The organism is Rhodococcus erythropolis R138, assembly GCF_000696675.2.
Classification (GTDB): domain Bacteria; phylum Actinomycetota; class Actinomycetes; order Mycobacteriales; family Mycobacteriaceae; genus Rhodococcus_F; species Rhodococcus_F erythropolis.
The window spans coordinates 5994789-6110131 of sequence record NZ_CP007255.1; the positions used below are offsets into that span (position 1 = coordinate 5994789).

Here is a 115343-nt window from a genome sequence, read left to right on the forward strand (position 1 = left end):
AGCACTGGTCCGTCGCTGCTCCTCATGATTCCGATCGGTGTCTTCATCGCGGTGTCGGTCGGCGAACTGGCCGGCCGCATCGGTGCCGGTGGCTACTCGGGCGCCGTCGTGGCATTCATCATCGTCGGACAGGCCGCAGCACTGGTGTGCGCGTTGATGATGGCCGGTGTTGCCGGGTCGGCGATCTGCACCGATCTTGGTTCGCGAAAGATTCGCGAAGAGATCGATGCCATGGAAGTGATGGGCATCGATGTGATCGAACGCCTGGTAGCTCCGAGATTGGTTGCGGCAGTGATCGTCTCCCTCGCACTGTGCTCGATGGTGACCTTCGGCGGAGTGATCGCGTGCTATCTGTACCACATCTACGTGCAGCATCTTCCGGCCGGAACGTTCATGGCAACGTTCAGCCAATACGGTCGATCGTCCGACTTCGTCATGGCTTTGGTGAAAGCCGCGATCTTCGGCCTCGCTTCGACTTTGGTGGCCACTTTCAAAGGTCTCCATGCAAAAGGCGGCCCCCGCGGCGTTGCCGACGCAGTCAACGAGGCCGTCGTCATTGCGTTCGCGCTCGTCTTCATCGTGAACACAGTGTTGTCCGCGTTGTACACCGTAATCGTCCCGGCAGTCGGTGAATTCTGATGTCGCTCGTCGATCTCCGTGTTCGAGCCCGTCAAGCGAGCAGACCCCTGCGAACCGCAGGTGACGGCCTCGTCTCCCTCGGTCAGCACGTCACTTTCTACGTCCGCACCATCGCATCGATCCCTTTTGCGCTCACCAAGTACCGCAAGCACGTACTCGGTCAGATCAGCGAGGTCAGCTTCGGCACGAGCTCCTTGCTGTCCGGCGGCGGCACCATCGGGATCGTCTTCGCGATGTCGCTCGCCGCGGCAATGATGTTGGGCGTCGAGACTCACCGGGGCCTCGAACTCGTCGGGATGACCTCGCTCTCGGGCATGCTGTCTGCGGTCGCGAACACCCGTGAGCTTGCCCCTGTTGTCGTCGCTATCGCGTTGGCTGCCAAGGTCGGAACGGGTTTCACTGCCCAGATCGGGGCTATGCGCATCTCGGACGAGATCGACGCCCTCGACTCGATGGCGATCAGATCCATCCCCTTCCTCGCGGGTACGCGGGTGATCGCTGCCATGATCTGCGTCATCCCGATCTACATGATCGGGCTGCTCGCCAGTTACCTGTCGACCCGACTGGTCGTCGTGTTCTTCAACGGTGCATCGGCAGGTACTTACGACTACTTCTTCCATCTGGCGATCTCGCCGCAGGATCTCCTGTACTCGGGCCTCAAGGCCGTGGTGTTCGCCGCTGTTGTCGCGCTGGTTCACTGCGCGTACGGCTACTATGCCTCCGGTGGTCCGGCCGGCGTCGGGCAGGCTGCCGGGCGCGCGCTTCGGACTGCGATCCTCGCGATCGGAATCCTCGACGTACTGATGACTTTCGCGCTGTGGGGCCTCGTGCCCCAGATCCCGGGAATGGGGGTCTGAGCCGTGGACAGACTCACTACACACACAAAGATCGTGTACGCCCTTCGCGGCGCGATCGCCGTAGTGGTAGCCGTCGCCGCCGCTGTGACAATGGTTTTACGCGGTTCTGGAAACCTCGAGCAGAGCACCGACATCTTCGTCGCTGTTCCAGCCACAGCCGGTCTCATCAGCGGTGAAGCTCCGGTGCGGTACCACGGCGTCAACGTCGGCCGAATCGGCGAAATCGAATCAGGCACGGCCGAATCCGTTGTGCAGTTGCAGATTCAGACCGATGACGCGTCGAAGATTCCCGCCGACGTGGTGGCCCGCGTCGTTCCGCGAACGTTCTTCGGCGACATCTACATGCAGCTCGTGGACAGTCCGAATGAGCAGGGCCAGACGACTCTGTCGGACGGAGACGAGATCCACATGGACGACGGTCCCGAAGCCGTTGCGCTCTACGACGTGTACACCAAGTTGGTGGGCGTCCTCACCGCCATGCAGCCCGAGAAGCTGCAGACAGCCCTGACTGCGCTGGGCCAGGCACTCGACGGAAACGGAGCCGAGATCGGTACCACGATAGACAATCTCAGTGCCGCGTCCGGCGTACTGACACCCGCCGCACACCAATTCCTCGAATCGACACCCGAATTCAAGTCGGTCGTCGACGCGTTGGACCGCGCGACCCCCGACATTCTCGATACCTTGGCAGCCGCCACAACCGTCTCGAACAACATGGTCGCCAACAGAGCGAATCTCGAGTCCTCGATCGGCGCGGCCGCAGTCTTCGCCGCTACCGTCGACGATTTTGTCGTGGAGAACAACCGAAACATCATCACTGTGATCGATTCCGCCGGAAAGATACTCGCAACCACCGCGGCCAATCCCGGAGGACTGCGTTCCACCCTCGCCAATGCCAGTACGTTCGGCGCCGCGGGCGCGCGGGTCTTCGCCACCGGTAAGTTCGACATCACAGCAGTTGCCACGTTCGCCGAACCGCTCCCATACACGGGCGATGATTGCCCGCAGTACGGGGACTCGCGCGGCGCGCAGTGTTCAGGCTCCAACCTGACGCCTGCACAACCCGTCAGTGCCCCGGTCGTGGGCGGCGAAGCCGAAGCGGCCACGCTGCGCTACCTCGAAGATCAGCTACTGGGCGGATCGCCGGAACGCTCGGACACCCCAAATACGGCAACAACACTGATGTTGGGGCCGATGGTCAGAGGCAATGAGGTGACCGTCCCGTGAAGGTCCGTCCTGGCCAGGTAATTCGGTTGTCACTCTTCTGTCTCACCGGCGTCGCTTGTGCGTCGTTCGTGGCGAACACGTTGTCGGTCCCGGTTCGCGGAAGCACCGATTCGTATTCGTTCGAGTTCACCGATGTCGAAGGCCTCAACCCGGGTAACCCGGTCACGATGTCCGGTGTGCGTATCGGCCGCGTGGACTCAGTTGCGTTTGCCGACAACGGCGGCGGCACGAGCAAGGCGATCGTCGACGTCGAAATCGAGTCGCAATATTCCCTCGAGTCGGATGTCCGTGCCGCCGTGCGCTACGGCGACATGCTCGGTGCTCGATATCTGGCACTGACGCAGGACGACAGCGCGACAACGGTATCCGCACGACAGCTCGAACCAGGTGACACGATACCGCTGGCGCAGACAACACCGCCGATCAACTTGACGGCACTGATGAACGGGTTCAAACCGTTGTTCGCCGCGCTGCAGCCCGAGCAGGTGAACACGCTCACGCGAAGTTTTATCGAAACCTTCAACGGCCAGGGCCAGGCGATGACCACCCTCCTCGACCAGATCGCGACCATGAGCTCCGGCCTTGTCGACCGTCAGGACGTCTTCGCACAACTACTCACGAACATGAACACTCTTCTCACCTCCGTCGACGAACGTCAACCCGAATTGGTCGGTCTGCTGGACGGTTTGAACGATCTGAGTACTTCCGTCGTCGGGCAGAACGATCAACTGGTCTCGCTCTTGGATCAGGGAAACCGAACTGTCTCGTCGTTGGCTCAGATCATGGCCGGGTCGAACGGCGCATTCGGTCAGACCGTGCAACAACTCGAAAGTGTCACCGGGAGTTGGATTGCGAGCACCGACGAGTTCAACAGACTTCTCGCCAACCTTCCCCAGTTCGCCGACGCCGCCAACCGGATCGGAAGTTACGGAAGTTTCATCAGCCTGTATCTGTGCAATTTCACTTTGAAGGCAGGCGACATGGAAGCCAACATCTTCGGTCCGACACATTCGCCGGTGTGCTCATGATGTTCCTGGTCAAGCTGATCGACGTGTTCGTCGGCATCATGCTCTTCCTGTTAAAAGGGGATCGCCGTCGCAGCGGTAGCGGCACCGCTCTCGCCCTGGGTAGTCTCGGAATCTTCGTTCTGGTGGTGGGACTCGGCGCCGCCTTGGGCATTCCGAAGCTCTGGTACAACGTACGCACGTCGGCATACACAGCGGAGTTGGCCAATGCCAGCGGGCTTTCCGACACCGATCCGGTTTACGTGGCCGGGGTTCCCGCGGGCCGAGTGGATTCGATCGACCTTGCCGGCGACCACGTCGTCGTCAACTTCCGCTTGGACAAGGACCAGCCTTTGGGAAACCAGAGCACGGCGACTGTCAGGCTCAAGACGGTCCTTGGCAAGCGCTACCTGGAGATCGTGCCGGCCGGAGTCGTCGACGACTCCGATGCGCGGGTCATCCCGCTCTCCCGCACAACCGTGCCGTACAGCCTCGACGACGTCAGCAGTGATGCCACCACTGCGGCTACCGGCGTCGACCTACAGGCGATGGAGTCCATGATGAACACCCTTTCGCAGGTGATTCCAACTGATTCCGATCAGGTGGGCCGGGCTCTGGCCGGAATCAGCGGCGCCTCGGCGGCTTTCGCGCAGAACAGTGAACAGATCGACCAGATTCTCATCATGTCCCGCGAGCTGTCGGACATGGCTGCGGCACAAACCGATTCGATAGTCGGTACTGCGGCCAATGCTCAGACGATCGTTCGTACTCTTGCGATGCGCAAGGACGCACTGACTCAGCTGGTCGACAACCTGACAATCATCATCTCGAAGCTCTCCACCACTTTCGTCGATCGTCAGGACGAGTTCGGAGCCATGACCGACAACCTCGTCGAGGTCACCACCACGCTGAAGAACAACGCAGATCAGATCGACCTGCTGTTGACTCGTCTTCCTTCCGCGCTGCGTTCGGTCACCGATTCCACCGGCACCGGCAATTGGACCGACGTCAACGCGCCGGCCGCCGTGATCCCGGACAATCTGCTCTGCGCGCTCGGCATCATGGAGGGCTGCAAGTGAATACACGAAAAGCCGTCACGGCCATGCTGGTCGTGACCCTGGCGATTGCACTCCCCGGTTGGTACATCTTCGGACGAACGGATCAGTCCAAGACCGTCTACGCCGATTTCAGCTATGTCGGCGGAATCTACGAGGGAAGCAAGGTCACCGTCCTCGGAGTCGGCGTCGGGACGGTCACGTCGGTGGAACCTCGCGGAACTTCTGTTCGAGTAGCGATGTCGATGCCCAACTCCGTGGACCTGCCCGCCGACGCCTCGGCCTATGTCCTCAATCCATCGGTGATCAGCGATCGCCACATCGAACTCGGCCCGGCTTACACCGGCGGAGAGACGCTGAAAGACGGCGACCAGATTCCGATCGAACGTGCCCACTCCCCCATAGATTTCGACGGCTTGAGGGGAAGCGTCAGCACTTTGGCCGACGCATTTGCCGGGGATGGGGGCAATCTCGGCGATCTCGTGAGCCGCGGCGCTGCCGGGTGGCAGGGCCAGGGCGATCAATTCAACACCGCAATTCGCAACCTCAGCACGGCAACCGGAGTTGTCGGCGCTCGGGCGGAAGACATCGGTGCCCTTGTCGACAATCTCAACACCTTGATGAATGCTCTGGACGCACGGCAGGTCAGCCTCGACGAACTTGTCGGTGACCTCGGCACATTGGGCGATCAGTGGGCGAACCAGAACATGGACATCTCACAGCCTCTGCAGGATCTGCAGGTGGTCTTCGACCAGTTGAACAGTTTCATGACAACTCACGGCGATGATGTCGGTGCCATAGCCGACAACGTGCGAGTTCTCGGTGACACTCTGGCTGCCAAAGAACCCGGCCTCGCTGAGTTCATGGACCTGGTGCCGTTGATGATGCAGAACCTCTCCCAGACAATCGGTCCTGATCAGCGCGGGCGCATTCGGCTCAACGTCTCGACTGCATTGACTCAGTTCGCGGTTGCGAAACCGCTGTGCGACACCTACAAGTTGCCGATCTGTACCGGAGCCGGGTTCACGAATCCGATTTCCTTCCCCCTCAGCACTTCTGATCCGCTCGGAATCGCCTCCGCGATTTCCGGCGGAGCCGTCCCCGGAGGTAGCAATTGACGCGGCAATCGGTTCGAGTAATCGCCGGTATCGTGATCATCGGTGTGGGTTCTGTGGCCGTGTTCGCCTTCGGCGGCTGTAGCGCAGGCATTCAAGACCTACCCCTGGGTCGTTCGGCCGACGGTGATGCGTACAACGTGGCGCTGCAGCTGGCCGGCGCCGACGGCCTGGTGTTGGGGGCAGACGTCCGCAGCGGCCAGAAAGTCATCGGCCGAGTATCCGCGCTGTCCGCCGACGTCGTCGGAGCCGATGTGACGCTGAGTCTGGACGCCGCGACGCCGTTGCCGGACAACGTCGAAGCATCCGTCGAACTCCCGTCCGCACTGGGCAACCCGTTCATCAGACTATTGGTGCCGGAGGTTCCGTCCGGCTCGATGCTCAGCGACGGCGACACAATTCCGGAGTCTCGCACCGAGATCGGTCCGCAGGTCGAAAGTGCGCTTGCCACGCTCGGTACGGTTCTGACCGGAAGCGGCATCGATCAACTCGACACCGTGGTGCGCGAGCTGAACACCGCGTTTTCCGGGCGCTCCGGTGAAGTTCGTTCTCTGACCGACACCCTGACCTCGCTCATGGCAGAGGCAAGCAGTCACCGCATCGAGTTCGACGAGGCCGTCGACCTCGCTGCCCGGGTCTCCTCCCAACTGGCCGGCCAACGCGACGTCGTCGACAACTACCTCGATTCCGTTCCACAGGTGGTGTCGATTCTCGTGGGACAGAAGGATCAGATTGCAAGCCTGTTGAACTCGACCGTTCAGCTCGCCACCAACGCAAACACCATCCTCGACTCGTCACCCGACGGCCTCGACGCGACGCTGCACGATGCGTCGACCGTTGTCGGGACTCTGGATTCGTTCAACTCGGAGATCGGTCAGACACTGGCGAATATGAACGGATTGCTCGAGAACTTCACCAGTGCAGTCCAAGGTGACTACCTCGTTTTCGACGGCGCCCTGGATATTCCGGGAACGATCGACAAGCTCTGGAGCGGCGGGATGGCCGGTCAATCGATCGCACCGGCGGGAACTCTCACCGATCTACTTCAGGGAGGTCTGCGTTGAGTCGCCTTGCGCTTGTTCAACTTGTCCTGTTCGCTCTGATCGCTGCTGTGGTAATCCCTTTCGGAATCGTCTACGTGGTCGGCCCTCAGGGTTTCGGTGGCCAAATCCGGCTGCACGCCAACATGTCCGACGCCTTCGGGCTGACCAAGGGCACGGTCGTCACGTATCGCGGCGTACAGGTGGGGAAAGTGAGTGAAGTCGAACTCGACGCAGGCACCCGCTCGGCTCGGGTGGAACTCTCACTCAACGACAACACCGAGATACCTACCGACAGCGTCGCCAAGGTGACGATGGGGACCGCAGCCGGAATTCAGAATGTCGACATCTATCCCAACACAGACCACGGCCCGTATCTTCGGGACGGCGACGAAATCGCCATGCCCGCGGATCAGCAACCGGTCCAGATGAGCCAGTTGATGCTTCAGGCGTCCGGTGTCCTGGAAGGGATTGATCCGCAAGCGATCAGCGACATCGGGACCGAACTGGGAAATTCGTTCAACGGGCTCGGCCCGAGCTTGGCGACGATGATCGACAACGGTAGGACCATGTCCGCGCAGTTGAACGACCAGTCGGCCGAACTCGCCGCGCTGCTGTCGCGAACCTCCACGTTGGTGGACTCCATGGCGACACAATCGGATTCGTTCGTCCGAGGAATGGCAGCTGCCAAGAACTTCACCGAACAACTCGAATCCAACGCTCCGGTACTGATCTACCTCACCGATCATTCGCCCGCCGCCCTGAACAGCGCTCAACAGTTGTTCGACAAGTACCACAACACTTTCGGAGCGGTCCTGGCCAATCTCGTCACTGTCGCACCGATCATCTCCGACCGCACAGACGCCCTCGAAACCGGACTTGTCACGATTCCTGAAGGTCTCGCCAAACTGGCATCCATCGTCAAAGGCGATCGCGCCGACTTTGCCTTGGTTGCCACACAGGGGCCGGTCTGTAACTACGACACCCCTCGGCGTGAGGTCGGCGATCTGTCTCCCACCAGTCCAAGTCTGGCGATGTACTGTCCCCCCGCCGACGACCTCGTCCAACGCGGAGCACAGAATGCTCCCCGCCCGAACGACCTCGGATTGCAGAACTCGACGGTCCCCGGTACGCCGATCGGACCGCCCGTCGTCGCAGATCCGATTCTCGTCCCGACCGGAGTCGACGCCCTGAACTACTGGAGATTGATGTTGGAAGGACTGGGAAATGGCACACGGTGACAACGCACTACTCGACGAGGCTGAAGCCGAGGTGGCCGAACATCCGACTTCTCCGTCGCTACTTCGCCGCCTTAAGGAGCCACGCAACGCACTGATCTCACTCTTAGCGGTAGCGCTGGTCGCAGCATTGGTGGTGCTCGGATTCCAGATGTACTCGGCGAATCAGGCAGACACGCTGCGGCAGGAGGCTTTGGACACCGCGCGGGATTACTCGACCATCATGTCCTCCTTCGACTATCAGAACCTCGATGCCAACAAAGACAGCATCGCCTCGATGTCGACCGACGAGTTTGCCGGCACCTACCGAACGATGGTCGATTCACTGCGCGAAGTCGTCGCCGGGGGGCAAGGCCAGGCGAGCGCAACGGCGACAGACGTCGGCATCGAATCGCTGGACAATTCGTCGGCCAAGGTGCTCGTGTTCGTCGACCAACAAGCGAAGAATGTCGCAGCGCCAGAGGGAAACACACAGAAGTACCGCATGGTCGTGTCCCTGGTCCGCTCGGACGACCGGTGGCTCGTGAGCAACGTCGAGACCAAGTAACTCACCACGCGCGGAGGAAGATCCATGCCCACTCACTACCTGGATTCGGAAAAGTCCGAGTCGTCTCTTCGGACCGATCAGACACGCATCACCATCACGGCGGAGCGTAGGCGGTGGGCACGTAAACCCGCACACATCACCGACGCACTCGATTTCTGGTCGTTCGCCGGAGCCGCTGCCAACGTCATCCTGCAACTCGGTTGGCCCGAGGTGGCGTACGGCGTCATGGAGAGCAAGGTCGAATCTGGTGCTCTGACAGCGCATCCGTGGAAGCGCGCACGAACCACAACGCAGTACCTGACGGTCGCGATCCTGGGCAACGCGGAAGAGCGAAAGGCCTACTGCGAGGCCGTGAATTCGGTACACCGACATGTGAAGTCGGATGCGAACAGCCCGGTCAAGTACAACGCCTTCAATCGCGAACTCCAATTATGGGTTGCTGCTTGCCTGTTCATCGGTTTCGAAGACAGTCATCAGTTGTTGCACGGCAAGATGTCGGAAGAACAGGCGGAGTCGTTCTATCAGTCCGCATCAACTTTGGGAACGACACTGCAGGTCACCGAAGAGATGTGGCCGGCCACACGCGCAGATTTCGAGCGCTACTGGAACCTCGGTTGCGAACGCGTCGTGATCGACGAACGCACCAAGCAGTATCTGATCGACCTGGTCAATCTACAGATGATCGCTTGGCCGATACGCCTGGTATTCCGAAACTTGTTGCGGTTCCTGACGGTCGGATTCCTTCCACCGATCTACCGCGACCAACTCGACCTCGAGTGGACCGAAGACGACCGCCGCCGGTTCGAACACCTCTTCATTTTCGTGTCGTTCGTCAACAGGTTCATCCCACGCTCCGTTCGTCAGGCCGGCAACACCATACAGATGCGCGACATTCGTCGTCGGATTAAGACGAGCAAGAATCTCGTCTGAGCCAGCAGCGCGTAATTCGTTTTCAATTCTGCTGCCCCACAGGTAAATCGGGGCGGTCGGTCGACAATAGATCGCGGTTCGACACAGCCTCCTGTGTGACCAGAACTGGGGCCGGAAAATCGACAAAACCGGCCGATCGAGCGCCACATTCGCCACATACCGACGCCATCGAGACGCATTTTTAGTGACTTGCATCACACTTTATCTCGATTATGTAACGTCGAGAGAGGTGGCATATCGCCACGCGACCTGGGAAAACACTCTTTGATGCATTTCTGTTGCACAAACATGCGTCGACACGCCGACCCGTGACCAATCCGTAATCATCTCTTATGGTTGGTGACAGCCCGATCAACCGGGCATTACCGAATCGCCACCGCCCGTCCCACCCCGCGGTTCGGACTCGACAACATTCCTAGTGGTGGGAGCGGAGCTGAGACGGTCACCGTCCTCCGTCGGCGGGACTCGAGAGGATTTACCAAAAATGACCAAGACCACCGTTACCCGTGCCCTTGCCTCTGTCGCCGCAGCCGGAGCCCTCGCAGCCGGAGCCCTCGGACTGAGCGCCGGCACCGCGTCCGCAGCCACCCACGACTGGTCGGGTGTCGCAGAATGCGAATCTTCGGGCAACTGGGCCGCGAACACCGGAAACGGCTACTACGGCGGGCTCCAGTTCAGCCAGAGCACGTGGGAAGCCTACGGCGGAGCCGGCAGTGCCGCCAACGCCAGCCAGGCAGAACAGGTCCGCGTCGCGGAAAACGTCCTTGCCGGTCAGGGTGCCGGCGCGTGGCCCGTTTGCGGCCAGTACCTCCGCTGATCCCAGCTCACATACTGCGTCGCTGCCCGGCGTTCGTCGAGAATTCGACGGACCCCGGGCAGCGTCGTACACCGATACCTATTTCCCACCACCACTACTATTGAAAGATGTTACAGCGGTGCGTGATCCGTCGGGATGCCGCGGAGCGAGCGAGGTATATCGACTCGCCTTCCGATCCCCCATCATCCCGCGAAGAATTGTCGACAACCTTTGGAGCATCCTTCTGAACCGGTTGCGAGAACTGACCGGCGCAGCCGTAGACGCGTACGGGATGGGCTCCTTGCGCACGTAGTGCTCCATAACCCCAGTTTAGCCGTGTTTCGATGCCGAAATGCTCGAATACGGCGATGCCTCGCGGCCCTCATGGTGCCCGAACAAATCGATCCGGCGCACTCGATGGCCCATCCTTGACCAGTCGTGCAAACCGGTCGGGTAAATCGCGTGGCCCGAACACTTCTCGACCACTGTGTGACAGAAGGCGGTCAACGCTCCACCAATCGAAGTGCTCGACCAGCTCGGCGGCCAGCGCTTCGCGCCCCAACGACCCACAGGGCTCGAATGCGGCCGCTACCGGCACGAGGAAGTAGTCGTTGATCGCACCGTCCCAACCCGGCAAGATCGTCAGATCACGGATCTCCTCATGCCACACATGGGTGACGGCGCCGTAGTCACGCAAGCCGATCTCCTCGTCCAATTCGCGCGCGAGCGCCTCGGACGGGGTTTCATCTCCTTCCAAGCCTCCGCCCGGAGGACACCAGACCGTCAGCCCGCCCCCGGGTGCGATGAATCGGTAGAGCAGAAGACGGGACTGGCCGTCAACGACCAATCCCCTGGCCGAGTGCCTCAGACGCATGAGTGCCACTGTAAGTCAGCAGGTCAGGCCACAACGGCCAACTCCGGCAGTCCGGCAACCACAACCGCGAGGTTGTAACCCGACATCCGCAGTTCTCCGTTGTCCCCGGTTCTCGCGTACTCCGCATGACCGAAAGCCCGCTCGTGCTTGACACCGTCCGGGGTGATCCCCTCGGCCGTGGACAATCGGTGGAACTCGGTGCGCGTCGGATCGCCACCGAAACGGCCGAACCCCGCGATACTGTCGCCTTCCGCTTTCATGACGTAGACGTGGCGGTCGGCGATACCGAGGTCCGACTCCACCTTGGCCCGCACGCCGGGTGAACCGTAGAACACCACGTCGTCGACCGCTGCGCTTGCCCCGCGTTGCAGCGCAAGAGAAGTCGCAAGCGATCCGTAGGAGTGACCCAACGCGGTGATATGGACTCGGTCGTTGACCGACGCAGCACGAAGACCGTGAAAGAAGCTACCCAATGCGTCGGCGGCTATGCCTGCTTTGGACGATCGACTTACGTCGAAGCTGGCCCGACCGATGTCGAACTTTCCCGGCCCGATCACCTGTGGCGCGTCGTATCCGATCCAGGCGATGGTGGCCACGCTCTCCTTTCGGCCGGCCAGTTCGAGTTGGCGCATCGCCTCGGCTCGTAATCGTGTTGCCTCGCCGACCATTCCGCGCATCGAGTCCTTGACGTTGGTGTTCAGTCCGGGAATCGTCACGGAGATGTGATCCGCTGTGTCCGGATCACCGATCGCGATTGCCGCGAAGCCGCGTTCACCCGAGCGCATGTCCATGAGCAGTAACCGTCGACAAGGTTCGGCGCGAAACAACTCGTCGAGCGCGTCCAGATCCTCGAGTTTGCGTTCGGCGTACCACTGGCCCGCCCCTGTGTTACTCAGTCTGCCGCCGAAGAACTCACGGTGGAGTTCTTGCGAGATTCGGACTGAATCATCTTGCAGCCGTGCTCGTTCCGATTGAATTCGATCGAGATTGGCAGGACTGCGAACCGCAGAAGGAATTCCGTCGAGGTTGGCGATCAGGCCGGGTGCATGACGCAACATCTGACGCTGCCGATCAGGGCTGAACGCTCGCCACTCCTCCCCCACACGCACAGCTTTGTCACGGAGGTCGGTGCCGACCTGAGACCGCAGAGACAACGCATGATGAAGATCCGCGCTGACCAGCAGTGCCTCACCGATCAGTTCTCGCACCGCGACCTCGAGCAACTGGGCATGCACGTGGAGCGGGTGGCCGTCGGCGATGGGCGCAACGGCAGAGACCGTTCCGTCCTGACGAATATGCAAGTCGTCGGCGACGGCCTCTTTGCGCAGCGTATCCAGCCGTCGCCGGATGTCGCGGACACGATGAGCGACCAGAACGCCCTCCAGCCCAGCTGACAGCTGATCCAACGGTTCGACGTCCCATACGTCGATATCTGTGAGATCCACTCGGGTCAGGACGAACGAGCAGCGATCCGCGCCTGTACTTCCGGACGACGCAACGGCGGGACGGTCTGAGGTGGCTGTCTGCGAGGCGGCAATGCGCTGAGCAGGCGCGTCGTCGTTTCGGTCACCTCACGCACCGCCTGTTCGAAGGCGTCTCGGTTCGCGTCGGACACCTTGGCTATTCCACTCACCTTACGTACGTATTGGCGAGAGGCGGCCTCGATCTCCTCGGGCGTAGCAGCGGGCTCGAGTCCACGAAGTTCAGTGATGTTTCGGCACATAATTCGACGATAACCCTGCTCACCGACGCCGTCACGGTTCGATACACCAATGTATCCAAACTGCCACGCAGATCCGGGCATCACGGTAGTTTCAGTGAAATTCCCCAGTGACTGGAAGTAGCCACTAACTCATGGACTCTGCACTCACCTCCGTCGGCCTACCCGCCGCACTCGCCATCATCATGTTCGGCCTCGGGCTTTCCCTGACGGTCGGAGATTTCGCCCGCGTGGCAAAAGCGCCGAAGGCCGTTTCGATCGCCCTGATCTGTCAGTTGTTGTTGCTCCCGGCCGCGGCCTTCGGATTGGTCACGTTGTTCGACCTCGACCCACTGCTCGCGGTCGGCATGATGCTCCTCGCCGCATCACCGGGCGGCACGACGGCAAACCTGTTCAGCCATCTGTTCCGCGGCGATGTTGCTCTCAATGTGACACTGACTGCGGTCAATTCGGTGATAGCGGTGGTCACTCTCCCCCTGATCACCAACTTCGCGTTGGGTTACTTCGAACCCGAGGACGCGGACGGCACCCTCGGGCTTCAGTTCACGAAGGTGCTTCAGGTCTTTGCCGTCGTATTGATTCCTGTCGCCCTCGGAATGTGGGTTCGGTTGCGCTCGAGCGCCTTTGCCGAGCGGATGGACAAGCCCGTCCGCATCGGATCCGCGGTGGTTCTGGCACTGGTGATCGTCGGAACGGTTGTTTCCGAGCGCGAGAACATCGCGGACTATCTCGTCGACATCGGCGTCGTCGCTGCCTTGTTCTGCCTACTGAGCCTCTCGATCGGTTACGTCGTTCCCCGGATATTCGGCATCGAGGATCGTCAGGCAATCGCCAGTTCCATGGAAATCGGCATCCACAACAGCACGTTGGCGATCACCATCGCCGTCAGCCTCCTCGGCAACGTGCAATTGGCAGTGCCGGCTGCGGTGTACGGCGTTCTCATGTTCCCGCTCGCCGCCGCCTTCGGCGCAACGATCACCCGCAAGTCACGGACAATGGCCGAAATCGACTAATATCAGGCGGTTTTCGATATAGGTGATCTGGTATCGCCGACCCTACGATCGATACGGACTCAGACCGAAGGGTATCGAAAAATGCTGACCACCACACCTACCGTGCTGGACGAACGCGCCTGGCAAGAGCTAGTCGACGCACTGACCCGTCGCCAATTCGGCATCGGAGCCGGGATGGCAGCAGTAGCAACAATTCTGTCGTCCTGCAGTTCCAGTGACGGTTCGGGTACATCTGACGACACTCAAATGCGCACCGTCACCACACCGTTGGGAACTTACGACATACCGACCAACCCCAAGCGGGTCTTGGCCGTCGACGCCCGCACCGACCTCGAGCTCGCCATTGCCCTGGAACTACCGGTCTTCGGATACAACATCTCGCCCGCCACCGAGTGGGTTCCCGTCGACGGCTCGGCCGAATACCTCAGCGACAAGCCCAATCTGGAGCAGATCCTCGGACTCGCACCCGATCTCATCATCTGCGTCAACGCCGACAACGAGTACTGGCCCGCTGCAAAACTCCAAACCATCGCTCCTGTCCTGACGACCGAATCGAAGCAGACGTGGCGAGAAAATCTCACCCGACTCTCCGATTGGTTGGGCCGAACCCCCACCATGGATCGCCTGATCACCGACTATGACGCTCTGATCACCGACATCCGCTCTCGACACGCTTCGGCGATCGCGGGAAAGACCGTCGCGAGTTTGTCCTACAGTCCGGACAAGGCCACGATCTACATCGACAGCCTGCCTGTGTCGGAGGAAACCGGTAAGAAGAATCGCCAGCCCACCGACATGACGCTCGCCGACATCGGTGGAAGAACATTGAACACAACCGGTTTCGACAATCAGGGGCGACTGAGCATCGAGGAGATGGATCGCCTTCGCGATTGCGACGCGTTCATGGTTTCCGTCACCGACAGCAGCGACACCACCTTCGATCAGCTCTCGGACAACAAGTTGTGGCAACGACTTCCGGCTGTGCAGGCCGGGAACGTCACCGTTCTGCGCGGCAGTACGTACTACGGATCCATCTACACCAACATGTACCTAGCCAAGGGCTGGGACGATCTCTATTCGACGCTCGACTGATCAGACTTGTCCGTGGAAATGCCGGCCGCTCCCACGCGGTCGGCATTTCACGTTTCGAGGTCGATGCCCAACGCTCCGGAGAGGGTCCGCAGACAAATCACTCTCAACTCTTCCTGCGGTATGGAAGGTTGATCGAGCCAGTCGAGGCAGACAGCTCGGACGAATGCGATCCATCCCCGAACTGCGACGGCAGCGATCTGTCTTCTTTCACCCTCGAATTCCAGTGCGTCGAGGATTCGAATCTGCTGCTGTTCGAGTTCCCGTTCGACGATCGCTCGGATACCGGCCTCGGCGGAGAGCGTCCCCACGTTGATGGCGCGTACTCCCCTGCTGTGCGACTTCACGTACGCGAAGTAGGCGTCCAACCCGGCTGCCACCTGTTCGCGCACCGGTAGCGTCGCGTCCGGTGCGGTCACCTCGAGCAGGTGCTGCGATTCGCGCTCGACGATTGCGGCGAAGAAGTCTCGCTTGGTCGGAAAGTAGTGGTACATCAACCCGCGCGAGACGCCCGCAATCTCGGCGACCTCTTCGATCCAGACGTCCTCGTACGAACGATCGGCAAAAAGTTGCGCGCCGATGTCGAGCAACTGCGTGCGCCGCTGCTCTCGGTCCAGGCGTTTTCGTGGTGCGACCATAGACAAGTCAGATTACTACTTGACACCGATTCAGTAAGGCGTACTTTGCGTACTAGACACCAATTCAGTAAGCGATCTCACCCGGGGGACACACCATGAGCGTCGACACCACTCCAGAGGCGACGACCGATGCTCGGATTCCGCATCCGGCATGGCGCCTGCCAGTCCTCGGGGACGTCCTCGGGATCAATATCCGGACGCCGCTGCAGAACTCCGTGAGCATCGGGCGCGAACTCGGCCCGATCTTCGAGAGAAATGTCCTGGGAAATCGCTTCGTCTTCGCCTCGGGCGCGGACATGGTGGCAGAACTGTCCGACGAGTCCCGGTTCGCGAAGCACCTTGCGCCTGGAGTCAAAGCACTCCGCGGAATCGGCGGCGACGGACTGTTCACTGCGTACAACCACGAACCCAACTGGGGCAAGGCGCACAATCTCCTGGCCCCGGCGTTCAGCCAGACTGCGATGCGCTCGTACCACCGCACCATGCTCGACGTGGCCGGCGAGCTGGTCGACCATTGGGACAGTCGTGACAGCGACTCCCCCGTCGACATCTCCGCAGACATGACCAAGCTGACGTTGGAGACCATCGGACGCACTGGATTCAGCTACTCGTTCGACTCTTTCGAACGTGAAGAGCAGCACCCGTTCGTCAAGGCGATGGTCGGCGCACTCTCCCATTCACAACGCACGACGTTCTTGAAGTCGACGGCCCTGGGGCGAGTCCTCGCACGTCGGGCCGATCAACGTGACGAGGTCCGCAAGGCGTACATGGCCGAGGTTGTGGACGAGGTGATCCGTGCCCGGCGGACAAGTACCGAACCGGGGCCGGAAGATCTTCTCGAACTGATGCTACGGGCGGCACGCGAAAACGATCCCAACCGTATCGACGAACTGAACATCCGCCATCAGGTCGTGACCTTCCTCGTCGCGGGACACGAAACCACCTCCGGCGCGTTGTCGTTCGCGCTGTACTACCTGTCACGAAACCCTGACGTGCTGGCCAAGGCGCAAGCCGAGGTCGACAAGGTCTGGGAGGGCGAGGAGCCCGCCTTCGAGAAGATCGCGAAACTTCGATACGTACGACGCGTCCTCGACGAATCGCTGCGTCTGTGGCCGACCGCTCCCGCCTACGGCCGTGCGGCGCTCGAAGACACCACGCTCGTCGGCAAGTATCCGATGAAGAAGGGCGATTGGATGCTCGTGCTCATCCCGTCACTTCATCGCGATCCCGTGTGGGGCAACGATCCCGAGGCTTTCGATCCGGATCGCTTCCTACCTGCCAACATCAAGGCCAGGCCGGCGCACGTGTACAAGCCGTTCGGAACAGGTGAACGCGCCTGCATCGGAAGACAATTCGCTATTCACGAAGCGGTCCTCGTGTTGGGCACCATCTTGCAGAAGTATACGATCGAAGCCGATCCGGACTACGAGTTGAAGGTGGCCGAACGGCTCACCCTGATGCCCGAAGGCTTCAACTTGACGGTCCGCCGACGCTGAGCTCGGCAAACGGCGTCGAGTAAGTCGGTTGAACAGTCCCGAATGCGGTAATCCCTGAGGTGGCAGCAGCGAGCACCGGCGCACCCTGGGAGTTCACATGACAAAGAGGCCTGCAGTTGGAATCGTCTTGCTCTCGGCGGCATTGGCCACGGGAGCTTGCTCGGCAAGCGTCGGGACGCCGCAAGTGGACAAGTCCGAAGTCGCAAGTCAGATCTCCACTCAACTCGCCGAGAAGATCGGCGAGCCACCTGACGACGTGACGTGTCCGGAGAACCTCGACGCAGAAGTCGGCGCATCGATCACGTGCATCCTGACCGAGCAGGGCACCGAATACGACGTCACAGCTACCGTGACCAGCGTTGACGGTGAAAGTGCGAACTTCGACATCAAGGTTGCGGATGCGCCGAACAACTAACTGCTGTGCGCCTTTATTAACCGCCGGCGGTTAATAAAGGCGCACAGCAAGGCGTCAGAGCCGCTCGATAATCGTCGCGTTTGCGGTGCCGCCACCTTCACAGATGGTCAGCAGGCCGTAACGGCCGCCCGTGCGCTCGAGTTCGTTGAGCAGGGTCGCCATCAGCTTGGTGCCAGTCGCGCCGAGCGGGTGACCGAGTGCGATCGCGCCGCCGTTGACGTTGACCTTGGCCGGATCTGCGCCGATCTCCTTGATCCAGGCCAGGACGACCGGGGCAAAAGCTTCGTTGATCTCGACGATGTCGATGTCCTCGATGCTCAGACCGGCCTTCGCGAGAGCATGCTTCGTGGCCGGGATCGGCGCACTGAGCATGAAGATCGGGTCGTCGCCGCGAGCGCTGAGGTGATGAATCCGGGCACGGGGCTTGAGGTTGTACTTCTCCACCGCTTCCGCCGACGCCAGCAGCAGCGCACTCGCACCGTCGGAGATCTGGCTGGCCACCGCTGCGGTCATGCGGCCGTCTTCGACGAGAACCTTGAGCGTCGCCATCTTTTCGAGGCTGGTCTCGCGGGGTCCTTCGTCGACGGTCGCGTCGCCCATGGCAACGATCTCGTTGTCGAAGCGACCCGCGGCGATTGCAGCCTTGGCGCGCTCATGGCTCTGCAGGGCCCACTTCTCGAGCTCTTCGCGGCTGATGTCCCACTTCTCGGCGATCATTTCGGCGCCCTTGAACTGCGAGACTTCCTGGTCACCGTAACGCTCGGTCCAACCGACCGAACCCGAAGTCGGCGTGTCGAATCCGTACTGCTGACCGACGATCATCGCTGCCGAGATCGGAATCTGGCTCATGTTCTGAACGCCGCCGGCAACGATCAGATCCGCGGTGCCCGACAGGATGGCCTGAGCGCCGAAGTGCACTGCCTGCTGGCTCGAACCGCACTGACGGTCAACGGTCACCCCGGGAACGTGCTCCGGGAATCCCGCTGCGAGCCAGGACATACGGGCGATGTTGCCGGCCTGGCCGCCGATGGCGTCGACGCAACCGAAGATCACGTCGTCGACGTCACTGGGGTCGATACCGGTGCGCTCGACCAGTGCCTTGACGACGTGCGCACCGAGATCGATGGGGTGCACGCCGGACAGCGCGCCACCCCTCTTGCCGATCGGTGTGCGAATGGCGTCGACGATGTAAACCTCGGACATAGCGTTAGCTCCTAGTTTCGTTGTGCAGCAATAGTTCTTGAAGTTGATTCAGCAATAGCGTCTGAAGTTGTAGCCGGATCGGAGAGCCCGTCGAGCACGATCGCGAGATATTGAGCCGCGACGGCGTGAGCCGAGAGGGATCCACCCGGGCGGTACCAGCGAACCGCGACCCACACGGTGTCTCGCATGAATCGGAAGACCAACTCGACGTCGATGTCGGAACGGAAGGTCCCGTCCGCGACGCCGGCTTCGAGGACGCCGACCCACAGGTCCCGGAATTCGGTGTTGCGCTCGGCCAGGTAAGCGAAGCGCTCGTTCCCGACGAGGTGCTTGACCTCGTCCTGGTAGATCGCCACAGCCGAATGTGAGGCGTCGATGGCCTCGTAGGAGGTCACCACCAGCGCTTCGAGCGTCGCGCGACTGTCCAACCCCGCCGCGACGATCTCGCGGTATTTTCCGAAGAGTTCGTCGAGGAACTGGTGCAGGATCTCGTCGACCATCGACTCTTTGGAATCGAAATGGTGATACAAGCTGCCGGACAGTATCCCGGCGGCGTCGGCGATGTCGCGGACGGTCGTCGCGCGCACTCCGCGATCGGCGAACAGCCCCGCCGCGATCTCGAGCAGCTCGTCGCGGCGCCCGGACTTGCCGTTTGATTCGTCGGAATTTCGAGGTGGCGTCATGTATTCAATCCTATCCAGGGCCTTCCCCTGTGCGCGGTCAGCGAGTCCGGGGACTCCTTAACCGCGCACGGGGACGCTAGGCCCTCTGCGAAGAAACGGAGACGATCTCGCCGGTCATGTAGGTGGAGTAATCGCTGGCGAGCATCGCGATGACCGTTGCGATCTCCCAGACCTCCGCGGCACGGCCGTAGGCCTCACCGGAAGCCAACTGGTCGAGCAGTTCCTCACTGGTGACCTTCGCCAAAAACGCATGTCGCGCAATGGAGGGCGAGACCGCATTGATACGGACTCCGTACTCCGCGGCTTCGATAGCGCTGCACCGAGTCAGTGCCATGACGCCCGCCTTGGCTGCGGCGTAGTGAGCCTGGGAATGCTGCGCCCGCCAACCGAGAACGGACGCGTTGTTCACCAGAACACCGCCGTGGGGAACGCTCTTGAAGTACCGCAGCGCGGCACGCGTCGAACGGAAGGTGCTGTTGAGGGTGATGTCGAGAACGCGATCCCACTGATCGTCCGTCATGTCGACGACGGGAGTTTCGCCGCCCAGGCCCGCGTTGTTGACGACGATGTCGATACGTCCCAACTTCTCGGCCGCGCCGACGAACAACGCGTCGACCTGCTCGGTGCTGGAGACGTCGCAGATGATGGACTCGACCTGCTGGCCGGGAAACTCGGCCTTCAGCTTCTCCACCGTCTCGCCGAGCCGACGCTCGTGGAAGTCGGAGACGAGAACGTCGCCGCCCTCGAGAAGCACCCGGCGCGCGGTAGAGAAGCCGATGCCGGTTCCGGCTGCGGCGGTGATGATCGCCTTCTTGCCCACGAGCAGTCCGTGGCCCGGGGTTTCCTCGGGCGCAACGGAAAGCGGGGACGCGGCTTTGGTGTCAGACATTAACGAGCCTCTCGGGGAAGACCGAGCACGCGCTCGGAAATGATGTTGCGCTGAATTTCGTTGGAGCCGCCGTAAATCGTGTCGGCGCGGGTGAAGAGGAAGAGTCGCTGCCACTCGTCGAGTTCGAGATGCTCGGGGTCGGTGATGTCCGATGCATTGCCTTCGGAATCCGCCCACGGCGCAACCAACGACGACGCACCCTGCACGTCCATCGCCAGCTGTCCCAGGTCACGATGCCAGTTGGCCCACAACAGTTTTGCGACGGACGCTTCTCCGCCACCGGTTCCGGCGTCGACCGCGTCGAGAGTACGCATCGCGTGGGCGCGCATCACGCGCAGTCCGACCCAGGCGCGAGCGATCTTCTCGCGAATGTGCGGATCCTGGTCACTGCCATTGGCCTTCGCCAGGTCGACGACGCCCTGGAGCTCGCGAGCGAATCCGATCTGCTGTCCGAGCGTCGATACCCCGCGCTCGAAGGTGAGCAGCCCCATCGCGATCTTCCAGCCCTCGCCAGGTTCCCCGACCACCAGATCGGCGTCGGTGACGGCGTCGTCGAAGAAGACCTCGTTGAACTCCGACGTACCGGTGAGCTGCTGGATGGGCCGAACTGTCACACCAGGCTGATCCAACGGGACCAGCAGGAAGCTCAAGCCCTGATGACGCTTGGAGCCCACCTCGGTGCGGCAGACCACGAAGCACCACTGCGCGACGTGAGCCAGTGAGGTCCACACCTTCTGGCCGTTGATGATCCACTTGCCGCCTTCGAGGCGTGCGGTGGTGGAGACGTTCGCGAGGTCTGAACCGGCGCCAGGCTCGGAGTAGCCCTGCGACCACAGTTCGCTGACCGTGTTGATGCCAGGAAGGAATCGGCGTTTCTGCTCGTCGGTTCCGTACGCGATCAGCGTCGGGCCGAGCAGCTCTTCACCGATGTGGCTGACGCGAGCGGGCGCACCGGCCTTCGCGTACTCCTGATGGAAGATGACCTGCTGAGAGATGCTTGCTCCCCGCCCGCCGAACTCCTTCGGCCACCCGAGGCACGTCCATCCTGCGGCTGCGAGGTGCTTGTCCCACTCGAGTCGTTGCTCGAAGAACTCGTGCTCACTGCCGGGGCCGCCCTTACCCTTGAGCTGGGCAAATTTGCCCGTCAAGTTCTCGGCCAACCACTGCGCGACCGTGGCCGCAAACTCGTCGTCCGTCATCTGCCCGTCCGGGCTCTCGCTCTGGTCCACATATGTAAGATAACCTACCAAGCACTTGCTAGGTAGCGTGTCAGGTAGGAGTCCAGTGACCGAACAACCGAGAACCATCCCATCAGCCCTCATCCGGGCCGCCGAGGAGTTCGGTGAGCGCGCGGCTATCGCCGATGGCGACACCCGACTGACCTTCGCACAGCTACATCAACGTGTCCGCGATTTCGCCGGCGCGCTGATCAACCGTGGGGTGAAGGCAGGCGATCGCGTCGTCATCTGGTCGCCCAACACGTACCACTGGGTGATCGCCCTGCTCGGCGCTCAATATGCCGGCGCGGCCATCATCCCGATCAACACTCGATACACCGGCACCGAAGCTCTCGACATCATCGAGCGCGTCGACGCCGCGGCCTTGGTGGTCGTCGGCACGTTCCTCAAGGCCGATCGCTATCAGCAGTTGCTCGACGCCAACCCGGACCTGTCGATCCCGACCGTCATCCAGGTACCGATCGACGGGGACGACGACCGTGACGGCGTCATCGAGTTCGAGGACTTCCTCGCGCTCGCCACCGACGCCGCCCGCACCGAAGCCGATGCGCGTGCTGCGAAGGTGCAGCCAGACGACGTCAGCGACATCCTCTTCACCTCCGGCACCACAGGACGCAGCAAGGGTGCGATCACCGCGCATCGTCAGTCCATCGCTGTCGCGAAGTCGTGGGGTGAATGCGCCGAGGTCACCGCCGACGACAACTTCCTCATCATCAGCCCGTTCTTCCACACCTTCGGGTACAAGGCCGGAATCCTGGTCTGCCTGCTGAACGGCGCGACGATCGTGCCGGTGTCCGTCTTCAACATCGACGACACCCTCGCGCTGGTCAACAGCGAAAAGATCAGCATCCTGCCCGGTGCCCCGACGATCTACCAGACCATTCTCGATCACCCCCGCCGCAGCGAATACGACCTGTCCTCGCTCCGCATCGCGATCACCGGCGCAGCACCCGTTCCGGTTGCTCTCGTCGAGCGCATGCAGGCAGAGCTTTTCGACGCCGTCCTCACGGCATACGGTCTGACCGAGGCAGTGGTCGCGACCATGTGCCGCACCGACGACGACCCGGTCACCGTCTCCACCAGTTCCGGCCGCGCGACAGCCGATTTCGAGGTCAAGATCGGCGACCAGGGTGAGATCCTGCTTCGTGGACCGAACGTCATGCTCGGATACCTCGACGACCCCGAATCCACCGCCAAGGCAATCGACGCCGACGGCTGGTTGCACACCGGAGACGTCGGAACCCTCGACGAGCGTGGCTATCTCGACATCACCGACCGCCTGAAAGACATGTACGTCAGCGGCGGATTCAACGTCTACCCCGCCGAGATCGAGGGCATGTTGGCTCGCCTGCCCGGCGTCCACGAGTCTGCTGCCATCGGCATCCCCGATCACCGGATGGGAGAGGTGGGCCGCGTCTACATCGCCCAGCTCGACGGTGCCGGCCTCACCGAAGAGTCGGTGATCGCTTTCCTCAAGGAGAAGATCGCAGGCTTCAAGGTGCCCCGCGAGGTGCGCTTCGTAGATCACCTGCCCCGTAACCCTTCGGGCAAGGTCCTCAAAACGGTTCTGCGCGAGGAACAATCATGACCGTTCCCTTCGAAGCCGACGTCGTGACCTACGAGGTTCGTGACTCGGTCGCCGTCGTGACCTTGAATCGACCCGACTACCGCAACGCCCAGAACTCGGTGGTCACGTACGCCCTCGACGCGGCATTCCAGCGCGCCGTCGAGGACGACGACGTGAAGGTGATCGTCCTGGCAGGCAACGGACCTCACTTCAGCGCCGGACACGACCTGGGAACTCCGGGACGCGACCATCACGTCGAGTACGAGAACAAGGCCACCATGTGGTGGGATCACGTCGACAAGCCAGGCGGTGACCAGCGTTTCGCCCGCGAGATGGAGGTCTACCTGGGCATGTGCCGCCGTTGGCGGGAGATCCCCAAGCCCACCATCGCGATGGTCCAAGGCGCCTGCATTGCCGGTGGGCTCATGCTCGCCTGGGTCTGCGACATGATCGTCGCGGCCGACGACGCCTTCTTCTCCGATCCCGTTGTCCGCATGGGCATTCCCGGCGTCGAATACTTCGCGCACCCGTGGATGGTCGGTTCACGTTTCGCGAAGGAAATGCTCTTCACCGGCGATCGGTTCACCGCGCAACGCGCCTACGAAATCGGCATGGTCAATCGCGTCGTCGCCCGCAATGATCTCGAGAAGGAGACGTTCGAGCTCGCCGGACGTATCGCCGAGATGCCGCGCTTCGGACTGGCTTTGACCAAGAAGGCCGTCAACCAGTGCGAGGATCAGATGGGGATGCGCAACGGCATCGACTCCGTCTTCGGTCTGCATCACTTCGCTCACGCTCACAACGCCGAGGTCGGCAAAGACTCGCTTGGTGGTCTCGACGCCAAAGCCATGGCTGCCAGTGCTCGCGCACCGCAGGAAGGAACAAACTAGTGGATCTCGTATTCGACGACGCCACAACCGCATTCCGTGACGAGGTCCGCTCGTTCCTGGAGGCGAATGTGCCCGCCACTCCCCTGAAGTCGATGGATACCGCCGAAGGCTTCGAAGAGCATCGTCAGTGGGAGCACACTCTCGCCGACGCCGGCTACGCCGTCGTCTCCTGGCCCAAGGAACTCGGCGGACGCGATGCGTCCCTGCTCGAATGGGTCATCTTCGAGGAGGAGTACTACCGCTCGGGCGCGCCCGGGCGCGTAAGCCAGAACGGCATCTTCTTGTTGGCTCCCACACTGTTCGAGCATGCAAATGCCGAGCAGTTGGCTCGCATCATGCCGCGCATGGCTCGTGCCGACGACATCTGGGCCCAGGCCTGGTCCGAGCCCGAATCCGGTTCCGACCTCGCTAGCCTGCGTTCGAGTGCGAAGAAGGTCGACGGGGGCTGGCTGCTCAACGGTCAGAAGACGTGGAGCTCACGCGCAAGCTACGCCGACTGGGGCTTCGGCTTGTTCCGCTCCGATCCGGATGCGCAGCGCCACAAGGGCATCACGTATTTCATGTTCGACCTGCGCTCGAAGGGCGTCACCGTTCGCCCGATCGATCAACTCGACGGCGAGCCCGGCTTCGCCGAGATCTTCCTCGAAGACGTCTTCGTGCCGGACGACCCGGCCAACCCTGGTGAGTCGGGTGTGATCGGCAATGTCAACGAAGGTTGGCGCGTCGCGATGAGCACCGCGAGCAACGAGCGTGGTCTCTCGCTGCGCAGCCCCGGCCGCTTCCTCGCCACCGTCGACCGACTGCTCGAGCTGTACAAGTCCAGCGGACGAACCGACGACAGCGCTCTGCGTAACCAGGTTGCCGACGCCTGGATCGGCGCTCGCGCCTACCAGCTCAACACATTCGGTACCGTCACCCGTCTCGCCGACGGTGGACAACTCGGCGCCGAGTCCTCGATCAACAAGGTCTTCTGGTCCGAGTGGGATATCGCCACCCACGAGACTGCTCTCGAACTGCAGGGCCCTGAAGCAGAGCTGGCCGACAACTGGATGGACGGATACCTGTTCTCCCTGTCCGGCCCGATCTACGCAGGCACCAACGAGATTCAGAAAAACGTCATCGCTGAGCGTCTGCTCGGCCTACCGAAGGCGGACCGATGAGATTCGCGCTCGACTCCTCCCACCAGGACTTCGCTGCAAGCATCGATGCACTGCTGACCAAGTCCGACATGCCCTCCGTCATCCGTTCGTGGAACGACGGTGACACCGAGCCGGGCAAGAAGCTCTGGCAGCGCCTTGCCGAGACCGGCGTCAACGGCCTCGTCATATCCGAAGAACACGACGGACTCGGCGCCGACGCCGTGGACCTGGTCGTTGCACTCGAACAGCTCGGTCGGCACGCAGTACCCGGACCGGTCGTCGAGACCATCGCAGTAGCACCGACGCTCCTGGCTTCCGTTGCACCGGAACGTCTCTCTGCTCTCGCCGAGGGTTCGCTGGCAACCGTCGCCGCTCCCCCGCGCACACCGTTCGCGCTCGACGCCAATGCGGTCGATCTGGTTCTACTCGCGCAGGACGGCACCGTCTCACTCGGCGTCCCTGGCGAAGCCAAGGCATCGGTGGATCTCTCCCGCAAGCTCTACGAGGTTTCCGCCGGCGAATCGCTGGGCTCCGCCGACTTCTCCGCAGCCTTCGACATGGGCGCTCTTGCCACTGCCGCGCAGTTGCAAGGTCTCGGCCAGACACTGCTCGAGGTCACCACCGAATACGCGAAGCAGCGCAAGCAGTTCGGCAAGGTCATCGGACAGTTCCAGGCAATGAAGCACCACCTGGCAGAAGTTGCCGTTTCGCTCGAAATGGCTCGCCCCCTGCTCCACGGTGCCGCTCTGTCGGTTCGCGATCAGTCGGCCGACGCCTCGCGTGACATTTCTGCCGCCAAGGTCGCGTGCGGGGATGCTGCTTACAAGGCCGCCCGCGTCGGACTCCAGGTTCACGGCGCCATCGGCTACACGATGGAACACGATCTCTCACTGTGGCTCACCAAGGTACGAGCATTGCTCACCGCATGGGGCACACCGTCCGAGCATCGTGCGCGCGTCGTCGAAGCGCTGGTTGCATCATGAGCATCGACACCGAAGACCAGGCGGCGCTACGTGCGTCGGTACGCGATCTGCTGAGCAAGCATTCCGACTCCGCGGCCGTCCGCGCTGCCATCACCACAGAGATCGGCTACGACGCCGCGTTGTGGAGCAAGCTGTGCGAGCAGATCGGCGTCGCCGCGCTGGCGATTCCGGAGGAGTTCGACGGCGTCGGAGCAGGTTTGGGCGAGGTACATGTGGTCCAGGAGGAACTGGGCCGCACGCTGACCCCCTCACCGATGCTGGGTTCGGCGATTCTTGCCGCACAGGCACTGCTGCTTGCCGGTGACAACGACGCATGCTCGCGACTGCTGCCCGGTGTCGCGTCCGGCGAGAGCACGCTCGCCCTGTGCTGGGCAGGGGCTGCGGGTTGGAGCACCTTCGGCGTCGAGGCAACCGAGGATGCGTTGACCGGCACGGCGTCGTACGTCCTCGACGGACACGTCGCTGACACCCTGCTCGTTCTCACGGCCGACGGCTTCTACGAAGTAGATCCCGCGGCCGAGGGCGTCTCCCGCCGACGCGTCCCCACCATGGATCCGACGCGAACGCTGGCGGAGGTCACGTTCTCCGGTGTTCGTGGTCGGCCACTGGAGTGGTCCGAAGATCTGGTCGATCGCATCCGAACCGTCGTTCTGATCGCGTTGTCCGCTGAACAGGTCGGAGCGGCCGCAGCGATCGTCGAACAGACCGTGGAATACACCAAGTCGCGCAAGCAGTTCGGTCGCGCGATCGGTTCTTTCCAAGCCCTCAAGCACCGGATGGCCGACATGTACACGTTGGTCGAGACGGCGCGGTCGATGACGTACGCCGCCGTGGCGACGCAGTCGGCGGACGACGCGGCAGTGGCGAAGGTCTACTGCTCGGAAGCCTTGCAGCAGATCACCTCCGAAGCAGTTCAGTTGCACGGCGGAATCGCAATCACCTGGGAGCACGACGCTCAGCTGTACTTCAAGCGTGCACACGGCAGCGCTCAGCTCTTCGGACAGCCGAGCACCTACCTGCCGAGCCTCGCTCAGGCCGCGGGTCTCTAAGACACATCGGTGCTTGTTCGCTCGCAATCCCGGGCGAACAAGCACCGATGCTGCCCAGTCAGTGGAATGAACCGCAGATTTATGCGGCTGGATCACGCAGAATCGGTCACCAGACAGCTGTCCATCTCACAGACCGGAGTTTTCTCGTGAATCGATTCGACGACAAGCGCGTCCTCATCAGCGGCGCAGGGTCCGGAATCGGCCAGGCCACCGTTGCCCGCATCCTGGTAGAAGGAGGCACCGTCGTCGCCGCCGACATTTCCGAGACCGACCTCGAACAGACGCTGAACGCCGCGAAGGACGCCGGCCACTCCGATCGCCTCACCACGGTGAAGGTCGACATCTCCAGCGAAGAGTCTGTTCGCGAACAGGTCGGCGCTGCGATCAAGGCTCTGGGCGGGCTCGACGTGCTGGTCAATGCGGCGGGCATTCTGCGCTCCGCGCACACCCACGAGATGACACTCGATTTCTGGAACACCGTCATCGGGGTCAACCTCACCGGAACGTTCCTCATGACGAGGGAGTCCCTGCCGGCACTGCTCGAAAGTGGAGCAGGCGTCGTGGTCAACTTCAGTTCCACCTCGGCGACCTTCGCCCACCCGTACATGACGGCATATGCGGCGTCGAAGGGTGGAATCCAATCCTTCACGCACGCACTTGCTCTCGAGTACAGCAAGCAGGGTCTTCGCGCCGTGGCCGTCGCACCCGGCAGCATCGCGTCGGGCATGACGTCCGATCCCGGCTTCCCGGCCGACATCGACTTCACGCTGCTCGGCAAGCTGGCCCCGGCAATCGGTGAGGGTTTCGCGCCCCCGTCCGCCGTCGCCGGCGTGATCGCGATGCTCGCTTCCGAGGACGGCTCGTTTGTCACCGGAACGGAAATCCGCATCGACGGCGGCACGCATATGTGACCACTTGCTGTGCGCCTTTATTAACCCCCGGCGGTTAATAAAGGCGCACAGCAGCGAGGCGGCATACTTATCTGGTCGCGCGGAACCGGTCCGGCGGTACGAAGTGCGGTGGGGAGCCAGCGGTGAGCGAATCAACAGGCAGTACGAACCTCGAGCCTGTGTTGATCAGTCCTGTCGTCGACGGAATGATTCGCACCTGGTCCGAGGACGAGACCCGTTTGTGGAGCGTCGACGATCCCGCCGCGCTCGGCGCACTGCTTGGACGCGGCCTCGTATCTCGTACTGCTCTGCCGGACAACAAGTTCCGAGAAGTTGCGTTTTTGGATACTCAGACCCAGGCCCTCACTGTGCAGCCGCGCTTCGCTACCCCGGACAGCACTGCCCTCGCCGCCCCGTTCAAGCTCACCGACGCGACCTCCCCGACCGGCGACGCTTGGGAAGATCTCGAATCGGTACTCGCGTCCATCGCGATCTCCGCTGCTGGACGCGGCGAATTCTGGCTCGCGGAACTCGGCGGGTGGGATTCTCCGCACGAGCCGAACTGCCTCTTCACGACCGTCGACGAATCGGGCCTGGCCAACGCAGTCATGGAGGCAACCCCTGCACCGGTGGGCACAGGCGTCTGGCCGGAGGTTCCGAGCGACCAATCCGGCGTTTCGGTGTCGGCACCAGCCTCACAGGACACCATCGAGGCTGCCGGAATCTTCGCGGTTTCAGCGATCGAGACGTGGGGCGTCACACCGTGGGACATCAACCTCACCTTCGGCAAACTGGTCGATTTCGCCTGATCAACGGCGCCGACACGCGGCGGTGAGTTGTACGTCTCCTCTCAGCCGACGGCTCACGGTTCGTCACAACACGCCCGATGGCCACGACATCGACCCCCTCGATGGGCATACTGAGGGAACTGGGGTTACTCCCGGTCACAAATACCCGTGGATCCGCGTCGGGGCGGGTGCGGTCCGACAACACGCGAGCAGCCACAGACACTGGCGGCTCCGAAAGGTTCAATCATGGCAACCGACCAATTACAGACGGTTGTATTGCACGGCGACCAGCTCAAATACGTCGACCAAGGCAGTGGCCCCGTCGTGGTGCTCATTCACGGCCTGCTGGGCGCGCACTCCAACTGGGAACCGCAGATCGAGACGCTCTCGCGTCATTACCGCGTGATCGCCCCTGATCTCTTCGGACACGGTGCGTCGGACAAGCCTGCCGGCGACTATTCACTCAGTGCTCACGCCGCCACTGTGCGTGACCTCCTCGAAGCCCTCGACATTCCGTCGGCCACCCTGGTCGGCCACTCCCTCGGTGGTGGGATCGCGATGCAGACGCTGTATCTGTTCCCCGACCGGGTGGAGCGGCTGTGCCTGGTAGCCAGCGGTGGACTCGGCCCCGAGGTGAGCCCACTCCTGCGTGCGGCGACACTGCCCGGCAGCGAACTGGTACTTCCCGTCCTCGCGTCGAGGACGCTGACCGACGTGACCGACAAAGCGCTCGGACTTTTCAACAAGATCGGCCTGTTCAAGCTCGGTGCCAGCGCGAGCGAGGCCCGTAAGAGCTTCGCTTCGGTATCGGACGCGTCGACGCGTCAGGCATTTCTGGCGACGGCACGATCGGTCATCAATTACAACGGTCAAACCGTCAATGCCACTCCGCATTTCGCCAACTTCAAGAATCTGCAGGCACTGCTGGTGTGGGGTGAGGAGGACACCATCATCCCCAACGCCCACACCGAGAACGCTCGCGCCGAACTACCGCTGGGGCGGGTGGAGATCTTCAAGCGCGCCGGACATTTCCCGCACCTTGACTACCCGGATCGCTTCGACCGCGTCTTCTCCGAATTCATGACGGACTGCGGAGTCGGTATCGGCACCGGACCCAAGGCCGTCAGCAGCTGAACTAGCGCCCCGCAACCAACTCTTCGAGGTAGCTCGCCACGCCGTCCTCGTCGTTCGTGGGCAAAATTCGGTCGGCGAGCTCGATGACCTCGGTTCTGGCGTTGGCCGGCACCAGAGCTGTTCCGGCCCAGGTCAGCATGGCAACGTCATTGAAGGCGTCACCGGCTGCCGCCACTTCCGACGCGTCGATGCCGTCGATCGCGCACAGCTGCGCGAGAGCGCTGGCCTTCGAGACGCCCGCTGCAGCCATTTCCATGTACGGGGCGCCGGAGTGGGTCAACTCCACGCCCTCGATGCCCGCAGCGACCGCTGTTCGGTACAGGTCGGCGCTGGGAACTTCCGCATGCCGGGCCACGATCTTGACCATCGGCTCCACGTCCAGCGGCAGCGTATCGGCGAGCACCATCTCGTGCAGGTGCCGGTGATGGTCCGCGAACTCGCACAGAGCGGCGTACTCCGGCTCGGCAAAGAACTGCGTGGGTCCGACGTTCGCGAACACGACGCCCGGAATCAGAGCGCGAACCTGCTCCATAGCCGTTGCAGCCAAAGATGTTTCGATCGAAACGGTGTCGACGATCTCCGGAGTCCCGTCCGCCAGGTCGAGAATGACAGCTCCGTTGGCACACACAGCTTTACCGCGAAATCCGCACGAGCTCGCCAACGTGTGTACCGAATGCCTGGCCCGGGCCGTCGCCCACACAACTTCGATCCCCGCGAGCCGCGCGTTCTCCATGGCCTGCGCGGTTCGCGCTGAAATCGTTCGGTCGGAGCGCAGCAGGGTGCCGTCGAGGTCGGTTGCGAACATACGAATGCGGGTCACCAGACCATGATGGCAGTCCGTTCGCAGCCCTCACCAACTACATGACATGGACAGTTGCTCTGTCAATTACCTGACTGGGCATCGAGAAGGTGCCGACGCATCTCGCCGAAGACCACACTCAGCCGCTCGACATCTCGCGGGCTCAGCAGATCGAACATGCTCTCCCGTACTGCGGCTACATGTGCCGGGCTTGCCGACGCCAATTTCTCGACACCCTGGTCGGTCAGCTCCGCATTAGCGCCCCTCTTGTCGTCGACACACTCGACCCTGCGCACCCAACCGGCACCGACCAGCCGATTGACGGCCCTGGTCACACCACTTCGGGTCGCCATCACAGCATCGGCGATCTCACTCATGCGCAGTTGCCGCCCAGGCGCTTCGGATAGAGCAACCAACAGTTCGAAGTCCGTGAACGAAATGTCGGAGTCTCGCACCAACTGCTGATCGAGAACACGCTGGAGCAGTCGGGTCGAGTCCAGGTAAGCCCGCCAGGCCGTTTGCTCCGTGTCGCTCAACCACCGCGTCGATTCCATGACACCAGCATATCCGAAGTAGTTGACAACGAAATCAAATGATCTATTCTCAATGTAGTTGATCAGTCAACTACCTGTTCGAAGAGAAGGTTCAACCGAGAGGCGGCGCCATGAGCGACAACAACGCAGTGCAGTTCGACGACGCAGTGCAGTTCGACAACGCGGTGCAGTTCGAGGAACGCCGGACCGAGATCAGGGATCGACATCTGATCCCCGCCGACACACGACCCGCATCGACCGCACGCGGCCTGCACCATACGGCCCTGATCAGCAGTGACGTCGAACGAACCGTGAAGTTCTATCAGGATCTCCTCGGATTCCCACTCACCGAGTTGATCGAGAACCGTGACTATCCCGGGTCGTCGCACTTCTTCTTCGACATCGGCAATGGCAACCTGCTGGCCTTCTTCGACTTCCCGGGTCTCGACGTGGGCCCATATCAAGAGGTGCTCGGCGGCCTCCACCACATCGCGATCAGCGTCGAACCTGCCAAGTGGGCGAGGCTGCGCACCAGACTGACCGAGGCGAACATTGAACTGATCGAGCACAGCGAGGTTTCGTTGTACTTCCGCGATCCCGACGGCGCTCGACTCGAGCTGATCGCCGACCCCCTCGGCGAGATGTACGGCAATCACGTCCTCTGAAAACTTGCTCTCCCCCACACCATTCGGAAGGCACACCATGACCTCCACTCTGTCGCAGCCCAACCTCGATATCCGTCGATCCGGGGATCGCTTCAAGTCCAATGCCGGCTGGCTGGACTCGAAGCACTCGTTCTCGTTCAGCAATCACTACGACCCGAAGAACACTCACCACGGTCTTCTCCTGGTCAACAACGACGACATCGTCACGCCCGGAATGGGATTCGACACCCACCCGCACCAGGACATGGAGATCATCACCTGGGTACTGAGAGGTTCTCTCGTACATCAGGATTCGATGGGGCATTCGGGCGTCATCTACCCCGGTCTCGCCCAGCGGATGAGCGCTGGAACGGGAATCCTGCATTCGGAGAAGAACGATTCGTGGCGACTCGGTGACGTGGCGGGCGCGCATTCCGACAAGCACAGCGATCCGGTTCACTTCATCCAGATGTGGGTCGTCCCCGACGAAGCCGGGATCACACCCGGTTACGAGCAGTTGGAGATCGACGCCGAATTGCTTGCCGGTGGGTTGGTTCCGGTCGCCTCGGGTATGGACGCGTACGCCGATCACTCGGCAATCCGGATCAAGAACAAGTACGCCGCGATGCACGTTGCGCGTCTGCAACCCGGACAACCTGTGACCCTGCCGGACGCACCGTTCCTGCATGTTTTTGTCGCCGACGGTCAGGCCGCCATGGAAGGCGTCGGAGTGCTCGAACAAGGTGACGCGGTGCGAGTATCCGGCGGTGGAGGTCAGCAGCTCAGCTCCGATACCGGGGCAGAGGTCATCGTCTGGGAAATGCACGCCACCGTTTCTCAGGGATGACATGAAGCCCTTCTCGTACGACGCTTCACCGTCTCGAATTGTCTTCGGCCAAGGGACGATCGATACGATCGCCGAAGAAGTGCGGCGGCTCGGCCGTAGCCGAGTGATGGTGCTGGCAAGTCGTCGACTCGACGCGGTTGCCGCCGCCGTCACCGAATCTCTCGGCGACATGGCGGTGGTCCGCTTCGACGGCGCTGTGATGCATACTCCGATCGAAGTCACGACAGCCGCGCTGAGACTTGCCGAGAACCATCACGTCGACACGGTCGTCGCGATCGGCGGCGGTTCGGCAACCGGGTTGTCCAAGGCACTGGCACTACGAGCGGGGTTCGATCAGATCGTCGTTCCGACAACGTACGCGGGATCAGAAGTCACTCCGGTGTTGGGTGAAACAGAGAACGGACGCAAGACAACTCGCTCCTCTCCCCACATCAGACCCGAAACCGTCATCTACGACGTCGACCTCACTCTCGATCTGCCGCTGGATACCACCGTCACCAGCGCCGTCAACGCGATGGCGCATGCGGTTGAAGCGTTGTACTCCACCGAGTCCAACCCGATCACGGACTCGATGGCGATCGAGGCGATCTCCGGGATCGCCCGTGCGCTGCCGAGCATTGTCGATGATCCGAAAAATCTGGAAGGTAGGGCCGAACTACTGCAAGCAGCCTGGTTGGCCGGAACCTGCTTGGGCACGGTCGGTATGGGGCTTCATCACAAGTTGTGCCACACCCTCGGTGGCAGCTTCGGTTTGCCGCATGCTCCCACCCACACCGTTGTCCTCCCCCACACGATGGCATTCAACGCGCCTGCTGTCCCGGATGTGATGTCGCGAATAGCGACTGCTCTGGGCGCATCCGATGCCGCTACCGGCGTTTTCGACCTCGTCACCGCGTGCGGCGGACCGACCACTCTGCGAGAACTGGGAATGAGTCACGATCAAATCGAAAATGCAGTCGAACTCGCCACCTCCGCCGCGTATCCGAACCCGCGTGAGATCACCCCGCCGGGCCTGAGCGAACTCCTCGAGAACGCCTGGTCCGGGCGTCGACCCGCCATCAGGTGAGAACTAATCAGGCAGTACCGCCTCGAGGCCTGACGTGTTCGAAGATCAGAATCGTCTCGGTCGCAGCAACCGCTGGATGTGCCGAGAGATTGTTGACGACGAAGTCACGCAACTGCGCCGAATCCGTCGTTGCGACGTGCAGCATGTAGTCGTCGACACCGGCAACGAAGTACACGTTGAGCACCGAGTCCAGCTTGGCGAAATCGTCGCCGAGCCGGTTGAGGTGCGACCGTGCGTTGGCCTGCAGTCGAACTGCGATCATCGCCTGCAGATCCATTCCGAGAGCGGCGGGGTCGATGTCCGCGTGAAATCCCCTGATCACGCCGTTGTCCACCAAAGCGCGCACACGGCCGAGGCATGTCGACGGCGCAATTCCCGCGATCGCGGCCAGCGCATTGTTCGGAATCCTCGCGTCTTTCGCCAGCTCTTCGAGCAGAACCCGGTCGACCTCGTCCAACTTCACGGCAGCCCGAACATGCTTCGGCGAGGCGGCCGTCTGAATACCGATTTTTGAACTTTCGCGCACCATGAATACAGACTAGAGAATTATCTTCACTTCTCTTCACTATCTGGCGACGAAACTTCATGCTTGGCACCTGCCATTCGAAGAAACAACAGACTCAGTTCGGAGCCGTGTCATGAAGGTCGGAATCCCCCGCGAAATCAAAAACCACGAGTACCGCGTGGCTATCAGCCCAGCAGGCGTCCACGAACTGGTCGGCCGAGGGCACGACGTCGTCATCGAAACGGGCGCAGGCGTCGGCTCCTCGTTCAGTGACGAGGATTTCAAGGCCGCGGGCGCGCAGATCCTCGGGTCCGCCGATCAGGTCTGGACAGACGCAGATCTGCTCCTGAAGGTCAAAGAACCTATTGCAGAAGAGTATTCGCGACTCCGTAAGGATCAGGTGCTCTTCACCTACCTGCACCTGGCGGCGTCGAAGGAATGCACCGACGCACTCCTGGCTTCGAAGACCACTTCCATCGCCTACGAAACCGTTGTCGGTTCCGACGGTTCACTGCCCCTTCTCGCACCGATGAGCGAAGTAGCCGGACGCCTTGCGCCGCAGGCCGGCGCCTACCACTTGATGCGTCACGGCGGCGGACGCGGAGTGCTGATGGGCGGCGTCCCCGGAGTGCGCCCCGCCAAGGTCGTGGTGATCGGTGCTGGCGTCTCCGGCAAGAACGCCATCGCCGTGGCCTACGGCATGCAGGCCGACGTCACCGTTCTCGATCTGTCGATCGCTCGCCTGCGGGAAATCGACGAGCTGTACCACGGCCAGGTCAAGACCATCACGTCCAACAGCCTCGAACTGGAACAGGCAGTACTCGACGCCGACCTCGTCATCGGCGCAGTGCTGGTCCCCGGGGCGAAGGCGCCGACTCTCGTCTCCAACAGCCTGGTGGCGCGTATGAAGCCGGGTTCTGTCCTGGTCGACATCGCCATCGACCAGGGCGGCTGCTTCGAGGATTCACACGCGACCACGCACGCCGACCCGACGTACCAGGTTCACGGTTCCGTCTTCTACTGCGTTGCGAACATGCCCGGAGCCGTCCCCCGTACGTCGACGTACGCGCTCACCAACGCGACGCTTCCGTACGTCGTCGCATTGGCAGACAAGGGGTGGAAGGACGCGGTCACGGCAGTTCCCGGCCTGGGGTCAGGACTGAGCACACACGACGGCCTGCTCCTGTCCGACAGTGTTGCAGCGGCACACGGGTACTCGGCTACGACTCTCTGACCCAGGCGGCTCTGACCCAGGCAAGGAAAGCTCGAGATCGCTAGCCTTGATCCATGAGCAATCCTGACATCACGCTGAATTCCGGAACCACGATCCCGCAACTCGGCCTCGGAGTCTGGCAGGCCACCAACGACGAAACCGAGCATGCAGTGCGGTTCGCTCTCGACGACGCCGGCTACCGGCACATCGACACCGCTGCCGCATATGGGAACGAAGAGGGCGTCGGACGAGGTATCGCCAACTCGTCCGTCGCGCGAGAGGACATATTCCTCACCACGAAGCTGTGGAATGCAGATCAGGGCTACGAGCCGGCGTTGAAGGCTTTCGACAGCAGCATCGACAAGCTGGGCGTCGATTACGTCGATCTGTATCTGATCCACTGGCCACTGCAGGACAACGACCGACTCCTCCGCACTTGGGACGCGCTCGAAAAGATCGCGGAATCGGGCCGCGCCAGGGCAATCGGGGTGTGCAACTTCGAGCCGCATCATCTGCAGCTTCTCGTCGATCGCGGCGGATTGTTGCCGGCAGTCGATCAAGTGGAACTGCATCCGCACCTCACGCAGCACGCGATCCGCGACAAGGCCGCCGAGCACGGAATCAAGGTCGAATCGTGGAGCCCACTCGGCGGTACCAGCAACGCGGGTTGGGGTAAGGCATCGAAGCCCAACACGCTGCTCACCGATCCGATCATCACTCGAATCGGTGACCGCCACAGCAAGACTGCCGCGCAGGTCCTGATCCGTTGGCACCTGCAGAACGGCCTGATCGTCATCCCGAAATCAGTGCATGACGCCCGGATCGCTCAGAACATCGACGTATTCGACTTCGAACTCACTGATCTCGATCTGAGCGAAATCGACACTCTCGACGACGGTACCCGCGTCGGCGCGCATCCCGATGAGCTCAACATCGGTGCACCGAACTGATCAAGCCGCTCGTTTGGTGGGGCGAAGCGCATCGATTCCGTTTCGCCTCACCATGGTCCCGAGGGTTTTCCACCACGGCCGAGCCGGATCCGGCTCGCTGCCGTCACCCATTCGATGCAACTGATCGGTGTGCCACTGCAGGTCGAGTGCACCGTCGAGCATCGAGATGTCGGCAACCTTCCCCAACAACTTCCGCGCTCCGAACTCAACAGTCGGGACGTTCAATCGTTCCCGATCCGATTCCAGGAGAACGGTTGCCGCGTCGGGAATCGTGATCGTCGGCCGGCCGAGACCGATAACATCGCATGCGCCGGAAGCGAGTGCCTCGACCATCGCCGATCGCGAGCGGAAGCCGCCGGTGACCGCCAAGGGAATGTCGCCGGCAATCGCTCGAACCGTCTCGGCATACTCGAGGAAATATGCCTCTCGATCGCGAGTGCTCTGCTTCTGCGCTTTACCCATCATGGCCGGCGATTCGTAACTGCCACCGCTGATCTCGATGAGGTCGACCGACTCTTCGGTCAGCGCGCGTACTACTTCTCGCGACTCGTCTTCCGAGAATCCGCCGCGCTGGAAATCAGCCGAGTTGAGTTTGACCGACACCGCGAATCCCGGAGCAACGGTAGAGCGTATGCGCCGAACGATTTCGATCAGAAAGCGTCGTCGACGCTCGGGATCTCCACCCCACTCGTCCGTCCGCTGATTGGACAACGGCGAAAGGAACTGCGCAACAAGATAACCGTGCGCGGCATGTATCTGCACGCCTCCGAATCCGGAGGACTCGGCGACGCGAGCGGTTTCCGCGAACTTGTCGATGATCTCTTCGATCTCAGCAGTCGAGAGTTCTCGCGGCGTCGCCATTCCCGGAATCTTCAGCGCAATCGCGCTCGGTGCGACCGGTCGACCTCTGCTGGCGATCGGGTTGGATTGCCGCCCTGGGTGGTTCAGCTGCATCCAGATCTCGGCGCCGCCGTTCTTGGCAGTCTTGGCCCAGGCAGTCAGCGCTTCGGCATCACGATCGTCGTCGACGACGACGTTGCCCGGTTCGGCGATCTGCGATCGATCAACCATGACATTGCCGGTGATCAGCAAACCGAACCCGCCACTGCCCCAACGACCGTACAGCGTTTCCAAGCGAGTGGACGGTCCATGAGTCCGGTCACCCAGAGCCTCGCTGAGCGCAGCTTTCATCGTGCGATTCCGCAGTATCTGCCCACAGGGCAAAGTCAACGATTCTCCGAGCGTGGTCATGGATGCCTCTCGCATGAAGGGAAGAAAGTCAATGGCGTGGCGCAGAACCGAAGTGCCGCTTGGTATCGCGTACGAAGCTCGAGAAGATCAGTGAGTTGACCGGTAGCCCGCCGCGCACCGCGAGCGACAGCTTCGGACGCGGCGAGAATGCAAAATTCCACTGCAATCTCGAACCCACTGCGAGCTCGTCGACGCGGTAGTCCTCCGCGAAGGATTGGAACAGCGGAACATTGGACTGTTCGACGTAAAACGAGTGCCGACGCGTTTCGTCGTCCCAGGTGATGAACTTTTCACGCATCTGCATCGCGCCACCGCCCACCTCCGCGATTCGGCGCGTGCCGACGCCGTAGGGGCGCGGCGAGGTGTAGTGCACTTTTGTGAGCAGTCGGCACCACGACAAAGGCTCGTCGGCGGTCAGACCGGCCCAGACGGCATCAGGTTCGGCGGCGAGGTCGATCGAGTACGTGAAGATATGCGGTGCCGTGTCGAAGAAATCGACACCGACCGGTTCGAGGTCGAACCAATGTGTCATCGCCTACTCCTGCCTAATTAGCCGTTACATGAAGTTACGGATACTTGATGGCCGAAGTCAACCCCCGAAGGCTCAGCGGGACCAAGCCTCAGAACGAGAGAGCCCCTGCAGTGAAGCGATGACCTGTTCGAGCGGCTCGATACTTCGAGTCGTCTGGCACACCGCCACTGCACCTTCGACCGACGTGATCGTCAGGTTTGCCATCGACTTTGCTTGCACTGCAGGATAACCCGCAGTTTCGAGTTGCGATTCGATCAACTTCTGCCACCCCAGCATGACCTCAGCCGATACTTCCGCGACTTCTGGCTCACTGGCGCGTGCCAACCCGCCGGCAATCACCGGGCAGCCGATCGCGAAGTCCGAGCGCGTGAGATTGAGTCGCCAGATGTCTCCGACCGCTTCGATCACGTCGGCAGTGGAACCGGTGGCCGCAGCCGAGCTGATTCGTCTGGTGATGATCGCACCAGCCGCGCGCACGGCTTCGACCATCAGCTCGGTCTTGCCGCCGGGGAAGTGATGGTAAATCGACCCACGGGGCGCGCCGCTGTGCTTGATGACGTCGCTGAAGGACGTCGCATCGACACCGTTGCGGCTGATCAGTTCGACCGCACTACGAATCATGCGATCACGTGAGCTCAGCTCTGCCATGTCACAGATCCTTCGGCCGTCGGTACACCTGTCGACTCATACGCTACGTTATGTATGACGACCTACATAGTGATGGGATGAAACAATGAGTGACGAGACAACCGCAACCGTCGATCCGGCGCAGATGACAGGCCTCGAACTTCTCCGCTGGATGGGAACGCAGGTCAACGACCGACCCAGCATCGGACGCCTCCTCGGCATGGAGATGCGCGAGGTCAACGAGGGATCCGTCAGCTTCGCCCTGACCCCGCGTGCCGATTTCAGCAACCCGCTCGGCACTGTCCACGGCGGAATCTGCGCAACGCTGCTCGACTCGGTCATGGGCTGCGCGGTACACACGATGCTTCCGGCCGGCGTCGGCTACACGACCCTCGAACTCAAGCTCAACTACATCCGCACGGTGCCTCTCGACGGTGACGAACTGACAGCCCACGGCAGTGTCATTCACGTGGGCGGGCGTACCGCGACTGCAGAGGGCAAGGTCTTGGACAAGAACGGCAAGTTGGTTGCGCATGGAACCACGACGTGCATGATTTTTCGCTAAGCCCGACGTGAGCAGGGTGCGAGTACCGATGTACGATCGGCTCGTGACCCTGCTCACTGCGCACCTCTGGTGGCCCGACCGCTGACGGTCAGCCGCAACTGCGTGCTGCCCGGACCGATATCGGGTGGTCCAGCAGGCTCCTCTCCAGGATCCCCGATCCGGCAAATGCCGTACGCGTCGTCGCTACGACCGCCAAGATCAGGTACCGAATCCACGAAGGAGAGTTAGTTGACCACCACCCCACTCAACCGTTCGCTCGAGCCTTTGGGCGTCTCCATCCCGTCGAAAGTGCCGACGCACTGGTACAACCTGGCGGCTGACCTCCCCGAGCCTGTTCCCCCGCACCTGCATCCGGGCACTCGTGAGCCGCTCGGCCCCGAGGACTTGGCGCCGCTGTTCCCGATGAACCTCATCGCGCAGGAAGTCGCAACCGAGCGCTACATCGAGATCCCGGAGACGGTTCGCGAGATATACGGCATGTGGAGGCCCTCTCCCCTGTTCCGTGCGCACCGACTCGAGCGCGCTCTGGGCACACCTGCTCGCATCTACTACAAGTACGAAGGCGTGAGCCCGGTCGGTTCGCACAAGCCGAATACTGCTGTCGCGCAGGCGTACTACAACGCGATCGAAGGAACCACCAAGCTCACCACCGAAACCGGCGCAGGCCAGTGGGGTGCGTCGCTGTCGTTCGCGGGCGCACTGCTCGGACTCGACGTCGAGGTGTGGCAGGTTCGCTCCTCCTTCGATTCGAAGCCGTACCGACGCATCCAGATGGAGGCATACGGCGGAATCTGTCACCCGTCGCCTTCCGACCTGACGGAAGCCGGACGCGCACTGTTGAAGTCGCATCCCGACACCACCGGCTCGCTTGGTATGGCGATCAGTGAGGCCGTCGAGGTCGCTGCGCAGGATCCGAACACGCACTACTCACTCGGTAGCGTGCTGAACCACGTCATGCTTCACCAGACCGTGATCGGTCAGGAAGCAATGGTCCAGCTCGAAGAAGCCGGCGACGCCGTCCCCGACACCGTGTTCGGTTGCGCCGGTGGCGGTTCCAACCTCGCCGGACTCACCTTCCCGTTCCTGGGACGAAACCTTCGCGAAGGCACCAAGACTCGTCTGGTCGCCTGCGAGCCTTCGGCATGCCCGTCCCTCACCCAGGGCGAGTACCGCTACGACTTCGGTGACGTCGCCGGGCTGACTCCGCTGCTCAAGATGCACACTCTGGGTAAGGACTTCGTTCCCCCGGCGATCCATGCGGGTGGCCTTCGCTACCACGGCATGTCGCCGATGGTCTCGCATGCGGTCAACCTCGGCCTCATGGACGCGATTGCCGTCGATCAGGACGACGCACTCCAGGCCGGTCTGATTTTCGCCCGCGCCGAAGGAATCATCCCGGCTCCGGAATCAACCCACGCGGTTGCCGGCGCCATCGCTCACGCCCGTGCCGTCACAGAACCCGAGGTGATCGTGATCGGACTGTCCGGCAACGGTCAGTTGGATCTCCCGGCGTACTCGCCTTACGTCTGACGCCGTCGGTGTGGTGGTCTCGTGTGTACGAGGCCACCACACTTCGTCACACCGAGCACGTGGGCTCGATCTCGCGATCGACATCGAGCCGGCCGTCCGCGAAACGAACCGATCAGTTTGCTCGATCGGTTACGGTCTTTCGATGCAGCTTCGGTTGAAGGAACACTGGAAACTGGTCGCCCTCGGACTGGCGTTGATCGTGGCGATCGCGTTCATCGTCGTATCGGCACTCTCCGACTCCAGTGAGGCGGCCTCGCCGAAGCAGAAGATAGGCGGTCCGATCGTCGAGCAGGGGGTTGTCGACGTGGACCTCTCCGATCCTCCGCAACAAGCCTGGGAACTCGATGTTCGAACGCTCACGGACAACTCCGGCGACGTACTGCTGTCGATGCCTTCCGGCCTCGATCGCTACTACGGCTACGGCAACACGTACCAAGTCGGTGACGTGATGGTGGCCGCGACTGCTTATCCCCTTCCCAAGACCGACGAGTCTTCGTCGAGTCAGGGAGTCGGTGCCGTCACACTGGTCGGTGTGAATCCCGACGACGGAAGTCCGCTGTGGAAAACGCGAATCGGCGGAGTCATCGGCCAGTGCAGTCAGCAGAACGAATCCACGATCATCGCGTGCTGGGGCGATCGACGGATGATCTTTGTAGATACCGCGACCGGAACTCTGTTGTCCGACCTCGGAACCGACTTCGATCTCAGTGGTGCCGCGATCACCGGAGACACTGTGTACACGTCCGGCGAAAGGATGGACGGAACGATTCGAACACGAATTCTCGCCAGCGGCAACACAACCAACTTAACGGCCAACTTCGTTCGCACCTTCGAACCAAGTGAGAAGTTCGGGGCCGTCTACACGGTCCCTCACACCGACACTGTCATTGCGATGGAACAGGGCGATGGCGGGGACCCACAGTACCGCTATCGAATCTACGATCTGGATTCCGGCGCCGAACGATTCAGATTCGAGGGCGATTCGCTTGTCCCGGCCGGAAATGGATTGTTCCTGACTAGTGTCGGCGGCAGGTCAGGTTATGCAGGAACCCAAAACCTCTTGGCTTCCGATGGATCCACGATTCGTGCGATACCGATTCCCTCGTACTCATCGTCGTCCTACCCAAGTAAGTCCTCGACGGGCCTGCCGATGTTTCTCGGCGACGGCGCCTACGACCCGGATTCCGGTGACGAACTTTGGCGCAGTTCACAAATCGTCAACACCGCGATGGCCGGGACGGGAAGCGCCATCGCCGCAGTGGTAGGAAAAACAATCCTGGTCACGTCGCCGGAGACGCGCACAATCTCGGGTCTCGACATCGAGAGTGGCCGACAGTTGTGGCAAACGCCCTGGCAAGACGCGTACTGGGTTCGCAGCGGGGTAACCGATGGCGACCACTTCGTCTTCAGTGACTACACCGGCATGCACGCGATCCGGGCTCGCGACGGAAAGATGATGTGGTCGGTTCCCCTTCCCCCAGAAGTCGATCCGCGCGGAGTCGTCGTCTCGAATGCCGGCAAAAACGTGTCGTTCTCCTGGCAGAACCATTTCACCGTTTGGCGATAGGCCGGCAACATCACCGATACTGTGTCGCGCTGACCAGCCAGCTCAGCAGCAAGCAAATGGCTAGACGTGCAGCATCAATGGCCACAATCCAGTCTGGCGCGTTTGTTCAATTTCGGGGGAACGATCTCGAACAACTGCATATATCTCCGCGTCTCCAATTTCGGAAAGATCAGACCAGACCTGCAGTCAAGGGGTGCGTAAAAATCGCACCGACTCAGGTATCTGATCCAATCCAATCGTAAAGGGAGCCAACGGGATGGACGCGAAATCCCCTATTTGCAGTCGGCAACAAATTGTCCAGTTTGCGCGCAAACATCTGCGTACCGGGGGACCGAACTCAGACCAAATTCGTCGTCATTTCGGTTTGCAAAAACGCGCGTTCTTCACGCAGCTCGACACCCATCTGGACGATTCTGCACTTTCGATGCCCGAAAAAGTTGCACTCCGCCGCATCTGCCGACAGGAGGATAGAAGGTGCCCGATCAAACGTATGAACGTCTCAGCAGGTCAAGCCAACCCACGCCGGCCGATGTACGACGCGCTTCCTTTCCCACCCCAGAACCATCCCGCTTGACGATCCAGCCCCGAACTACGTTGAGCCGCTGGATTCTTCCGCAGTCCCCTCTTCTCGGTTGGGATCATCGGAGATCTAACAACCGCGCGACTTTCAGACTCAAATGCAATGCCAACCGGTCGTCGCCGTTTGTCAAGTCTGCGCGTGTTATCTCCTGAATTCGCCGCAAACGATAGTACAGGCTCCCTCGATGCACACAGAGCGCCTCGGACGTTCGCTTTACGTCACCGGCATTGTCCAAAAAGCTCTCCAGCGTCGCGAGAAGAGCCTCACTTTTTGAGTCCTCATGGCTGAGCAAGGACTGCAAACCTGAGTGAATACTGTTCTCGAGTCGATCCTCCGACAGTTCGGCCAGAAGTCCGTAGACGCCGAGATCCCGATAACGCACAACATTTCCGAGCACCTTGACGACCTGGGCTACATCTGCGGAGCGTCTGGACTCTTCGTAGGATTCGCGCACGTCTGCAACCGAGGTTCGCGGTTCACCGATACCAACCCAACATTCGATGTTCTGGCGCCCACTTTCAGACAAGACTCGCTCCCGGGCTGCCACGATCAACGAGTCCAGATGGGTTTGAGTCGAGCGTTCGGCCACCGATACGATCAACAGACTGTGGTCGGGGCGGTCGAGTTGGATTGCACTGTTCCGCGGGAGCCTCCGCCGAAGCTGATCGACGCCGACGGCAACACTCAGACGATCTCTTTCGGTCAATGTCGACCGGCCCACGGGACGAAGCAACATAGTGACCGCGACTGCTGGACCCGCAGCCATCAAGCCCTCATCAGCCAATCTGCTTGCCGCGTCCTCGCGCAGCGACCGCTCGCCAGACAGTACGTCTCGAGTAAGTTCCCGCTCCCGACTTCGGGACAACTCGTCCAGCAACTGTTCGCGGTGGAGGATCATCGCCGCCGCATCAGCCGTGCGCCTCAAGACCTCGGCTTGATCCTCGTCAACTTCGCCCTCTGAAGTCAACAGCCAGACGAAGCCCAGCAGCGCATTGCGGTACCGGATCGGCATCCCGACCCGGCCAAGGGTCAGCCCTAGTCCTTCGTTGACGGGAACAGTGAAGAGATCGAGGGCTTCACGGCCTCCACTCGCGTAGATGAAGTCCACAATCTCGCGTGAAACATTCCGCTGTAGAACGGAATTCATTCTGACTGAATCGACGGCACTGTCATGCGAGTTGTACGCGAGTAGACGGATCTGTGCATCATCGATCGCAACGGAACGGTCCAGTCGGCGCCCGGTATTATCCACCAAATGCTGTAGTTCTCCGGCCATGGTCGAACTGTACGAGCCACGCTCGCCGTTTTGCAACATATGACTAAATTCATCCGCGACAATTTGAACGAATGACAGTGATGCAACTAACTTTCGCGCCATAAGCTCGCTACATGCCGAAGCACATGAGACCCGGAACGTGTTCGCTCGGCCCGCGACCAGGCATACCCAGCAACGACAGGTTGCACGAAAGCGACGAGATTCGTTGCAGCCGTGAGATTTGCATTGTGGGCCGAAGCCAGCCGACACGCTCTCGCGTGAGAAAGCGTCGTCCCTGATCCGGAATCGATCGCAACCTCCGTTCGCCCGATCAACGTGGGTCCGGTCGGCCTCTTTCAATTTCGCATGCCTCCGAACGACATCGGCCACCGTGACGTCGCAAAACCGTTGCCATTCAGCATATCCCGAGAGGAATTTTTCATGACCGGTACAGCGAATGCTCCTGTAGAGCATCAAATCGAGACTTCACCCGGACGTCGATCGGCGCGCCGCAGGGCGCTGATCGCCGGCGCGACAGGCAACATCGTCGAATGGTTCGATTTCACGATCTACGGTTTCACTGCCGCAGTTCTCGCGACAGTGTTCTTCCCTCCGGAGTTCGGCAGTGGCGCACTGCTTGCCACCTTCGCTCTTTACGGAGTCGCATTCTTGGCCAGACCTGCCGGCGGCATATTCTTCGGAAGACTGGGTGACCGCCTCGGCCGGCGGAGGTCACTGTCCCTGGCAATTACGCTCATGGGCTGCTCGACAGCGGCTATCGGCCTCTTACCGACCTACGCTTCGATCGGTGTTGCAGCACCGCTGTTGCTGCTGCTCTGTCGCTTGGTTCAAGGATTCTCGGCCGGCGGCGAATACACCGGAGCGGCAACCTTCGTCGTCGAGCATGCGCCGTCTCACCGCCGAGGCTTGTACGCAGGGATTATCAGCTCTTCGTCGTTCGTCGGCAGCATCTTGGCCACGGTCACAGTCTTGTCATTCAGCTTGGTCGGCACTGAGTCCTTTGCCGAAGGGGGATGGCGTTGGCCGTTCATCATCGGAGGCGTTGTCGCCATGGTGGGACTGTTCATGAGGCTTGCGGTCGAGGAAACTCCGGCTTTCAAGGAAATGAAAGAAAACGATTCCCTTCCAACCCGCCCTCTCACAGATCTGTTCCGCAATCACTGGCGGACTCTGCTCACGTCATTCGTGTATTTCGCCTCGCTCGGTGTCGTTACTCATATGCTGCTCGGCTACATGCCGACATTTCTGATTCTTTCAGCCGACGTTTCGAGCACGGTGGCACTGCTGATGACAACCGGCGCTTTGGTTCTCGCAGTCCCGCTGTTCATCTTCTTCGGCGCCACGGTCGACCGAATCGGCCGGAGACCTCTCGTCAGAATCGGCATGGTGATGTCAGTTTTCGTTTCGGTGCCCAGCTACATGCTCATCGGCACCGGAAACATTTTCGCGATTGCCATTGCACTGGCTGCTCTGGTCATCGCGCTTTCCCTACTCGCGTCCGCTTTGCTCGTAATCCTCGAAATGATGCCGACGCATGCTCGATTCACCGGCACGGCAATCCCCTACAACATCGCATATGCGCTCTTTGCAGGAACTGCGCCGCTGGTGTGCGCAGCACTGGTCAACGCCACTGGAAGCGATCTGTCGCCTGCCTTCTACGCGACCGCCATCGCTTTGATCGCACTTCCCATTCTGTGGCGAGGGATTCCGGAATCGAAAGACTGGTCTGCCACGCGGGGCAGCTCGACGAAACATTTCTGACAACGGACGCGCCACGGCTGTGATTTTTTGAGCAGCTGTCGATAGCGTTCCGATGGCCGCCACGAGAGAGTTGAGGACGACGGACACCTCTGGACTTTCAGGTACCAAATCCATTAAGGCAGAGCCGAATCCGAGAAGTCGGGATACGGGTCTCCAGAGGAAGTCGACGGCGTCAGAATTACCAGAACCCAAGCTCGCCGGATCGAATAGCTGCGCTTTCGATCCGGCGAAGCCATCAGTAGAAAGAGGGGCCGAAAGTGCCTACCGACAAGACCGATGCAGTTGTGGTCGGAGCTGGAGTGATCGGCAGCTCCATCGCCTACGAACTGGCCGCTCGAGGCTACGAAGTCCTGGTCATCGACAAGTCTGGTGGTCCGGGCTACGGCTCGACCAGTGCATCCAGTGCGGTCATCCGGTTCAACTACTCCACATTCGACGGTATGGCTGCGGCTTGGGAGTCGCTGCATTGCTGGCAAAACTGGAACGAGCATCTCAACGCGACAGTCGACGGCGCGCTTGCGAAGTTTCGGCAATGCGGGATGGCACTGCTCGATGTCGACGTCGCACCCCACGCGCGCACGATTGGACTGTTCGAGAAGATCGGAATCGACTACCAACTTTGGGACGCAACGACACTCGTCGAAAAGATTCCCGGTATCGACGCAGGTAAATACTATCCACCGAAGCCAGTCGACTCGGAGTCCTTCTTCGCAGATGCGGAAACCACGCTCGGCGCGCTGTACACACCGCAGGCGGGGTTCGTCGACGACCCGCAACTGGCAGCCGCGAATCTTGCTGCGGCAGCACGTTCGCACGGTGCGGTTTTCGCATACAACACGCGTGTGGTGGCAGTCGAGCAGTTGCCTGACGGCACATGGCAGCTAGGGCTCGACGACGGGGAAAGTGTGAAATCCAAGATTGTCGTCAACGCCGCCGGCCCCTGGTCAGGAGCGTTCAACAAGCTCTCGAATGTCGGGTCCGACTTCAAGGTTTCGGTTCGGCCCTTGCGTCAGGAAGTCCATCACATCACCGCACCCACTGAGTACAACGAAAACGAGATCCTCGGCCCGATGATCGCCGATTTGGATCTCGGAACCTACATGCGAGCCGAACCTGGAAACGGTTTCCTCGTCGGCGGAACCGAACCGGATTGCGATCCGCTCGAGTGGATCGACGATCCTGATACCGCAAACCCGAATCGCACTGTTGCCCGATTCGAAGCGCAGGTTTTCCGCGCCGCCAGGCGTTTCCCCACCCTGGAGGTCCCTTCACAACCGAAAGGTATTGCCGGCGTGTACGACGCAGCGTCTGACTGGACCCCGATCTACGACAAGACAGACAGACAAGGTTTCTACGTCGCCATGGGCACCAGCGGGAACCAATTCAAAAATGCGCCCATCGCTGGGCGCCTCATGTCCAGGATCATCGACGAAGTGGAAGCTGGACACGATCACGACGCTGATCCCCTGACCTATGTCGGGATGCACACCGGGCTCGAAATCGACCTCGGCGCATTCTCCCGCCTTCGGGCACCCAATGCCGAGTCGACCGGGACGGTCATGGGTTAGAAGTCTTGTCCGGCTTGGAGAATCGATAGCCGCGACAACTGAATAGACACGGCTGTGGGTGTCCACCACGTGGTGGACACCCACAGCCGACTTCTCCTTCAACGGCGTCTACGGAAAATCGCCCTAGAACGTGTCAGCGGCACATCGTCTCCGGGACGGAGAGCTCTAACGTGCATGGCAGGTCTTCAAGTAGCTCAGGAACGATGCCTGCAGCCCGGTAACGTGCGTCTCGTGCAACAACGCGGTCGAAACATCCTGCGACCGTCCCTTGCCATGCAACTGCTCCACGACGGCGAGAACGTTGCGTGACAGTCCGCGATAGATCGGAATTGGTCCAGTCAGTTCGGCTTCGTTCAGCGTAACGTGCAGCTGCGGCACAACTGAGCCCACGCCACGCTCGGGCAGCGCCTCGACCAGTGTGTGGATCTGGCTGTCAGCGTTCACAACTCCGGGACTACCCGCACCGAAGGTCGCGAATGGGGGCGCGTCGCGCAGCCATGCGTAGAGGGCGAAAAGGCCTCCGTACGAGTACCCGAAGAGTCCGTGCCCGGACTCGCTGACACGTAGCTCCGACGAGTACAGGCGAGGGTGGAGTTCGTTGGTCAGGAAGTCGAGGAAGACGTCCCCGTGGGTGTCTGCCAGCTCCTCGAGGTAGGCGTCCACGTACTCCTGGGTCATTGCACCCGAGTCGCGAGCAGCGGCAAGAGTAGCCATCATTTCTTCGCCTACCGGTTCCCCAGGCGGCACGAGATCGCGGTTGCGGAGCCGTGCCCAGTTGGCGGCCTCCTCACCGGCATATCCGACACTGACCTGAATGTACGGGGCGACCGTCAGGTACGGGTCTGCCTGCGTGACGATGAGCGGGGCGGTAAGACCTACAGCCCAGTTGCCGTCCATCACGTAGATCAGCGGTAAGGGATCCGTGGAGTCCGCGTAGCCGGGGGGTGTGGTCACCCAGACGCCGTAGCTGTGCCCCGACTTCGCCGTTATTTCGAAGTACTCCGTGTCTGCAAAACATCCGTGCAGCATTGCGCTCATCGAACGTCTCCCTTGACGATATTGCCGGACTTCACGACGAGAGCAGCCATGTCCGGATCGGCGAACACCTTTGCGTCTCGGAGTGGGTCTTGCTGCCAGGCAACCATGTCCGCCTGCATACCGACGCGGATAGTCCCGACGGTTTTCCCGATACCGAGAATGTCGGCATTGACGCTGGTGGCCGAAACGAGTGCATGCATCGGCGACTCCAACTCCGCGCGCAAGCGCAACTCCTCACCTCGGCGCTTTTGGTGCGGCCCGATGAGGTCCGAGCCCAGGCCGATCCTCAGGCCTGCTGCGCGAGAGGCCGCGAGCGCTCTGGCCATGCGTTGACGCACTCCGGCTGCACGTTCTCGTATTGCAGGGTCCAGGTCCATGCTTTCGGTGTCCGTCAACTGCTCGACCACGGCGAAGGTAGGGACCAGAGCCACGTCATGCTCGCGCATCAACTGGGCAGTCTCCGCGTCGATGTCGGTGCCGTGTTCCACGCACCGCACTCCCGCCCGCACTGCGTTGCGAATGCCCGCATTGTTGTGCGCGTGGACCGTGACGTAGGTGCCGCGCGACGCTGCTTCTTCCACTGCCACGGAGATTTCCTCGACGGTGAACTGTGTGTCGGTGAGGCGGTCATGGCCTCCGACGACACCGCCGGTGACGCACAGTTTCAGAAATGTGGCCCCTCGGCGGAACGATTCGCGCACGTTGCGTCGTAGCTCGTCGGCATTACCCGACATCAAGGACAAGGCGCAGAGCCCTGGAATGTGGTGCATGTTCCACAGCTCGGTCGGCTCCCATGCGGCCCCGTAGTAGCCGTGTCCACCGGTCTGGCACTGCACAGGACCACACGAGAGGACACGCGGACCACGCACCTTGCCGCTCGCAATAACGTCGACGACTCCGCCGTCGATGCCACCGACGTCTCGCACCGTGGTGAAGCCCGCGTCGAGGGCATCGCCCGCGGTGGCGAAGATGCCCGCAGCCAGTTCCGCTGCCGAGAGCTCAAACCCGAATTGCCTTCGGATCGGACTCGAAATACCCAGGTGGACATGAGCATCGATCAGCCCCGGAGTCAGAAGCATGCCGTCCAAGTCAACTGTCGTCGAACCCGACGGCGCCTGTCCGATCGCTGTGACAATGCCGCCACTCACGCACACGTCGACTTCGACCGGGTCGGTACCCGATCCATCCGCGACCATGCCGCCGGCAAACCATACGTCAGTCAAAGGGACCTCCCGAGCATTAGAAACCACTCTCCTAAACACTGGTGAATTCGATATGCGGTACCGTACTCAACAGTGGTGAACCCGTCAATGGAGGTAGCGTGAGATCGCCGGTTGGGGAGGGTCGAGAGCGACTGTTACAGGCACTGTTCGACGAGTTCGGTGAAACCGGCCCAAGTCCGAAGCTGTCGATGCGCCAAGTAGCGGAGCGACTCGGCGTGCACCACACGCTTCTGACCTATCACTTCGGATCACGACCAGGTCTCCTCAGCGCCGTACTGTCGGAAGCGCGCCGCCGTGACAACCTCGTCATCGCCGCGATGGGCAAAGATCTCGGGTTCGCGGCCCTGTGCAGGGCGATCTGGAGTTTCTACTCGAACGCCGAGCATGAAGATCGAAGCCGCACCTTTTTTCACCTGGCCGGACTTGCGGTTTACGAGCACAAAGCATTTCAAGATTTCGCCGCCGACCTCGACGACTTGGCTCACCTCCTCGAAGCGGCAGCACTTCGCGAAGGATTCACAGTGGTGGATGCAAAGCAGCAGAGCATCATCGCAACCGCATGTCTGCGAGGACTGTTGCTGCAGAGGTTGCTCACCCCCGACGCCGAGGTCGACGCGGCAGCCGAGCGCTTCATCACCTCGTTGACAGCGTCCACCACGTAAGGCCTCACAACCGATCACCCTCGTTCGAAATCACCGACGCGGGGCCGTTTGCCATTGGCTCGGTCACGTTTCGGCGCGAGCCGGGTCTCTGAACCCCGGTTGAATGGTGGCCGATCGCACTTTCGACACCTGTACGAGCGAAGTGCCGAAAGATGCGACAAGTGAACCTATCCCGACCCAGCAGACACACGACATCATCGACAAGTCCGATGATTCACATGAGTTTCGAAAGTCAGGATTGAATTGTGACCATTACCTTCCGTGCCGCAGAGTTGAACAGCGCAAGTGGGATCTTCCAGCAAGCACTGCTCGGCCAACCCAGTGCAGAGCCACTCGCCGGAGACATCATCACTCGTGCAGATGTCGAGTTCACCAGTGACGACGGCCGCATTCAATCCGGAGTCTGGGAGAGCGAACCGGGAAAGTCGCGGTGGGAGTTCCTCACCCGCGGCGAGATCATCACCATCGTCTCCGGCGCCATGACCGTCGAGGAGGACGACGGCGATCCCGTACATCTCATTGCCGGGACGAGTGCAATCTTCCCAATCGGATGGAAGGGTACGTGGACGGTCACCGAGACCGTGCGCAAGGTGTTCGTCGTATACAACGAATGACCAAGAGAATCCGCAACATCCGACTTTCACGGCCCGTCGTACGGACGGATCTCCCGACGCAGCCCACTTGCCCTGAGCACCTGTCGCTGAACTCCCGCCCTCACGGAATCCTCCGTGCCGATTACCCTCACATGGTTTCTGGCGCGAGTGATCGCCGTGTACAACAACTCCCGGGTCAGTAGTGACGACGCTTCGGCCGGCAGCATCACCGATACCGTGTCGTACTGGCTGCCCTGGCTCCGGTGAATCGTCATCGCGTAAACGGTCTGCACCGACGAGAGTTGGCTCGGGTGAATCAGAAACGCATCACTCCCCCGCTGGAATGCGGCAATAGGAACGCCATCCTCACGCTGCACGATCACCCCGGCATCCCCGTTGTAGATCTTGGCCTCGTAGTCGTTGGCCGTCACCAACAGGGGTTGGCCCGGATACCACCTCGTCGGATCCAGGAATTGCCCTGATGCCGTGCCGACCCACTCCATCGCCTGTTGCGCCCACCGCCCGACACCGTACGGTCCGTCACGGTGCGCGCACAGAAGGCGGTGCGATTCCAGGCCTTTCAGGGCGCCGATCGCATCACCCTCCTCGGCCGACGCCGTCACCACCTCTGAACTCGCCACGATGTCGGCGCGCAATGCGTCAACGTCCTCGGGAGAATGGAAGGAGACTGCGGGATCGCCACTACGCAGGATGCGCAGAACCTCAGCGGAATCTCCCGCTCGAACTGCCCTGGCCAACGACGCGATGGTTCCGTCGAAGCGGCGCCCACGTGAGAGTTGAATGATCCCGCCCCGCAGACGATCCTGCTCATCCGCACTCAGCGCCTCTTCGGAACCAGTGGCCGTGAGATCGTCACCCACCAACTGTGTCAGCGCCGGATTTCCACTGACTTCTACCGGGCGGGCGACAAGGTCAGCAAGAACAGCGCCGGCGTCGACGGAGGTCAACTGATCGGGATCGCCGACGAGCAGCAGACGGGCATCGGGGCGAACCGCTTCGAGCAGGCGCGCCATCAAGGTGAGGGAGACCATCGACGTCTCGTCGACGACGACCACGTCGTATGGAAGTCTGTTGGTCGCATTGTATTTGAAACGGCTCGAACTCCCCCGCTGCCAACCGAGTAGCCGGTGCAGGGTCATGGCCGCTAGTTCTTCGGGAAGGCCAAGGCTCGCGGTCTGCTCACGTACGGACTCTTGCAGACGTGCTGCGGCTTTGCCCGTCGGTGCGGCCAGCCCGATGCGAGCCTTCGAACCCAGTTCCTCCGACAGGAGAGCGAGAATACGTGCGACCGTATGGGTTTTGCCGGTTCCGGGCCCACCGGCGATGACCGTCGTCCACTGTGTCGCGGCGAGAGCAGCGGCTATCCGTTGACGATCAGGGGCGGTGGTCGGCCCGTTCTCGTCGACGAACAGCGAATCCAGGCGCGTTCGGACCGCTTTCAGGTCGGCGGGCGGCCACGTGGACGCACGCTCGTCGAGCACTCGCCGAATCGTCTGCTCCTGCAGAAAGTACCGATCGAGGTAGAGAAGCTCACCGTCGTCCGTGTCGACCAACCGGAGGGGCCTGAGCGGTCCGGCGTTGCCGCCGATCACCAGAGGGCTCAGGCGAAGGGCGGCAACGATCTCCGACGGTTCGGGCCACGGCAACGACGTGAGTTCGTCTTCCGTCGCATTGTCGACGCTCACATCACGCATCCGTCGTAGATCGAGGCACACCGAACCTGATCGCACGGCCCGAACTGCCAACGCCGCGGCTAGCATCACTTCTTCGGAAGTTTCACCGCCCAGGCTGCACACTCTCGTCGCGACATGAACGTCGGCGGCAACCAGAACCCCGGCTTCGTTGAAGATTCGCACGATCCCTTTGGCGCGCTGCGCCAATTGCGCCTCGGTCATCGAATCTTCTCCCCTACTGTGTGGGACGCATCAAGACCGGCCAGCAGATCCGATAGTTCAACCGTCAGCTGAGCAGGCGGTTTCCATTCGAATACACCACATTCCGGCGGACTGTCCGGGCCGAGCATCCCACGCACGAATTGATACTGCGCACCCCCGAGATGGCGATGCGGATCGTAGTCGGGCAGTCGCCACCGCAGATACCGATGCAGCGCAACCGAATACAGCAGTGCCTGCAAGGGATAGTGCGAGCGCATCATCTCCGTCGCCATGAGTTCGCGCGTGTAGTTGGCAGCCGTCAGATCGCCGCGGCCCAGCCGATTTGTCTTGTAGTCGACGATCACGAACGACGGGCCCGGGATCCGCAAGACGGCGTCGATACTGCCCGTCAGGAACCCGCGCATCGGTGACGTCTCGACACGGTCAAGATGGTCGGCGTACGACGCCAGAATGTCGTCCGGGGGAAGGTGGCGCCTCAACAGTTCCGACACTCCGCGAAGTGTGACACTCATCGACACCGGATCGTCGCCACCGGCCAGTGGGAGTTCGAAATCGAGTTCGGGAAGACGATCCTTCGGCGCGATCGTGGCCAAGGTTCCGAATCCCAGTGGAGTCTGCATCACCAGCAACAACGCATCCGCGAGTGCTTCGGAGTCGACCTCGGCCGCCCGAACCGAGACCGCCTCGGCGCAGCGTATACCGAGTTCCGCTCTCAGGTCTGAAGCAGCAGTGTCCACCACCTCGAGCACTTCATGCACCAGCGTGCCGAATGCGGCGCCCGCCGGAAGACCGTTCATCGGTGAAGGCAACGCCTCCAGCGGTGAGGGGGTGACGGTCCCGAAGTCTACGGAATCCTCTGGCTCGTCGTCCTTTTCGGGATCCTCTACCTCGCTGTCGGTGGACGTGACCGCGTGGTGAGCTCCGGCGGTCAGTGCCGAGTACGACGTACGACGCCAGAGAGTGTCCAGGTCTCGATCGAAACGCGCCGCGGCCAGTTCGGTCACGTTCGCGGCTGCACCGGACCACTGGACGGGCGACGGTGGATGTGGACCAACAGGTTCCACCGAGATCACATCGGAAGCTGCTGCCGGCCACGTCGCGAGTCGTGCTGCGGTTGTACCGTCGTCGAGCACCTTCACTACCCGAGCAGGTTCGGCGATGCCGGGTGTACGTCCGAGCATCAACCGGTGCAGTGGCGAGCGTGAGGTCCCGTAGCTTGGCGCCCACCAGAGCACTAGTTGGCACTGCGCCCGGGTCAGCGCCACGTACAGCAGCCGCAGTTCTTCGCCCGCTTCTTCAGCCTCCGCAACAGTCTTTCTGGCGTTGTGCCCCGGGCCTTCCTGCCCACCGACGTCGAGGATGCGGCGCCCATCCGGATCGTGCAACAACTGCGTCGGAGAGTTGAAGCCGCCTACGCTCTCCCAACTGAACGGGACGTAGACGATCGGGAATTCGAGCCCTTTGGTGGCGTGCACGGTTGCGATTTGTACAGCGGCAGCATCGCTGTCGAGGCGACGGCTTCTGTCGGTGGCACTCCCGGACGTCGGGTCCTTGATCCGATCGGAGAGCCAGCGAACCAATGCGCTCAACCCGAACGCTTCCTCGGTGGCGACGCGGCCGAGAAGTTGTGCGACGTGCCGCAGATCGGTGAAATCTCGTTCGCCGGACGGGGCCGCGAGTACACGCTTCTCCAGATTCGTTTCGGCGGAGATCCTTTCGAACACGGCCGCGAACCCGACGCGTGCGAACAACCCGGAGTATGAGCGCAGTTGACCCGCGAGTTCCGCGACGACGTTGTCGCCATCGACGTCCAATTCTTCGGCGGTGCGCCCGAAAATCGGAGAGAGGGCGGTCAACCGGACGCGATCAGACCGGTGCGGCTGCTCGATCGCCTGCAGCAGCCACAGCCACTGTGTTGCGCTGGGTGTCGCGAAAACACTGGAACCGCCGGTCAATACGGAAGGTACACCTACGGCATCGAGGGCATCGCGAATCATCGCCACCTGCTTGTGGGTGCGCACCAATACCGCGACGTCTCCCGGCTCGACCGGGCGCGGATCACCGTCGACCGCCAAGCGGGCATCGCTGCCCAGCAGCCCGACCACGTCTGCTGCGACGTCGTCCGCGACGCGACTGCGAAGTCTGCCTACGGCCGGAAATCCCGAACGATTGAGCGGTCCGGCTCCGGTACGCGGCAGATGGCGTACACGCATCGGCACCGGGCCGGACAACCGAGACTTCTTGTGCGACGCCTCCACTGGATGCGCGACGATACCCTCGTTACCCAGTGCGGCGCCGCCGTAGAGGTGTTCGAGTGCCGCCAACAACCCTGGATCGCTGCGCCAATTGGTGGTCAATTCCTGGTGTGCATCCGCCTGATCGACCGCATCGAGATAGCTCAGGACTTCTGCACCGCGGAACGCGTAGATAGCTTGCTTGGGATCACCGACCAGGACCAGGGTGGTGTGTCCGTGGAAGGCCAACCGCAGAATGTCCCACTGCAACGGATCGGTGTCCTGGAACTCGTCGATCAGCACGACCTTGAACTTCTCGCGCACCCGACGGCACGCGACGGGGCCGTATTCCGGATCCGTCAACACGCCGTGCAGCAGCGTCAGGAGATCGTTGAAGTCGCGAATTCCTTTGGTCCGCTTACGTCGTTCAACCTCGAGACGAGCAGCCGCCGCGAACAGGACTCGCTGACCGGGAGCGGTCTCCTCCTCGCCGTCGGGTTCGAGAATTGCCTGGCCATCGCCGACTGCGCTTCGGGCAATGGCCAGCGCGTCCTTCGTGGAAAACGGTGGAGACGAGTCCGTCCGGCTGTAGCGGCTGAGGTACAAATCCGAGACGACCTCACTGATCAGGTCGTCGACCGACTCCACAAAAGTTGTGTCGGGTTCGCGTTCCCCGGCGATGCCGAGTCCGTCGAGCATCCTCTGACAGAAACTGTGGGTGGTCGTGATGGTGCCGGCGTCGAACTCCGCGAGAGCGCGCAGGAGTCGACGACGCCGCACGCCGATCTCCTCGTCGTCAGCTGTGGCGAGGTACGACACCAGATCATCATCCGACCGCCTCGCCGCCTCCGGGTCGACCAGAGCGGCGGACACTCCGGCGAACCTCTCCCTGGCACGCTCACGAAGTTCCTGAGTGGCGGCCCGGCTGAATGTCACCAGCAGAACTTGCGAAATGTCAGCGAGACCTTCGGCAACACAACGGGTTGCGAGTCCGACGATCGCGTAGGTCTTGCCAGTTCCGGCGCTCGCTTCCAACACCGTGGTGCCGGTCGGTAGCGGCCCCAAAAGGTCGAAGTCCACGGGTTACTCCGCTCTTTCGTTGGTCAGCAACGGATCCCACAGTCGTCGGGCGAGAACTCCGAATCGAGTCGGTTCCTCGGCCCAGACGAATTCGTCGTCCGACGGCGGATCCGCGGCCAACTCCGCCAGTGTTCGAGCTTCTCCGAAAACGTAAGCGTTGCTCGGATCGATCATCTCGCCGTACTGCCCGGTCCACTGGGTGTCCGCACCGTTTGTCGCATCGTCGACCGACTCGCCACCAAAGCGTCGGCGCGCATATTCGGCTGAAGTAGCGGCCCACATCGGCAACGGACGCTGCAGCCCCCGCTCGCGTAGGTCCACCAGTTGCTGCAGGATCTCGACCGCATTGCCTGGCGCATCGAGCACCGACCGTGCCGCTGCTATCTTTCCCCGACCCCGTCCGATGGAGACTGCATCGAGCGCACCGGGTCGTCCGTGCGCTTTCAAGGCGAGCAGGTTTATCCAGGCCGTCATTCGATGTTTAGGCGCCAGTGAGGAATACGACGCTCGCACCACTGAATTGCCGTGCACACCGGTTACCGTTCCGGTGAGACGACGCCCGTCACCGAGGTCGATGTCGACGTCGACAGCCTCGGAGTCGCCCTCGAGGTGTGGCAATGCAAGACCGGCAAGTTGGTCTACCACCCACTCGACGTTGCCCAGAACCGAGGCGCCCAGGTTGTAGGGCGGCAAAGTACCGCGGCGCCACTCGGCTGCACGGAAATCCGCCGAGCTGCGTCCAGCCAAGCGCGAGAGAAGCATTCGGTCACCCAGAGCCCAGGTGGACAGTGGATCGAGCTCGGTTGCCAGCGAATCCGCGATGTCGTCGTCGAGTTCCGGTACCCGGACGCCGAGGCGTTGGCGCAGAAAACCACGGGCGGGGTGTACGAGGAAGTTCACCAGGTCGGCAAGGTTCACTTCCTTCGGATGCACCTCGAGTAGCTTGGCCGACAAGACTGTCGGCAATTCGATCGGTGTTCCGGCAGCAGCCCTGGCACCGGCCAGCGCTGCCGTGTCGAAGCTGAACGGCTGATCCGGCGAGAAGTTTCGATTGTCGAACGACTGCAACGGGTGTCGAGTCAGCACCCCGTTGATCGCTTCCGGGCCCACCGTCGCACTGAGTACGTCGAGGAGGCCACTGAGGGGGATCGCCGGCGGTCTGACGACACCGGTGACCGGATCGGCACCGGTATACAACAGAATCAGATGCTCACCCGCAGACATCACGGCATCGAGAAGCAGTTGCCGGTCTTCACTGCGCAGATCACGCTCCCCCACAACTGGATCACGGGACAAGATGTCGTCGCCGTCGACTCCACCGGTTCGAGGGAACACCTCGTCGTCGAGCCCGATCAGAACGACCACGCGATGCGGCACCGAACGCATCGGAACCATCGTGCACACCGTCAGTTCGCCGGTTCGGAAGTTGGCCCGCGTAGGTCTGCCAGCGAGGCTGCGCGAGAGCATCGCGCGAACATCGGCCAGACGTAACACCGTCTCTCCGCCGAATTCGACAGCAGCTACAAGTTCGCGGTGGGCCCCCGCGCTCTGCCAGGAATCGGCGGGCGCAGTGTCGGTCAGTAGATCCAGGGCCCGCATCAGCACACGAAGCCATTCGGCCGGCGAATGTGGGCCGGCAAGATCGCGAAGCGAGACTGCCAGGCGATCGACGAACTCTGCGAAACGTCCACTCAGATCGATGTCTGTGCCGTCCACGTCATCGAGTGGCAGCGCGAGATCCAACCAGGCATTTTCCGATTCGTCCGCGCTGACCCCCAACAAGATTCGGTCCATGGCGGTGTTGAAGGTGTTCTGCGGAAATGCATCGAGACCGAACGTGGCACGCTGCCGACTACCGATTCCCCAGCGAGCACCCGCTTCCGTCGTCCATTCCCGCAGTCTTTCCAATTCGTCGTCGCCCCACGAAAAACGTGTGCGGACAGGCTCGGTCGCAACAAGGTCGAGAACCTCACTGGCTGTGGCCCGGCCGTCGGCCAATTCGAGGAGAGAGCCGAGAACGGCCAGGACAGGATTGGTCTGACGTAATCCGCGGTCTGCCAGCTTTACTCGAAGAAGATGCCCCGGGTGTCCATGGACACCTTGCCCGAATGCAGCACGAACCAAGGGTGCGTACGTTTCGACGTCCGGGCACATCACGAGTACGTCGCGTGGCTGCAATGTCGGGTCGTCCTCGAACAATCGGAGCAGACATTCGCGGAGCACCTCGACCTGCCGTGCCGGCCCGTGGCAAGCGTGGACCTGAACTGTCCCGTCCGGTTCCGCTGCAACGCTGGGAGCACGATCTGCGATGACATCGGCCTTGACCGTCGCCAGGAGGGATTTCGGGCCGGCTGGTTCGGGAAGATGCACCGACTCGAACTCGGCGGCACCGAGGCTGATCTGAAGTTCACGAACGTCGCGAGCAAGACTCGACAGCAACGGATTGGCGGATATCAGCGCTGACCCGTCTTCCGAACGTCGGATCGTGCTCTCACTTCGAGGCGGTATGCGCGAGCTCATCTTGGTCCACAGCGCGGGGCTGGGATGCGGGAGCCAGATGTGCACGTCCCGATTCGCACTGAGTGCGCTCAAGATCATTCGCTGATCGACCGGCAGCCGGGTCGGCCCGAAGACCGACAGACGTTCCGGTAGGTCGACCAAGGCCGGGTCCTCGACCAGCGCGCGGCTCACTTGCCCCAGTCGCTCTGCGGGCCCCGGAACGTCGATCTTGTCCGCGACGATGCACCACAGACGTGCCTGCCATTCGAAATCCTCCGACAGCGCCAATCCGTGTCCGTCGGTCAACCGCCCGGCGGCCCAGTCGATCAGCATCTGTGGGCGTTGCGCGGCATAACTGCGGAAGAGTTCGGTGACATGTGTGGCGGAGGCAAACCGTCGACCTTCACGATGGCCTTCGAGATGCTTCGCCAGGACTCCGCACCAGGGCTCGCCGAGGGACTCGTCGATCACGTCGAGAACCGTCCACACCAATCGCGTCGGCGACCACGGGTCGTCGTCAGCCGTGATACCACTGACCGCGGCCACGGACTCCGCGACCAGGCGCGCGGGTGAAGGAAACGCGATGTTCGCAGAAATTCCGTCCACTGCTGACGGTCCGGACGTGCCTAGCTGGGAGGACAGCCGCTGATTGAGCCAACGCTCGACGCCCTTGGCCGGCACCGCAACAGTTTCCCGGGCGAATGGATCCGACAGCGGTGTACGGAGGAGCGTGGCCAACGCCGAGACCAGGGTGTCCGAACGCTCGGCCCGGTACAACTTCAGCAATCTTCGCTCCCCTCACTCCGTCCAGACGTCCATCTCACCACGGCGCTGTGACAGGAGACGCCGAACCAGCCTCACGCAGCGGTGACGCGCAGGCAACATGACCGCAACCGGACGTTCGTACTGTGCGGGAATGACCAGTCCCGTCACCACACCTCGCCCCGCTGGAACCGGTCTCGACATCTCCGGCCTCGGCAAGACCTTCGAGATGGGTCGTCGGTCGGTGACCGCGCTGACCGACGTGTCCCTTCAAACCAGCGAAGGCTCCTTTCTGTCTCTGCTCGGGCCGTCCGGATGCGGGAAGTCCACCGTTCTCCGCATCCTTGCGGGCCTCGACACTCCGACGTCGGGAACAGCACTTGTCAACGGACAGTCGCCCGCCGAGTTACGCAAGCGCCGCGAACTCGGAATCGCCTTCCAGGATTCGGCTTTGCTGCCGTGGCGGACGGTGACCTCCAACATCAAACTGCCGCTTCAGGTTGCCGGCATCGATCCCGACCCCGACCAGATCGCCGACCTGATCGCTCTCGTCGGCCTCGAAGGATTCGAGAAGGCCAAGCCCGCTCAATTGTCCGGCGGTATGCGTCAGCGTGTGTCGATCGCACGATCGCTCGTGGTCAAGCCGAGTGTCCTGCTACTCGACGAACCCTTCGGCGCACTGGACGACATGACCCGCCAACGGCTCAACATCGAATTGCTCAGGATCTGGACCGAGAAACCGGCGACCACGTTGATGGTGACTCACGGAATCGCCGAAGCCGTGTTCCTCTCCGACGTCGTTGCCGTCATGACGCCGAGGCCCGGACGCGTCCTCGAAGTCGTGCCGATCGACCTGCCGCGCCCGCGTACTCCCGAGATGATGCGTACACCCGAGTTCCACGAGATCCACGACTACCTCTCCGGACTGCTCTTCGGAAAAGCAGGCGTCGCATGACAATTACCGATATCGAGAACGTCGCGACCGCGGCGGCGCAGCAATCTGTACCGCGCCGGATCCGATTGAAGCGTCCAACGTGGTTCGGCGGTGCAGTCGGCATCTGCGGACTGATCGTTCTCTGGTGGATTCTGGCGGCGGCCGGTGTTGCGGGAGGCACGATTCCGACGCCGTGGGTGGTTGTCTCGACGATGTTCGACGACGGTTGGTCGCTGTACGGACCCAATTTCACCGTCACGGCTTCCGGTGCGCTGCAGGGCTTTCTCTGGGGAAATCTGCTGGCGATCACGCTTGCCGTGCTTGTCGTCCTCATTCCGCCCATCGAGGGATTGGCCACACAATTGGCGATTCTGAGCTACTGCACACCGCTGTTGGCGCTTGGCCCAATCATCCTGGTCGTCTTCGGCGGCCGGACCCCCACGATCTTTCTCGCCGCGATGTACTGCTTCTTCACCACGATGGTCGGCACACTCGCTGGCCTGAGATCGGCCGACAAGACGAGTCTCGATCTCGTTGCCGCCTACGGTGGTGGGCGTTGGCAGAAGTTCACCAAAGTTCAACTGGTGAGCGCACTTCCGAGTACCTTTGCCGCCCTCAAGATTGCTGCACCCTCGGCTGTACTCGGTGCCATCCTCGGAGAGTATCTCGGCGGGGTGGACAGCGGGATCGGCGTCGCACTCACGGCCGCTCAGACGTCGTACAACGTCCCGCGAACGTGGGGAATGGCCATCGCCGCCGCCTTGCTCGCCGGCCTGGGATACGCCGTCGTCGCAGCGATCGCCCGGCTCGTCACCCCGTGGACGAGCGCTCCGGGAGCACAGAAATGACCGCGGTACGAGGAACATTGAGATTCCTCGCTCCGATTGCCATCGCCTCGGCACTGCTGCTTGTCATCTGGGTGGTCTTCCTCAACGCCTTCCCCCAGGTCGGCCCGCGTGTGGGAAAGACGCCGGCCGACGTCTGGGAGTACCTGTTCTCCGGTCCTAAGTCCGCCGACGCTCGTTCGGGCATCATCGACAACCTGTTCATCACTCTGCGCGACGCCGGTGTCGGCTTTGCCGTCGGAATGACTGCCGCGCTCGTGGTGGCGTCGATCTTCGTCGTTTCCCGCACTGTCGAACAGACTTTCATGCCCGTTGCAATGCTTCTACGATCTGTTCCTCTCGTTGCGATGACCCCGATCATCGTCCTGATATTCGGCCGCGGAATCGTGGGTGTGACGGTCATGGTTGCGATAGTGGTGTTCTTCCCAGCCCTCGTCATGATCATGGTCGGTCTACGTGCCGCTCCGGCTCAGGCACAAGACCTCATAGCTGCGTACGGCGGGAGTCGTTGGACCGCATTGCGAATGGTGTCCGTACCGTCCGCACTTCCGGCGGTGTTCGCCGCCGCTAGGGTGTCAGTGCCCGGCGCTTTGATCGGAGCACTGATCGGCGAATGGCTCGGTAGCGGTCAAGGCTTGGGTTCGAGCATGATCAAAGCCATTCCGCGCTACCAGTACAACGAATTGTGGGCATCTATCGTGGTGATCACCGTGGTGTCGATCGTCCTCTACGCCGTGGTCGGGATCTTCGAAAGCATCGCTCTGTCTCGTTTCGGTCCTTCGGCGGGCAAGTCGTGACATCTGTTAACACGACCTCAACAAACTCTCTCTCCCAAGCAAACTGAACGAAACCGACTGGCCCTAGTGTTCCGATTCATGACGCCATTCAAGCCCGTCCGCCAGCTGGACCGCAGGGCCTTCTTCCGCTACTCCGCGCTGACCGGCATCGCAGTCGCCGGTAGTGCGTCATTGCTCGCGTGTAGCAGTGACTCCAGCAGTTCGAGTGGCGGAACCACGGACGACGGTTCCGAATTCGGAACAGTTGCAGTGCAGTTGTCCTGGATCAAGAACATCGAGTTCGCCGGTGAGTACTTCGCTCTCGACAAGGGGTACTACAAGGATGCCGGGTTCGGGAATGTAGACCTGGTGGCAGGTGGCGCAGCCGGTACCGGCGTCGAAGCCGGCTTGGACACCGGCAAGGTGTGGATCGGAATGTCCGCACCGCAGCTCACAGCACCCGCCGTACTCGACGGACTGGAGGCAAAGATCGTCGGGGCGACGTTCCAGAAGAATCCGTTTGCGATTGTCAGTTCCGCTGCGGCACCGATCAACTCACCGCAGGACATGATCGGCAAGAAGATCGGCGTCCAGGATTCCAATCAGCTCGTCTTCGGAGCTCTCCTGGCAGCCAACGGCCTGACCGAAAGCCAGATGACGATCGTGCCCGCGCAGTTCGATCCGAGCCCCCTGGCAAACGGCGAGGTGGACGGCTGGGTCTCCTACGTGACCAACGAGCCGATCACACTGGCCGCCAAAGGTTTCCCCAACGCCCACTTCCTCTTCGCGGACTACAACCTGCCGTTGGTCGCCGAATCGTTCACGGTTCTCCAGTCCACCATCGACAACGAGAGGGACAAGCTCAAGGCATTCCTGAAGGCCGAGATCCAGGGCTGGAAGGACGCGGTCGCTGATCCGGCAGAGTCGGCGCGGCTTGCCGTCGAGGTCTACGGCAAGGACCAGAACCTGGAACTCGAAGAGCAGATCAAGGAAGCCACCGCACAGAACGATCTTGTGGTGTCGGCAGATACCAAAGCAAACGGGTTGTTCACGATGACACCCCAACTGATCGAACAGAACATCGCAGCACTGTCGAAAGCGGGGCTGGAGATTACGGCGGACCAACTGTTCGACATGTCGATCCTCGAAGAGGTGTACGCCGAGAATCCGGAGTTGATCTGACTGAGCCGAGCGTCAACGAACCTCTCGCGCGAGTACGCCCGAGATGAATAGTTGTACAAGGACCTCGGCCTTGTACCGGGCATCGGACCCAGCACCGATACAAAGGTTCCCGATGCCTTTGAGCACGTTGTACGCATCGACCCGCGAAGCAGTGCCAACAGACTCGAGCGCTGCCTCCAGGAGGGAGCCACATACCGGGACGAGGCGGTCGACGAAGTAGGCGTGCAGAGCGTCGGACCCGGCGCTGTCTCCTTGCAGTGCGCCGGCGAGCCCGTGCTTGGTGACCAGGAACTCCACGAACAAAGCCACCCATGCCCGCAAAGCCGCCTCCGGCGTTGCACTCTCCGCGAGCATCTGTGGGCCCGCGTCCGCACACGCCTCGACTTGGTGTCGGTATACGGCGACCACCAACTCGGGGCGCGTCGGGAAGTGGCGGTAGATCGTCCCCATGCCGACGCCGGCCTTCGCCGCAATCTCCCGCACCGGAGCGTCGACTCCGGACTCTACGAACACTGCTGCCGCCGCGTCGAGCAGCGCCTGCTCGCTTCGACGTGGGCGACCGACTTGCTTGGGAGAGGCGACGCGCGACTGCTCGTCCTGGGCATCAGCCATGTGCACTCCTCGCTGACTCACGACATATGTTTGCATTACGGAACAACGTTCCGTAATGTTGCGGAGCGACGCTCCGATAACCAGTATCGCAGGGTGCAGCCTCAGCAAGGAACTTGCCATGACCTCATCAATGATCGACACGCTGAACGGCATCATCGGCGCCGGCACCCCGGTCGTCTCCGTTGCCCCCGTCGAGTTGTTCGCCCTCGATCGACCAGTCCCGCTGGAAGTACGTGTGTCTGCTCCGGCGGCAGGCACGAACCTCCCCGTTGTGGTGTTCTCCCACGGCAACGGGTGGAACCTCGATGGATACTCGCCACTCACGGCATTCTGGGCATCCCACGGATTCGTGGTGATCCAGCCGACACACCTGGACTCGCGCCGGAACGGTTTCGGGTTCGATCACCCGGTGTTCCCGACGATCTGGACCGAGAGGATCGCGGATCTCACACGCATCCTCGATCAGCTCGACACCATCGAATTTGCCGTGCCCGGACTTGCCGGCCGCATCGACCGCAGTCGAGTTGCCGCCACGGGCCACTCCTGGGGTGGGCAAACCGCTCAGTCACTCCTCGGAGCACGGATCTTCGACGAAGCCGGCCAGGTCGTCGGCCAGGACATGTCCGACAGTCGCGTCACCGCGGGAATCCTTTTCGCAGCAACCGGTCTCGGCGGCGAGAACCTACATCCGTTCGCGCAGGCGAACTTCCCGTTCATGCGCCCCTCGTTCCAGGAACTGACAACGCCGACACTCGTCGTCGCGGGCGACCACGACCAGTCCAAGATGTCCAGCCGCGGACCTGACTGGTTCACCGACGCCTACACGCACAGCCCAGGAGCCACCGACCTCCTGACCTTCTACGGTGCCGAGCACGCACTCGGCGGAATCGTCGGATACGAAGTCGCCGAGACCACTGACGAAAACCCAGAGCGGGTCGCCGCCATCCAACGGATGAGTACTGCCTACCTTCGGACCGCGTTGCGCATCGATGAGACCAGCTGGCCAGCGGCCCAGGCCGCATTCAGCGACAACGCCGACCCGATCGGCCGAGTCGACACCAAGTAATGCGGCAGTGATCCAACTTATTGGCCGAAGTTGAACCTGAGATTCGCATTGATCAATGTATTGAGCCGCTTTCGCATCCTGACAACGTCCGACTCGGACGGTATCGGATCTTCGAGGAAGAGCGTCCAACGCAGCATCGTGCCGTTTCCGACCGCCTCGATGTCGAATCGGATGACGGCGTCGGGACGGTCCGGCCAGATCGACGACCAGATCACCAGCTCCGGTTCTTCAGCCCTGACGATCTCCGGTGCGATCTCGCTCTCGAGCAGTTCCAACCAGTGCCGGGCGGGCTGGCGGTACGGATCGATCAATGCCTCGAACATGAAGCGCGCAGGCGGCGGCTGGCTCCGGCGCCTCGTCGCGACTTGCAGCATGGCACGAGCGTAACCGCCTCTCAAGGGCATACCTCTGCCTTCGCAGTGCTGGATCCACGAAAACTGGGATAAACCGGGCATCGACGGAGGACACTCAGGAGCACATCCGTCTGGGAGGGCCGCTCATGCGTAAACGCCATCAGGTTCTGCTTGCAGTGTCCGCAGCGATCGGACTGTCGCTGACGCCGATCAATGCGTCGGCAACACCGAGCACGGGAGTACACGGAGAAATCCTCGGGCAGGTGACTTTCGACGGCAAGGACTACATCCTGCGCCAGATCACCATCGACCCCGGCGGTTCCACCGGTTGGCACTTCCACGACGGGACGCTCTACGCGCTGATCGCGCAGGGCACGTTGAGCCACTACCGATCCGATTGCTCCGTCGACGGGATCTACAGCGCCGGAAATACTTTGATCGAACCGAGCGGTTCAGATCATGTGCACATCGGAAACAACTCGCAGACAACACCATTGGTGCTCGAGGTCGTCTACGTCAATCCGGCGGGCAGCCCCCTCTCCGAAGATGCTGCGCCTCCTAACTGCCAACTACCCGGCTGACGGGGCAGAAGAGTTAAACCGCACCGGCATCGATTCGAGCCCGGACACGAAGTTGGCCGCACGTCGCTGCAACGGCGCGTCGGTGGCAAGTTCCATGTCCGGCAGCCTGGCGAAGAGTTGCTCGAACATGATCCGTCCCTCCAACCTGGCCAGCTGATTGCCCAGACAGAAATGAGTTCCGAAGCCGAAGGCCACGTGCGGATTCGGTGTGCGGCCGACATCGAACCGTTCGGCGTTCAGGAACACGGACTCGTCGAAATTTGCCGATTCGAAGAGCAGCAGCATCTTCTCACCTGCCTTCAGCTGCGCGCCGAAGAAATCGGTGTCACGGGTCAGGGTTCGAGCCATGTTCTTGATCGGCGAGGACCACCGCAGCATCTCCTCCATTGCCAAGGGAATGGCATCGGGATCGTCGACTAGCTCCCGGCGCTGGTCCGGATGGCGCAGTAGCTGTTCCATGCCGCCGCTGAGCACGTGCCGTGTGGTCTCGTCACCGCCGATCAGGATCAGCAGGGATTCGTTGACGATTTCCTGATCGGAGAGGGCTTCGCCGTCGACCGCACTGTGAATCAACGTGCTCACCAAATCGTCGGCCGGGTCGCTCCTCCGCTCGGCGATGGTTCGCATCATGTACGCGGTGAAATCGACGTACGCAACCATCATGGCCTGCAGTTGATCCTGGGAAGCGTTGCTTCCCAATGCCTTCACCAGATCGTCCGACCACCGCAGAAACAACGCGCGTTCCTCCGGACGGACACCCAACATGTCGCCGATGACGGCCATCGGCAGCGGTGCCGCCAGGTCTGCGACGAAGTCGGCTTCTCCTTTCTCACAGACGGCGTCGATCAGTTGATCGCAGATCTCCCGGATACGGCCGGCCTTGGCTTCGACCTTCTTACGTGTGAAACCCGCATTGACCAAGCGTCGACGTGTGAGGTGCTGCGGGTCGTCCATGTCGATCATCTGCGGCAATGGACCGGTTTCGGGGCGGATGCCACCGGCGTTGGAGAACAGTTCGGGATCCCGCTCGGCTGCGACGACGGCGTCGTAACTCGCGGCCGCGGTGATTCCGTTGGCGTCGTCTCGGTACACGGGCTCGTGATCACGCATCCAGGCGTATGCGTCGCGCACATTCCCGAGGTCTCCGCTGTAGAAGCGTCCGTCGATCAAATCGAAGGTCGGTCTGGTAGCCATCACTCCACCTCTCGCACAACCCTTGCCACAATAAGTAGAACCTGTTCCTATATAGCGTGGGGCGTTTTCACCGAAGCCGAACCGGAAAACCTCCAGAATCAGCACGCGAGCCCGCCGGAGCAACGACCAGGAGACACACATGGACGACGACACCGCCTCAGCGGGCATACCCACTTTCACCGGCACATCGATACTGGTGACCGGCGGCGGTAGTGGCATCGGTCTGGGCATCGCTCGTTCGCTGGTTGCGTCTGGCGCTCACGTCACGATCTGCGGACGCAACAAGGAGAAACTCGAAGCTGCCGCCGAATCGATCCGGCAGTCGAGTCCGGAAGGATCGGTCAGCGTCTCCCCTACCGACGTCACGATCGAGGCAGACGTCGTCGCCGCTGTTGCCGCGGCGGTCTCCGTCACCGGAAAGCTCGACGGAGTCGTGGCCTGCGCCGGCGGGAACGAAACCATCGCACCGGTCACGCAACTCGACGTCGACGCGTGGCGCCGCACCGTCGACCTCAACGTCACGGGGACCATGCTGACGATCAAGCACGGCGCCCGGGCGCTGGTGGCAGGAGGCGGTGGATCCATCGTCGCGATCTCGTCGATCGCCAGCAGCAACACACATCGCTGGTTCGGCGCGTACGGCGTCTCGAAGTCCGGCGTCGACCACCTGGTGCAATTGGCGGCAGACGAACTGGGCGCCAGCAACATTCGTGTCAATGCGATCCGGCCGGGTCTGACCCGAACGGATCTGGTCGCGCTCATCACCGACGGTGGTCCGATCCTGGACGACTACCTGGCCAACACTCCGCTCGAACGCGTCGGCGAGGTCGAGGACGTCGCCGGACTCGCTTCCTTCCTACTCGGACCGCAATCCACCTGGATCACCGGGCAGATCATCAACGTCGACGGAGGCCAAATGCTGCGCCGCGGACCGGATTTCCGCTCGATGCTCGAACCCGTCTACGGATCCGACGGACTCCGCGGGGTGGTCGCGCCATGAGCTACACGATTCTGGGCAAGAAGGTCGAGATGCCCGTCGAAGTTCGCACCGCGTCGGCCTTCATGGCGTTGTACTCGGTACCCAGCGCAACGGCGCAGTCGATCATCGATTACACCGGCTTGACCGCGCTCCAGTACCGTCCCGGCCGGGCGCTGTGCGGCCTGGTTTTTGTCGACTACATCGATGGGGATCTGGGGCCGTACAACGAATTCGGGGTGACGTACATGGTGCGTAGCCACACTGCGCCTCCCGAAACCTCGGTGCTGGGAGATCTACGTTCGCTCGCTGCCGGAACTGCAGGGGCACTCATTCACGAGTTGCCGGTGGACGGAGAGTTCACCAAGGCCGCCGGCCGGGAAATCTGGGGATTCCCGAAGGTGCTCGCCGAGTTCGACACCGAGCACGTCGGCTCGGTCAAGCGCGGATCCGTCTCGCGCGACGGCAAACTCATCACACAGTTGAGTGTGAAGTCCGGCGTCAGCGTGCCTGGCGGCGGAGCCAACATGTCGTTGGCCGCGTACTCGCATCTCGACGGCGCAACCAGGTGCACGTCGTGGGACATGGCGCCGACCGGCGTCAAATCGCGCCCTGGTGGAGCAGAGGTTCAGCTGGGTAGTCACCCGATGGCGGCGGAGCTTCGGAAACTGGGACTCCCCCGCCGGGCCCTGATGACCACGACCATCAAAAACCTGGCGATGACGTTCGGGGAGGCGACAACGATCTGAGTGTCAGCCGACGGCACCCCTTTCGGTCACGTGTGACTCGGGCTACACTCCTGGACGGTTGACCAACTCGCGTCAGACCGCCCGAAAGGACACTCGTGCAGATCACCCGACGCACCGTACTGGCAGGCGCTGCCGCCGCACCTGCGCTCGCCGCTCTGTCGACGAACCAGGCCGTCGCAGCTTCGCCGGCACGCACCGTTTCACCCGCACGTACCGACAAGTCGTCGTCGTTGCAGGTGGGCGTCGGGATCTCCGATGTGACCGGACCGGTCGCCGAGGTCGGCATGATGGGCTACTCGAGCTTCGACCAACGCGCCGAAGGCCTGCACCAGCGAATGCGCGCACGCGCCTTCATCTTCGAGTCCGGCGGGTCACGGGTCGCCTACGTGTGCGTCGACAACTGCATGATCTTCCAGTCCGTTCACGACGAGGTCCTACGCCGGCTGGCTGGGAAATTCGGCGACATCTACACCGAACGCAACGTCATGTTGACGGCCATCCATTCACACGCGGCATGTGGTGGGGCCTCGCACAACTACGCGTACAACCTCGCAGTTCTCGGCTTCGAACTGCAGGTGTTCGAAGCCGAGGTCAACGGCATGGTCGAGGCGATCAGCGCTGCCCACGAGAACCTGGCGCCGGGCTCCGTCCGTTTCGGGCGGTCCGACCTCACCGATGCCAGCGTCAACCGATCGCGAGTGGCGTTCGACCTCAATCCCGAAGAGGACAAGGCCTACTACCCCGGTGGCAACGATCACCACATGCGTGTCATGCGGATCAGTCGGGGCAGCAAGGACATCGGGGCGATCAACTGGTTCGCTACCCACTGCGCCTCGCTCACGAACGAGAACCATCTCATCTCCGGGGACAACAAGGGCGCCGCGGCGTACTTCTGGGAGCACGACGACCGGGGTGTGCGTTACCTCGACGGCGACACCAGCTTCATTGCCGCTTTTCCGCAGACCAACAGCGGCGACATGTCACCGAACCTCTTCCTCGAGCCCGGACGCGGACCGACCGAGGACGAATTCGAGAATGCACGCATCATCGGGCTGCGCCAGGTTGCGGCGGCTCAAACTGCCTTCGGCTCGGCCTCCGAAACCGTCGCTGGTGGCGTCGACAGTCGGATCATGTACCTGGACATGGCAAATCAGGTGGTGAGCGGAAGATTCACCCCGGACGGGCGCGAGCACCGCACTGCACCGGCAGCGATCGGTGCGGCAATGAGCGCCGGAAGCGTCGAGGACGGGCCTGCAATTCCGATCTTCCCCGAGGGCACCCGAAACCCCATGATCGACGCCTTGGGCGGCATGGATGCTCCTGTGCCTCAATGGCTTCAGGATGCACAGGCCCCCAAGCTCGTAGTCGTTCCGGTCGGCCTGTTGCCACCGGGCGGATGGGTGCCGAACGTACTGAAGATCCAGATCCTGCGGATCGGCCAGTTCTACATCGTCGGTGGCCCTGCGGAATTCACCATCGTCTCCGGATTACGAGTGCGTCGAACCGTCGCCGAGGAGCTTGGAGTTCCCCTCGAGAACGTCATCTTCCAGGGCTACGCGAACTCGTACTCGAGCTACTGCACCACGCCACAGGAATACGATTCGCAGCAGTACGAGGGCGGCTCGACGATGTTCGGCCGTTACACACTGCCGGCCTATCAACAGGGGTACGCCGCTCTCGCAGCCGCGATGCGCGACGGCACCGAACCTCCTCGCGGCCCCGCGCCGGCCGACCTGTCCGGGTTCCAACCCAGCTTCGGACCTGGCGTCGACTTCGACGAGCCCTTGCCGGGAACACAATTCGGCGATGCGACCGTCCAGCCCGGCGACGGCTCACCGGGTGCGCAGGTTGCCGTCGAGTTCGTCACCGGCCACCCCAAGAACGACACTCACCGAAACGGGACCTTCTACGAGATCCAGCGAAATACCGGCGGATCCTGGACACGGGTCGCCGACGACAACGACTGGTCCACCAAACTGCACTGGCGCCGGGTCGGGAGCAACGGTTCCGTCGTTCGCATCACGTGGGATGTTCCGGCCGATACTCCGGCGGGTACGTATCGAGTCCAACACTTCGGTGCGTCGAAGGCTCGGGGTAGCGGCGCGATTTCGCCGTTCTCCGGGGTGACCGCCGAATTCCGCCTCACCTGACCCGCGTGAACGTATCGCTCCCCTTGTCGGACAAGGGGAGCGATACGTTCACGCGATGGGCTCAGAGCGCAGTTGCCAGGTTCAGGCGGCGGTCGGGTGCAGCGAGGTGCTCGACGTCGACTGCTCTGACGCTGCCGGGCGGTCGATCTTCGCCGCGACGATCAGGACCAGCAGACCTGCGACGGTGACCGCCGCCCCCATCCAGATCGGGGAGGTGAAGCCGAGTCCCGCGGCGATGGTGATTCCGCCCAGCCATGCACCGAGCGCGTTGCCGACGTTGAAGGCGGCAATATTTGCACCCGACGCCATGGTCGGTGCGGCCGACGCGTAGTTCATGATCCGCATCTGCAGACCTGGAACCGTCGCAAAACCGAAGGCGCCCATGAAGAACAGCGAGATCACGGTCATGACCTTGCTCTCGGCGGTGGCGGCGAACACGATCAGAACGACGGTCAGGATCGCGAGAATCCAGACCAGCGCCTTCGTCAGCGAGCGGTCGGCCGCCTTGGCGCCCAGGAAGTTACCGACGAACAGGCCCGAGCCGAAGAGGATGAGCAGCCACGGAACGCTGGACGTCGCGAAGCCGGTGACCTCGGTGAGGGTGAAGGCGATGTAGGTGAAGGCTCCGAACATTCCGCCGTAGCCGAGGATGGTGATGGCGATCGAGAGCCATACCTGCTTGTTGCGGAATGCCCCCAACTCTCCGCGCAATCCGCCACCGGTCGTGCTGGCGGGCGTCGTCGGGACGAGTGCTGCAATTCCGATGAGCGCGATGACGCCGATGACGGTGATGGCCCAGAACGTCGAGCGCCATCCGAGTTGCTGGCCCAGCAGAGTGCCGAACGGAACGCCGAGAACGTTGGCGATGGTCAGGCCCGCGAACATCATCGCGATGGCGCCGGCGCGCTTGTTGGGCGCCACCATGTCGGCGGCAACCACCGAACCGATCCCGAAGAACGCACCGTGGCACAGTGCCGCGACGATGCGTCCGCCCATCATGACCTCGTAGGAGGGCGCGAGCGCGGACATCAGGTTGCCGATGATGAACAGCACCATGAGCGAGAGAAGGACCTTCTTGCGCTCGAAGCGGGTGACGGCAGCGGTCAGGAGGATCGCGCCGATCGCCACCGACAGTGCGTAGCCCGAGATCAGATAGCCCGCGACGGACTCGGTGACCTCGAAATCAGCCGAGACCTCGGGCAGGAGGCCCATGATGACAAATTCGGTGAGGCCGATCCCGAACCCGCCCATAGCGAGGGCAATGAGACCCAATGGCATCTCGATGTTCCTTTCACAGATTTACGCGTAAGCCGTTAGCGGGCGTGTGCAGTAGTTGCAGGCGCGCTATAAATAGTTGCACGCGCGCGCTACATGCGCAAGCTGGTAACCTGGAGTCGCAGGAAACGGACAAGGAGAATCACATGGGGATCGCCGACGACGCAGTCGAAATCCGTTCGCAAGGGTGGCGCACGCTCGCAGCACTGCACGGCGCCCTCGACACCGAACTGGAACGCGCGCTCCAGCGTGAGCACAAACTGTCCGTCGTCGAATACACCGTGCTCGACGCTTTGAGCCGCCAGGACGGCTGGCACATGCGTATGGCCCAGTTGGCTCGCGCTGCCGCACTGAGCAGCAGCGCCACGACGCGCTTGGTCAATCGACTCGAAGATCGAGGACTACTGACGCGCATCCTGTGCGCCGACGACCGTCGAGGCATCTACACCGAACTGACGCCGGCCGGCCGCGAGCTTCTCGAAAGCGCACGGCCGACGCACGACGCCACCCTCGAGGCCGCACTCGACGAGGCATGCAAAACACCCGAACTCGCGCCACTGGTGCGCGCGCTCCACGAACTACCCGTCGGCTAGAAGTCCGCCGGAAGCAGGGCACGCTCCTCGATGCCCGAGACCACCTGAGCGACAAACACACTCGCATCGACGACCGCCCGCCCACCACGCGCGGGGACCAGAACGTCGACGGTGCCGCCGTGCACCTCGTTGTCCCCGATCACCGCGATGTACGGGTCACGGTGAGTGCGTGCCTCGCGGATGCGACGTCCCAACGATCCGTCAGGCGCGATCGCCACTCGAACATCGCGAGCCTCGAGATCGGCCCGCAAACGCTCGGCCTCAACCTGGTGCCGGTCGCCGACGGGCAGAATCGAGACTTGGTTGGGTGCCAGCCACGGCGGCATCCGCCCTTCGAACCTTTCGATCAAAAGCGCAGTCATGCGTTCCATCGACCCGAGCAAGCCCCGATGGATCATGACGGGGCGAGCCTTGGATCCGTCCTCAGCGGTGTACTCGAGGTCGAACCGCTCCGGTTGATTGAAGTCGAGTTGCACGGTCGAGAGTGTTTCCTCGCGGCCGTGCGCATCTCGCACCTGGACGTCGATCTTGGGACCGTAGAACGCTGCCTCCCCCTTCGCTTCCACGTACTCGATCGAACGTGCATTCAGCGCCCCGCGAAGGTGATCCTCGGCGTCCGCCCACTGCTCGTCGGTGCCGAGGTACTGCCCCTCTCCCCCTCTGATCGAGAGTCGGTACCCCCGTTCGGCAATCCCCAGAGTCGAGTAGCAGCGCTCGATCGCGTCGAGCGCGACGATCACTTCCGCTTGCACTTGTTCACGACTACAGAAGACATGTGCGTCGTCGAGATTGATCTGTCGGACTCGACTCAATCCGCTGAGAACTCCGGAGAGTTCGCTACGGAACATCGAGCCGAGTTCACGAACGCGGAAAGGTAGCTCGCGATAACTACGACCTCGAGCGGCGAATACCTGAGCGTGATGAGGACAGTTAGCCGGACGAAGGAGAAATGACTCTCCGCCTATCTTCATTTCGGGGAACATGTCTTCCGAGAACTTGGACCAATGACCAGATCTCTCGTACAACTCTTTCTTCGCCATAACCGGGGTATAGACACCCCGACAACCGGAGCGCGCTGCTTGTTCGGCGGCGAACTTTTCGAGTTCGTTCCTGATGACGGCGCCGTCCGGTAACCAGAGCGGAAGGCCGGCTCCGACTATGGGGGTGGTGGCGAAAAACTCCAGGTCGCGCCCGAGTTCGCGGTGGTCAACGCTCATGAGAGCTCTCCAAATCGTTCAAGGGGAGACGCACACGGAGCGACGAAACAGGAAAGCCCCGGGGCGATAACTCCCGGGGCTGAAAGGGTTCGGTCAGCAGTTGCTAAACGATGCGCCGGAAGAGAACCGGCGTCGTCGTGTTGTGCGCAATACTGACCATGTACGTGAGGTTACATCAACTTCCTACCCACCTACAGCCCGAATTGTCGGGCCTCTATGCTGACGCAACTGGGAAGGCGCAGCAGTAGCCAACGAAACACCCACGAAGAGCGAAGTTTCGGCAATCATGTCCGAACGTGAGGTTCTCGGATATGAGGAGGATGTGCGACGGTGCCGGACCACTTGCTCGAACAGTTGATCACCATTCCTTTGTTCACCGGAATCATCGGGTACATCACCAATTGGTCGGGCGTCCTGATGCTGTTTGCGCCGATCAACTTCCACGGGATCAAAGTGCCCGGCCTCAAACTGCTCTTCCCGTTCCTCCCCCGACGCGTCCAGGTGATCCCCGCGATCACCAGCGACGGCAGATTCGGTTGGCAAGGCATCGTCCCCTCGCGGGCGGAGAAGATGGCGTCGATCGCCGTCGACAAATCCCTCGCGAAAGTCGGCAGCATCGCCGATTTCTATCGCGTCCTGGACCCGGACAGCATCGCCGAGCACTTGGTGAACATCTCCCGCAGTGAAGTGCGCGGCGTGGTCACCAGAATCATGACGGCCGAGAATCCTCAGCTGTGGCACAACCTTCCGACGTCGGTGAAGGAAGCCGTCTTCCGCAAGGTGGAGGACGATCTGCCGGCCAGCGTGCGCATGATCACCGACCGCATCGAAGAGGACATCGACGAGTTCATCGACGCGAAGCTGATGGTGATCCGCTACCTCTCCTCGCACCCCAAACTGCTCAACGACATCTTCCGCACGATGGGCAACAAAGAGCTCAGGTTCATGCAGAACTTCGGCTTCTACTTCGGGTTCCCGATGGGCTTCGTGCTCGTCGGAATCCTCCATCTGGTTCCGCAGTGGTGGGTGCTTCCCATCGGAGGCGTGATCATCGGGTACATCGTGAACTACCTCGGAATCACGATGATCTTCGAACCGATCACCCCCAGCCGTTGGGTGCCGTGGCGGCAGGGACTTTTCCTGAAACGCCGCACCGAGATCATCGCCGGGTACGCAAAAACCCTGGCCGATCACGTCGTGACGCTCGAGAACATCGGCACCGAACTCCTCGAAGGTCCCCGCTCGGACCGAACGCGGCGGATGCTCGATCAGGTACTGCGCGAATCCGTCGACGACGCCGCCGGCTGGGCAAAGTCGGTGGTCAAGATGACCGTCGGTTCGCAGAGCTACAAGCGTCTGCCCGGCCTGGCCACCACCGAAGTGCTCGATCTGTACCCAAGGGTCTTCGAGGACGCGGAGTTCGCCGAGAGCCAGTCGGAGAAGATTCGTGTCTTCGTCACCGAACGCATGAGCATCCTTTCACCGGAAGATTTCAGTGAACTACTACGCTCAGCCGTCAAACAGGACGAGTGGCTGTTGTTCGTACACGGGGCCGTGCTGGGCTCGTTTGCCGGTTTCCTGCACCTCGCAATATTCGGAGTATGAGTCGGAGTATGAGTATGAGTGAGCACGACCATCGCCTGATCGTCGAAGCGGAATCGTACGACTGGGCTGCGGACATCGCGCCGGTCGAATCCGTGGAAAAGCGTCTGATCCGCAGCCTTGTCGGGCTGACTGCCACGACGACGCTCACGTCGATCAAGCTGACGGGTTGGGCTTTCGGGACGGCGAAGGAGGCGACGCGGCAGATCGTTCAGGCTGCCGCCGAAGCCGCGGCAGAGGCCGCTGAATCGGCCAATGTTCAATCCGAACGTCGGGCCGAGAACTCCAACGGAGACGGCTCGCGGACCGAAAACCTACGGGCGGCAATGGCAACTCGTACCAATCGCAAACAGAGCGTCGAAGCCACTCTCGCGGCGCTGCGGGCACGCGGCGACAGGTTGCTGGACCGTTCCGCGGACGTGACCGATCGCGACGATCTGCACCCGGCCTACGACCGGATCCTCGACGAAATCGCGCCGGACGAAGCTCGAATTCTTCGGTTGCTGGCCACTTCAGGTGCGCAACCGAGCGTGGACGTACGTACGGCGCGGCCGTTCGGCGTCGGCTCGGAGATGATCGACGAGGGTCTGTCGATGATCGGAGAACTGGCGGGATGTCGCCATCTGGACCGCATCAGCGCGTACCTGAACAACCTGCATCGGCTCGGTTTGGTGGCGTTCTCACGCGAACCCGTCGAGGCCGACCGGTACCAGGTGGTCGAGGTCCAGCCGTCGGTGATCGAGGCGGTCAAGCGAGCCGGACGATCCAACAAGATAGTGCGTCGTAGCATCCTGCTGACGCCGTTCGGTGACGACTTCTGTCATACCTGTTTTTCTCTTTAGGGCCTCCGGCCCCGTGAGTGGTTAAGGAGCCCCTGGACTCCTTAACCACTCACGGGGGTGCCCCTACAGCCAGGTATCTTCTGTCGTGGTCGTCAGGAACGCTTCCAGATCGTCACGCCAGGTAGCCGGAACAGTCTTGTCCGGCTCGATGCCCGTGTACTGCCCGCGGTAGAAGAGCAGCGGGCGTTCGGTCTTGATCTCACTCATCGACGACACACGGCCGAAGACGACGTAGTGATCGCCGCCGTCGTGGACGGTTTCCACCGTGCAGTCGATGTGCGCGAGCGACTTGTCGATGATCGGTGACCCCAACGGTGATGGCGTCCAATCGATGCCCGCGAACTTGTCCGGCTCACGTGACCCGAAACGAGCACACACCGCCTGCTGTTCCTCCGCCAACACGTTGACGGCGAACTTCCCGGTCCGCTCGATTGCCGCCCACGACCGAGAACCCTTGGTGGGGCAGAACAACACCAAAGGCGGGTCGAGTGACAGGGCGGCAAAAGACTGACACGCGAACCCGACCGGCTCACCGTCGTCGACTGTCGTGATGATGGTGATACCCGTGCAGAATTGCCCGAGAACCGTGCGGAACTGGCGTGGATCGATAGCCTGCTCCGCACTCACCGACGCGTCGGGCGAACTCACGGCTTCATTCCCACCGTGAAGTCGTGACCCCACAGGCTCACGGCCGTGCTTTCCCTCGCGATCCAGTTTTCGTCCTCGACCTCTAGCCCCTCACAACCGAATTCGATGTCGAACCCGCCCGGAGTCTTCATGTAGAACGAGAGCATCTCGTCGTTGACGTGGCGGCCGAGAGTCGCCGACATCTTGACCTTCTTGCGCAGTGCCCGGTCGAGGCACAGTCCGACGTCGTCGGAGTTCTCCACCTCGAGCATCAGGTGCACGATGCCCGTCGGGTTGGGCAACGGCAGGAACGCCAAGCTGTGGTGACGCGGGTTGCAGCCGAGGAACCTCAGCCACGCCGGGTCGCCGTCCGCGGGCCGGCCGACCATCTGCGGAGGCAGACGCATCGAGTCGCGAAGCTTGAATCCGAGTACGTCGCGGTAGAACCGCAGCGAAGCATCGTCGTCATCGGTGGTGAGCACGACGTGGCCGAGGCCCTGCTCGCCCGTCACGAACCTGTGCCCGTACGGGCTCACGATCCGGCGGTGTTCGAGAGCAGCTCCGTGGAACACCTCGAGGGAGTTGCCCGAGGTGTCCTCGAACGCGATCATCTCGACGACGCGACGGTCCTTGAGCTGCTCCGCCGTGCCTTCCTTGAACGGAACACCGGCTGCTGACAACCTGTCACGGATATCCTGCAGCTCAGCCGCATTCGCGGTTTCCCAGCCCGAGACGAGCAGACGGTCCGTGTCGTTCGGAACGATGACAAGACGCGCCGGGAAGTCGTCCATACGCAGATACAGCGATTCCGCGTCGACGCCCTTGCCCTCGATCATTCCGAGGATCTTGAGTCCGTATTCGCGCCACGCGGCCATGTCGGTGGCCCCGATGCGCATGTACGCCAGAGATCGAATACCCATCATTTACCTCCGTCGAGCAGGAAGTCGGTTGCGAGCCGGTTGAATTCGTCGAACTTCTCGAGCTGCGCCCAGTGACCGCAACCGCCGAAGACGTGGAGTTGCGCGCGCGGGATCATCTTGAGCGCAACCAGTGCGCCGTCGAGGGGGTTGACCCGATCCTCACGGCCCCAGATCAGCAACACACGCTGACGGAGCTTGTACGCCTCGCGCCAGAGCATGCCAAGCTCGAAGTCACCGCTGGAGAAGGACTTACCCATCGCCTTGGCCGCAGCCAGCGACTCGGGAGTGCTGGCGGCAGCAAAGCGTTCGTCGACGAGTTCCGGCGTGATCAGCTTCTGATCGAAGACCATGATCCGCAAGAATGCTTCGAGGTTCTCACGTGTGGGCTGGTAGCTGAACTTCCCGAGGTTCTTGACGCCCTCGGTGGGGTCCGGCGCAAACAGGTTGACACTGAGACCGCCGGGGCCCATCAGAACGAGGCGACCCGCACGGTCCGGGTAGTCGAGCGCAAAGCGAACAGCAGCGCCACCACCGAGCGAATTGCCCAGCAGGTCAACGCGACCGGTGATCTCGAGCGTGTCCAGAAGATCATTGAGCGCCGACGCACTGTGCACGAAGTACTGCGGATGCTCCGTCGGCTTGTCGGACTGCCCGTAACCGGGCTGATCGACGGCGATGACGTGAAAGTTCTTCGCCAACACCGGAATGTTGCGGGCGAAGTTCGACCACGACGACGCGCCTGGGCCACCGCCGTGCAGCAGCACGATGGTCTTGTCGTTTCCGACGCCTGCCTCGTGGAAGTGCAGTTTCAGATCGGGGCGCACTTGCGCGAACCGCGAAGTGGACTCGTAGGTGAGAGCTTCTTCGGTGGTTGTCACTGAGCCTCCTCTAGACCATCGTGTCGGTGATCGGCAGACCGAATTCGCCGGTTCCGAACATGACGTATGCGCGTTCGGGATCGTTCGCGGCGTGGACGCGACCAGCGTGAGCGTCGCGCCAGAAACGCTGAATCGGAGTGCCGTTCTGCAGTGCCGTGGCACCGGAGTTCTCGAAGAGCTTGTCGATCGAGGCGATCGCACGGCCAGTGGCGCGCACCTGGTCACGTCGAGCGCGCAGCCGCAGTTCCATCGGAACCTCTTCGCCCGCAAGGATCAACGCGTACTCGTCGGCGACGTTGCCGGAGAGCTGACGCCACGCGGCGTCGATGTCGCTGGACGCCTCGGCGATGCGCACCTTGGCAAACGGATCGTCCTTCGACTTCTCGCCGGCGAACGCAGCGCGCACACGCTTGCCCTGGTGCTCGACGTGCGCTTCGTAGGCGCCGTAAGCCATTCCGACGATCGGTGCCGAGATCGTGGTGGGGTGAATGGTTCCCCACGGCATCTTGTAGACCGGCGCGGTGTTCTTCTCGAGGCCCGGGGCGGTCAATTCGCTCATCGCCCGGAAGCTCAGAACGCGATGCTTGGGAACAAAAACATCCTTGACCACAACGGTATTGGAGCCGGTTCCACGCAGGCCGACCACATTCCACACGTCGTCGATCTGGTAGTCCTCGCGAGGAATCAGGTAGCTCACGAAATCGACTGCGCGGCCGTCCTTGAACACCGGACCACCGAGAACGGCCCAGCTGGCATGGTCACAACCCGAGGACCACGCCCACGCACCGTTGACCTTGTATCCGCCCTCGACTACTTCACCCATACCCATCGGAGCGTAAGAGGACGAGATGCGCACGTCAGTGTCGTTGCCCCACACGTCTTCCTGTGCCTGCTGAGAGAAGAGGGCGAGGTGCCAGTTGTGTACCCCGATGATCGAGGAGACCCACCCTGTGGAACCACACGCGCTGGCGATCTTCTTGACCGCGGAGTAGAACAGCACCGGATCGGCTTCGTATCCGCCCCACTGCTTCGGCTGCAGCAAGCGGAAGAAACCTGTTTCCTGAAGAGCCTTGATGGACTCGTCGGGGATACGACGCAGATCCTCGGTCTCCTGTGCGCGCTCGCGCAGTGCCGGCAGTAGTGCGTCGAGCCTCTGCATCACCTCGTGGCTGTCATGGTTACCCACTTCGACGCTCCCGTCTTCCTCGATCGGTTGGTTCACTTACACTTGAGACTAGAACACGTTCTCTTTTCTGTCGAGACGCTGACAAAGGTCCCGTTTGTGGCCGCAATGCTGTAACAAGTGCCCCCAAAATCTGGCGGAACCGGATCGAGTTCTATAACGTGTTCTACTAACAGCTAGAAGGGATGTGAGGTCACAATGGCGCAGATTCGCGAGATCGACGTCGGAACGGTGCAAACTCGTTTCGCCCGCGGTTGGCACTGCCTGGGTCTACTGAAGACCTTCAAGGACGGCAAACCGCACGCGATCGAGGCTTTCGGTACGAAGCTCGTGGTGTTCGCCGACAGCAAGGGCGACATCAAAGTTCTCGACGGATACTGCCGTCACATGGGTGGTGACCTCACACAAGGCGAGGTCAAGGGCGATTCCATCGCCTGCCCCTTCCACGACTGGCGCTGGGGCGGCAACGGCAAGTGCACCGGCATTCCTTATGCCCGCCGCGTGCCTCCGCTCGCACGCACCCGCGCGTGGACGACCCTCGAGCAGAACGGTCAGCTCTTCGTCTGGAACGACCCCGAGGGCAATCCGCCGCCCGAAGAGATCGTGATTCCTCGTATCGAGGGTGCGTACAGCGACGAATGGACCGACTGGACCTGGAACTCCATGGTCATCGAGGGGTCCAACTGCCGCGAGATCATCGACAACGTGGTCGACATGGCGCACTTCTACTACATCCACTACGCCTTCCCGACGTACTTCAAGAACGTCTTCGAAGGTGAGATCGCCACTCAGTACCTCAACACCACGGGCCGTCCCGACATCGGAATGGCCTCCCAGTACGGCGGCGACACGCTTCTTCGCTCCGAAGCTGCGTATTACGGACCGTCGTACATGGTCAATCCCCTGTGGAACAGCTACAGCGGATACGAGGTCGAGAGTGTTCTGATCAACTGCCACTACCCGATCAGCCCGGACTCGTTCGTGCTGCAGTGGGGCGTGACGGTGAAGAAGCCGACGGGTGTCTCCGACGAGATGGCCGACAAGTTGGCCGGCAAGTTCACTGAGGGCATCAGCGAGGGATTCCTGCAAGACGTCGCGATCTGGAAGAACAAGACCAAGATCGAGAATCCCCTTCTCTGCGAAGAAGACGGCCCCGTCTACCAGCTACGACGCTGGTACGAGCAGTTCTACGTGGACAAGGCCGACGTCACCGAGAAGATGACGCAGCGCTTCGAGTTCGAGGTGGACACCACCAAGGCAAACGAAGCCTGGCACGCCGAGGTCGAGGAAAACCTCGCACGCCAGAAGGCCGAGAAGGAAGCTGCAGCAGAAGCGGCAAAGAAGGAAGCAGAGGTCTAGTCGTGAGCGCCTCGATCGGAACCGACGCACGGTGGGCTCGTTGGGCCAAGGCACCGGACTTTGCCGGGCAAACGGAACGGCTCGAGGCGATCGCGGCCCAGACGATCGAGGACAAGCACGAATACCTCGACTCGGGTCTGCAGGAAGTCGACTGCAAGGCATGCGGCGCGTGTGTACTGGTTCGCAAGAACACGTACAAACACACCAGCGTGCAGTGGACTTCCGACCCGGCGCTGCGTTGCCACACCTTCAAAGAGGCAATTGCTTCCGGGCAGTCGACGGCATTGAAAGACGGATGCCCGAAACTGCACGACAGCATCGCCGACGCGGTTAGGGACGGCACCATCACGGTGCGTGATCCCGAGGTCAGCTGACCTGATTGTGCAGAACGAGGGCCGACCCACCACGGGTCGGCCCTCGTTTTACGTTCCAGCGCCTGCGCGTCCGTCAGGCAGGCGGTCGCACCTTTCGTGCAGCCACCGCGTAGACGTCGCTCGACGTGGTGAGAGAGTTCTTTCCGCTGGCCGCCGGCACTCCCCCGCGTAGATTCACGGCCCAGTTGAGCGCACCCAGCGGTCCACACCCGCTGGCTCCCGGCGCCGCAAACACCGCATCCGAATGTGGGACTGCCGGGAACACTGCACCGGGGAACTCACCGATAGGTTCCGACGGAGGGTTTCCGGTTGTGGTCAGGTGAAGGTTGATCGGATTCGAAACCGAACCGATGTAGCAATCGTCACCGAGCAAGGGATTAGACAGTTTCAATCGAACAGGCATGGTGAGTTCCTGCTCGAGAACCTTCAGATCCGGGACTCCCACCGATTCCACCGTCGCGCTGATCTGAGTCAGTCCCAGCGGAGTATCGATCCCGAGAGCACCTCCGGGTACCGAAATCGGATTGGAATAGACCCCGTTGGACCCGTCCTGCTTGGCGACGAACGTCTCGATGAAACTGTTGTCCGGCTGGGTCGCGTATTTCACTCCGCCCGCAACCTTGAGGCTTCCGTCCGGGATCGGCACCGAAAGTGCGCCCAATTTCATGGTCCCTCCGCGAACTACGACGCTGTCGCACGTCGTCACCTCGAGATCCTCGATCGGGCACGTGCCCCAACCGTCGAAGGTCAACGGATCAACCGCTGCCGCACCGGAGGAACCGAGCGATCCGCTGCCGGAAGACCCTGACGATGATTCGTCGGCAATTGCCACACCTGCACCGGCCATGACAAATGTTGCAACTAGCGCGACTGTCGACATCACTCGAGATTTGTTGCGGCTCTTCATCTTCGAATTCCTCCACCGTTGACGGAAATTCACGAGAGCCACCCCCTGCGGATCGCACCTCGATCTACGCCCGGCACGCTACCGAGAAGTGAGACGCGGATTCACACATAACGACGATATTTCCCACCAAAGAACTACGGCGATCCGCTCGATCGAACTTCCGTCCTAGCCCGGAAACCGTATCGATCCTGTCGGCTCAGTTCGGTTCGACTGTGCCCGAACCGATGACCTGATCGAGGAACGGCCCGAACATCTCCCCCAGGTTCTCGGCGATCTGATCGGGGGTACCGAAAGACAACGTCACGTGACTGATCGCCAGACGCACTATCGTGCTGCCGAACATCTCGGCATGGATGCGGTCGACGTTCGCCCAACTGGTCATGAAGATCTCGGCCAACCTCGCGCTCGCATGTTCGAGCAGCGGAGTCCCGTCAGTGGTGACCAAACTCAGCAGGTCGTGCTGCGGCCGGGGACCGACAATGCTGACCACCATCGGATCCCGGGCACCGGCGTCGAAGAAGGCACGAAATGCAGCCGAGACCGCGCCACGAGGATCCGAATGATGCAGCGTTACTTCGCGTTCCACTTCTTCGAGAAACTCGTCGACAAACCGGATGAGGTATCCGGACGCCAATCCCTGGCGAGACGTGAACTCCTTGTACAACGTCTGCCGGCTCATACCCGCAGCTTCCGCGATATGCGCCATCGTGATGTCGTTCCACGATTTCTCGGTCAAGAGTTCGCGTGTGGCGTCGAGCGCTGACGCACGGAGGAGTTGACGAGCTGCCTCGTGGTACGGGACACGGGCACGAGCGGTGGACATATCGGGAAGATTTCCATCGCCCGTGCTCGGTGTCAAAACGGTGGACACGCAAGCAACAGAAGTCACGAACTCAGAGCACCGGTAAGGCGACAAGACCCGCCGCAAGTTCGGTCAGATCCCTGTTCGAATCGGCGAGTACGTCGACGCTGATGTCCGGGGAGCGTTCGATAAGGGTTCGGACGGCGCGAATGTCCTTCGGCCGGCCCACGCTCACAGCACCGACGATATTTCCGTCGCGCATGCAGATCGCAGTGAAGTCATAGGAGTCCAAGTCTCCTCGAACAATCACGGTGTCGTCCGCGCCTGGCCAACCAGCTACTTGAATGTTGCGGCCGAATTGGTTCGACCAACTCCATGGGACGGATTCGAAGGGTTCTTCCTTCCCGACGATGGTCTTGGCAACTGCAACTGCGTGGTCCTGCGCAGTGTTCCAGTGCTCACCACGGTGCATGCCGCCGAGAAAACCGTTGGGCACGTTGGCCACATCGCCGATCGCGTACACATCAATGACGGAGGTCCGGAGGTATCGGTCGACCGAAATCCCGTTGTCCACCGCAATACCCGCAGCAGCAGCCACATCGGTATCGGGCAAGGATCCGATTGCGACGACGGCCAAGTCCGCAGTCCACTCACGCCCGTCACGCGCACGTGCGGTGACACCGTCGACACCTGTCGTCAGCGTCTCGAGGTCGACCCCCGTCTGCAAGGCGACGCCGGCCAAGTTGTGCAGCGCGGCGATCTTCTCCGCTATCGACGGTGGAAGCAGCCTGGACAGGGGCAGCGGTTGCGCTTCGAGAACCTGCACACTGCAACCCAAGTCACGTGCCGTTGATGCCACCTCCGATCCGATCAAGCCACCGCCGACCACCAGTAGCGAGGATCCTTCGATCAGCTGGGATTGCAAGCGTCGCATGTCTGCGATATCCCGAAGATAGTGAACGCGCTCGGAATCTTCCGCGGTCAACCGTCGGGACCGTCCACCCGTGGCAAGAATCAGAACGTCGTAGTCGACGCCGTCACCGTCGGCTAAATGTATGGTGCGGGAATCTGTGTCGATTCTCGTGACAGTCACGCCGATCCGAAGGTCGATACCCTGCTCGTTCCAGAAAGTCGACGGCCGCAACCGAACCCGATCGATCGACGCTTTCCCGGACAGTAGTTCCTTCGACAGTGCCGGACGTCGGTACGGCTCCTCCGTTTCGCTGCCGATCAGGATGATGCTGCCGCCGAACCCTTCCTTGCGTAGGGCCTGCGCAGCACCGGAACCGGCGATGCCCGTGCCCACGATCACCACGGTCCGGGTGTCGGGCTCACTGACCGCTGTCATCAGCGGTCCACCTCGACCATCTCGAAATCGACTTTGGCAGCACCACAATCAGGGCAGGACCAGTCCTCGGGAATCTCGTCCCAGCGAGTGCCCGGCTCGATACCGTCGTCGGGCCAGCCGATCGCTTCGTCGTATTCGAACCCGCACTGGAGGCAGCGGAACAATTTGTAAGCAGTGGCAGTCTCGGACATCGGTTTTCCTTTCGCCTGTGAATAGTTCGATCAGGATTGCGCGACGAGCGTGAAGTCGACCTTCTCGCGGACGCCGCAGTCGGGGCAGCACCAGTCGTCCGGGATACTCGACCACGCGGTACCTGGCGGAAAACCCTCTCGCGCAGCGCCTGTCGATTCGGTGTACGTGTAGTCGCAGATCGGGCAGATGTAGGCGTTCATGCATTCACCCCGTAGGCCGCGAGGATCTTGGCGCGCTTCTTCGGCGCGATGTTGACCTGGGTGATGTCGCCTCGGTAGTGCTCGAGAACGCGGTGGTCCATCACCTTGCGCCACAGGGGTGGGACTGTTGCGAGCATGATCATGCTGGCGTAGCCGCTCGGGAGCTGAGGGGCCTCTTCCATACTGCGAAGCGCCTGGTAGCGACGTGTCGGATTCGCATGATGATCGCTGTGCCGCTGCAGGTGGTAGAGAAAGACGTTGGTGCAGATGCGATCACTGTTCCAGCTGTGTGCCGGCGTGCATCGCTCGTACCGTCCGCTTGCGGTTTTCTGACGTAGGAGTCCGTAGTGCTCGAGGTAGTTGATCGCTTCGAGTAACGAGAACCCGATGAAGGCCTGGATCACGAGGTACGGCGCAATGCCGATCCCGAATACTGCAAGCGCGACACCGAACAGGACTACAGACATGAGCCAGGCGTTGAGCACGTCGTTCTTGATGCTCCAGTGTGTGGTGCCCAAACGCTCGAAACGGGTCTTCTCGAGATGCCACGCCGACTTCAATCCCCCGCCGACGCTGCGCGGCCAGAAACCGTAGAGGGTCTCACCGAAGCGCGAGGTAGCCGGATCTTCCGGAGTCGACACTCGAACATGGTGGCCACGGTTGTGCTCGAGGTAGAAGTGGCCGTAAGCGCTCTGTGCGAGAACGATTTTGGACAACCAGCGCTCGACGCTCTCCTTCTTGTGCCCGAGTTCGTGGGCGGTGTTGATGCCGATTCCGGCCGTCACGCCGATCGTCACTGCGAGCCCGATATTGGAGAGAACACTCAAATCCCAACGCGCCCAGATGTAGCAGGACAGGAAGAAGGCCGTGTACTGCAGCGGCAGATAGGCGTAGGTGCACCACCGGTAGAAGCGGTCGTTCTCGAGTTCGTCGATCACCTCGTCGGGCGGATTCTTCCCGTCCTCACCCGCAAGGATGTCGATGACGGGAATGAGAGCAAACGCAATCAGTGGGCCGGTCCACCAGAAGACATTCCATCCGGTGGCGGTAACAAGCCCCACGGCGATGAAAGTTGCCGATGACGGAATCAGCGCCAACAGCCATAAGTAGCGTTTCCGGTCTCTCCAAGTTGCGGGCCGACCATCTGGCTCGGTGTACACCAACGCCGCCATCGAATTCTCCAGTTCTCGTTCGGATCAGTGAGTGCGTCCTGCGCGGCAACCCGCGACACAAACAACATCTATGTATAGAGAGTGGACAAATTGCGGTCTTTTGTCAACGATTTTGAAGGTAAAAGTTCTACAAACATGCTGATTTGTACACGCCGGAAGCTCGGGGAGGGCCGGGTGTCGCCTTCGGAATCCCCGGTCGATCCGCTCGCCAGAGCGCAGTTCTCATCCTTGACGGGCGATCCCCCAGCGCTCCAACCGTGATTGTGTGGTCGAAGTCGGCGCGCACTGCCACGCCGCGACCGAGCGAGAGGATCGACGATGGGGCACTACGACGACTTGGCGGACTCGAAGTTCGAGACCGGATTCCCGACTCGCGAGACTTCGATCTCGTTGCGAAACGAGTTGGTGTTCCAACGAGCCGTACAGAGCTATCTGTGGTCATTGCCGGCGATCAACATCTGGGCGATGAAAGAGGGTTCGGAATCGACGTTCGGTGCCGGATACAACGTCCTCCCGATATGGCAAAACCGAATCGATGCAAAGACTCTCGTGACAACCCCGAACTTCGACGTCGTTTATGCCATGGGATATCTCGATCTCGACAAATACGGCCCTTTGGTCGTCGAGGCCCCGGCGGGAGTCCAGGGGATTTTCGACGACTTCTGGCAACGTCCGATCGTCGGCCCCACTATCGAGGGACACACTTGGAAAGGTGATGTCGGCTTGGCGGGGCCCGACGCCGGATCCGGTGCGACATACGTGCTGCTGCCACCCGGGTACTCCGGGCCGGAACCGGCCGAGGGATACATCTACCGCTCACGCACGAACAACGTATTCCTTTTCTGGCGTGCGTTCTTCGCCGATCCCGCCGATTTGTCTCCCGCTGTCAACCGGATCGAGAGCACCGTCATCTATCCCCTCGGACAGAAGGACGGCGCGTTACCCATGCAGTTCCCTCGCGCTTCAGGGGTGGAATGCAACATGCTCTTTCCACAGGACGGCACCTACTTCGAGATGCTCGACAGGTTCATCCAGAGCGAGGCCGTGGACCCCTATGACCTTGACCTGCGCGGCTTTCTCCACACACTCGGAATCGAAAAGGGAAAAGCATTCGATCCCACTCCTGACGACCGAGAACTTCTCGACAAGGCCGCTCGCACAGCATTCAAGATGTCCAAGGTGACCGTGACCAGCTTGCTGGCGCTCGAACCGGGGGGCACCTACTATCCAAATCAACCGTGGGTCAACACTTTCGCCGGCGAGAATACCGAGTTCCAATCGAGCGGCACATTCACGAATCTCGAGCAGCGCGGTGCGTTCTTCACTGCGGCGTACTCCAATTCACCTGGCATGGTCGTGAACATCGTCGACAAGGGCGCAAAGTACCCGGCGACCATGAAAGATTCCGAAGGAAACTGGTTGGACGGGGGGAACTCGTACTCACTTCATCTACCTCCGGACTTGCCCGCGGCGCTTTTCTGGTCAGTTGCTCTCTACGACAGCGTCACCGCGTCCGGCCTCGACAACGGACAACCCTTCCCCTCGGTCAACACGATGGACAAACCAACGATCAACCCCGACGGGTCACACGACATCTACTTCGGGCCGACCAAGCCGAACGCTGCAGACGAGACGAACTGGCTCCGAACTCTGCCGGGAAAGGGCTACTTCGTGATCCTTCGTCTCTACGGCCCTGGCAAGCCATTCTTCGACCAGACATGGACGCCAGGTGATCTCGAGCCGATACGCTGACGCCTACGCGGAAATGGCCATTTCGCGAATTCACTACCCTGTTCCTCCGCCTGCCCCAGCACTCGGCCGAGTGCGTATTGGATCAGAATTCGAGGAACCGAGGGCGCAAAAGTGCACCGAAAGGCGCTCGAGCTTGGGGTGAAACGTATGCAGCCTCGCCATGCCGGGAGTACAGGCGATCGTCCTCGTAGCGCGGAAATACGTGGACGTGGTGGTGCCAGACGTCCTGGTTGCCCGCCGGTTCGTTGTGCTGCCTGGTCGAGACACCGTCACAGCCGTATTCTTCACGAATTGCAACAGCCACAGCCTGAACCAGGTCGAACACCGAGTGCCCGACGCTCGTGGGCAAAGTGTAGAGATTCTCGAAGTGTTCGATCGGTGACACAAGTACGTGGCCAGGGTTGTCCGGCCACCACTTCGGGGAAATCCGAGCAATTACATTGTCGGTTCGGGCGACGAGGTCGGTCGACGCGTTGTACTCGTCGAACTCACCGAGCGCGTAGCGACAGAACGGGCAGCGGTACCCCGGCGGCTCATGATGCAACTCGTCTGCCCTCACCTCGCGATCTTCCCACGATCTTCGATCCATGCAGGAAACCCCCAAAATGTCCGATTAGGGTCAATTTCCCCAAAACAGAAGTTCGCTTACCCATACTGAAATGACCGACTGTCCCCGACGTGAGTGGGTCCTCATGGATACCGACGTATTGGTAGCGGGCGCCGGCCCGATCGGTTTGACCACCGCGATCGAGCTGCGCAGACGCGGCATCTCCTGTCGAATAGTCGACCCCCTCGACGAACCGCGGCAATACGCGAAAGCCGTCGGGATTCAGCCACGCACTCTCGAACTTTTCGAGAACATGGGGGTGCTCCGCCATGCACTCGACGCCTCGACACTGATGCGCGGTCAGATCATGTACACGAACGGCGTCGAGGTCGCCCGCGTCGACCTCACCCTCCCCGAGGACGTTCCTTACTGGTTCCTCTGCCTCCCCCAGTACTCGACGGAGCGCATCCTCACCGAGCGACTCGCCGAGCTGGGGACAACCGTCGAACGCGGAGTCGGTCTCACCGCATTCGAACAATCCGACGGCGCCGTCACCTGCGCACTCAGCGACGGCAGCACCGTGAATGTCCAGTATCTGGTGGGTTCCGACGGCGCTCACAGCGTGGTCCGCAAAGGGCTTGGCCTGAGCTTCGAGGGCGGCGCGTTTGCGGAAAGCTACATGCTCGGTGACGTCGAAGTCGACTGGTCGATCCCCAGCGGCTACTCCGTCCGCGCCGACCACACCACCGACGACGGAACCACCGACGACCTACTCGTCTGCATCCCACTTCCCGGACACAAGCGGTACCGCATGTCGATGCTCGTTCCGGACGATTTGATGCCGGACGAATCGTCGAACAAAGCCTCTGTACAACACGGTTTTTCAACCGGCAAGACACCTGAACTCCATCACATCCAGGCCGTGCTCGACAGACTGTCCCCAGAACCGACAACCGCCTCGATGCTGCGATGGTCCTCGGTCTTCCGCATCAGCCACCGCATCGTCGACGCTTACGGTCGCGGACGGGTTTTTGTCGCCGGCGACGCCGCGCACATCCATCCCCCGACTGGCGCGCAGGGCATGAACACCGGGATCCAGGACGCCCACAATCTCGCATGGAAGGTAGCGCTCGCCGTCAAAGGCGTTGCAACAACAGATCTTCTCGAGACCTACGACGCCGAAAGACGGCCGGTCGGTGAAGAAGTCGTTGGGATGACCGTCCGAAATGCTCGAGAAGGAATCGGTTCGGGAGAGTCCTCCATCGACACGGCAATGCGGCGCCAGGCTCAATTGTTGATCGACTACTCGGAGAGTCCACTGAACACCGGGCGTGATTCTTCGAGTCCACACGTCCAACCGGGCGAGCGTGCACCCGATGCACGCGGAATGCGCCGAGACGGTGTGCAGTATCCAATTCGGTTGTTCGACTTGCTGTCCGGAGTCGACCACACGTTACTGCTGACTTCGGACGGATCCACAGAGAGCATCAACAGCCTCGAGAAGGTCGCCGACGCCGCCATTCGATCAGCGCACGGCATGTTGGACGTCTACGCGATAGTGCCACCGGGAACCGTGACCGTCGATTCGTTGGTGCCTATCATCGAGGACAACGACTCGCAGCTATGCGCCGCGTATGGGGTCGAAGGCACGGCGGCGCTGGTCATTCGCCCCGACGGCTACCTCGGATTCCGCGGTCACCCGGAGAACGTTTCCGACTACTTCGCAAAAGTGTTTGCCGTCAATCAGGAATGAGCGAAGCGAACATCAACCGGATCTCGGGTGAGAGCTTCATCAACTCGACGTATCCACCCAATGGCCCGGCATCGAGGTAGGAGAACTCCATGCCGGCGCCCTCTACCCGACCTTGTTGCACCACCGACATTCCGCGACGCTCGGCCTCTAGCAACGTCGCCTCGTAATCGTCTGGAACCCAAGCCATGTGATGAACTCCGACGCCGTGAGTCTCCAGGAATTCCGTGTACAGGTTGCGTCCGGATACTGGTTGGATCAGCTCGAGCTGTTGGCTGCCCGCATATCCGATCGACACGTGCACGACATAGTCCGCGGGCTCCCCGCGATACGTTGTGGTCTCGGGGCCAAAGACGATGCCTGGCATACGCAGCCACCGCTCCACTCCCCACTGCCGAGTGAACTCCTGTTCGGCAGCCTCGATGTCCTCGACCACCCAGCAGATCTGGAAGATCGGTCCCGAGACCAACGGGTTCATGCCATTTTTCCGTTGTCGACCGAGTAGACGGCCCCGTGTATCGCCGAGGCGTCGTCGGAGGCCACGAAAGCCACCATCTTCGCAACGTCCTCGGCTTCCATCAAGCCACGCGGCGACGCAACCTTCATGACGAGATCGAAGTCGACTCCGTCGGGGAAGGTGAATCCGGTGACTTGAGGAGTCATCATGCCGCCGGGGCAGATTGCGTTGACACGCAGAGATTTTCCGGTGAACTCCATCGCCATCGCACGGGTCAGTCCGATGAGTCCGTGCTTGGCAGCGCAGTACCCAGCCGAGTACGCCTGCCCTTCCAGCCCCGCGATCGAGGAGACGTTGACGATGTTGCCGCCCCGGTCCAGCAAGTGCGGCAGTGCTGCGCGGGAAAGGAAGAACGGTCCGTTCAGATTGACCGCAAGGTCATGTGCCCATTCGGAATCCGCAATATCCGCCGTATGACGAAGCGAGTGCGATCCCGCCACGTTGACGAGGATGTCGATACCACCGAGCGCGTCGACACACGCTTGCACGGCCACATCACACTGAGCAGAATCCGAGACGTCCGTCGCTGCGTAACGACGCTCACCGTCCGTGCCGACCACCTCGACCATCGACTGCCGCAGCTTTTCCTTGTCACGGGCGATACCGAAAACCTGTGCGCCCCTGCGGTGGAGGATCTCGGTGACGGCGCGCCCCAACCCTGAGGACGCGCCGGTCACCAAGGCCACTTTTCCGGCCAGTACGTCTGCCATGGCCTAGGAAGCCGCTGCTTCGCGCTGGAGTTCCAGCGCGATGTCGATCAACTGATCTTCCTGGCCGCCGACCAACTTGCGCTTGCCTGCGCGCACCAACAGTTCCGCGGACGACACTCCATACCGCTCGGCCTGACGCTCGGCATGCTTGAGGAAGCTCGAGTACACGCCGGCGTAGCCCATCATCAGTGCTTGACGATCGAGCAGGCATTCCTGCGGCATTGCCGGGCGCACAACATCTTCGGCTGCATCGGCGATGGCGAAGAAGTCGATACCGGTCTTGACGCCGATCTTGTCGCAAACACCGACGAAGGCCTCGACCGGGGCGTTGCCGGCGCCGGCACCGAACCGACGGGTACTACCGTCGATCTGCTTGGCTCCCGCACGAACTGCCGCAATGGAATTGGCGACGCCCAGGCCCAGGTTCTCGTGGCCGTGGAAGCCGACCTGAGCGTCATTGCCGAGTTCCTGAACCAGCGCCTCGACGCGATCGGATACCTGCTCGAGTACCAGCGCGCCGGCCGAGTCGACCACGTACACACACTGGCAACCCGCGTCGGCCATGATGCGAGCCTGCTTGGCCAGCTTATCCGGCGGAATCGAGTGAGCCATCATGAGGAATCCGACTGTTTCGAGTCCGCGCTCACGCGCGAGGCCGAAATGCTGGATGGATACGTCGGCCTCGGTGCAGTGAGTTGCGATGCGGCAGATGGACGCACCGTTGTCCTGCGCGATGACGATGTCGTCCTTGATGCCCAACCCGGGCAGCATCAGGAAGGCGATCTTCGCGTTGGTCGCCGTCTCGACTGCAGCTTTGATCAGTTCCTGCTCGGGAGTCTTCGAGAAGCCGTAGTTGAAGGAGGACCCGCCGAGGCCGTCGCCGTGAGTGACCTCGATGACCGGCACTCCGGCTCCGTCGAGCGCACCGACGATGGCTCGTACTTCTTCGACGGTGAACTGATGACGCTTGTGGTGGGAGCCGTCGCGCAGTGACGTGTCGGTGACGCGGATGTCCCAGCTCGAATCGAAATGAATCATGTCGCTCATGCCTTCACACTCAGAAGCTTCTGGGCGATTTCCTCGCCCACCTTGGTGGCTGCTGCCGTCATGATGTCGAGGTTGCCCGCGTACGGCGGCAGGAAATCGCCTGCGCCTTCGACCTCGACGAACGTGGTGACCGTTGCATAGCCACCGGAAACGACGCTCGGTTTGTCGAACTGCGGTTCGTTGAGCAACCGGTAGCCGGGCACGTACTGCTGGATGTCCTTGACGACGCGGTGAATGGAGTCGGTGATCGCGGCCTGATCGGCGTCTTCGGGGATAGCGCAGAAGATTGTGTCGCGCATGATCATCGGCGGGTCCGCGGGGTTGAGGATGATGATCGCCTTGCCGCGCTGTGCGCCGCCGATGGTCTCGATACCGCGGCTGGTGGTCTTGGTGAACTCGTCGATGTTCGCGCGAGTTCCCGGGCCGGCGGACAACGATGCAACGGAGGCGACGATCTCGGCGTACGCCACGTCGACGACACGCGATACCGCGTAGACGATCGGAATGGTTGCCTGCCCACCGCAGGTGATCATGTTGACGTTGGGTGCGTCCAGGTGTTCACGCAGGTTCGCGGGCGGAACCACAGCCGGGCCGACCGCGGCCGGAGTCAGGTCGATGGCACGGATACCGGCGGCCTCGTAGCGTGGTGCTGCCTCGCGGTGCACGTATGCCGACGTCGCCTCGAAGACCAGGTCCGGTTTCTCCGCCTGGTTCAGCAACCAGTCGACGCCCTCGGCGGAGGTCTCGAGTCCCATCTTGCGGGCGCGCGCCAATCCTTCACTCTCGGGATCGATTCCGATCATCCATCGCGGTTCGAGCCACTCGGAACGCTGCAGTTTGTACAACAGATCGGTACTGATGTTTCCCGATCCGACGATCGCCACACTTGCCTTGGTCATGACTACTCCTACGTGAACTGAAGAGAGACGGAACCGAGGCCGCTGAACTCGGCTCGGAAGTTGTCGCCTGGATGAGCGTCGATCGCTCGCGTGCACGAACCCGGCAGAACGATGTCGCCGGCCTTGAGCCGAACTCCGAACGTGTCGACCTTCTGCGCCAACCACGCGACAGCGGTGACCGGGTTACCGAGAACCGCATCGCTGCGCCCCTCCGCAATCCGCTCGCCGTTGCAGGTCAGCACCGCATCGATCGCCTTGATGTCGATGTCCGACGGGCGAACTCGTTCCTTGCCGAGAATGAACCCGGCGGAGGACGCGTTGTCCGCGATGGTGTCCGAGAGGCCGATCTTCCAGTCCTTGATCCGGCTGTCGATCAACTCGATGGACGGCGCATAGGCGACAGTGGCGTCGATGACGTCTTGTTCGGTGCACCCGGCGCCCGGCAGATCTGCTCCCAGAATGAAGGCGACCTCCACCTCGACGCGTGGGAAGCAGAAGCGCGACGTGTCGACCGGACGGTCCTCGAACTCTTCCATCTCGGCGAGCAGGTGACCGTAATCTGGCTCGTCGACGCCCATCATCTGCTGCATCGCCAGTGACGAGAGCCCGACCTTGTGTCCGACCACCTTTGCGCCACCGGCAACACGACGCCTGATGTTGATGAGCTGGATCTCGTAGGCGTCGACGACGTCGATGTCCGGATACGTGGCGATCAGCGGGCTGATCGGAGCGCGATCCCGTTCCGCCGAATCAAGATGGTCGGCAAGTTCGCCGCGGATCTGCGTCGAGAGCATCGTTCAGGCCTTTCCGACTGTGGAGAATGCGGCTGCATGCTGACCGGCTCGTCGTCCGGAGAACACGCAGTCGGCGAGCGACAAGCCGCTCACATACGAGTTGGAACAGATACCGACGGCGGTACGGCCGGCGGCATACAGGCCAGGGATACCCTCCCCGGCCTCGTTTTTCACCATCCCGGACGATTCGTCGACCACCAATCCACCGAGCGTGAGCATCGGGCACGGATTCATCATGTTGGGCTTGATCGAGACGTCGTACATCGTGAACGGCGCAGACAGTATCGGCCTGACGAAGTCCGACGGTTTGCCCATCGGATCAGGTTGTCCGGCAGCGGCAGCGGAGTTGTGCGCGTCGACGGTGGCTTGAAGGCCGGCGACGTCTATCCCCGCTTTACGGGCGACCTCGGCAATGGTGTTGCCACGCAATGCAGTACGCATCATGCCGGTGGTCTGTACCCGCTGGAACCACATCGACTGGTCACCGATCTGCGATTTCGCTTCGCGAACGAGTTCGGAATCTGCCAGCAGCCAACCGATTCCGCTGCTCTTCTCCGCCATCGCCTGACCGAGAGCGGCACCGTAACGTGACTCGTCGACGATTCGCGCACCGGACTCACCCACCAGGATGGAACCGAGAAAAGCACTCGGCGGGACGATGAATCGCCAGGCGGAAACATTGCCGAGCTTGTCCGTGGCTCCCCCGGCTTCGATACCGAGGTTGATGCCTTTGCCGTCGTCCCCGGAGGTGCCGAGCGGGATACCGCCCTTGTAGGCGGGGGCATGGGTGCGCATCATCTCGCGATTGGACACGAAGCCGCCGGCGCTGAGGATCACGCCGCCGCGTGCCTGGATGCGAATCCGCTTAGCGTGCTTCTTCTCGATCTTCGCGATGAGTGCGTCGAGAATCGTGCGCAACTGCGGCGCGTAGACGCCGGGCTTGGAGGACAGAGATCCGAGCGTCGCGTGACGGCGACGAACTCCGGCAGGTGCGTCACGAAGAGTCAGTACTTCGACGCCGATCACCCGGCCGTCCTCGATGATCAGCCGGTCCGCTCTCGTCTGGCCGAGCAACTGGACGCCCTTGGCCTCCGCGGACTTCGCGAGCGGGCCGTAGAGCATCTTTCCCGACGTGCCACGCCCCTTGGCACGATGACCGCGAGGAGCAGGTTTTGCGATGTCACGGAACCCGCCGGCAGATTCGCTACCCGAGAAGTAGAGGTAGTGCTTGTTGCTCGGGTACGACGTCTTGTAAGGACAGAGTGAGGCCTCGAACGGCACGCCGTGACTGCGCAGCCAGTCGATCGACGCCGGGCTCTCGTCGACGAACCGGCGCAGAGTCTGCGGCGTCACCGCGTCACCGACCTCGCGGTTCAGGTAGGCGAGCATGGCTTCGGGACTGTCCTCGACACCGGCTTCCTTTTGAATCACGGTGCCGCCGCCGGCGTAGTAGATTCCTCCGGAAATCGTGCTGGCACCACCACCGAGTGCTCGGTCGATCGCCAAAACCGACGAACCGGCCGCTACCGCTTCGAGCGCCGCACTGGCGCCCGCCACACCGAACCCGACCACAAGGACGTCAACCGAAGTATCCCAGGTCACACCGCACCATCCTCAATCTCACTGCAACGTGTTTCGTTATCAATGACAACGTCCGGAAATACTTCCTGGCAGAAAGCATGGACTGACACCCCCATCATTCTATAACGTGTTCTACATGAGCAAGCAGGAATACGACATCGTCGTCGTCGGCAGTGGTGCCGCAGGTATGACAGCGGCCTTGACCGCAGCCCACCAGGGCTTGAGTGTGGTCATCGTGGAGAAAGCCGCCCACTACGGCGGATCGACCGCCCGTTCCGGTGGTGGGGTCTGGATCCCCAACAACGAGGCACTTCAGGCGGACGGTGTCACCGATACCCCGGAGGCCGCACGTTCCTACCTGCACAGCATCATCGGCGACGTCGTCGCTCCCGAACGCATCGACACCTATCTCGAGCGCGGTCCCGAGATGCTCTCGTTCGTGCTGAAGAACAGCCCTCTCGAACTGCAGTGGGTGCCCGGCTACTCCGACTACTACCCGGAAGCTCCCGGCGGACGCCTCGGTGGCCGCAGTGTCGAGCCCACCCCGTTCGACGGCAACAAGTTGGGCGCCGACCGCAAGAACCTCGAGCCCGACTACGTCAAGGCCCCCAAGAACTTCGTCATCACCCAGGCCGACTACAAGTGGCTCAACCTGCTGATGCGCAATCCTCGCGGACCCCTGCGCGCCATGAAGGTCGGCATGCGATTCCTCGCAGCCAAGGCCACAAAGAAGGATCTGCTGGTTCGCGGCCAGGCGCTGGTCGCCGGTATTCGACTCGGACTTCAGTCCGCCGGAGTACCCATCCTGCTGAACACCCCCCTGACCTCCCTGTACACCGAAGACGGCGCAGTTCGCGGCGTCAACGTCATCGTCGACGGCGAAGAGCAGGTCATCCGCGCTCGCCACGGAGTTGTGTTGGGTTCCGGCGGATTCGAGCACAACAAGGAAATGCGTGAGAAGTACCAACGCGCACCCATCGGCACCGAATGGACCGTCGGTGCGAAGGCAAACACCGGCGACGGCATCCGCGCAGGCCAAGAAGTCGGCGCTGCAGTCGATTTCATGGACGACGCCTGGTGGGGCCCGTCCATTCCGCTGACCGGCGGACCGTGGTTCGCTCTCTCCGAGCGCACCCTCCCGGGCTGCATGATGGTCAACATGTCGGGCAAGCGCTTCGGCAACGAGGCTGCTCCGTACGTCGAGGCAACCCATGCGATGTACGGCGGCGAGTACGGTCAGGGCGAAGGCGTCGGCGAGAACATCCCGACGTGGATGATTCTCGATCAGCGCTACCGCAACCGCTACACGTTTGCCGGTATCACTCCCCGCTCCCCCTTCCCCGGCCGCTGGCTCAAGGCCGGCATCGTGGTCAAGGCGGGAACCATCGCCGAATTGGCCGAGAAGACAGGGCTTCCCGTCGCATCGCTGACCGAAACCGTCGACCGGTTCAACGGCTTCGCACGCAACGGCAAGGACGAGGACTTCGGACGCGGTGACAGTGGTTACGACGCGTACTACGGCGATCCCCGACTGAAGAACCCCAGCCTCGCCGAAATCAGCAAGGCTCCGTTCTACGCCATCAAGATGGTTCCGGGTGACCTCGGCACCAAGGGTGGTATCTGCACCGACGTCAACGGCCGAGCACTACGCGAAGACGGAAGCGTCATCGACGGTCTCTACGCCGCTGGCAACGCGAGCGCTCCGGTCATGGGCCACACCTACGCCGGACCAGGCGCGACCATCGGTCCCGCAATGACTTTCGGTTACCTGGCAGTACTCGACATCGTCGAGCGTGCGAAGAAGGCCGAGAGCACCGAGGCACCGGCAGCTGAAAAGACGGCGGTCGACCATGCCAATTGATCCGAAGATCGCACTCGGCGCCGAGCTTGCGCCACAAGAGTTCTCATGGACCCCGTCGGATGTGCAGCACTACCACCTGGCACTAGGGGCAGGTGCTCGTCCGCTCGATCCGAACGAGCTTCGATACCTCGACGACGAAAAGCCTCAGGTACTACCCACCTTTGCCACCGTCGCCGCCAACTTCCACGCCACCGAAGCGCCGAAGGTCTCGTTCCCCGGCGTCGAAATCGATCTGGCGAAGGTAGTCCACGGGAGCCAGGAAGTCACTGTCCATCAGCCGATCCCGGCAAGTGGAAGTGGCCGCACCACAACTCGAATCGCCGAGGTCTGGGACAAGGGCAAGGCCGCGGTGATCGTGCAGGAATCCGTCACGGTCGACGCCGAGGGCAACCCGCTGTGGACAGCTCGCTCGTCCATTTTCGCCCGCGGCGAGGGTGGTTTCGGGGGTGAACGTGGTCCGTCGGAGTCGATTACGCTTCCGGATCGCGAAGCAGATGAGACAGTGGTGACGCCTGTGCTTCCACAGCAGGCTTTGCTGTACCGGATGTGTGGTGATCGGAATCCGTTGCACTCGGATCCGCAATTCGCCTCCGCGGCAGGCTTTCCAGCGCCTATCCTGCATGGACTGTGTACTTACGGAATGGTCTGCAAGACCGCAGTGGATACCATGCTCGACGGCGACAGCAGTCGGGTAGCCGGATTTCGGGCCCGCTTTGCCGGGGTCGTATTTCCCGGCGAGAACTTGAGTATCCAGATCTGGAAAGACAATGGGCGACTCCTGATCTCAGCTTCCGTACTGGAGCGCGAAGCTCCTGCCCTGGCTGACGTAGTTCTCACTCTTGTCTGATACCAACCTGTCTGATACCCACCTGTTAGAACTCACCGTAGTTCTCGAACCCGATGGAGTAGCCCGAAGATGACGGCACAAGACGAAAAGTTCCGACTGTCCCGACGAGGTTTCATGGCCGCTGGAGCCGGCGCCGTGGCAGCGACCGCATTCGCCGGCTGGACGCCGGCCTACGCCGTCCCCGCCGGCTCCTCCGGCTCCGCGGGTGGTCCTGTCTCCACCCTCACACCGCCGCCTGCCTTCCCCGAAGGCATCGCGCTGTACCAGCAGGCGTATCAGAACTGGTCCAAAGAGATCATGCTCGACGCGATCTGGACCTGTTCGCCCAAGACGCCCGAAGACGTAGTCCGCCTCGCCAACTGGGGCCATGCCAACGGCTACACCATTCGTCCCCGCGGTGCCATGCACGGCTGGACGCCGCTGACCATCGTCAACGGTGCGCCGGTCGACAAGGTCATCCTCGCCGACACCACGGTCCACCTCACCGGCGTCTCCGTCAACGCCGGTGGCAGCCCGGCTACCGTCACCGCAGGACCCGGCGCGACCCTCGACGCCATCACCACCGCACTGCAGGCACAGGGCCTCGGGTTCGCGAACCTGCCGGCGCCAGGTGTGTTGACCATCGCCGGCTGCCTCGCCGTCGACGCGCACGGTGCAGCGCTCCCCGCCGAAGGCGAAGCACACGTTCCCGGACAGACTTTCGGCTCCCTCTCCAACCTCGTCACGTCCCTGACCGCAGTGGTCTGGAACGGCAGTGAGTACGCGCTCGAGACGTACGCGCGTAGCGATGCAGCGATCAAGCCGCTGCTGACTCACCTCGGACGCACCTTCCTCACCTCCGTGACCTTGCAGGCCGCTCCCAACTACCGCATGCGCTGCGTCAGCCACACCGACATCGGTTGGCAGGAACTCTTCGGTGCCCGCGGAGCGTCCGGACGCACCTTCGAGAAGTTCGTCCGCGAAAACGGTCGCGCAGAAGCAATCTGGTACCCCTTCACCGAACGCCCGTGGATGAAGGTGTGGTCACTTGCCCCCACCAAGCCGCCGTTCTCGCGTGAGGTGACCGGGCCCTACAACTACATCTTCTCCGACAACCTCCCGGAGCCGGTCACCGACATGATCGGGCAGATCAACGCCGGAAACCCGGGCATCGCACCGGCATTCGGGCAGATCATGTACGCCACCACCGTTGCCGGACTCGCCGCGACCTTCTCCAACGACCTGTGGGGATGGTCCAAGGACGTCCAGTTCTACATCCGGGCCACCACCCTTCGTCTGACCGAGGGCGGCGGAGCCGTCATCACCTCCCGCGCCAACATCGGCCAGGTCATCCACGACTTCACCCAGTGGTTCAACGGCCGCATGGAGTACTACCGCTCTATCGGACAGTTCCCCCTCAACGGCCCCGTCGAAATCCGTTGCTGCGGCCTCGATCAACCCTCGGACGTCGAGGTCGACTCGGCAGGCGCCCCCACCATCTCGGCCATGCGCCCGCGCCCAGACCATCCGGAATGGGACACCGCCATCTGGCTCAACGTCCTCGGCGTCCCCGGAACCCCCGGCATGTTCGCGTTCTACCGCGAAATGGAACAGTGGATGCGTAATCACTACAACAACAACGACGCCACCTTCCGCCCCGAGTGGTCCAAAGGCTGGGCGTTCGGCCCCGACAAGCCGTACACCGACGCCCCGATCATCACCCAGGGCCTCCCCCAGACCTACCGCGACGGCGTCCCATCGAGCGACAACTGGGACACCGCCAACGCCGCATACAACGCGTTGGATCCGCACAAGGTCTTCAGCAACACCTTCCTGGACCAGTTGCTGCCCTGAGGTCCAAGCACCAGGCACGCACTCTGCCAACTCGACGGTCGTCGCCACTCCCCTACTTTCGGGAGTGCGGCGGCCGTCGTGCGTTGCAGTGAGCGGGATGAAGGAGTCCCCCGCATCCCGACCAGGCAACTGCCTCAATCGCGATCAGGATGGATCGCCTCGTGCATACTTTCCACTGCCCTGGCATGAGTTGAGAGCTCGGACCGAGCCGACCGAATCGTGACGCTGTCGCTGCGTGCCCCCGGCTCGGACGACGACGAGTCCTCTCCGGGGTTCGACGCGCCACCAGCGGGATGCTCGGAGGAGCCGGTGCGCTCTTCCCTCTCCGCGCGGGCGCGCAACAACGACTCGGACTTCGGGGTATTTCGCATCGGAGCATTGTCCCAGATTCATCTCCCATGACTCACATGGAGCGCTCTCACCCCCGGTGACCAGGCCGTTCCTGAACTCCGATACCTAGAAAGTTCGCAACAAAATATCTACAGCGGTCAGGGTAGACATTCTCGCGAGGCTGTTGTATCTTTTTTCTCGTAGCAAGGAACGAGTGAAGAGATGCGGGAGAGATGAACTACCCGCAAGCAGTACCGCAGGGCAGGGACGTGCCGGGGCCGAATTCGTGTGTGAGTGTGTAGTCGGACCCGGCACCCCCCTTCAAAGCGGCTACCGGATGTCTTGTGCGAGTCCGGAAGTTCGAAAGAATGCAGTTATGTAAGTAAGTTCAACCCCATCCGGCCCCCGGCGCACCTCGCGCCGGGGGCCCCGTCCGTTCAGCGAAAGAAGCGAGCCATTCCGGCAGATACACCACCGGGGGACCCCTCCGGCAGATTCGACGACGAGAACTATCCTGCGTACAGCATGGGACATGCGGCCGAGATCCTCGGTGTCAGGCAAGCTTTCCTTCGTAGCCTCGATGCCGCGAAACTGCTTACCCCACAACGCTCTGAGGGCGGACATCGCCGCTACTCCCGGTACCAGCTGCGCATCGCGGCCCGCGCGCACGAACTCGTAGCCAACGGCACGGCGCTCGACGCGGCTTGCCGCATCATCATCCTCGAAGACCAACTCACCGAGGCTCGTCGCATCAACGCCGAGCTCCAGCAAGCGCAGGACCGACGAGCGGAATCGGACGCAACGCCGGACTGAGGACTGACGTGATCAGGCACTGGGAGTAGCAGTCACCCCTAACCGTCAATCTGTTCCCTCCCCCTTCGAACTGCGCTAAATTCAGTCAATTGGGACATTGCTAGGCGTCGGTTGCTCGATTTCCACATCGAAGGGATCGCAGGCATGAATTCCTCCCACCACCGCACTCGGGTGCGGCTAGCTGCTCTGTCGATCGCCTTGACCCTTGCCATTGCAACCGCTGCGTGCAGTTCCGACGAGGACTCGGCAACAAACACGAGCAGCGCATCTCCCAGCACCGCGAGCAGTCAGGAATCCAACGAGATCGCGGACCTCGTCCGCCGTCAAGTGGCCGACTTGGGCCTCAGTGCCGCCGTGTTCGGAGTGTGGCGGGGCGACGACGAGATTGCTCTCGGTGCCGTCGGAGAGTCCCCTATCGGAGTTCCGGCGACAACCGACATGCAGTTGCGCGTCGGTCAGCCGATGGAACCGATGCTCTCGACAGTTCTGCTGCAACTCGACGAAGAGGGAACGCTTCCCCTCGATCAACCGATCGCGAAGTGGGAACCGAACTTTCCACGCGCAGAGACCATCACTCCACGAATGCTGGCCAACAGCACGTCGGGCATCTCCGACTACGTGACCGATCCACAGTTCCTCAAACTCTTCACGGACAACCCGATGAAAGGCTGGACTTCTCAGGAGATCCTGAATCTTGCCAACTCCCGCCCACCGCTGTTCGAACCCGGCACCGGTTGGGCGTACGCGCACAGCGACCTGACGCTGCTCGGCGACGTCATGGAGAAAGCGACTGGAAAACCGCTGGGCGACCTACTTCAGCAGCGCGTCTTCGATCCACTCGGGATGGATCACAGCAGCGTTGTGCTCACGTCGCAGATGGACGAGCCGATTTTGCACGGCTACACCAATGAACGCGGAGTATTCGAAGACTCCACTTTCTGGAATCCGACGGCTTTCCTGCACAGCGGAAACATGAACGCGCCTGTCGCCGACGTCGGAAAGTGGGTGCGCGCACTCGGAACGGGAGAGTTGCTCTCCGACAAAGCTTTCGAGCAGCAGATGGCACCGACGACTGCGGGCTTGGGAAGTATGACGGCGGACAAGTTCTTTTCCTTCGGGACCGGGCACCTCGACGGTTGGCTTGTGATGAACCCGTCGTACGGCGGCTACAACGGGCTTGCGCTCTATTACCCCGACTCGAAGACGACGATCGTCGTCTACGCCACGCTCGGGCCGACAACCAACGCGGACCTCAACAACGCCGTGCCGATGGGCAAGGCGATCGGAACCCTCCTCGAACCGGATCACCCACCGCAGGTCCCGACGCCGTGACGCGCCACACACGCTGGTAGCAAACAGCGTCGGTCGGCAACTTCCTGTTTACGCACGGATTACCTCCAGGACTTATCGCCCCATCACCATTCTCTTCAGTACCGAACGAAACGCGTCGGACCGCGGGTTGTCTCGCCAGTGAACGAGAACGTAGATAGATGGGGACAGGCCCGATGAGGAAATACGCGATGTCAGTGGCATGCACGGTTGCAGTCACAGCGGGGGTGACTCTTGTGATGTCGGTGCCTGCCGGAGCGGACCCGAATGACAGTGGGTCGTGCCCTGCCGGTGCGGTATTCGCGGTCGGCGGAACGTGGGATCCGACGGGACAAACGACGCAACCCGTCACCGACCGCTACGTGGCCCAGGGTTACGCCTCCAAGCCGGTGACCTACCCCGCCAGCTTCTGGCCGCTCGGCGATCAGACGTACGACCAGAGCGTTGCCGCCGGCGCCCAGACGCTTCGCACTGAAGTCAACGCTTTCCACGCTCAGTGCCCGGGCAGCGAGATCGTCGTCACCGGATACTCACAGGGAGCGCGTATTGCCGGCGACGTTCTCGGTGACATCGCACGCGACGGATCCATTCCGCAGTCGCAAGTCGAAGGCGTCCTCTACGCCGACCCTCGCAACTCGGCCGGGGGCATCGAAACCGTAGTGCCCAATGTCGTTCCGGGAGCGACGATGTCCGGAGCACGCGGTGGATTCGGAGACATCGCAGTGCAGGAAGTCTGCATCGAGGGTGACGGCATCTGCAACATGCCCAAGCCGCGTGATGCGCCCGAGGTGTTCGTGGATTCGGTCTTCGGCTACTTCACGAAGCACAACACCTATACGCCGATGATGTCCGAGCCCGCTCCGCCTGCTCCCCCGGCATTGCCGCAGACGCCGTCGGTGCCACTGCAACCCGCCGACGTTGCCACTGCGATCGTGACGCGGGTCGTCGAGAACATCACTCCGTATCTGAGCGCTGCACTCGCCACCGTACTGACGAAGTAACGCGATACCGCCTGTTCGGTTGACTGAAAGTCGACCGATTCGTACAAGTCGAGAGCCACCGGCATCGAGCACCATCGATCACATGCTCACCTTCATCGTCAGATACGGGTACGTCCCGTTCATGCTCTTGGGAATCAACGGAGCCGCAATCGCGCTGGCGGCATCCGGCGCGCCGAAATGGTCACTGGTGGCATTGATTCTCTTCGCAGTGGCCTGCTCTTTCGCGGCCGAACGGGCGCTTCCCTACGAATCCTCGTGGAATGCCCCGGGACCGGACAGGTTTCGCGACGCTGTCCATGCGTTTGTCAACGAATCCCTCATCTTGGTCAGCGTCGCGGTAATCCCGTTGATGGCCGCGGTGATTCCGTTCGACGGGCTGTGGCCGAGCGGTCTTCCGTTTGTCCTTCAGGTCGTCTTCGCAGTGTTGGTTGCCGATTTCGGCATCACCGTGGTGCATTTGATCAGCCACAAGGTTGGATGGTTGTGGCGTTTCCACGCGGTTCATCACAGCCTCGAACGGTTCTACGGTATGAACGGACTGATGAAGCACCCCGTGCATCAGACTTTCGAAACCGCCGGTGGCGTCCTGCCACTGATCCTCCTCGGGATGCCCGTTCCAGTTGCCTCGGCGCTCGCGGTTTGTGTCGCTGTCCAACTCCTGCTTCAGCATTCGAATGCCGATTACCGCATCGGCCCCCTGCATCCGATACTCGCCCTCAACGCCGGCCACCGATTCCATCACCTGAAGTGGGCGGGAATCGGTGACGTCAATTTCGGTTTGTTCACTCTGATCTGGGATCACCTGTTCCGCACTTATTCTTTCGATCCGGAAAAGCGCTTCAGCAGTGACGATCTCGGAATGGCGGCCAAACCCGACTACCCGGACGACTACATCGGCCAGTTGGCCGAACCGTTCCGGAAACAGAACTGACGGACGATCGGTGGAGATTCAGCCCGCGAGTACCCGTCGCATGACGGGCTTGGCTGCAAACGCACTGGCCAACACCAACGCGATCCCCACAGCCAGGGTGACACCCAACTGAACCAGCGCCATCGGAGTGGTCAATACGGCTGCCCCTGCCAGCGGGAAGAGGAACAGCAGTGCAGCGCCGGCGCCGGCCAGTGCCATCACCACCACGGGAGTGCGAACGTGCCTCATGCGGGCGCTGTCCATCACCTCGACAGGTGTGCCGGCCAAAGTCAGACTCCGATACAGCTCACGGTTGTCGAGGATCCCGGATACCTGGGTGAGCGCAGACGAGATGGCAGCCAACGTGAATGTTGCTCCGAGAGTGAACAACACCCCGGTTCTCATGTCCGCGAACAGGAACTCCTGCCCTGGCTGCAAATCCTGTCCCTCCCCGTTGCCTATCGCGGCGAGGAGAGATGTGCCTGCGGCAACGAAGCTGGCCATCGTCACACCGCTGACCGTGCGCCACACAGCCTTCGGATTATCCAGGACCCGACGCGCCGCAATCAGTGAAGCACCGTCTTTGGCGCATTTGAGCATGATCCGTCCAAGCAGCGAAATGACGAACGGACCGACCAACGCAACAACGCCGAAGCAGAGACCAAGGCCCACCAGGATTGCCGCGATGCTTGCCGCGGAGCCCCCGAATGCACTCCATCCCACAAGAACCCCCACCCCAGCCACAGCGAAGATCATCTTCGGTGCGGCGCTGGGATTGCCCGCCGTGACGCCCAACGGGCTCACGAACACCTGGCGCATCCCGAGCATCGACGTCAAAGCAGCCAGGATGGTCATTCCGAATACGATGCCCACCAGCGGAAGCGCGCCTACCCAAAGCTCACTCCACTCGAATGTCCGACCTTGAAATCTCAAGAGAGCTACGAGCGGCAACGCGAGGAGGTATCCCACCACACCGATCAACGCACCGGCCAAGCCCTGGATACCCGATTCCGCAGCGCACAGCGCAACGATCTGGCGAGGGGTGGATCCGATGAGTCGGAGCGAGGCAAGTCGTTCGTCGCGACGGCGCGCGCCCAAGCGGGCCGCCGCCAGACCGAGAGTGACGGCTGGAACGATCATCAACACCGAAGCAACCCCTGCGAGCGCTAGGTACGCCTCGGCTTCGGGTTCGCTCGATCTGCCCGCGAATGCACCGTAGCCGCCGAGCACCGTCAGCAACAACGTCGTCGAGGCGGCAAATGCGGACACTGGGAGCGCGAAGGTACTCAAGGCCTTTCGCCCTTCACCTCGCACCGTCATCAATGCAACGCGCGCTGTGGCCTTCATGCCGCCACCTGTGTCCCGACGAGCGAACCGGCCTGCATCATCATCGTGCGATCACACCACCGAGCGACTTCGGCATCGTGAGTGACGACGACCAACGCAGAACCGATCTGTTGAGCCGAATCACGCAACACCCTCATCACTTCCCAACTCGTCTGCGCGTCGAGGGCACCGGTCGGCTCGTCCGCGAAGAGAACGGCGGGTTTGGTCACCAACGCTCGCGCAATCGCGACACGTTGCGACTGCCCACCCGACATCTGACCCGGGCGACGATCCTGCAGCCCATCCAGCCCCAAGGGCGCGAAGAAGCCGTGTGCCGTCCGCTTGGCTTCTGCGATGGACAACCCGTTGAGTACGAGAGGCAGCGCGACATTCTCGATCGCCGGAAGCTCCGGCAACAGTTGGCCCGATTGAAAAACAAACCCGTACGACTCCCGTCGGAGCCGGCTGCGGTCGTTCTCACCGAGGTTCTCGATATGCCTGCCGCTCAGCAAGATTGCTCCCGAGTCAGGCTTGACGATTCCTGACATGCAATGCAGCAGTGTCGACTTCCCCGATCCTGAAGGACCCATGATGGCCGTGGCAGTACCGGCGCGCACTTCCAGCGATACACCTCGGAGCACCGGAACGTCGCCGTACGACTTGCCCAGCGCGTGGACCGACAGGACTGCGGGTGCTTGTGCGTTGTTCATGATTCCACCTTCTCGTGAACCCCTCGCGAACACATCGGCCCAGCGCACGATCTTCGGACTGAGCTCGGTCCTACCGGAGGATGACCGGACCCCGAGCTCTGTCAGGGTCGTCACTATGATTTCCGACATGACCTGGTCCGGCGCCGTCCACATGCAGCCCGGAATTCTCATGTTCACCGGCGCAGTGGGATCCGCGCACATGCATTCGCACGCCGCTGTTCAGATCATGATCATCGACGACGGGGACGTCACGGTCACGGACGGGGACGGCCACAGTGAAGTCGTGCGGTCCGTGGTCATTCCATCCGGGGCGGTCCACGCGTTGTCCGCCTCCGAGGGTGCGCGGGGACGGGCGATCTACATTGACTCCACCACCGGGATGGGTCTGCGCATCAGGCCACCGGAGCCGGGCCGCGGTGGTGTGGCCGACTGGTCGGACCGTGGGCAGACCGCAGTAGCGATGACGGACCGCGGCGCTGATTCGGATCTGGAATACGCAGCGAGGCTGATCGATTCACTATCCGAACACGAAAAGGCGTCGACCTTAGGCGTTCTTCACCCGGCCCTCGAGCATGCCCTGACGCTACTTCCCGAGAGAATCTCGGGGCAGGTCACACTGACGGACATCGCCGCCCTGGTCTCCATCTCGCCCGGACGGCTGGGAAGAATCTTCAACGATCAACTGCAGATGAGCTTTTCGACCTACATCCGCTGGTTACGGTTACGACGTGCCATGGAAGTGATGAGCAGTGGCGCAACCCTGACAACCAGTGCACACGAGGCCGGTTTCACCGACAGCGCCCATCTCAACCGTATCTGCCACAGCATGTTCGGGCTCACGCCCAGCGCCGCGACCGGCGGCCTCACCTGGAATTGACGCTGCCCCTCAGCTGACGCTGTCCATCTCCGTCCTCGCGAGCAACGACAGACGACTGTAGAGGCGCGCCAATCCGGGAACGTCCCGAAGACTGCCCGCAACGTCCTCCACACCGGCAGCGGCATACACCGTCAGTCGCGCATCGACGTCGTAGAGAACATCGACGACATTTCCGAAACGGCGAAGGGCAAATTCCGAAGCTTCGGCGAGCACCGGTACTCCGAAGATCACCCAGTCGTCGAAGCGGGAGGCAAGCTCGAGATAGTCGGCAGCCGAGGTCGAACCAGCGCACAGCACCTCGAAGTCGAACCAGACAACACCGTCTCGAATCGCCGAGCACTCCAATGTGCGCGTGCCTATCGTGAATTCGACACTTTCGCCCGAAGGCCACGTGATTCCCTGGCCGACGAGGAATTCCCCTGTCGCAAAACGGTAGTCCCCGGCACCTGGCTGACCCGCCGTCCGATAGTCGACGGAGCCACCCAATTCGATCACCTCGAGAGTCCGCTCGATCAACTCGATCGACGGAACGAACTGCTCGTGAAAAAGCGGATTCGGAAGAAGATCGGTCGGCGGGACATTGGACGTGACAACAACAGTCACACCTTTCGCGACGATTGTGTCGAGAACCCTTGCCATGAACATGGCGTCGGCGACGTCGTCGATGTGGAACTCGTCGAAACAGAGCACGCGGATTCCGTCGACGACGTGGTCCAGTGCCGCGCCCATCGACCCGAGTTCGTGCGCCCGAGAGTGCAGATCTGCAAAGAACCGATGAAAGTGAATGCGCCGCTTGCCAACTCGAATGCTCTCGTAGAACTCGTCCATGAGCATCGTCTTACCGCGGCCGACGCTACCCCAGAGGTAGATCCCTCCGCCGACCTCACCGCCGGATATCCGGGCTCGCAGTGCATCGAGGGCTTCATGTGCCGCCAACTGCTCTTCGTCCAGTAACATGAGGCTCCTCTACATCTGTAGAGTCGAGGCTAGTGACCGAAGGCAAATCGAGTCAATGTGACCCTCACGACGCACCATCTGCAGCATGCAACTCCGGCAGCATGCAACATCGACAGCAAGGAACGACATGAAGCCCGATCGCAGAGCCCTCATTGCGGCATCCGCCGTCACGATCATCGCCGAGCAGGGCCCGCGTGCACTCACCCATCGGGCGGTTGATCAGTCCCTGGAACTTCCTGCCGGTTCGACGTCGTACTATTTCCGCACTCGCGAGGCACTTCTCGAGGCAACCGCATTGCACATCGTGCACCGGTCACGTTCGATATTCGACGAACTCCGCGAGAGGCCCAGCGATCCTGCTGCCCTGACGGCCGAGTATCTCGACGATCTTCTCTCGCACCGCAGACACGAATTGATCGCGCGCTATGCACTACTCGTGGAAACTCCCCGAGATTCGGCATTGCACCAACTCCTCGAAGGCAGTCTGTTTTCGCTGGAGAAGGCAAGACCCGTCTTCGAAACCGTTGGCGTTGACGACCCTGACGTCTCCGCCGCAAATTTCCTGAGCCTGCTGGAGGGCTTGATCTTCGACTCTTGCCTGGGATCACGTAGCCGGGACCCTCACTCCAGCGAGACCGTTCGGCAACTTCGGATCCCGATCGACATCTACCTTCGCGGAGTGGGGGTCATCTGAAAAACCTTGGTCAGCAGAGGCTTCCGGTACAGGGTTGTCGACCAGAGAACAGCGCCGCGACAAAGGGAGTGCTGTCTGGAACCGAAGCCGGGACGGTCCCCAGATGATCAGTGGGATAGGTACGGAATGCAAAGTCCACACCGTTTGCAGCGAGATCAGCCGCGAACTTCAGTGTCAGCGGTGCCGGAACATCGATGTCCGACAACCCCTGACCAATGAAGAACGGGCGGTCGTATCCTGCGGTCGGCACAGTGAGCAGTTCACGCGCAGCCTCCATGAATACTGGATTGTCCAGCGACTTCGTCAGCACCTGCCCGAGTGTGACGGTTCCGTACTTCGTGCGCGCCTCGGTGTAGCACATGTTGTTCTCGACGTCGTCGAGGATGGTCTTGCCGAGCGGGGTCAGATACGAGTCGATGTCGATGTCCGGCCGCGAAGCACGCAGTCCGTCAAGAACGTTCGCGATGTAGACCGTCGTACCCTTGAGCGGAAGCGCCGGGAAAGCCGGACCACCGAGCGGTAGAAGATTTTCGATGTTCGAGGGGACACCAGTGGCGACAGCGCCGCGGTAGTCCAACTCCGGCGCGTAATCAGTGGCAAGCGAAGCGGTGAACATAGTCGCCTGCCCGCCCTGCGACTGTCCCATCGCAACCCATTCGCTCGACAGGTCGTCGTCGACCGCACGAGCGGCGCGCACCATGTCCACAACGCTGTGTGCAGCGGAACGACCGTCGAGATACGGGTGAACACCAGGTGTTCCGAGCCCCACGTAGTCGGTCGTCACCACCGCGTATCCCTGCTCCAGCCAGTGACCCAGATGTGTCGCGGTCCGTTCGAGTGGAACACTGCTGCTCAGCGCACACTGATCCGCGACACCCACCGTTCCGTGCGCATAGGAGATGACCGGCCAACCACCCTCGGGCGGAGATCCCTCTGGGCGATACACCACACCGGTACTCGTCATCGGCGCATCCTTCGGGCCCGTCGACCAGTACGTCACCTTTGTTGCGCTCACGGCACCCGGGATCACCCGATCGGGACCGAGTAACTCCCGACTCACGACAGCACCCGGAGCATCATTCGGTTCCGCTCCAGCCGGCGCCGCAACTGTCAACGCCACCAATGCACTCGCGCTCAGCCCGACGAGCGTCCTACCCAGTCGCTTACTCACGTACTTCTCCTACGATTGCGGTGACGGTGCATATGTGGTGATCGGTCCCACATCAGCCGATCGAGTTCAGACCATAGAACAGCCTTACCAATTGGTCAACCTAGATTCCCGCTCCGCATCTACCGTCGTGACACGCCTGCTCGGGTAGGGTGGCGGTGTTCGATACGTGCAGGTCCCAGCGAGATCAGGAGGCCGAAAGGCTCTCTCATGTCAGCACCTGATCTCCCGACCTTCCCTGCTTCGCAGCAGAAGTCGGTGGCCGAGATTCTCCGAGCAGCAGGTTGCGTATTCGCCGAAGACGAGGCTCGCCTACTTCTTCACACCGCACGCTCTCTCGATGAACTCGACGCGATGGTCGACCGACGAGTTGCGGGCGAACCACTCGAACCTGTCCTCGGATGGGTCGAGTTCTGCGGCTTGCGCATTCACATCGACTCTGGAGTCTTCGTCCCACGCCGGCGCACCGAGTTCCTCGCCCGGCAGGCCTGCTCACTCGTCGACTCGGGAAGCGTCGTCGTCGACATGTGTTGTGGCTCAGGAGCTGTCGGTACTGTCCTGCAGTCGACGCTCGATGCCATCGATTTGTACGCGGTAGATGTGGAACCAGCCGCGGTGCGGTGCGCTCGCCGAAACATCACACCGCCCGAGCGCGTACTCGAAGGCGATCTCTTCGAACCACTGCCGACGGAATTACTCGGTCGCGTGGATGTGGTCGTTGCCAATGCACCTTACGTCCCCACCGATTCGATCAGGCTGATGCCGCCCGAAGCCCGTCTTCACGAACCGCTGGTCTCGTTGGACGGCGGCACCGACGGACTGGACCTGCAGCGACGCATCATCGCGGACGCTGCGCCGTGGCTACGACCGGGTGGCTGTCTTCTCGTCGAGACGAGTACGGAGCAGGTCGAAATGACTGTTGAAACATTCACTCGGGGAGGTTTTCTCACTCGAGTGGCAACCTACAGTGAGACCGCCTCGACCGTGGTGATCGGTCAGTGTTGAAGGCGATCGGATCCTGGCGTGGACCACTCCCGAGCGCGGGCGGCAAAGCCGTCGACAAAAAGCCCGAACGCACGATCGACGCGGGCCCGGTCCCCAGTGGCCAGAAGATCCATCGACAGACCCCGCATTTGCGAGAGCAACAGAGTAGCGACAGAGGCAACATCGTCCTCGGGGCAACCCGCTTGTCGTAGACCGGCTTCCAGTGCCTCGATCCAATCGCCTACAAAACGGTCCAGGAACCGTCCGTAGCGTTCGCGGTCGCCGAGCGCGAGGGCGTAAATCTCGACCATCACTCGGAACCGCGGCAGGACCTCCGGCGTCGTACGTTCGGTCCACCACGCGGTCAGCACTGTCGCCGGATCGACCCCCGGTTTCATCGGAACCGCAATCGGAATGGACTCACCACGCATGTTCTCGATGACCTCGGAGAGCAGGTTCTCCTTGCTCTCGAAATGGTTGAGCAACGACGCATGCGACACACCTACGGCCTTGGCGAGCTGCCTCACCGTCAGTTCCCCGACACCGTTGTCGATGACGTAGCGGGTCAGCGCGTCGAGCAACTCCTCACGTCGCCCGGCGTATCTCAGGCTGCGTTTGTCGATGCGTTCGGGCTCCGGCACATACCCACCCTACCGGCCGGAATCACCAGGTCAGCGGCTGACTGCCTTCTGATACCGGCGAATAGCGAACGGCACGAAGACGATCAGCAAACCGAAAGTCCACAACAGCGACGCGATGACCGGATTCTGCAGTGGCCACGCATCCGGAACCGTCATCGCAGGATTGGTATTGCCGAACAGTTCACGCACCGCCTGAGTCACCGCCGACACAGGATTCCACTCGGCGATCACTTTGAGCGGGCCGGGAAGATTGGTGGTCTCGACAAAAGTGTTCGCGATGAACGACAGCGGAAAGATGACGATGAAACTCGCGTTGTTGAACACTTCCGGCGTGCGGATCCAAAGCCCGACAACAGCCATGACCCATGACAATGCGTATGCGAAGAACAGAAGCAGCGCATACCCGGCCACCGCCTCGAGGAAGCTGGAATGGATGCGCCACCCCACCAGAAGACCGGTCAACGACATGACCACCAAGCTGATGACGTTGATCAACACGTCACTCGATGTTCGGCCGGTCAGCACGGCAGACGGGGCCATGGGCAGCGATCGAAATCTGTCGATGATTCCTTTCTGAATGTCTTCGACCATCCCCAAACCAGTCCAGGTTGCACCGAATATGACCGTCTGCGTGAAGATTCCGGCGATCAGGAACTCTCGATACGACGTGCCCGGGACGGAGATCGCGCTGCCGAACACGTATGCGAACAAGAGCACGAACATGATCGGCGACAAAGTGGTGAACACCAGCAGATCCGGAACGCGTTTGATCTTGATCAAGTTTCGCCTGGCGATGGTCAAACCGTCTTCGAGCGCCATCTGCACGGTCATTTCTGATCCTCCAGTTCAGCCTGGTGCCCGGTCAGTGTGAGAAAGACATCGTCGAGAGTGGGCCGGCGCAGACCGACGTCGAACACCCGGATGCCTCGTGCCGACAGGAGATTCAACGCTGCGACCAACGCATCGGTGCCGTCGTCGACAGGAACGGTGACGCGACGGACATTCTCTTGAACCTGAATGTCCCCCACGGCAAGCGAGCGCAATTCCTCGCGGACGATGTCGAGATGCTCGACCTCGTGCACACTCAGTTCGATGCGCTCACCCCCGACCCGAGCCTTCAGCTGATCTGCAGTACCGCGCGCGATGACCGAGCCGCGGTCGATGACGGCGATCTGGTCGGCCAACCTCTCGGCTTCCTCCATGTATTGCGTCGTGAGCAACAGTGTTGTCCCCTGCGCCACCAACCCTTCGATGACATCCCAGAGGCCGAGTCGCGCACGAGGATCGAGGCCGGTGGTCGGCTCGTCCAGAAACAACACCTGCGGCCGAGCAACCAATGCGCCGGCCAGATCGAGACGTCGCCGCATTCCGCCGGAATAGCCCTTGACCGGCCGATCTCCAGCCTCGACGAGATCGAACTGCTCGAGCAATTCACGCGCTCGGGCCTTACTGCTTCGGGCGCCGAGGTGATACAGCCTCCCGACCATGTCCAAGTTCTCATAGCCCGTCAGGTACTCGTCGACCGCGGCATACTGACCCGAAGCACCGATCTTGGATCGCAACGCCCGCGCATCCTCGACCACGTCCAGCCCGGCAACCTTGGCGCGTCCACCGTCCGGAATGAGCAGCGTCGTGAATATCCTTACCGCAGTGGTTTTTCCGGCGCCGTTGGGGCCCAACAGGGCCATCACCGAACCCTCGCGCACTTCCAGGTCGATGCCGTCCAATGCCGTGACGTCGCCGTACTTCTTGACCAGCCCCTCGGCCACAATCGCTTCGGTCATGAGCCCTCCCGCATCGGTAATCCGTCGGTAGTCCGTTCCCCAGTGTGACCCAGGAGGCCGACACATTCCAGGAAATTTCGTCAGTTGTCCGGCTGCAATCACCTCCCTGGTTTCGCCGGTGCCTTTCGGCCACGAGGTACGGAACAGACCACACGTCCCAGTCCTGTCCAATACAGCCGATAAATTTCACCGACCTTTCGACGGATATATACCGGAAAGAAAAACCCGAAATTCTTGAACAAAGACCGCTTTCAGGTATTCATGATGAACGCGGCAGCGTTACACTCGTACAGCAAGTGACACTCGGGCCGGTGACGGTTGACTTATGGTGTCGAATCTCGAATTACAAATCAGACAGAGGCCGAAAAGAATTGAATCACCGATTCAGTGCACGCGGGGAAGACTCACACTTCGGGGGATCGAGAAAGGCTGACTGTGCCATGAGTATCAGAACTCGATACATCCGAACTCCGTGGATCCGAAAAACGGCGAAATATTCCTTCGAGACCATCTGCTTCACCCTGGCCGTGATTGTCGCGGCCGCACTGATCGCCGCGTACAACACACAACCGCGCTCCGCGCCGACGTACACGCTTACCTCGTTCTCGGCGAATCCTGAATCTGCAGCGCTGCCATTCGACATTCCACCCAAGTCAGCACTGAACGGAAAGTTGGTTTTCGCTCACTACTTCCCGCCCTATCCGGTTTCGATCGACAATGCGAATCCGTCTGGCGATTACTATGCGACACAATATCTTACGGTCAACGGCGAGAACAACAAACACGTTCGCTACGGGGGATTCCT

At 61.7% G+C, this 115343-nt stretch carries 112 protein-coding genes and 1 pseudogene (2 of these 113 cut by a window edge); 63 read left to right on the plus strand and 50 right to left on the minus strand.

The annotated features are described in order from the left end of the window. The 11 genes and pseudogenes from H351_RS27470 to H351_RS27520 form a co-directional block, all read left to right on the plus strand. Positions 1–639, plus strand: the 3' portion of a protein-coding gene (locus H351_RS27470; RefSeq protein ID WP_019746964.1) for an MlaE family ABC transporter permease. The gene continues 171 nt to the left of window position 1, outside the view; the window shows 639 of its 810 coding nt (coding positions 172–810); its start codon lies off the left edge, out of view; the stop codon is at positions 637–639. Continuing rightward, a complete protein-coding gene (locus tag H351_RS27475; RefSeq protein WP_029254503.1) occupies positions 639–1496 on the plus strand; it encodes an MlaE family ABC transporter permease in 858 nt (285 codons plus the stop codon). Before H351_RS27470 ends, H351_RS27475 begins: the two co-directional genes overlap by 1 nt. A gap of 33 nt (positions 1497–1529) precedes the next feature. After that, positions 1530–2723, plus strand: coding sequence for an MCE family protein (locus H351_RS27480; RefSeq protein WP_244891407.1), 1194 nt, complete (start codon positions 1530–1532; stop codon positions 2721–2723). Further along, entirely contained in the window at positions 2720–3751 is a 1032-nt protein-coding gene (locus H351_RS27485; RefSeq protein ID WP_029254501.1) for an MCE family protein, read from the plus strand. Before H351_RS27480 ends, H351_RS27485 begins: the two co-directional genes overlap by 4 nt. Continuing rightward, positions 3751–4806 carry an MCE family protein gene (locus H351_RS27490; RefSeq protein WP_029254500.1) on the plus strand — a complete coding sequence of 352 codons (1056 nt, stop codon included), beginning with the start codon at positions 3751–3753 and terminating at the stop codon, positions 4804–4806. Before H351_RS27485 ends, H351_RS27490 begins: the two co-directional genes overlap by 1 nt. After that, positions 4803–5900, plus strand: coding sequence for an MCE family protein (locus H351_RS27495; RefSeq protein WP_029254499.1), 1098 nt, complete (start codon positions 4803–4805; stop codon positions 5898–5900). Before H351_RS27490 ends, H351_RS27495 begins: the two co-directional genes overlap by 4 nt. Then, complete coding sequence (locus tag H351_RS27500) at positions 5897–6961, plus strand: MCE family protein (RefSeq protein WP_029254498.1); 1065 nt, start codon at positions 5897–5899, stop codon at positions 6959–6961. Before H351_RS27495 ends, H351_RS27500 begins: the two co-directional genes overlap by 4 nt. Beyond that, positions 6958–8178: an MlaD family protein gene (locus H351_RS27505; protein WP_029254497.1), complete on the plus strand. Its 1221-nt coding sequence runs from the start codon at positions 6958–6960 to the stop codon at positions 8176–8178. Before H351_RS27500 ends, H351_RS27505 begins: the two co-directional genes overlap by 4 nt. Next, positions 8165–8722 carry a hypothetical protein gene (locus H351_RS27510; RefSeq protein ID WP_029254496.1) on the plus strand — a complete coding sequence of 186 codons (558 nt, stop codon included), beginning with the start codon at positions 8165–8167 and terminating at the stop codon, positions 8720–8722. Before H351_RS27505 ends, H351_RS27510 begins: the two co-directional genes overlap by 14 nt. A 24-nt stretch (positions 8723–8746) precedes the next feature. Then, on the plus strand, positions 8747–9652 hold the full coding sequence (locus H351_RS27515) for an oxygenase MpaB family protein (RefSeq protein WP_029254495.1): 906 nt from the start codon (positions 8747–8749) through the stop codon (positions 9650–9652). A 484-nt stretch (positions 9653–10136) separates the two neighbouring features. After that, positions 10137–10463, plus strand: a pseudogene (locus H351_RS27520) (transglycosylase family protein); the annotation flags it as partial. Between the two features lie 367 nt (positions 10464–10830). Here the strand turns inward: H351_RS27520 and H351_RS27525 are convergent. The 3 genes from H351_RS27525 to H351_RS27535 are packed head-to-tail and all read right to left on the minus strand — an operon-like array spanning position 10831 to position 13045. Continuing rightward, on the minus strand, positions 10831–11322 hold the full coding sequence (locus H351_RS27525) for an NUDIX domain-containing protein (RefSeq protein WP_081051204.1): 492 nt from the start codon (positions 11320–11322) through the stop codon (positions 10831–10833). Positions 11323–11345: 23 nt separating this feature from the next. After that, positions 11346–12767 carry an alpha/beta hydrolase gene (locus H351_RS27530; protein WP_029254493.1) on the minus strand — a complete coding sequence of 474 codons (1422 nt, stop codon included), beginning with the start codon at positions 12765–12767 and terminating at the stop codon, positions 11346–11348. 5 nt (positions 12768–12772) lie between these two features. Continuing rightward, entirely contained in the window at positions 12773–13045 is a 273-nt protein-coding gene (locus H351_RS27535) for a DUF2277 domain-containing protein (protein ID WP_003945457.1), read from the minus strand. 131 nt (positions 13046–13176) lie between these two features. Between H351_RS27535 and H351_RS27540 the strand changes: the two genes are divergently transcribed. Both H351_RS27540 and H351_RS27545 read left to right on the plus strand, forming a co-directional pair. Next, complete coding sequence (locus tag H351_RS27540; RefSeq protein WP_029254492.1) at positions 13177–14055, plus strand: bile acid:sodium symporter family protein; 879 nt, start codon at positions 13177–13179, stop codon at positions 14053–14055. 81 nt (positions 14056–14136) lie between these two features. Further along, the gene (locus H351_RS27545) at positions 14137–15147 is read left to right on the plus strand and encodes an ABC transporter substrate-binding protein (RefSeq protein WP_029254491.1); all 1011 of its coding nucleotides are present in this window, start codon (positions 14137–14139) and stop codon (positions 15145–15147) included. A 47-nt stretch (positions 15148–15194) separates the two neighbouring features. On the opposite strand, the gene H351_RS27550 is transcribed toward H351_RS27545, so the two are convergent. Beyond that, positions 15195–15782: a TetR/AcrR family transcriptional regulator gene (locus tag H351_RS27550; protein WP_020906279.1), complete on the minus strand. Its 588-nt coding sequence runs from the start codon at positions 15780–15782 to the stop codon at positions 15195–15197. Between the two features lie 95 nt (positions 15783–15877). Between H351_RS27550 and H351_RS27555 the strand changes: the two genes are divergently transcribed. Together H351_RS27555 and H351_RS27560 are read left to right on the plus strand one after the other, a co-directional pair. Continuing rightward, the gene (locus tag H351_RS27555) at positions 15878–17278 is read left to right on the plus strand and encodes a cytochrome P450 (RefSeq protein WP_029254490.1); all 1401 of its coding nucleotides are present in this window, start codon (positions 15878–15880) and stop codon (positions 17276–17278) included. A 97-nt stretch (positions 17279–17375) separates the two neighbouring features. Continuing rightward, entirely contained in the window at positions 17376–17693 is a 318-nt protein-coding gene (locus tag H351_RS27560; protein ID WP_073512010.1) for a DUF4333 domain-containing protein, read from the plus strand. Between the two features lie 54 nt (positions 17694–17747). Here H351_RS27560 and H351_RS27565 read toward each other — a convergent pair whose 3' ends face one another. From H351_RS27565 to H351_RS27580, 4 genes are all read right to left on the minus strand, one after another. Continuing rightward, positions 17748–18896 carry an acetyl-CoA C-acetyltransferase gene (locus tag H351_RS27565; RefSeq protein WP_003945727.1) on the minus strand — a complete coding sequence of 383 codons (1149 nt, stop codon included), beginning with the start codon at positions 18894–18896 and terminating at the stop codon, positions 17748–17750. Between the two features lie 11 nt (positions 18897–18907). Then, positions 18908–19579, minus strand: coding sequence for a TetR/AcrR family transcriptional regulator (locus H351_RS27570; RefSeq protein WP_003945807.1), 672 nt, complete (start codon positions 19577–19579; stop codon positions 18908–18910). 76 nt (positions 19580–19655) lie between these two features. Continuing rightward, complete coding sequence (locus tag H351_RS27575) at positions 19656–20468, minus strand: SDR family oxidoreductase (protein WP_029254489.1); 813 nt, start codon at positions 20466–20468, stop codon at positions 19656–19658. Beyond that, complete coding sequence (locus tag H351_RS27580) at positions 20468–21697, minus strand: acyl-CoA dehydrogenase family protein (RefSeq protein ID WP_020968470.1); 1230 nt, start codon at positions 21695–21697, stop codon at positions 20468–20470. The genes H351_RS27575 and H351_RS27580 overlap by 1 nt, the downstream gene beginning before the upstream one ends. Positions 21698–21752: 55 nt before the next feature. On the opposite strand from H351_RS27580, the gene H351_RS27585 reads away from it, so the two are divergent. The 8 genes from H351_RS27585 (at position 21753) to H351_RS27620 (ending at position 30146) form a co-directional block, all read left to right on the plus strand. Then, on the plus strand, positions 21753–23294 hold the full coding sequence (locus tag H351_RS27585; RefSeq protein ID WP_019746946.1) for a FadD3 family acyl-CoA ligase: 1542 nt from the start codon (positions 21753–21755) through the stop codon (positions 23292–23294). Next, positions 23291–24163, plus strand: a complete 873-nt coding sequence (locus tag H351_RS27590; RefSeq protein WP_029254488.1) for an enoyl-CoA hydratase — start codon at positions 23291–23293, stop codon at positions 24161–24163. The genes H351_RS27585 and H351_RS27590 overlap by 4 nt, the downstream gene beginning before the upstream one ends. Then, the gene (locus H351_RS27595) at positions 24163–25323 is read left to right on the plus strand and encodes an acyl-CoA dehydrogenase family protein (RefSeq protein WP_007734181.1); all 1161 of its coding nucleotides are present in this window, start codon (positions 24163–24165) and stop codon (positions 25321–25323) included. The genes H351_RS27590 and H351_RS27595 overlap by 1 nt, the downstream gene beginning before the upstream one ends. Then, entirely contained in the window at positions 25320–26285 is a 966-nt protein-coding gene (locus H351_RS27600; RefSeq protein WP_020906274.1) for an acyl-CoA dehydrogenase family protein, read from the plus strand. Before H351_RS27595 ends, H351_RS27600 begins: the two co-directional genes overlap by 4 nt. Further along, a complete protein-coding gene (locus H351_RS27605; RefSeq protein WP_020968468.1) occupies positions 26282–27334 on the plus strand; it encodes an acyl-CoA dehydrogenase family protein in 1053 nt (350 codons plus the stop codon). The genes H351_RS27600 and H351_RS27605 overlap by 4 nt, the downstream gene beginning before the upstream one ends. Before the next feature lie 146 nt (positions 27335–27480). Then, positions 27481–28245 (plus strand): SDR family NAD(P)-dependent oxidoreductase, encoded by a 765-nt coding sequence (locus H351_RS27610; protein WP_029254487.1) that lies wholly within the window; start codon positions 27481–27483, stop codon positions 28243–28245. 122 nt (positions 28246–28367) lie between these two features. Next, complete coding sequence (locus H351_RS27615; RefSeq protein WP_021342897.1) at positions 28368–29033, plus strand: hypothetical protein; 666 nt, start codon at positions 28368–28370, stop codon at positions 29031–29033. 225 nt (positions 29034–29258) lie between these two features. Next, complete coding sequence (locus H351_RS27620) at positions 29259–30146, plus strand: alpha/beta fold hydrolase (RefSeq protein ID WP_003945464.1); 888 nt, start codon at positions 29259–29261, stop codon at positions 30144–30146. Position 30147: 1 nt separating this feature from the next. On the opposite strand, the gene H351_RS27625 is transcribed toward H351_RS27620, so the two are convergent. After that, positions 30148–30966 (minus strand): HAD family hydrolase, encoded by an 819-nt coding sequence (locus H351_RS27625; RefSeq protein WP_029254486.1) that lies wholly within the window; start codon positions 30964–30966, stop codon positions 30148–30150. A 62-nt stretch (positions 30967–31028) separates the two neighbouring features. Then, the gene (locus H351_RS27630) at positions 31029–31499 is read right to left on the minus strand and encodes a MarR family winged helix-turn-helix transcriptional regulator (RefSeq protein WP_029254485.1); all 471 of its coding nucleotides are present in this window, start codon (positions 31497–31499) and stop codon (positions 31029–31031) included. 110 nt (positions 31500–31609) lie between these two features. Between H351_RS27630 and H351_RS27635 the strand changes: the two genes are divergently transcribed. From H351_RS27635 to H351_RS27645, 3 genes are read left to right on the plus strand one after another with little or no spacing between them, the layout of a single operon-like run. Then, positions 31610–32143, plus strand: coding sequence for a VOC family protein (locus H351_RS27635; protein ID WP_037119193.1), 534 nt, complete (start codon positions 31610–31612; stop codon positions 32141–32143). 37 nt (positions 32144–32180) lie between these two features. Continuing rightward, entirely contained in the window at positions 32181–32969 is a 789-nt protein-coding gene (locus tag H351_RS27640) for a pirin family protein (RefSeq protein WP_029254483.1), read from the plus strand. 1 nt (position 32970) lies between these two features. After that, the gene (locus tag H351_RS27645; protein WP_029254482.1) at positions 32971–34035 is read left to right on the plus strand and encodes a maleylacetate reductase; all 1065 of its coding nucleotides are present in this window, start codon (positions 32971–32973) and stop codon (positions 34033–34035) included. Positions 34036–34042: 7 nt separating this feature from the next. Here the strand turns inward: H351_RS27645 and H351_RS27650 are convergent, their stop codons facing one another. After that, positions 34043–34564: an Lrp/AsnC family transcriptional regulator gene (locus H351_RS27650; protein WP_019746936.1), complete on the minus strand. Its 522-nt coding sequence runs from the start codon at positions 34562–34564 to the stop codon at positions 34043–34045. Between the two features lie 109 nt (positions 34565–34673). Between H351_RS27650 and ald the strand changes: the two genes are divergently transcribed. Both ald and H351_RS27660 read left to right on the plus strand, forming a co-directional pair. Then, entirely contained in the window at positions 34674–35774 is a 1101-nt protein-coding gene (gene ald / locus H351_RS27655) for an alanine dehydrogenase (protein WP_029254481.1), read from the plus strand. A gap of 53 nt (positions 35775–35827) precedes the next feature. Next, entirely contained in the window at positions 35828–36703 is an 876-nt protein-coding gene (locus H351_RS27660) for an aldo/keto reductase (RefSeq protein ID WP_029254480.1), read from the plus strand. Here H351_RS27660 and H351_RS27665 read toward each other — a convergent pair whose 3' ends face one another. The 3 genes from H351_RS27665 to H351_RS27675 form a co-directional block, all read right to left on the minus strand. After that, complete coding sequence (locus tag H351_RS27665; RefSeq protein ID WP_029254479.1) at positions 36704–37954, minus strand: NADH:flavin oxidoreductase/NADH oxidase family protein; 1251 nt, start codon at positions 37952–37954, stop codon at positions 36704–36706. Positions 37955–37982: 28 nt separating this feature from the next. Then, a complete protein-coding gene (locus tag H351_RS27670; protein WP_019746932.1) occupies positions 37983–38486 on the minus strand; it encodes an SRPBCC family protein in 504 nt (167 codons plus the stop codon). Between the two features lie 72 nt (positions 38487–38558). Next, on the minus strand, positions 38559–39134 hold the full coding sequence (locus H351_RS27675) for a TetR/AcrR family transcriptional regulator (RefSeq protein WP_007734151.1): 576 nt from the start codon (positions 39132–39134) through the stop codon (positions 38559–38561). Positions 39135–39219: 85 nt separating this feature from the next. Here H351_RS27675 and H351_RS27680 point away from each other — a divergent pair, with 85 nt between their 5' ends. From H351_RS27680 to H351_RS31920, 4 genes are all read left to right on the plus strand, one after another. After that, positions 39220–39678 (plus strand): PaaI family thioesterase, encoded by a 459-nt coding sequence (locus H351_RS27680; protein WP_003945940.1) that lies wholly within the window; start codon positions 39220–39222, stop codon positions 39676–39678. A 228-nt stretch (positions 39679–39906) separates the two neighbouring features. After that, positions 39907–41208, plus strand: a complete 1302-nt coding sequence (locus H351_RS27685) for a TrpB-like pyridoxal phosphate-dependent enzyme (RefSeq protein ID WP_003945451.1) — start codon at positions 39907–39909, stop codon at positions 41206–41208. A 142-nt stretch (positions 41209–41350) separates the two neighbouring features. Further along, positions 41351–42775 (plus strand): outer membrane protein assembly factor BamB family protein, encoded by a 1425-nt coding sequence (locus H351_RS27690; RefSeq protein WP_029254478.1) that lies wholly within the window; start codon positions 41351–41353, stop codon positions 42773–42775. Between the two features lie 256 nt (positions 42776–43031). Beyond that, positions 43032–43349, plus strand: coding sequence for a hypothetical protein (locus tag H351_RS31920; RefSeq protein WP_139047402.1), 318 nt, complete (start codon positions 43032–43034; stop codon positions 43347–43349). A 64-nt stretch (positions 43350–43413) separates the two neighbouring features. On the opposite strand, the gene H351_RS27695 is transcribed toward H351_RS31920, so the two are convergent. Further along, positions 43414–44631 (minus strand): PucR family transcriptional regulator, encoded by a 1218-nt coding sequence (locus H351_RS27695; RefSeq protein ID WP_029254477.1) that lies wholly within the window; start codon positions 44629–44631, stop codon positions 43414–43416. A gap of 420 nt (positions 44632–45051) precedes the next feature. Here H351_RS27695 and H351_RS27700 point away from each other — a divergent pair, with 420 nt between their 5' ends. Together H351_RS27700 and H351_RS27705 are read left to right on the plus strand one after the other, a co-directional pair. Next, positions 45052–46392: an MFS transporter gene (locus H351_RS27700; RefSeq protein WP_037120120.1), complete on the plus strand. Its 1341-nt coding sequence runs from the start codon at positions 45052–45054 to the stop codon at positions 46390–46392. A gap of 257 nt (positions 46393–46649) precedes the next feature. Beyond that, the gene (locus H351_RS27705; protein WP_019746926.1) at positions 46650–47960 is read left to right on the plus strand and encodes an NAD(P)/FAD-dependent oxidoreductase; all 1311 of its coding nucleotides are present in this window, start codon (positions 46650–46652) and stop codon (positions 47958–47960) included. Between the two features lie 165 nt (positions 47961–48125). Here the strand turns inward: H351_RS27705 and H351_RS27710 are convergent, their stop codons facing one another. Then, positions 48126–48998 carry an alpha/beta hydrolase gene (locus H351_RS27710; RefSeq protein ID WP_020968453.1) on the minus strand — a complete coding sequence of 291 codons (873 nt, stop codon included), beginning with the start codon at positions 48996–48998 and terminating at the stop codon, positions 48126–48128. Next, a complete protein-coding gene (locus H351_RS27715) occupies positions 48995–50221 on the minus strand; it encodes a metal-dependent hydrolase family protein (RefSeq protein WP_225320273.1) in 1227 nt (408 codons plus the stop codon). Before H351_RS27715 ends, H351_RS27710 begins: the two co-directional genes overlap by 4 nt. A 98-nt stretch (positions 50222–50319) precedes the next feature. Between H351_RS27715 and H351_RS27720 the strand changes: the two genes are divergently transcribed. Together H351_RS27720 and H351_RS27725 are read left to right on the plus strand one after the other, a co-directional pair. Then, complete coding sequence (locus tag H351_RS27720) at positions 50320–50883, plus strand: TetR/AcrR family transcriptional regulator (RefSeq protein WP_029254476.1); 564 nt, start codon at positions 50320–50322, stop codon at positions 50881–50883. Positions 50884–51128: 245 nt separating this feature from the next. Further along, on the plus strand, positions 51129–51497 hold the full coding sequence (locus tag H351_RS27725) for a cupin domain-containing protein (protein ID WP_019746921.1): 369 nt from the start codon (positions 51129–51131) through the stop codon (positions 51495–51497). A gap of 26 nt (positions 51498–51523) precedes the next feature. On the opposite strand, the gene recD is transcribed toward H351_RS27725, so the two are convergent. Genes recD through recC form a run of 3 tightly spaced genes read right to left on the minus strand, consistent with a single transcriptional unit; the run spans position 51524 to position 59991 of the window. After that, positions 51524–53392, minus strand: a complete 1869-nt coding sequence (gene recD, locus H351_RS27730; protein WP_029254475.1) for an exodeoxyribonuclease V subunit alpha — start codon at positions 53390–53392, stop codon at positions 51524–51526. After that, a complete protein-coding gene (locus H351_RS27735) occupies positions 53389–56706 on the minus strand; it encodes a UvrD-helicase domain-containing protein (protein ID WP_029254474.1) in 3318 nt (1105 codons plus the stop codon). Before H351_RS27735 ends, recD begins: the two co-directional genes overlap by 4 nt. Before the next feature lie 3 nt (positions 56707–56709). Further along, positions 56710–59991, minus strand: a complete 3282-nt coding sequence (gene recC / locus H351_RS27740; RefSeq protein WP_029254473.1) for an exodeoxyribonuclease V subunit gamma — start codon at positions 59989–59991, stop codon at positions 56710–56712. A gap of 97 nt (positions 59992–60088) precedes the next feature. Between recC and H351_RS27745 the strand changes: the two genes are divergently transcribed. From H351_RS27745 to H351_RS27760, 4 genes are all read left to right on the plus strand, one after another. Then, positions 60089–60922, plus strand: coding sequence for an ABC transporter ATP-binding protein (locus H351_RS27745; RefSeq protein WP_020906250.1), 834 nt, complete (start codon positions 60089–60091; stop codon positions 60920–60922). Then, positions 60919–61749 (plus strand): ABC transporter permease, encoded by an 831-nt coding sequence (locus tag H351_RS27750; RefSeq protein WP_029254471.1) that lies wholly within the window; start codon positions 60919–60921, stop codon positions 61747–61749. Before H351_RS27745 ends, H351_RS27750 begins: the two co-directional genes overlap by 4 nt. After that, the gene (locus H351_RS27755) at positions 61746–62543 is read left to right on the plus strand and encodes an ABC transporter permease (protein ID WP_003945590.1); all 798 of its coding nucleotides are present in this window, start codon (positions 61746–61748) and stop codon (positions 62541–62543) included. The genes H351_RS27750 and H351_RS27755 overlap by 4 nt, the downstream gene beginning before the upstream one ends. Before the next feature lie 78 nt (positions 62544–62621). Then, entirely contained in the window at positions 62622–63704 is a 1083-nt protein-coding gene (locus H351_RS27760) for an ABC transporter substrate-binding protein (RefSeq protein WP_020968444.1), read from the plus strand. 12 nt (positions 63705–63716) lie between these two features. Here H351_RS27760 and H351_RS27765 read toward each other — a convergent pair whose 3' ends face one another. After that, positions 63717–64316 (minus strand): TetR/AcrR family transcriptional regulator, encoded by a 600-nt coding sequence (locus H351_RS27765; protein ID WP_029254470.1) that lies wholly within the window; start codon positions 64314–64316, stop codon positions 63717–63719. 118 nt (positions 64317–64434) lie between these two features. Here H351_RS27765 and H351_RS27770 point away from each other — a divergent pair, with 118 nt between their 5' ends. Further along, positions 64435–65382 carry an alpha/beta hydrolase family protein gene (locus tag H351_RS27770; protein WP_029254469.1) on the plus strand — a complete coding sequence of 316 codons (948 nt, stop codon included), beginning with the start codon at positions 64435–64437 and terminating at the stop codon, positions 65380–65382. Between the two features lie 17 nt (positions 65383–65399). Here H351_RS27770 and H351_RS27775 read toward each other — a convergent pair whose 3' ends face one another. Continuing rightward, positions 65400–65756, minus strand: coding sequence for a hypothetical protein (locus H351_RS27775; RefSeq protein WP_029254468.1), 357 nt, complete (start codon positions 65754–65756; stop codon positions 65400–65402). Positions 65757–65881: 125 nt separating this feature from the next. On the opposite strand from H351_RS27775, the gene H351_RS27780 reads away from it, so the two are divergent. Continuing rightward, a complete protein-coding gene (locus H351_RS27780; RefSeq protein WP_003945598.1) occupies positions 65882–66316 on the plus strand; it encodes a cupin domain-containing protein in 435 nt (144 codons plus the stop codon). On the opposite strand, the gene H351_RS27785 is transcribed toward H351_RS27780, so the two are convergent. Then, positions 66305–67510, minus strand: coding sequence for a cytochrome P450 (locus H351_RS27785; protein ID WP_007734124.1), 1206 nt, complete (start codon positions 67508–67510; stop codon positions 66305–66307). The genes H351_RS27780 and H351_RS27785 overlap by 12 nt on opposite strands. Positions 67511–67649: 139 nt before the next feature. On the opposite strand from H351_RS27785, the gene H351_RS27790 reads away from it, so the two are divergent. The 3 genes from H351_RS27790 (at position 67650) to H351_RS27800 (ending at position 71385) form a co-directional block, all read left to right on the plus strand. Then, complete coding sequence (locus H351_RS27790; RefSeq protein ID WP_019746912.1) at positions 67650–68510, plus strand: SDR family oxidoreductase; 861 nt, start codon at positions 67650–67652, stop codon at positions 68508–68510. Further along, positions 68507–69235 carry an acetoacetate decarboxylase family protein gene (locus tag H351_RS27795; RefSeq protein WP_029254467.1) on the plus strand — a complete coding sequence of 243 codons (729 nt, stop codon included), beginning with the start codon at positions 68507–68509 and terminating at the stop codon, positions 69233–69235. The genes H351_RS27790 and H351_RS27795 overlap by 4 nt, the downstream gene beginning before the upstream one ends. A 95-nt stretch (positions 69236–69330) precedes the next feature. Further along, complete coding sequence (locus tag H351_RS27800; protein ID WP_029254466.1) at positions 69331–71385, plus strand: neutral/alkaline ceramidase; 2055 nt, start codon at positions 69331–69333, stop codon at positions 71383–71385. Positions 71386–71466: 81 nt separating this feature from the next. On the opposite strand, the gene H351_RS27805 is transcribed toward H351_RS27800, so the two are convergent. Further along, positions 71467–72663: an MFS transporter gene (locus tag H351_RS27805; protein WP_020968434.1), complete on the minus strand. Its 1197-nt coding sequence runs from the start codon at positions 72661–72663 to the stop codon at positions 71467–71469. Between the two features lie 143 nt (positions 72664–72806). On the opposite strand from H351_RS27805, the gene H351_RS27810 reads away from it, so the two are divergent. Continuing rightward, entirely contained in the window at positions 72807–73253 is a 447-nt protein-coding gene (locus H351_RS27810) for a MarR family winged helix-turn-helix transcriptional regulator (protein WP_003945852.1), read from the plus strand. On the opposite strand, the gene thrS is transcribed toward H351_RS27810, so the two are convergent. Next, complete coding sequence (gene thrS, locus H351_RS27815; protein ID WP_019746909.1) at positions 73250–74470, minus strand: threonine--tRNA ligase; 1221 nt, start codon at positions 74468–74470, stop codon at positions 73250–73252. The two genes, H351_RS27810 and thrS, sit on opposite strands and share 4 nt — an antisense overlap. A gap of 330 nt (positions 74471–74800) precedes the next feature. On the opposite strand from thrS, the gene H351_RS27820 reads away from it, so the two are divergent. Together H351_RS27820 and H351_RS32640 are read left to right on the plus strand one after the other, a co-directional pair. Next, positions 74801–76075, plus strand: a complete 1275-nt coding sequence (locus H351_RS27820; protein ID WP_019746908.1) for a DUF445 domain-containing protein — start codon at positions 74801–74803, stop codon at positions 76073–76075. A 14-nt stretch (positions 76076–76089) separates the two neighbouring features. Beyond that, the gene (locus H351_RS32640; RefSeq protein WP_019746907.1) at positions 76090–76914 is read left to right on the plus strand and encodes an Abi-alpha family protein; all 825 of its coding nucleotides are present in this window, start codon (positions 76090–76092) and stop codon (positions 76912–76914) included. A 63-nt stretch (positions 76915–76977) separates the two neighbouring features. Here the strand turns inward: H351_RS32640 and hsaB are convergent, their stop codons facing one another. The 4 genes from hsaB to hsaA are packed head-to-tail and all read right to left on the minus strand — an operon-like array spanning position 76978 to position 80525. Beyond that, entirely contained in the window at positions 76978–77562 is a 585-nt protein-coding gene (gene hsaB, locus H351_RS27830) for a 3-hydroxy-9,10-secoandrosta-1,3,5(10)-triene-9,17-dione monooxygenase reductase subunit (protein ID WP_003945677.1), read from the minus strand. Next, positions 77559–78461: an iron-dependent extradiol dioxygenase HsaC gene (hsaC, locus tag H351_RS27835; RefSeq protein ID WP_003945585.1), complete on the minus strand. Its 903-nt coding sequence runs from the start codon at positions 78459–78461 to the stop codon at positions 77559–77561. Before hsaC ends, hsaB begins: the two co-directional genes overlap by 4 nt. Beyond that, positions 78461–79339, minus strand: coding sequence for a 4,5:9,10-diseco-3-hydroxy-5,9,17-trioxoandrosta-1(10),2-diene-4-oate hydrolase (hsaD, locus tag H351_RS27840; protein WP_019746906.1), 879 nt, complete (start codon positions 79337–79339; stop codon positions 78461–78463). The genes hsaC and hsaD overlap by 1 nt, the downstream gene beginning before the upstream one ends. Positions 79340–79349: 10 nt before the next feature. Beyond that, positions 79350–80525, minus strand: coding sequence for a 3-hydroxy-9,10-secoandrosta-1,3,5(10)-triene-9,17-dione monooxygenase oxygenase subunit (hsaA, locus tag H351_RS27845; RefSeq protein ID WP_029254465.1), 1176 nt, complete (start codon positions 80523–80525; stop codon positions 79350–79352). 195 nt (positions 80526–80720) lie between these two features. On the opposite strand from hsaA, the gene H351_RS27850 reads away from it, so the two are divergent. Further along, on the plus strand, positions 80721–81881 hold the full coding sequence (locus tag H351_RS27850) for a 3-ketosteroid-9-alpha-monooxygenase, oxygenase component (RefSeq protein ID WP_003945847.1): 1161 nt from the start codon (positions 80721–80723) through the stop codon (positions 81879–81881). A gap of 2 nt (positions 81882–81883) precedes the next feature. After that, positions 81884–82255: a hypothetical protein gene (locus H351_RS27855; RefSeq protein WP_007734099.1), complete on the plus strand. Its 372-nt coding sequence runs from the start codon at positions 81884–81886 to the stop codon at positions 82253–82255. Between the two features lie 73 nt (positions 82256–82328). Here H351_RS27855 and H351_RS27860 read toward each other — a convergent pair whose 3' ends face one another. The 6 genes from H351_RS27860 to H351_RS27885 all read right to left on the minus strand — a co-directional run bounded on the left by H351_RS27860 (position 82329) and on the right by H351_RS27885 (position 86876). After that, a complete protein-coding gene (locus H351_RS27860) occupies positions 82329–83162 on the minus strand; it encodes a hypothetical protein (RefSeq protein WP_029254463.1) in 834 nt (277 codons plus the stop codon). A 196-nt stretch (positions 83163–83358) separates the two neighbouring features. After that, entirely contained in the window at positions 83359–83985 is a 627-nt protein-coding gene (locus H351_RS27865; RefSeq protein WP_007734097.1) for a TetR/AcrR family transcriptional regulator, read from the minus strand. Positions 83986–84055: 70 nt separating this feature from the next. Further along, positions 84056–85312: an NAD(P)/FAD-dependent oxidoreductase gene (locus H351_RS27870; RefSeq protein ID WP_029254462.1), complete on the minus strand. Its 1257-nt coding sequence runs from the start codon at positions 85310–85312 to the stop codon at positions 84056–84058. Then, positions 85312–85503, minus strand: coding sequence for a rubredoxin (locus H351_RS27875; protein ID WP_007734094.1), 192 nt, complete (start codon positions 85501–85503; stop codon positions 85312–85314). Before H351_RS27875 ends, H351_RS27870 begins: the two co-directional genes overlap by 1 nt. Positions 85504–85533: 30 nt before the next feature. Beyond that, entirely contained in the window at positions 85534–85704 is a 171-nt protein-coding gene (locus H351_RS27880; protein ID WP_020906150.1) for a rubredoxin, read from the minus strand. Beyond that, entirely contained in the window at positions 85701–86876 is a 1176-nt protein-coding gene (locus H351_RS27885; RefSeq protein ID WP_029254461.1) for an alkane 1-monooxygenase, read from the minus strand. The genes H351_RS27880 and H351_RS27885 overlap by 4 nt, the downstream gene beginning before the upstream one ends. 318 nt (positions 86877–87194) lie before the next feature. Here H351_RS27885 and H351_RS27890 point away from each other — a divergent pair, with 318 nt between their 5' ends. Then, positions 87195–88628 (plus strand): DUF1254 domain-containing protein, encoded by a 1434-nt coding sequence (locus H351_RS27890; RefSeq protein ID WP_020968429.1) that lies wholly within the window; start codon positions 87195–87197, stop codon positions 88626–88628. A gap of 82 nt (positions 88629–88710) precedes the next feature. On the opposite strand, the gene H351_RS27895 is transcribed toward H351_RS27890, so the two are convergent. Beyond that, positions 88711–89217, minus strand: coding sequence for an HIT family protein (locus tag H351_RS27895; protein ID WP_229757008.1), 507 nt, complete (start codon positions 89215–89217; stop codon positions 88711–88713). Between the two features lie 103 nt (positions 89218–89320). Between H351_RS27895 and H351_RS27900 the strand changes: the two genes are divergently transcribed. After that, positions 89321–90928, plus strand: a complete 1608-nt coding sequence (locus H351_RS27900; RefSeq protein ID WP_029254458.1) for an FAD-dependent monooxygenase — start codon at positions 89321–89323, stop codon at positions 90926–90928. Here H351_RS27900 and H351_RS27905 read toward each other — a convergent pair. From H351_RS27905 to H351_RS27930, 6 genes are read right to left on the minus strand one after another with little or no spacing between them, the layout of a single operon-like run. After that, positions 90915–91403, minus strand: coding sequence for a VOC family protein (locus tag H351_RS27905; protein ID WP_020906146.1), 489 nt, complete (start codon positions 91401–91403; stop codon positions 90915–90917). The genes H351_RS27900 and H351_RS27905 overlap by 14 nt on opposite strands. After that, positions 91400–92152, minus strand: coding sequence for an SDR family NAD(P)-dependent oxidoreductase (locus H351_RS27910; protein WP_029254457.1), 753 nt, complete (start codon positions 92150–92152; stop codon positions 91400–91402). The genes H351_RS27905 and H351_RS27910 overlap by 4 nt, the downstream gene beginning before the upstream one ends. 3 nt (positions 92153–92155) lie before the next feature. After that, complete coding sequence (gene dmpG / locus H351_RS27915; RefSeq protein ID WP_029254456.1) at positions 92156–93199, minus strand: 4-hydroxy-2-oxovalerate aldolase; 1044 nt, start codon at positions 93197–93199, stop codon at positions 92156–92158. Then, positions 93196–94098 carry an acetaldehyde dehydrogenase (acetylating) gene (locus tag H351_RS27920; protein ID WP_019746894.1) on the minus strand — a complete coding sequence of 301 codons (903 nt, stop codon included), beginning with the start codon at positions 94096–94098 and terminating at the stop codon, positions 93196–93198. Before H351_RS27920 ends, dmpG begins: the two co-directional genes overlap by 4 nt. An 8-nt stretch (positions 94099–94106) precedes the next feature. Then, a complete protein-coding gene (locus H351_RS27925) occupies positions 94107–94892 on the minus strand; it encodes a 2-keto-4-pentenoate hydratase (protein WP_003945480.1) in 786 nt (261 codons plus the stop codon). 3 nt (positions 94893–94895) lie between these two features. Further along, positions 94896–96494, minus strand: a complete 1599-nt coding sequence (locus H351_RS27930) for an FAD-binding protein (RefSeq protein WP_029254455.1) — start codon at positions 96492–96494, stop codon at positions 94896–94898. A gap of 115 nt (positions 96495–96609) precedes the next feature. Between H351_RS27930 and kstD the strand changes: the two genes are divergently transcribed. From kstD to H351_RS27945, 3 genes are all read left to right on the plus strand, one after another. Then, positions 96610–98334, plus strand: a complete 1725-nt coding sequence (kstD, locus tag H351_RS27935; RefSeq protein WP_181881548.1) for a 3-oxosteroid 1-dehydrogenase — start codon at positions 96610–96612, stop codon at positions 98332–98334. After that, complete coding sequence (locus tag H351_RS27940; RefSeq protein ID WP_003945880.1) at positions 98324–99181, plus strand: MaoC/PaaZ C-terminal domain-containing protein; 858 nt, start codon at positions 98324–98326, stop codon at positions 99179–99181. Before kstD ends, H351_RS27940 begins: the two co-directional genes overlap by 11 nt. A gap of 69 nt (positions 99182–99250) precedes the next feature. Continuing rightward, positions 99251–101014, plus strand: coding sequence for a cholesterol oxidase substrate-binding domain-containing protein (locus tag H351_RS27945; protein ID WP_020906140.1), 1764 nt, complete (start codon positions 99251–99253; stop codon positions 101012–101014). 134 nt (positions 101015–101148) lie between these two features. Here the strand turns inward: H351_RS27945 and H351_RS31925 are convergent, their stop codons facing one another. After that, positions 101149–101385, minus strand: coding sequence for a hypothetical protein (locus H351_RS31925; RefSeq protein ID WP_133727708.1), 237 nt, complete (start codon positions 101383–101385; stop codon positions 101149–101151). A 484-nt stretch (positions 101386–101869) separates the two neighbouring features. On the opposite strand from H351_RS31925, the gene H351_RS27950 reads away from it, so the two are divergent. The 4 genes from H351_RS27950 (at position 101870) to H351_RS27965 (ending at position 105418) form a co-directional block, all read left to right on the plus strand. After that, positions 101870–102157, plus strand: coding sequence for a MerR family transcriptional regulator (locus tag H351_RS27950; protein WP_020906139.1), 288 nt, complete (start codon positions 101870–101872; stop codon positions 102155–102157). Between the two features lie 144 nt (positions 102158–102301). Beyond that, a complete protein-coding gene (locus H351_RS27955; RefSeq protein WP_021342855.1) occupies positions 102302–103489 on the plus strand; it encodes a serine hydrolase domain-containing protein in 1188 nt (395 codons plus the stop codon). 188 nt (positions 103490–103677) lie between these two features. Then, positions 103678–104487, plus strand: coding sequence for a PE-PPE domain-containing protein (locus H351_RS27960; RefSeq protein WP_020968420.1), 810 nt, complete (start codon positions 103678–103680; stop codon positions 104485–104487). An 82-nt stretch (positions 104488–104569) separates the two neighbouring features. Further along, positions 104570–105418, plus strand: a complete 849-nt coding sequence (locus H351_RS27965; protein ID WP_029254453.1) for a sterol desaturase family protein — start codon at positions 104570–104572, stop codon at positions 105416–105418. An 18-nt stretch (positions 105419–105436) separates the two neighbouring features. On the opposite strand, the gene H351_RS27970 is transcribed toward H351_RS27965, so the two are convergent. Together H351_RS27970 and H351_RS27975 are read right to left on the minus strand one after the other, a co-directional pair. Beyond that, complete coding sequence (locus tag H351_RS27970; protein ID WP_020906135.1) at positions 105437–106744, minus strand: FtsX-like permease family protein; 1308 nt, start codon at positions 106742–106744, stop codon at positions 105437–105439. Beyond that, positions 106741–107586: an ABC transporter ATP-binding protein gene (locus H351_RS27975; protein ID WP_029254452.1), complete on the minus strand. Its 846-nt coding sequence runs from the start codon at positions 107584–107586 to the stop codon at positions 106741–106743. The genes H351_RS27970 and H351_RS27975 overlap by 4 nt, the downstream gene beginning before the upstream one ends. Here H351_RS27975 and H351_RS27980 point away from each other — a divergent pair. Then, positions 107561–108310: a helix-turn-helix domain-containing protein gene (locus H351_RS27980; RefSeq protein WP_029254451.1), complete on the plus strand. Its 750-nt coding sequence runs from the start codon at positions 107561–107563 to the stop codon at positions 108308–108310. The two genes, H351_RS27975 and H351_RS27980, sit on opposite strands and share 26 nt — an antisense overlap. 9 nt (positions 108311–108319) lie before the next feature. Here H351_RS27980 and zapE read toward each other — a convergent pair whose 3' ends face one another. Next, the gene (zapE, locus tag H351_RS27985; RefSeq protein ID WP_029254450.1) at positions 108320–109267 is read right to left on the minus strand and encodes a cell division protein ZapE; all 948 of its coding nucleotides are present in this window, start codon (positions 109265–109267) and stop codon (positions 108320–108322) included. A 127-nt stretch (positions 109268–109394) separates the two neighbouring features. Here zapE and H351_RS27990 point away from each other — a divergent pair, with 127 nt between their 5' ends. Further along, positions 109395–109961, plus strand: a complete 567-nt coding sequence (locus tag H351_RS27990) for a TetR/AcrR family transcriptional regulator (protein ID WP_029254449.1) — start codon at positions 109395–109397, stop codon at positions 109959–109961. Between the two features lie 10 nt (positions 109962–109971). On the opposite strand, the gene H351_RS27995 is transcribed toward H351_RS27990, so the two are convergent. Further along, the gene (locus H351_RS27995; RefSeq protein ID WP_029254448.1) at positions 109972–111132 is read right to left on the minus strand and encodes a lipase family protein; all 1161 of its coding nucleotides are present in this window, start codon (positions 111130–111132) and stop codon (positions 109972–109974) included. Between the two features lie 207 nt (positions 111133–111339). Here H351_RS27995 and H351_RS28000 point away from each other — a divergent pair, with 207 nt between their 5' ends. Continuing rightward, complete coding sequence (locus tag H351_RS28000) at positions 111340–112134, plus strand: putative protein N(5)-glutamine methyltransferase (protein WP_029254447.1); 795 nt, start codon at positions 111340–111342, stop codon at positions 112132–112134. Here H351_RS28000 and H351_RS28005 read toward each other — a convergent pair. From H351_RS28005 to H351_RS28015, 3 genes are read right to left on the minus strand one after another with little or no spacing between them, the layout of a single operon-like run. Beyond that, a complete protein-coding gene (locus H351_RS28005; RefSeq protein ID WP_019746866.1) occupies positions 112125–112754 on the minus strand; it encodes a TetR/AcrR family transcriptional regulator in 630 nt (209 codons plus the stop codon). The two genes, H351_RS28000 and H351_RS28005, sit on opposite strands and share 10 nt — an antisense overlap. Before the next feature lie 30 nt (positions 112755–112784). Further along, positions 112785–113585 carry an ABC transporter permease gene (locus H351_RS28010; RefSeq protein ID WP_003945537.1) on the minus strand — a complete coding sequence of 267 codons (801 nt, stop codon included), beginning with the start codon at positions 113583–113585 and terminating at the stop codon, positions 112785–112787. Beyond that, positions 113582–114538, minus strand: coding sequence for a daunorubicin resistance protein DrrA family ABC transporter ATP-binding protein (locus tag H351_RS28015; RefSeq protein WP_003945489.1), 957 nt, complete (start codon positions 114536–114538; stop codon positions 113582–113584). The genes H351_RS28010 and H351_RS28015 overlap by 4 nt, the downstream gene beginning before the upstream one ends. 44 nt (positions 114539–114582) lie before the next feature. On the opposite strand from H351_RS28015, the gene H351_RS28020 reads away from it, so the two are divergent. Then, positions 114583–115343 carry the beginning of a glycoside hydrolase family 71 protein gene (locus H351_RS28020; RefSeq protein ID WP_244891408.1) on the plus strand. 1198 nt of this gene lie beyond the right edge of the window, so the window shows 761 of its 1959 coding nt (coding positions 1–761); its start codon is at positions 114583–114585; its stop codon lies beyond the right edge, outside the window.

Excerpts from the sequence above, each read along its gene's own strand:
- H351_RS27475 (WP_029254503.1), top strand. The coding sequence starts at position 639 with ATGTCGCTCGTCGATCTCCGTGTTCGAGCCCGTCAAGCGAGCAGACCC.
- H351_RS27490 (WP_029254500.1), top strand. The coding sequence starts at position 3,751 with ATGTTCCTGGTCAAGCTGATCGACGTGTTCGTCGGCATCATGCTCTTC.
- H351_RS27510 (WP_029254496.1), top strand. The coding sequence starts at position 8,165 with ATGGCACACGGTGACAACGCACTACTCGACGAGGCTGAAGCCGAGGTG.
- H351_RS27515 (WP_029254495.1), top strand. The coding sequence starts at position 8,747 with ATGCCCACTCACTACCTGGATTCGGAAAAGTCCGAGTCGTCTCTTCGG.
- H351_RS27525 (WP_081051204.1), bottom strand. The coding sequence starts at position 11,322 with ATGCGTCTGAGGCACTCGGCCAGGGGATTGGTCGTTGACGGCCAGTCC.
- H351_RS27535 (WP_003945457.1), bottom strand. The coding sequence starts at position 13,045 with ATGTGCCGAAACATCACTGAACTTCGTGGACTCGAGCCCGCTGCTACG.
- H351_RS27540 (WP_029254492.1), top strand. The coding sequence starts at position 13,177 with ATGGACTCTGCACTCACCTCCGTCGGCCTACCCGCCGCACTCGCCATC.
- H351_RS27545 (WP_029254491.1), top strand. The coding sequence starts at position 14,137 with ATGCTGACCACCACACCTACCGTGCTGGACGAACGCGCCTGGCAAGAG.
- H351_RS27550 (WP_020906279.1), bottom strand. The coding sequence starts at position 15,782 with ATGGTCGCACCACGAAAACGCCTGGACCGAGAGCAGCGGCGCACGCAG.
- H351_RS27555 (WP_029254490.1), top strand. The coding sequence starts at position 15,878 with ATGAGCGTCGACACCACTCCAGAGGCGACGACCGATGCTCGGATTCCG.
- H351_RS27560 (WP_073512010.1), top strand. The coding sequence starts at position 17,376 with ATGACAAAGAGGCCTGCAGTTGGAATCGTCTTGCTCTCGGCGGCATTG.
- H351_RS27565 (WP_003945727.1), bottom strand. The coding sequence starts at position 18,896 with ATGTCCGAGGTTTACATCGTCGACGCCATTCGCACACCGATCGGCAAG.
- H351_RS27570 (WP_003945807.1), bottom strand. The coding sequence starts at position 19,579 with ATGACGCCACCTCGAAATTCCGACGAATCAAACGGCAAGTCCGGGCGC.
- H351_RS27575 (WP_029254489.1), bottom strand. The coding sequence starts at position 20,468 with ATGTCTGACACCAAAGCCGCGTCCCCGCTTTCCGTTGCGCCCGAGGAA.
- H351_RS27590 (WP_029254488.1), top strand. The coding sequence starts at position 23,291 with ATGACCGTTCCCTTCGAAGCCGACGTCGTGACCTACGAGGTTCGTGAC.
- H351_RS27600 (WP_020906274.1), top strand. The coding sequence starts at position 25,320 with ATGAGATTCGCGCTCGACTCCTCCCACCAGGACTTCGCTGCAAGCATC.
- H351_RS27605 (WP_020968468.1), top strand. The coding sequence starts at position 26,282 with ATGAGCATCGACACCGAAGACCAGGCGGCGCTACGTGCGTCGGTACGC.
- H351_RS27620 (WP_003945464.1), top strand. The coding sequence starts at position 29,259 with ATGGCAACCGACCAATTACAGACGGTTGTATTGCACGGCGACCAGCTC.
- H351_RS27630 (WP_029254485.1), bottom strand. The coding sequence starts at position 31,499 with ATGGAATCGACGCGGTGGTTGAGCGACACGGAGCAAACGGCCTGGCGG.
- H351_RS27635 (WP_037119193.1), top strand. The coding sequence starts at position 31,610 with ATGAGCGACAACAACGCAGTGCAGTTCGACGACGCAGTGCAGTTCGAC.
- H351_RS27640 (WP_029254483.1), top strand. The coding sequence starts at position 32,181 with ATGACCTCCACTCTGTCGCAGCCCAACCTCGATATCCGTCGATCCGGG.
- H351_RS27645 (WP_029254482.1), top strand. The coding sequence starts at position 32,971 with ATGAAGCCCTTCTCGTACGACGCTTCACCGTCTCGAATTGTCTTCGGC.
- H351_RS27650 (WP_019746936.1), bottom strand. The coding sequence starts at position 34,564 with ATGGTGCGCGAAAGTTCAAAAATCGGTATTCAGACGGCCGCCTCGCCG.
- ald (WP_029254481.1), top strand. The coding sequence starts at position 34,674 with ATGAAGGTCGGAATCCCCCGCGAAATCAAAAACCACGAGTACCGCGTG.
- H351_RS27660 (WP_029254480.1), top strand. The coding sequence starts at position 35,828 with ATGAGCAATCCTGACATCACGCTGAATTCCGGAACCACGATCCCGCAA.
- H351_RS27665 (WP_029254479.1), bottom strand. The coding sequence starts at position 37,954 with ATGACCACGCTCGGAGAATCGTTGACTTTGCCCTGTGGGCAGATACTG.
- H351_RS27670 (WP_019746932.1), bottom strand. The coding sequence starts at position 38,486 with ATGACACATTGGTTCGACCTCGAACCGGTCGGTGTCGATTTCTTCGAC.
- H351_RS27675 (WP_007734151.1), bottom strand. The coding sequence starts at position 39,134 with ATGGCAGAGCTGAGCTCACGTGATCGCATGATTCGTAGTGCGGTCGAA.
- H351_RS27680 (WP_003945940.1), top strand. The coding sequence starts at position 39,220 with ATGAGTGACGAGACAACCGCAACCGTCGATCCGGCGCAGATGACAGGC.
- H351_RS27690 (WP_029254478.1), top strand. The coding sequence starts at position 41,351 with ATGCAGCTTCGGTTGAAGGAACACTGGAAACTGGTCGCCCTCGGACTG.
- H351_RS31920 (WP_139047402.1), top strand. The coding sequence starts at position 43,032 with ATGGACGCGAAATCCCCTATTTGCAGTCGGCAACAAATTGTCCAGTTT.
- H351_RS27695 (WP_029254477.1), bottom strand. The coding sequence starts at position 44,631 with ATGGCCGGAGAACTACAGCATTTGGTGGATAATACCGGGCGCCGACTG.
- H351_RS27700 (WP_037120120.1), top strand. The coding sequence starts at position 45,052 with ATGACCGGTACAGCGAATGCTCCTGTAGAGCATCAAATCGAGACTTCA.
- H351_RS27710 (WP_020968453.1), bottom strand. The coding sequence starts at position 48,998 with ATGAGCGCAATGCTGCACGGATGTTTTGCAGACACGGAGTACTTCGAA.
- recD (WP_029254475.1), bottom strand. The coding sequence starts at position 53,392 with ATGACCGAGGCGCAATTGGCGCAGCGCGCCAAAGGGATCGTGCGAATC.
- H351_RS27745 (WP_020906250.1), top strand. The coding sequence starts at position 60,089 with ATGACCGCAACCGGACGTTCGTACTGTGCGGGAATGACCAGTCCCGTC.
- H351_RS27750 (WP_029254471.1), top strand. The coding sequence starts at position 60,919 with ATGACAATTACCGATATCGAGAACGTCGCGACCGCGGCGGCGCAGCAA.
- H351_RS27755 (WP_003945590.1), top strand. The coding sequence starts at position 61,746 with ATGACCGCGGTACGAGGAACATTGAGATTCCTCGCTCCGATTGCCATC.
- H351_RS27760 (WP_020968444.1), top strand. The coding sequence starts at position 62,622 with ATGACGCCATTCAAGCCCGTCCGCCAGCTGGACCGCAGGGCCTTCTTC.
- H351_RS27765 (WP_029254470.1), bottom strand. The coding sequence starts at position 64,316 with ATGGCTGATGCCCAGGACGAGCAGTCGCGCGTCGCCTCTCCCAAGCAA.
- H351_RS27770 (WP_029254469.1), top strand. The coding sequence starts at position 64,435 with ATGACCTCATCAATGATCGACACGCTGAACGGCATCATCGGCGCCGGC.
- H351_RS27775 (WP_029254468.1), bottom strand. The coding sequence starts at position 65,756 with ATGCTGCAAGTCGCGACGAGGCGCCGGAGCCAGCCGCCGCCTGCGCGC.
- H351_RS27780 (WP_003945598.1), top strand. The coding sequence starts at position 65,882 with ATGCGTAAACGCCATCAGGTTCTGCTTGCAGTGTCCGCAGCGATCGGA.
- H351_RS27785 (WP_007734124.1), bottom strand. The coding sequence starts at position 67,510 with ATGGCTACCAGACCGACCTTCGATTTGATCGACGGACGCTTCTACAGC.
- H351_RS27790 (WP_019746912.1), top strand. The coding sequence starts at position 67,650 with ATGGACGACGACACCGCCTCAGCGGGCATACCCACTTTCACCGGCACA.
- H351_RS27795 (WP_029254467.1), top strand. The coding sequence starts at position 68,507 with ATGAGCTACACGATTCTGGGCAAGAAGGTCGAGATGCCCGTCGAAGTT.
- H351_RS27805 (WP_020968434.1), bottom strand. The coding sequence starts at position 72,663 with ATGCCATTGGGTCTCATTGCCCTCGCTATGGGCGGGTTCGGGATCGGC.
- H351_RS27810 (WP_003945852.1), top strand. The coding sequence starts at position 72,807 with ATGGGGATCGCCGACGACGCAGTCGAAATCCGTTCGCAAGGGTGGCGC.
- thrS (WP_019746909.1), bottom strand. The coding sequence starts at position 74,470 with ATGAGCGTTGACCACCGCGAACTCGGGCGCGACCTGGAGTTTTTCGCC.
- H351_RS32640 (WP_019746907.1), top strand. The coding sequence starts at position 76,090 with ATGAGTGAGCACGACCATCGCCTGATCGTCGAAGCGGAATCGTACGAC.
- hsaC (WP_003945585.1), bottom strand. The coding sequence starts at position 78,461 with ATGGGTATTCGATCTCTGGCGTACATGCGCATCGGGGCCACCGACATG.
- H351_RS27850 (WP_003945847.1), top strand. The coding sequence starts at position 80,721 with ATGGCGCAGATTCGCGAGATCGACGTCGGAACGGTGCAAACTCGTTTC.
- H351_RS27860 (WP_029254463.1), bottom strand. The coding sequence starts at position 83,162 with ATGAAGAGCCGCAACAAATCTCGAGTGATGTCGACAGTCGCGCTAGTT.
- H351_RS27865 (WP_007734097.1), bottom strand. The coding sequence starts at position 83,985 with ATGTCCACCGCTCGTGCCCGTGTCCCGTACCACGAGGCAGCTCGTCAA.
- H351_RS27870 (WP_029254462.1), bottom strand. The coding sequence starts at position 85,312 with ATGACAGCGGTCAGTGAGCCCGACACCCGGACCGTGGTGATCGTGGGC.
- H351_RS27875 (WP_007734094.1), bottom strand. The coding sequence starts at position 85,503 with ATGTCCGAGACTGCCACTGCTTACAAATTGTTCCGCTGCCTCCAGTGC.
- H351_RS27880 (WP_020906150.1), bottom strand. The coding sequence starts at position 85,704 with ATGAACGCCTACATCTGCCCGATCTGCGACTACACGTACACCGAATCG.
- H351_RS27885 (WP_029254461.1), bottom strand. The coding sequence starts at position 86,876 with ATGGCGGCGTTGGTGTACACCGAGCCAGATGGTCGGCCCGCAACTTGG.
- H351_RS27890 (WP_020968429.1), top strand. The coding sequence starts at position 87,195 with ATGGGGCACTACGACGACTTGGCGGACTCGAAGTTCGAGACCGGATTC.
- H351_RS27895 (WP_229757008.1), bottom strand. The coding sequence starts at position 89,217 with ATGGATCGAAGATCGTGGGAAGATCGCGAGGTGAGGGCAGACGAGTTG.
- H351_RS27900 (WP_029254458.1), top strand. The coding sequence starts at position 89,321 with ATGGATACCGACGTATTGGTAGCGGGCGCCGGCCCGATCGGTTTGACC.
- H351_RS27905 (WP_020906146.1), bottom strand. The coding sequence starts at position 91,403 with ATGAACCCGTTGGTCTCGGGACCGATCTTCCAGATCTGCTGGGTGGTC.
- H351_RS27910 (WP_029254457.1), bottom strand. The coding sequence starts at position 92,152 with ATGGCAGACGTACTGGCCGGAAAAGTGGCCTTGGTGACCGGCGCGTCC.
- dmpG (WP_029254456.1), bottom strand. The coding sequence starts at position 93,199 with ATGAGCGACATGATTCATTTCGATTCGAGCTGGGACATCCGCGTCACC.
- H351_RS27920 (WP_019746894.1), bottom strand. The coding sequence starts at position 94,098 with ATGACCAAGGCAAGTGTGGCGATCGTCGGATCGGGAAACATCAGTACC.
- H351_RS27925 (WP_003945480.1), bottom strand. The coding sequence starts at position 94,892 with ATGCTCTCGACGCAGATCCGCGGCGAACTTGCCGACCATCTTGATTCG.
- kstD (WP_181881548.1), top strand. The coding sequence starts at position 96,610 with ATGAGCAAGCAGGAATACGACATCGTCGTCGTCGGCAGTGGTGCCGCA.
- H351_RS27940 (WP_003945880.1), top strand. The coding sequence starts at position 98,324 with ATGCCAATTGATCCGAAGATCGCACTCGGCGCCGAGCTTGCGCCACAA.
- H351_RS27945 (WP_020906140.1), top strand. The coding sequence starts at position 99,251 with ATGACGGCACAAGACGAAAAGTTCCGACTGTCCCGACGAGGTTTCATG.
- H351_RS31925 (WP_133727708.1), bottom strand. The coding sequence starts at position 101,385 with ATGCGAAATACCCCGAAGTCCGAGTCGTTGTTGCGCGCCCGCGCGGAG.
- H351_RS27950 (WP_020906139.1), top strand. The coding sequence starts at position 101,870 with ATGGGACATGCGGCCGAGATCCTCGGTGTCAGGCAAGCTTTCCTTCGT.
- H351_RS27955 (WP_021342855.1), top strand. The coding sequence starts at position 102,302 with ATGAATTCCTCCCACCACCGCACTCGGGTGCGGCTAGCTGCTCTGTCG.
- H351_RS27960 (WP_020968420.1), top strand. The coding sequence starts at position 103,678 with ATGTCAGTGGCATGCACGGTTGCAGTCACAGCGGGGGTGACTCTTGTG.
- H351_RS27965 (WP_029254453.1), top strand. The coding sequence starts at position 104,570 with ATGCTCACCTTCATCGTCAGATACGGGTACGTCCCGTTCATGCTCTTG.
- H351_RS27970 (WP_020906135.1), bottom strand. The coding sequence starts at position 106,744 with ATGAAGGCCACAGCGCGCGTTGCATTGATGACGGTGCGAGGTGAAGGG.
- H351_RS27980 (WP_029254451.1), top strand. The coding sequence starts at position 107,561 with ATGACCTGGTCCGGCGCCGTCCACATGCAGCCCGGAATTCTCATGTTC.
- H351_RS27975 (WP_029254452.1), bottom strand. The coding sequence starts at position 107,586 with ATGTGGACGGCGCCGGACCAGGTCATGTCGGAAATCATAGTGACGACC.
- zapE (WP_029254450.1), bottom strand. The coding sequence starts at position 109,267 with ATGTTACTGGACGAAGAGCAGTTGGCGGCACATGAAGCCCTCGATGCA.
- H351_RS27990 (WP_029254449.1), top strand. The coding sequence starts at position 109,395 with ATGAAGCCCGATCGCAGAGCCCTCATTGCGGCATCCGCCGTCACGATC.
- H351_RS28000 (WP_029254447.1), top strand. The coding sequence starts at position 111,340 with ATGTCAGCACCTGATCTCCCGACCTTCCCTGCTTCGCAGCAGAAGTCG.
- H351_RS28010 (WP_003945537.1), bottom strand. The coding sequence starts at position 113,585 with ATGACCGTGCAGATGGCGCTCGAAGACGGTTTGACCATCGCCAGGCGA.
- H351_RS28015 (WP_003945489.1), bottom strand. The coding sequence starts at position 114,538 with ATGACCGAAGCGATTGTGGCCGAGGGGCTGGTCAAGAAGTACGGCGAC.